The sequence below is a fragment of the Nocardioides daphniae genome (assembly GCF_004777465.1).
Classification (GTDB): Bacteria; Actinomycetota; Actinomycetes; order Propionibacteriales; family Nocardioidaceae; genus Nocardioides; species Nocardioides daphniae.
Map to the genome: position 1 here is coordinate 109168 of NZ_CP038462.1, position 111240 is coordinate 220407.

Genomic DNA, 111240 nt, shown 5'->3' on the forward strand with positions numbered 1-111240 from the left:
AGGTAGGCCACGAGCTTGGCTCCGAGGAGGTCGCGCAGCCGCTCGACGAGCTCCGGCGTGGACAGCCGCACCGACTCCTCGTAGGCGCGAAGGTCGCCGCGGGCGATGGTCGACTGAGTGCTCATACTTGCAGTGTGCCACCTGGCGCAGTGCAATCCAATACTGAATCGCAGGATAAATCACAGGTGAGATCACACCGTCGATAACAGTGATTATGTCAACCTTGGCCCGTCGGGGCCAGCCGGCAAGCCGGGCGTAGGTCACTGCCGCTGACGAGGACGCCGGTGCCCTCTGCGGCAATCCCACAGTGGCGTCTGCTGCGCGGAGGATGACATGTCGTTCAGACCGGGGGGCTGACCAGCAGACCTCCAAACCAAGGCTTCGCGTCAACGGCTGGTGACAGGCCAGCCGACCGCGAATCGCAGACTGCCTAGAATCAGGACCATGCGGGACCTCCGAACTGCGACCCGGGCACCCGGCGCGCGCCTTGCGCTCGCCGCCGTGGCCGTGGCCCTGTTCGGGCTCATGTCGATGCACGGCTGGGGCTCCCACGCCGGCGCACACCTGGCGACCCCGCTCCCGGGTCCGAGCGACATGACGGCCGTGTCCCACGATCGAGCACACGGCGCCAACCCCGCTACCGGCGACGCCGCCCTCGCCATGGAGGGGTCGAGCGAGCCGGCGTCCGGCGCCCCGACCCAAGCCCCGGACGGCCAGGACGGCGGCGGGCTGCTCGAGCTCTGCCTGGCGATTCTCGCCGGGTTCCTCCTCGGCGTCGCACTGCTGTTGGGCCGACGCAGCCTCCGCCTTGCTCGGGGCACTCTGCAGAAATGGTCGCTTCCGGTGTTCATCGGGCGGGATCGTGACCCGCCCGACCTGCGCAGACTCTGCGTGATCCGCTGCTGACAGGCAGTCGCCACGAGACACCCACCGGGTGACTCGGACATTCGCCTGCCCAGACAACGGTCACACAGATGGAGAATACTCATGCGCAAGACCCTCGCCGCCGCCCTCGTTGCGGCCTCCTTGCTCACCCTCGCGGCCTGCGGCAACGAAGATGACAGCGGCTCCGCCGCCGGGCACAACGACGCCGACGTCGCCTTCGCCCAGCAGATGATCCCCCACCACCAGCAGGCCATCGAGATGGCGCAGCTCGCTGAGACCCGCGCCCAGAGCCCCGACGTCAAGGACCTGGCCGCCGACATCGAGGCGGCCCAGGACCCCGAGATCGAGACCATGACCGGGTGGCTGGACTCCTGGGGCGAAGAGGCACCCGGTGAGGGCGGACATGGCGAACACGACATGTCCTCGGACGACATGGCCGGGATGATGACCGAGGAGGAGATGGCTGACCTCGAGGGCTCCTCGGGATCCGCGTTCGACCAGATGTTCCTCACCATGATGATCGAGCACCACCAGGGCGCGATCGAGATGGCGCAGACCGAGCAGGCCGAGGGCGAGTTCCCCGACGCCCTCGCGCTGGCCGAGGAGATCGAGAGCGCCCAGACCGAGGAGATCCAGACGATGCAGGAGCTGCTCAAGCCCTGACGTCCTCCCGGTGTCGGGCAGGCGCGCCCGCGCGCGCCTGCCCGACACCCCTCACATCGGAGTCCACGCCATGAACCGATCCCGCCTCGCCACCGCGACCCTCGCGCTCACCACGACCATTCTGGCGGCCGGGTGCAGCAGCGAAACCCCGACCCAGGTCCCCTCCCCCGACGCCACAGAGGTCGGCCACATCCACGGGCTCGGCATCGATCCCGCCGACGACACCCTCTACGTCGCCACCCACTTCGGACTCTTCCACGTCACGGACGACGAAGAACCCACGCGGGTCGCCGACCGGTATCAAGACACCATGGCCTTCACCGTGGTGGGACCGGGCCACTTCCTGGGCAGCGGCCACCCCGACCTCCGCGAGGACCTGCCCCCGCACCTCGGCCTCATCGAGTCCATCGATGCCGGCCAGACCTGGAGGCCGCTCGCCCTCCAGGGCAAGGCGGACTTCCACATTCTCGAGCCTGCCGGCGACGTCCTCTACGCCTACGACGCCACCTCCGGACGCCTGCTGCGCACAAGGACCGCGCAACCTTCGAGGAGGTGCTGACCGCCCCACTGCTCAGCGTCGCAATCACCGAGACCCAGGACCAGCTGATCGCGACCACAGACCAGGCACAGCTCATCACCATCAACCCCGAAACCGGCGAGACGCGCAAGCTCGGCGGCCGGCCACCACATACCTCGACACCGCACCCGACGGCACCCTCGCCGCGATCGCCCCGGACGGGGCCATCCACATCAGCTCCGACGACGGACAAGACTGGAAGGAGGTCGGCTCGATCGGCGGGCAGCCAGCCGCCTTCACGATCAGCGACCAGGGTTGGTACGCCGCCACCGACACCACAGTTCTTCGGTCCACCGATTCCGGCGCGACCTGGGCCCGAGTGCTCTGACCCGAGGCACAACGATGAGCAAGCACAGAGAAACGCCACGTCACCGCGGCGCCCATCGCGCACCCAGGCGACGGCCACCGGCCTGGCTCGCCGGGCTGGCGGCACTGATGATCACTTCCGCAGTCGCGGTGCCCGCGCTGCTCATCGCGCAAGCCGTCCCGGAGCTCGACGGCGCCGATCGAGATGCTGATGTCTCACTGCCGCCCGACTTGGCGGATCCTTCCCCGCCGCGGGCGAGCGGACAGCCGGACGGGGAGGTAGCGGCGGGCCGACATAGAGGCCCGGCACCGGCCAGGCGCACTCCCCCGGTCCCACGAGTTCCCGAACAGGGGCCGGGCACCTTCCAGGTCGCGGCCGCGCCAGCCGTCTCTACCGAGGGGGCCACCACCTACCGGGTCGAGGTCGAGGACGGACTGCCCTTCCCGGCGTCACAGGTCGCACAGTTCGTCGAAGAGACGTTGACCGACCAGCGGGCTGGGCGACCCGCCATCGGGTCGTCCGCGTCGACGGCCACGCCGACCTGCGCATCGTCCTCGCGACCCCTGAGACGGTGGACGAGCTGTGCACGCCGCTCGACACCGGGGGCCGCCTGTCCTGCCGCAACGGCGACAACGTCGTGATCAACGCGTGGAGATGGCAGTTCGGCGCGGAGAGCTACACCGGGGACCTGACAGGCTATCGCCGGTACGTCGTCAACCACGAGACCGGCCACGCGCTCGGCTACGCCCACGTCGGCTGCCGCAAGCCCGGAGAACTCGCGCCGGTCATGCTGCAACAAACCAAGGGCCTCGAGGGCTGCGAGCAGAACCCGTGGCCCGCCCGCGCGGACCTCGTCGACCACTGACAGACGCACGAGCACCAACATGTCGCGCCGCCCGGTCTCATGGGTGGCGCGCCCGCCGGCTGCGCATCTTGCTCGGGCCGGGAGTCATGCGGGGCGGGACGAGTACATGATCACCGCGACTCCGAACAGGGCCACCGAAGCAAGTTTGGTCGATCAGCGGACCGGCGACAACCGCGCCTTCTGGGCCGGTGGCAATCAGTGGGCTGGGTCGTAGTGCTCACGTCAAGGTGCCCGCGAGCAACTGGATACTCGCGTACTATCCGCCATAGTATTGAGGCAAGCGAGCTAGCTCGGTCATCCCGCGAGAGGCAGCCGAATGCAGCACGATCCCAAACTCCAAGGTCCCGGGAACAGGCCTCGTGAACGAGCAGCGGAGCAGGGAGCGCCCTCCATGGCGTCCAACAGCTATCGCGCCGATGCTGTACCAACTCGCGGACGTCTGTCGGTTAGTTGGGACCGGCGAGATGGGCATATCGCCGTCACCCTCGTTGCCCTCGGTCTCACCGCCATCGCGGTTGGGATGGCGATCTTCGGCCTGCCGCCATTCAGTCTCGGCTCGCCGATCCACGAGCTGGGTATCACGTGCCCGTTCTGTGGCGGCACCAGGTCCGCTCGATTGACGACTCAGGGGCACCTCGTGGAGGCCTGGCGCTACAACCCGTTGGGCATCCTCGTCGTCGCTGTCTCAGCGGTTGTCGTCGTGCGAGCAGCATTTGGAGCTATTACTCGGCGGTGGCTCAACGTTGCTGTCGAACTTACGCCTCGAACGCGGCGGGTGCTGCTCGTCGCCGGCCTAGTGCTATTGATGCTTCTTGTGATCAGGCAGCAGATGCGGGCCGATCTCCTTCTGGGGGGCTGAGGCGGCCTCGGCCACCGGCCCCATCTCAGGACCGGCGGCGGGCGATCTGCTGGATGGCGAAGCCCCGTTGCGGGATCGCGGGAAGCCTCCGGTAGTCGATGGGGGCGGCTGGCTGTCCGGGCTTGTACTCCATGTGCCTGACCAGCTGATCCAGAGCGACGCCCATGAGGCGGGTTGAGATGGGCTCGCCCGGGCACCGATGGTGCACAGCCGGGTCGCCGCCACCCTGGGGCACGAACGCGAACGGGCCCGGATCGGCTCCGAGGAACCGTTCGGGGTCGAAGCGGTCCGGGTGCTCCCACGCTCGGGGATCCCGGTTTGTTCCGTACAAGTCGAGCAGGACCCGACGACCCTTGGGGAAGTGGTGACCTCGCCATTGGAAGTCATCGCGCACGATGGCGGTAACGACCGGGAAGAACGGATAGGTGCGCCGAACCTCCTCGATGAATGCCAAGTCTTCAGTGCCGTCGCCCTGCGCCAGGCGGTCCCGCCAAGCGCGGTGCACGTCGAGTGCGTGTGCCAGGAACGTGATGTAGACGGCCGTCGCGACGGTGGGTCGGAGGACGTTGAGCAGTTCCACGGCGGCGATCCGGAGCTCCATCGGCCGTCCGTCGGATTCGCGGTGGCTCGCGATCACCGATGCAGCGGCTGAGTCGGGGACAGCCAGTTGATCGGAGCGGATCTGCTCGAGGACATCTGTTGCCCATCGTTCAGCTGCCCTCCGTGCCGCCCGTGACCGCAGATGCCCCAGTCCGACATCGCCGGCGGCGTCGAAGAGGGCAGTCAACTGCCGAGTCCGGACCTCGACCTCCGCCTCCGGAAGGGGGACGCCGGCCCATTCGCAGGCCGCTCGGGTCAAGAGCAGCTGCACCTGTGGGTACAGGTCGATCTGACCGGCCACCTCCCAGTCCCCGACCGCTCGCTGCCACTCTCGGGTGACGACCTCGGCCAAGGCTTCGACCCGGTCGGGCTGGTTGATGCGGAGGAACATTGCCTTGCGGCGTCGGTGGCGCTCCCCATCGAGGCCCTGTACTCCACCCTGGCCGAAGAGAGTCTTCTGCAGGGGTGGCGGTGCGGCTCCAGCCCGCTGGAACCGCGTCGGATCGTAGAGGATCTCGGCGGCTTCGGCGCCGGTCATGCAGGTCGTACGGCGCAGCAGCAGCCGGGTCTCGAAGACGTCGTCGTCGAGTTCGGCGGCTCGGCGGGACACGAATCGGTACGGGTCTCGCAGGAGCGCGAGCGTGCTGTCGGCGCATGTGATCGCAGAAGGCTTCACGGGTGCTCCTTCGTGGGCGTCGCTTCGACGCTATTGGCAGTTCCCGGCTCGGTGCAGCGTACACTGTCCATTGATCTCCCATCGTTCACGCCTCTGAGCGACGGCGACCCACCTAGACACTTGCCAACGCAGTTGCGCCACCGGTCCGCAGGATCGAGTCGTGGCGGTTGTGGTGCTGGCCACGAGGGTCTTCAACTTCCTCAGCAGCACCGGTCAGCGCGCATCGTTGTCGGGGACGCTAGTCGCCTCCGGCGACTGCCGACCCTCCTCGCTGTCAGGTGAGGGTTCCCCTGGAAGGAGCCAGCCCGTGAGTAGCGCGCTGACCCCTGCGGTGACGGCTGTCGCGATCAGAACTAGCGACATGCCGTGCAGGTAGGCGGCGTTCCGCACGGCGAGGGATGGCTCACCGATCCGAGCGGCGGCGGTGAGCGCGCCGGCGATGGACTCGCGCGCGGCGGCAGCCGCCGCGGCCGGTAGTCCGGCGGTGTCCACCCGGCCGGTGTAGCCCTCAGCCAGCAGGCTGCCGAGGAGTGCGACGCCGAGGGCGCCGCCGGTCTGGCGCAGGGTCATGGTGATCGCGGTGCCGGATCCGGCCTGCTCGGTCGGCAGCGCATCGAGCACGGCATCCATGGCGGGGGCGAGTGCCATCCCGATGCCGAGTCCCGCTATGGCGAGCCAGGCTGCGACAAACCCGTATCCGGACGCCACGTCCGTTGCTGCACCCACTCCGACACCCGCAGCAAGCACTGCCAGGCCAGCCGAGACGGGCACCCGGTAGCCGACACGCGCCGCGAGCCGCTCCCCCGTCGGTGCACCGACAACGAGTCCGCCGATCAGCGGTAGCAAGCGGATCCCGTAGCGAGGGGGTCGTGACCGGCTACGAACTGCAGGTACTGCGGTACCACAAACAGCAGGCCGAGCATGCCGAACGTCACGAGGACGCCCGCGACGCTGGCCCACAGGAACTGAGGCCGGGCGAACAGGTGCAGGTCGATCATCGGTTCGCGTACGCGCAGCTCCCAGGCGGCGAAGCCCGCCAGCACCAGCAGCCCAGCGGTGATGGCGCCCACGGTCACTGGATCGGACCAGCCGCGCGTGGGGGCCTCGATGACCCCGTACACGAGTGAGGTCAGTCCGACGGTGGACAGGACCGCGCCGCCGATGTCAGGGCGACGTGGCGACGGGTCGCGCGATTCCGGGAGCAAGACCGCGATGGCGATCGCGCCGACGAGCGCAATGGGGAGGTTGATGAGGAAGATGGAGCCCCACCAGAAGTGCTCGAGCAGGTAGCCGCCGATGATCGGCCCAAGTGGGATGCCCACGCCGAGACCCATCACCAGGACCGAAACCGCCTTGCCGCGCTCGGAGGGTCCGAACAGGGCGGCAAGGACAGCGAAGGCGACTGGCATCAAGATGGCGGCGTCCACACCCATCACCCCGCGAGCGGCGATCACCAGGGCGGCTGAATCTGCCCACGCGGCGATCGCGGAGGAGATCCCGAAGAGCCCCAGCCCGATCAGAAGCAGGCGCCTGCGGCCATACCGGTCCCCGAGGGCCCCGCAGGTGAGCATGAGTCCGGCGATCACCAGGACGTAGGCATTGACCATCCACTGCAAGCCGTCGGTGCCGACCTCCAGCTCGGTCGCGATTGTCGGGAGCGCGACGTTCATGATCGTGATGTCGAAGCCGAGCGTCAGGACAGCCAAGCCCAGGGCCGCGAGCGCCCACCATCGTCGCGGGTCGTCGTAGCTCGTCGTCACTATGCTCCTCCTTCCGGGTCGGGCGGTGGATCAGTCGGTGAGGCCGAGCCGGTTGTGCAGGCGACACAGCGGCGCGGGGGCCCACCAGTTCGCCTCACCGGCGAGCCGCATGATCGCGGGAACGAGCAGGCCGCGGACGATGGTGGCGTCGAGGACGACCGCCAATGTCAGACCGACGCCAATGACCTTCAGAGCGGTCAGGTTCGAGGCAGCCAAGGCCACGAAGACGGTGACGAGGATCGCGGCGGCTGCTGTGATCAGTCCACGGTGCGCTGCAGGCCTTGGGCTACCGCCTCCGTGGTGCTGGCGCCGTTGCGATGAGCCTCGGTAATGCGGGACAGCAGGAAGACCTCGTAGTCCATCGACAAGCCGAATGCGATGCAGAAGACCAGCACCGGCAGGGTGGTTTCCAGGGTGCCGGTTGGGGTGAAGTCGCCGACCAGCCAGCGCAGGTGTCCTTCCTGGAACACATAGACCAGGGCGCCGAACGTGGCGCTGAGGCTGAGTAGGTTGGTCACGATCGCCTTCAACGGGATGAGCAGCGACCCGGTGAACAGGAACAGCAGGACGAATGTCGACAGCGCTATCACGGTCAGCGCCCACGGCAACCGGTCCGCGATCGTGTCGGTGGCGTCGACGAGGGTGGCTGCGGAGCCGCCGACCAGCACGTTCCCTGGCGCCGGCTGGTCGCGGATGTCGGACACGACATTGCGTGCGTCGGCGGGGTCCGCGGCGGACGGCGTGACGGCCAGCCATGTTCCGGAGGGGGCGGTGTAGCGGGCCCTCAGGCTTGCGGCTTCGTGGCTTGTTGGGACGGTTCCTTGCCCGTCGGCGTACTGACCGGTCGCGGTCTCGACCCTCGTCACCCCGGGCAGCGCTGAGAGTCGTATGGCGTACTCGTCCAGCTCCCCGGCTCCTGCGCCGGCGTCGTTTCCTGCCGGCAGCACGACGGCGATCTGGTCCTCGGCCGCGGCCGGGTAGTCGCGGGCCAGTTGTTCGGCGGCTTCGGCGACGGGGTGCTCTGCGGGCAGGGTTCGGTGGTCCAGAAGCCCGAACCGCACGCCGGTGAACGGCAGGAGCAGCAGGATGAGTACGGCGCTGACCGAGGCGAGGATCAGGACGGGGCGGCGCATGACGAGGGCGGCGATCCGGTGCCAGGTCTGCCGCTCCTCTCCTACGCCGGCGCGCCGTCGGGTGATCCGCCGGCGGAGCGGTGCGAACAGGTCGGCCCGGTCGAGCCGGTGTCCGACCAGGGCGAGCAGCGCGGGGACGACGACCACCGCCGTCGCCGCGGCGAGCGCTGTGACCGCGATCCCGGCGTAGCCCAGCGACCGCAGGAAGGGCATCGGGAACAGAAGGAGCGCCGACAGGGAGAGCGCCACCGTGACAGCGGAGAACACGACGGTGCGCCCGGCGGTGCGCACCGCGACCACCACCGAGGTCTCGACCGAGCGCCCGCCGCGGCGTTCCTCACGGAACCGGGTGACCAGGAACAGGCTGTAGTCCACCGCCAGTCCGAATCCCAGCGCGGTGGTCAGGTTGAGGGCGTAGCTCGACATGGTGGTGGCGTCGGCGATCAGCCCGAGCACTGCCAGCGTCCCGACTACCGCTCCGGCACCTACGAGGAGGGGTAGGCCGGCTGCGATCGCCGAGCCGAAGACAAGCAGAAGTACAAGCAGGGTGATCGGCAAGGTCACCATCTCCGCGGAGACCAGGTCGCTCTCCGCCTGCTCGTCCACCGCCAGGCCCACCGCCGCGGGACCGGTTGGGCTCACTCGCAGGCCGGTCGCCGCCCCCTCGATGTCGTCGATGATCCTCCCTGCCGTCTCCTGCGCCGCGTGCTCGCCACCGGTCAACTGCAAGGCGATCAGGGCGGACCGGTCGTCGGCGCCGCGCAGCGACGGGTCCGGCGTCGTCCAGTAGGACTGCACACCGGCGACTCCGGGCGTCTGGCTGAGCTGCTCGGTGAGCTAGCGACCCGATTGCACGGCATCCGGAGAGTCGACAGTGCCGGTGCTCGTCTCGACGATGAGGACCAGGTTTGGCGGGCCGCCGGGGAAGTGGCGGGTCAGCACCTCGGCTGCCTGTTGCGACTCTGCCGACGGATCCAGGTAGGCGCCAGAGACCAGCTTGTCGCCTGCATCCCGCCCGGCCAGCACTATGAGCAGCAACGCCGTCATCAGCACCCAGCCGCGGCGACGGAGCACGAGACCGACGAACCACCCAGGCTCCGCGTCGTGCTCTCGCGTCCCGCTCCTCCGGCTACGAACCGCTGTCTCTGCGATGGCGAACCCCTTATGCGCTATCCGCTAACAGCGGCAGTGGACGATCAATAGTTCGGACGCTATCATCGGCGTATGTCGATGACAACGGCGAATGGCGACCCGGCTCTGCGGCGCGGAGCATCTCTGTTCCACGGCCTCGCCGATCGCAACCGGCTGGCGATCGTCCGTCAGCTGTCCGCGGGCGAGCGCCGGGTCGTGGACCTGACCGAAGCTCTCGGGCTGGCCCAAGGCACGGTCTCCGGGCACTTGGCCTGCCTGCGCGAATGCGGCCTGATCGTCGGTCGGCCTGAGGGGCGACAGATGTTTTACTCCATCGCCCACCCGGAACTGATGGAGCTGCTCGCGGCGGCCGAGCAGGTCCTGGCACTGACCGGTGACGCAGTCGTGCTCTGCCCCAACTTCGGCGCCGAAACGCTCACCGACACCACCCCTACGACGACTGAGGAAGTAGCACCGTGACGGACGCCTGCGGCTGCGGCCACGACGAGCCCCGCAACGACGACGGCGAGCTTGAGGAACACGAGCCTGAACGACTCTGGCAGGTCAGCGAGCTAAGGTTCGCCGCCCTCGCCGGAGTCTTCCTGCTCGCGGGATTCATCGCCGACCGATCCGGCGCCTCCGACTCGACCGTGGTCGGGCTGAATGCGATTGCCCTGGCGCTCGGCGCCTGGACCTTCGTCCCGAACACGTTGAGGCGCCTGACCAAGGGCAAGATCGGCGTCGGCACCCTGATGACGATCGCGGCGATCGGCGCGGTCATCCTCGGCGAGGTCGCCGAAGCCGCGATGCTGGCCTTCCTCTACTCCATCAGCGAAGGCCTGGAGGAGTACGCGGTTGCCCGCACCCGCCGAGGGCTGCGCGCCCTGCTGTCCTTGGTCCCGGCCGAGGCCACCATCCTCCGCGCCGGCGCTCAGGTCACCGTCGTCCCGGCCGACCTGGTGATCGGTGACCTGCTTCTGGTCCGCCCAGGTGAGCGCGTCGCCACCGACGGCGTCATCCGCAACGGTCGCACCGCGCTGGACGTTTCCGCCCTGACCGGCGAGTCCGTCCCGGTCGAGGCCGGCGTCGGTGACACCGTTTACGCCGGTTCCATCAACGGCACCGGCGTCCTCGAAGTCGAGGTCACCACCACCGCGGAGGACAACTCCCTGGCCCGGATCGTCACGATCGTGGAGGCCGAGCAGTCCCGCAAGGGCAACGCACAGCGCCTTGCCGACCGGATCGCCAAGCCGCTGGTGCCGGGGATCATGGTTCTCGCCGCCGTGATCGCGATCATCGGTAGCCTGCTGGGCGACCCGTCGACGTGGATCGAGCGCGCCCTGGTCGTCCTGGTTGCCGCCTCGCCGTGTGCGCTGGCGATCTCCGTGCCGGTCACCGTGGTTGCCGCCATCGGCGCCGCGAGCCGCATCGGCGCCCTGGTCAAGGGCGGCGCCGCCCTCGAGGCTCTGGGTCGGATCCGCACGGTCGCCCTGGACAAGACCGGCACCCTGACCCGCAACCAGCCGGCCGTGGTCGACGTCGCCACTGCTCCGGGACAGACCCGCGAGCTGGTCTTCGACATCGCGGCCGCCCTGGAGTCTCGCAGCGAGCATCCGTTGGCCCGCGCGATCCTCGCCGCCGTGCCCGAGCACCGCGACGCCGACGACGTCGAGGCGGTTACCGGGGCCGGCCTGACCGGAACGGTCGCCGGGCGGCCCGCCCGGCTCGGCCGGCCAGGCTGGATCCCCGCCGGCGAGCTCGCCGAGCAGGTCAAGGCCATGCAGGAGGCCGGCGCGACGGCAGTGCTGGTGGAGTACGACGGAACCGTGATCGGTGCCGTCGCCGTCCGCGACGATCTCCGTGCCGAGGCCGCCGAGGTGGTCGCCCGCCTCCAGGCCGGTGGCTACGAGGTCGCCATGCTGACCGGCGACAACGAACGGACGGCAAGCGCCCTGGCCGCGCAGGCCGGGATCAGCGACGTGCACGCCGAGCTCCGGCCTGAGGACAAGTCCGCCATCATCGCGCGCCTGCGCGAGAGCCGGCCGACCGCGATGGTCGGGGACGGGGTCAACGATGCCCCAGCCCTCGCGACCGCCGACGTCGGGATCGCGATGGGCGCGATGGGCAGCGATGTAGCCATCGAGACCGCCGACGCGTCGCGCTGATGGGCGAGGACCTGCGCCACCTGCCGCACAGTCTGACCCACGCCCGCCGCGCACGGTCGATCATGCTGCAGAACGTCGGCCTCTCTCTCGGCCTGATCGCCATCCTGATCCCGCTCGCTGCCTTCGGTGTGCTCGGGCTTGCCGCGGTGGTCCTGGTCCACGAGATCGCGGAGATCTTCGTGATCGGCAACGGTGTGCGTGCCGGCCGGGCCCGCCCGCTTCCCCCGGCCCCGGCGGATGCGCCCGCGGCTCCCGCGGTGCCGACGGAAGTCGGGGCCAGGTGAGCTCCCGGCCGACCGCTCCGGCTCGCCGCGTGCGGACCGCTCGGGCCGCTCGGGCGGTGGTGTTCCTTGCCGCTGCCGCAGTCGCTGCTATCGACCTCAGCGCGAAGGCAGTCTCCGAGGCGCGATTGACCGACTCGACGGTCGACCTCGGACCGATCAAGCTGCAGTTGGCCTACAACCCCGGCGTGGCCTTCAGCATGGGCGACAGGTTGCCCGCCGGTGTCATCGTGGGCCTCACCGCCACGATCTCCGTCGCGTTCGCTGTCTACGCCTGGTATCGCGCTCCGCGCGCCGGGCGGCTCGAGCGGGTAGCCGGGGGCGCCGTCATCGGCGGCGCCGTTGCCAACGTGATCGACCGCGCGGGCGACGGAGTGGTCACCGACTACCTGCACACCGGGTGGTGGCCCACCTTCAACCTCGCCGACACCTTCCTCGTCACCGGGTGTATCGCCATCGCCTTACTGCACGCCCGCCCAGAACGCGTGCCGAGCACCCCAGAGCCGACGGTAGACAATCCCGGCGCCCCGATCAGTGGGCAATGACGACGCTTGATGAGGACCGCCTCGTTGCGCTGAGTGACCACGTTTTGACCCGAACCAAGGAGACATGGACATGACCACGTCCGCGTTGCAGGCGATCGGCCTGTTCATGGTCACCAACATCGACGACATCATCGTCCTGTCGCTGTTCTTCGCCCGCGGAGCGGGGCAACGAGGCACGACTAGCAAGCTCATCGTCGGGCAATACCTCGGATTCGGCGCCATCCTCCTCGCCTCGGTGGCCGTGACCTTGGGTGCCGGACTGTTCCTGCCTGACGCCGCTATCCCGTACTTCGGTCTCATCCCATTGTTGCTGGGCATCTACGCCGCCTGGCAGGTGTGGCGCAATGGGGACGATGACGACGACGACACCGAAAGGCCCATCAGCGCACTGGCAGTCGCCGCGGTCACCTTCGCCAACGGCGGAGACAACATTGGGGTCTACGTTCCGGTATTCCTTGCGGTCGGCACCGGGGCGCTGGTGGCCTACTGCGTGGTGTTCCTCACGCTGGTTCTCGTCCTCGTCCTTACCGCGAAGTTCGTGGCGACCCGCAAGCCGATCGCGGAGGTGCTGGAGCGTTGGGAGCACATCTTGTTCCCCTTAGTGCTCATCGTGCTCGGTCTCGTCATCCTGATCGAGGGTGGCGCGTTTGGCTTGTGACCGCCTGACGGGCGTGCCACGACGTCAACTACGATGCCTCTTAGTAGAAACGAACGAAAGGCATCCCCGTGAAGCCCCAGCTCAAGGTCTCCCTGCTGGTCGCCGGTCTCTTCGTCGCCGTGCTGGCGGTGCTGCTGGTCGTCACCGGCCGGGACGGCGGCGGGGCCGACGCCGACGCCCCGGGTGGTGCAACCGACAGCCGACTGGTGCGCGAGGACAGCCGGATCATCGGCGAGCGGGGCAGCAGCGATGTCGTCCTCGTCGAGTTCCTCGACTTCGAGTGCGAGGCCTGTCGTGCGGCCTTCCCCGTCGTGGAGGACATGCGCGAGATGTACGGCGACCGGGTCACCTTCGTTGCTCGCTACTTCCCGCTGCCGGGGCACTTCAACGCTGAGCGGGCGGCTCGGGCGGTGGAGTCGGCGGCTCGGCAGGGGAAGTTTGAGGAGATGTATCACAAGATGTATGAGACTCAGGCGTCCTGGGGTGAGCAGCAGGTGCCGCTCGATGACCTGTTTCGGCAGTTCGCCGAGGAGATCGGCCTCGATATGGGGCAGTACGACGCCGACTACGCCTCCGAGGAGGTGGCAGATCGCGTGCAGCGCGATGTCGAGGACGGCATTGCGCTCGGCGTGCAGGGGACGCCGACCTTCTTCCTCGACGGGGAGCGTTTCGAGCCGACGTCGGTCGACGACTTCGACAAGGCCCTCGAGGAGGCCGTGGCCGAGTGACGCTCGCAACCAATTCCACCCGGGCACCGGAGCGGGCGCTCGGTCTCCTGCTGCTGATTGGCGGCCTGATCGGTTTCGCGGCAGCCTTCGTTCTGACCGTGGAGAAGGTAGCTCTCCTCACCGATGCCGGGTACGCCCCGTCGTGCAGTCTCAACCCCGTTCTCAACTGCGGGTCGATCATGAGGACGTCGCAAGCTGAGGTGTTCGGCTTTCCGAACCCGCTCATCGGGGTCGCTGCTTTCCCGGTGGTTGCCGCCACTGGTGCGATGATCCTCGCCGGCGCTCTCCTTGCTCGCTGGTACTGGCTGGGCCTCCAGATCGGCGTCACCCTGGGCGCTGGGTTCATCGGCTGGCTGATCTTTCAGAGCCTCTACCGAATCGGCGCGCTGTGCCCGTACTGCATGGTCGTCTGGGCGGTCGTCCTCCCCGTCTTCTGGTACGTGACTCTCCGCAACGCCCAGGCTGGCAATTTCGGCCGCCGTGTGGCCGGCTCTGCGCCGGTTCGCGTCCTGGCCGAATGGCATTTGCTCGCACTGACGCTGGTGTTCCTGGCGGTGCTGGCGCTGATCACTGAGCAGTTTTGGTACTACTGGCGGACGCTCGCGTGAGGGTGATCACGTGAACGGCTTGCAGGAGACCGTGCTCTCCGGATCCCTCCTTCTGGCGGCCCTCGTCGCGGTGGCCGCCGGGGTCGTGTCGTTCTTCTCTCCTTGCTCGCTGCCGCTGGTGCCGGGGTATCTCTCCTATGTGGCGGGCGTGTCCGGGCAGGAGTCTGCCGTCGTCCGCGAGCTGAAGGGCGAGGTGCCGTCCCACCGAGGGCGCACCGTGCTGGGGGCGCTGCTCTTCGTGCTCGGCTTCGCGATCGTCTTCACTAGCTACGGCGCATTGTTTGGAGCGTTGGGTTCTCAGCTTGTGCGTCACCAAGACACGATCATCCGCGTCTCCGGCGCCCTGACGATCGTGTTCGGCCTGGTGTTCGCGCTGTCCGGCGCACGCGTGCCGCTGCTCGGGCGCACGATGCGCCTGAGCTATCGACCACGCGTCGGTCTCGCGGGAGCGCCGTTGCTGGGAGTGGTGTTCGGCGTCGGCTGGACCCCGTGCATTGGCCCGGCGCTCGCGGCGGTGCTGACCTTGGCTACGAGCTCGGCAACTGCCGGTCGGGGCGCCGTCCTGGCGTTCGCCTACAGCGTAGGGCTCGGGCTGCCGTTCCTTCTCTCGGCGCTGTCGGTCAGCAAGGCTATGCGACGTTTCGCCTGGGCCCGGCGACACGGGATGACGGTTGCCCGAGTCGGCGGCGGATTCCTGATCCTGCTCGGCGCCTTGCAGCTCACCGGTGCCTGGTCAGAGCTGATGGCATCGCTGCAGTCCCTGATCACCGGGTGGAAGACACCGATTTGAGCACCGCCGGGAGCGAGAAGTGAAACCAGAACCCACCGAAGAGCCCGTGCCATCCTCGCGCGGGATGCGCGTCTTGACCCTGATCCTGATTGCGGCCGCGATCGCCTTGCTGGCGTGGGTGGTGGCGGGCCGTTCCGAGGGCGATCCGCGCGCTCGGGCCGAAGGCGGATCGGTCATCGAGGAGTACGCCGTCGAAGACCGCCCCGCCGGCGAGCCGTTCCAAGCCCAACTGCTCAGCGGCAAGCGGCTCGACTCAGCGACCCTCGACGGCAAGGTCGTCGTCTACAACGTGTGGGGTTCTTGGTGCGCACCCTGCGTCGCCGAGGCGCCTGACCTCGTCGAGGTCGCGAACGAGTTCGCAGGCGAGGTCACCTTCGTCGGGATCAATGTTCGCGACAATGATGCCGCCGCCAGGGCGTTCGAGCGCGAGCACGGTGTTCCCTACGACAGCATCACCTCCGGCGACTCCGCAGAGGCGATGGGCGCCTTCCACAACTCCCTGGCGGCTGCCGCGGTTCCGACGACGCTGGTCGTCGACCGCGAAGGACGGGTGGCGGCGAGGGCGATCGGGCCCGTCACGCAACGACGTTGCGCAACCTGCTCGAACCGGTTCTCGCCGAGGTAGACAGCTCGGAGTAGTCCGAGACCCTAGGCGAGCATCGTCTCGCAGCCGGTCACCACCATTTCGATCATGGGCATGATCGCCAGGACCAGTGGGGCGGCCAACAGCACGACGGTCCCGACCAGCACGGCGGTGCTCATTCGGCGTGACCAGCCGCCGTGGTGCCCCGTCAGCCGCTGCACGCGCGCGACTGCCGCGACGTCCCCGGCAGCGAGCCCTGGTTGCGGCGCGCCGCAGCCCAGGGTGACCAGTGCGCGCGCGAGTCCCCGTGGATCGCGAGCGGCGTCGTCGGCCTGCATCTCGATCAGCATGGCGATCTCCTCCTGCGCCGTCCGAAACACTCGTAACGGGCCGAATGCGCGGCGAAGCACCTGGGCCACGGCGAGCGCGATGTCGTGGCGCGAGCGAAGGTGCGAGCGTTCGTGAGCAAGGACGAGATCGAGCTCTTGGTCGGTGAGGACCTCCAGGGTGGCGCTCGTGACAACGATGCGCCCCCGTAGTCCTGGAAGGCAGTACACCAGTGGCGTGCTGTGCTCGATGACGACGAACCCGCGGGGGTGTTCCTCGCCCAGAAGGGCTAGCACGCTGACCTGGGCGCGACGTGCCCGGATGGTGTTCCGTGCGGTCGTGGCCGTCAGCCAGCACAGCCTGAGCACGAGCCCGGCCATGCCGAAAAGCGCGATGGCGGCCAGCTCGGGGCCGGCGGGTGTGAGGTAGTGCTCGACGACCTCGGGGATGCTCGTCGCCCACATGTGGGCCAGCGCGTCGGCCAGGGGTGACAGCGGTGCAGCGAGAACCAGACAGAGCATGAAGACCGCTACGACCAGCGAAGCGCTGAGGCCCTGCCAGGCCAGCACGCCCCAGCCAGGGGCGCGCTTCACCCAGCCCGCCCTGACCAGCATCCGGGGGGCAACGGTTGCCATGGCGACGGCGAAGAGCAGAAGTGCGATCGGCGCCAGCATGTGTCAGGCGCCTTCGTCGTCCGTCTTGGCCAGGGCAGCTCGCAGCTGTAGCTGCTCCTGGGGTGAGAGGTGGCCGACGAAATTCAGAAGCGTCGCGCTGCGGTCAGGGGTCTGCGCGAGAACGTCCTCCAGCAATCCAGCTGCGTGGTCCTCCCGCGACATCGCTGCGGTGTACCGGTACGCCCTGCCGTCGCGCTCCCTCGCGACCAGGCCCTTGCGATAGAGGTTGTCCATGACAGTCATCACGGTGGTGTAGGCGATTTCCCGCTCGCGCTGGAGGTCGTCGACCACCTCCCGCACCGATACCGGACCCGGCCACGCCCACAACCGGTGCATGACCACAGCTTCCAGCTGGCCCAGCTGCTTCATCGAGCTCCTCACCTACGCGCGCAATGTCTACTATGGTAGTTCGTAGTCGCCCCTCCCGCTCGCACAGATTCTCACGCCGCGCCCATGTCTCGCGAACTTCCCGCGCTACCGCTCGCACTCGGCGGCGGACTGGCTGCCGCGGCTTCCTTCGAGCCATACGGCTGCGGATGGCTTGCGCCGCTCGCGATGACGATGCTGTGGCTCGCGGTGAGGGGGTCATCTTGGCGCGCCGCCCTGCTCCGAGGCGCCTGCTTCGGGGCCGCTTTCATGGGGGTGTTGCTGTGGTGGCTGGTGGACTCGATCGGTTGGGTAGCGTGGGCGCTGCTCGCGAGCACCCAGGGTGTCGCGGTCGCGGTAGCCGCGGTTGGCGTGAGCGCGGTCAGTCGCCTCCCCGGCGGGCCTGTGTGGGCGGGCGCAGCGTGGTCGCTCGTCGAGACCATCCGGAGCGCGTGGCCGTTGGGCGGGATGCCTTGGGGTCGGTGGGGGGTCACCGCACTGGAGACGCCGTGGGAGGACCTGTTGCCCTACGCGGGCATCTCGGGCACCGGTTTCGTCGTGGCGACGGCGGGGTTTGCGCTCGGTGGCATGGTGGGCCGACGCCGAGGAGGGAGTGCGGCCGTGATGGTCGGCCTCGTCGCCGCCGTGGCGGCGACGACCGCAGTGCCGTATGTCGCCCCGACCCAGGGCACGTTCCGGATCGCTGCGTGCGTGGGGTGGCGTGCCGGGTGACGGTCGCGATCTGGCCGGCCATCACCGGGAGGTGACCGCCAACCACGTCCAGGCGACCCATGAACTTGCGGACCGAGTCGCGGTGGGCATCGAGCAGGCTCCTGACCTCGTGGTCTGGCCGGAGAACTCGACGGCCGTCGATCCGCTCCGTGACGAGGCGACCCGCATCAGTATCGACGAGGCGGTCTCCGCGATGGGTGTGCCGCTGCTGGTCGGCGGCATCTTCGACGGACCCGACGACCTGACCGCGTACAACCGTGGCGTCGTGTGGCTTCCTGACGGTCAGATCGGCTCCACCTACACGAAGACCCACCCCGTTCCGTTCGGGGAGTACATCCCGTGGCGGCCTGTGATCGGCGGTTGGTCGTCCCGCTTCCAACTGATCCCGCGCGACTTCCTTGCCGGATCAGGTGATGGCCCGCTCGACATCGGTGGCGTCCGGGTAGCAGATGCGATCTGCTTCGACGTGGCCTACGACGACGTCCTGCCCGCCCAGGTCCGCCGCGGGGCTCAGCTGGTCACCGTGCAGACCAGCAACGCGACCTTCTTCGGCACCGCCCAGCCGGAGCAGCAGTTCGAGATCACCCGAGCTCGCGCGGCCGAGCTCAGGCGCAGCGTGACGGTGGCATCGACCAATGGAATCTCGGCCGTCATCGGGCCGCACGGGAGGTGGTCCACCGCACCTCCGGTGGGTCCGCGTCAGTCGTGGTCGCGGATGTTCCGCTCTCCGAGGCGATCACCCCGGCTGCCCGGTTCCAGAGACTTCAACTGCCCCTGATCGTCGTGCTCGCGGTCGGCGGGCTCCTGTGGTGCGCCGGTAGCGCGGTCCGACAGCGGAGCCGGACCGGGCACGAGGCCGGAGTGGGGTCGCCCATGCCTGTGGGCCGTAGCCCACTGGACGCCAACGACGCCGACGAGGATGGCCAGCGGCAACTCGCCGAGCACCCAGCCGAGTGAGGCCGCGACCTGCTGATCCGCTGCGAGCGACGGGCCCCACTGCCTCTGCAGGGCTCTGAACCAGTCGCCGGCCAGTGCTTGGTCGGCGGACAGCAAGGAGATCGAGAACCATGCATGCAAAGCGAGCGCTGCCAACAGCAACAGCACTCGCGTGCGCACTGGTGGCCGAGGGAAGTAGGGGTCACGACCGATCACAGCGTTGGCGAACAGGTAGCCGCATACCAGGAAGTACACGGCCACCATCTGATGCACCGTGTGCGACTCCAAGGACAGCCGGAGCACGCCAGTGAAGTAGAGCAGGGGGAAGCCGGCGAGCAACAGTCCGGTCGCCACCACCGGTGTGGTCGCAACGACGCCGAGGAACGATCGAAGCGCCTCCACCAGCCACTCACGCGGCCCGCTGGAGCCATCGGCACGCGGTTCCAGCACCTCGAGCGCCAGTGTCACCGGACGTGCCAGGACCAACAGGATCGGGACCGCCACGGTCATGGTCACGTGTTGCACCATGTGCATGCTCAGAAGCACGGGCCCGTAGACGCCGGGAGCTCCCGCGGTAGCCCAGGCGACCAGTGTCCACCCGACTGCCCAGGACGCCATCCGCAGCACAGGCCACCGGACGCCACGCTCGCGCAGCCTCAGCACACCGGCGATGTATCCGACGCACATGCCTGCCGCCAGCGGGAGCCACAGGAGGTCCGGCCGCCACTGGCTGAACCACTCCACGACGCCGAGCGGCGGAGGGAGCTCCCGGCCCAGCAGCACCTGGGCGGCATTCAGCGACGGATCCTCTGTCGGCCCCGGCGGCCCGGTGCGGGCGAGCGCGACTCCTGCTCCCGCGCCGGCCAGCAGAAGAAGCACCTCGATCCCGACGAGGCGGACGAACCCCCCGGATTCGCCCGCACTGACGCGGTCTAGGGCGCGGGTGCGCTGCCACAGGCCGAGAAGAGCGACTGCAGCCAGGACGAGCACCTTCACGAGGAGCAGAACGCCGTACCTCGATTCGATGGCCCACAAGCCTGGGAGCCGGATCAGCGCCCCCGCCACACCCGAACCGGCGACAACCACGAGACACCACCCAGCAAGCCTCGAGTACCGGCGAGCGACAGCGGGCAGGGCAGAGCCGACCCGTCGGCGGACGACCAGGAGACCAACCAGCCCGCCGGTCCACACCGTCAAGCCCACCAGATGGTAGAGCTGCAGGTCCACCAGGACGTTGTGGTCGAGGGTGCCCGCGGAGTGGCCGCCCAGAGCCAGCGGCCACAGTGATGCCAGCGCGAGCAGGGCGGCGAACCCCAAACCGGACGTCCGTCGCAGCACAACGCACGTGAGGACCACCGCCCAGGCCATCGCCGGTCCGCTGAGCAGTGGACGCCCGGCCTCGAGCTGCGTCGCGAAGAACCACGCCTCGGCCCAGAAGCCGGTGGATCCCACCGCCTTGCCCGCGGCATCGGAGTACGCGAATAGGAGGACGGCGGTGCCGCCGGCCGCCCACGACACTGCAGCCACCACTGCGACACGCCGCAGGAGCTCTTGCGGTAGCGAGAGGGCATCGCTCGCTATCCGGCCGGGGACGCACACCGCGGCGAGCACGAGAACCCCCACCGTGACAGCCGCGCTGGCGTCGCGCAGGGCCGTCATCACCGGTAGACCCCAGCGGGTCACAGTCCCCGCGACCGGAAGGCCGGGCAGCGCCGTGGAACTCAACCCGCCGGTCAGCGTCAGCAGCACTATCGCGGTGGTCGGGGCCACCACGACCAACACCGCCGGCACCAGCACCCGGCCGAGCCTGGCAACCGACGCGGCGCCCGCTGCGGGCGAAACGGTCACGGCTCCCCCACCCGTAGGTAGCGGGCCACGAGAAGGAGCACCAGGACCAAGAAGAGGACGCCTCCGCCCACCACGCCGGCTATCAGCGCTGGGCCGGGGCGATCGGCATCGGCGTCGGCCGAGGTCTGTGCCGGCGGAGGTTCGGACGGGTCCGCGGGCTGCGCATGGTCCGGGCGAACATCAATGGGCTCTTCGACGCTGAAGGCGAGATCGCCTTGCACCGGGTGTCCGTCCGCCGAGGTCACACGGAACGTGACGCGCCAGGTCCCGCCGGTCGCCATGCCGTCGGGGATCGTGGCCACCAGCGCCGTGGTTTCGGGGCCCGGAGCGACGTCGAGCCGTGCCGGCTCACGATTCCCAATGATCAGCGCCACGATCGCGAGTCGCGAATCCATCGGCTCGTTGAAGGTGAGCGTCACCTGGGCCGGCGGCTGACGCAACGTCGTCGCGGCCTTCGGATCTGAGGCGATGAGCTCGGTGTGCGCGGAAGCCGGCGGAGGTGGCACCACCGCGGCCCCCAGGACGACCCCCATTGCGAGCGCGACCAGGCGCAGGCTCGTCCGGAGTAGAGACTGCATTGACTTGGATCCTTCGTGGTTGTCAGACGCCCGCGTACGAATGGAGGCCCGGTATCCAGATGTTCACGCCGACGAAGTTGAAGAGGAATGCGGCGTAGCCCAGCACGCCGAACCAGTTGGCTCGAGCTCCGCGCCACCCGGCCGTTGCCTGGGCGTGCAGGTAGGCGGCGTACAGCACCCAGGTGATGAATGCCCAGGTCTCCTTCGGGTCCCAACCCCAGTAACGGCCCCATGCCGCCTCTGCCCAGACCGCGCCAGCCAGCACCGCGAAGGTCCAGATCGGGAAGCCGAACACCACCAGCCCGTAAGCGGCCCGCTCCAAGGCAGCGGTCATCCCGGCCGGATCCGTGGCCTCACCCCGGCGGCGCTCCCGCCAGCGCCGGAACAGGAAGACCACCGATGCGATCGCAGAGATCGTGAACGCGCCGCCGGCCACGATGGCGGCGGCCACATGAATGGCGAGCCAGTAAGAGTTCAGGACGGGAATGAGTGCATCGACCGGGACGTAGAGCACGGTCACGGCGAAGCCGAGAATCACCAAAGCCAGGCCGGCGACACCGACGTTGAGGCGGTCGATGGGAAAGCGACGTCGAGCAACGAGGAAGGCCACGGCGATCGACGCGGCGCCGACCAGCGCAAACTCGTACATGTTTCCCCAGCGGCCCGCTCAGCCGCGACGCCGCGGGCGATCACCGATCCGACGTTGAGGGCGCACGCGGCGGCCAGCAGTGCGACGGCGCCTCCTGTCAGGCGCCCCGGCCTGGTTGTCGGGCCTTCCGCGAGAGCCCGCTCGCTCAGGCTTGTCCCGGCGCCTCCGTCGTGGGCATGCACGGAGCCCGCGCTCCCAGCGGTCGACGAGACAGCGGCAGGCCTGCCGGTCCACGCCACCATGCGGCTGCGGGCCAGGTCGGCAGCGCTGACGATGAAGGCGGCCGCGTAGGCGGCGATCGCGGCGGCGACCAGCGCGTCGGACAGGGATGCGGCGTTCATGCCGGACTCCTCAATCGGTTCGATCGTTCGGGCGAGACGGTGGTCACGAGGGCGAGCAGCTCATCGGCCTCGCCGTCGGGAAGTGTGCGGCGGGTCAGGGACCGGCCGGCCAGCTCGATCCTCACGCCTCCATCCGGCAGGTCGGTCACCCGCACCCACTGCCGTCGGCGTCTGACAATGAGAGAGGCGGTCAGGCCGACGAGTAGGAGAAGACCGGCGACGAGCGCAATCTCCTTGCCCGGGTCGCGGGCGACTTGGAAGTTGGCGAACCGCGCTACGCCGTCGAAGGTGATGGATCCTGCTCCGTTCGGGAGCTCCATGGTCTCGCCGATCCTGAGGCTTTCCCGACCGATTGGCTGAAGGTCACTCTTGTCGAGGGTGAACACCGACTGCGGGACACCGGCGTCCATGCCCAGGTCGCCGGTGTACGCGACCAGGTCGAGGCGGGGGGCCCACAGTGCCGGGAACTCTGATCGGGACCCGCCGGCCGGGGGTGCTGTCGGCAGCAGGACCCCTTCAAACCCGAGTTGGCGAGGTTCCGCAGACGGCACCTTGATGACCCCGTCGCTGGTCAATGCACCATCCGAGGGCAAGAAGATGACGGCATCGGAGAACACCACGTCCCCGCGCCCGTCCCTGACCGTGACCTTCGGGGCGTAGCCGTGGCCGCTCAGGAACAACTTGGTGCCCTCGACGTCGAGCGGCTCGTTCGGTCGGATGGTGGCCGAGCCCTCGTCTCCCGCGGAGGTGTAGCTCACGTGGGCGTCGAACTTGCGTGGCTCGCCGACCTTGGGGCCTGACGGAGCGAACGCGGTTTCCAGCGTTCGGAGTGTCACTGAGAACGGCGTCAGGTCGTCCACATCCATGAGGGCGGCGGGGGTCAGTGCGTCGTAGGAGGAGCTGACGTTGGTGAACGTCTCGCCCTCGACGAGCGCCACACGGCCCTCGTAGCCGAGCAGCTTGCTGCCCGCCATTCCGACCAGCAGCACGAGCAGCGAGAGGTGGAACGCCAAGTTGCCGAGCTCGCGGGCGTAGCCCTTCTCGGCCGCGATCTCGGTGTCCGAAGTCGAGATGCGGTAACCCCTCCCGCGCAGCACTGCTGCCGCCCGGGCGAGGACCACGCCCCGGGGGGCGTCGAGGGTGACCCGGTGATAGCTGTCCATGCGGTCCAAACGCCGGGGGCCCGGGGGCGGCGTCGCGCGCGACTCCCGCCACAACCTCGCACACCGCGGGATCACGCAGCCGGTCATCGAGAAGAGCAGCAGCAGGTACGTCGCCGCGAACCAGGGCGAGGAATACACCTCGAACAACCCCATACGATCAAGCCACGGCGCAAGACGAGGGTGCTCGGCTTCATACCGAACAACCGCCGCCGGATCGGAGGCCACGTTCCGCTGCGGCAGGACGGAGCCCGGAACTGCCGCGACGGCAAGCAGCGCGAGCAGCATCACCGCTGTGCGCATCGACGTCAGCGTGCGCCACATCCACCGTCCCCAGCCCCACCCGGGAGCCGAACCGCGCAGGGCGCCGATGGAGTTCTCCGTTGCCACGCTCAACCAACCGATTCGCTCAGGACCACATCTACTAGGACAAATAGTAGACCGCGGAATGGCATCAGCAGCATGCGGGACTCCGGACCGAGACTTGGGCGTCCGGCGCGCGCTTCGTGCCGCAGTGGTCGCCCTTGTTCTGGTCGGCCTTATGTCGATGCAGGGCTGGGTCCCATGCGGGCGCGCACCCACGGGCATGGGCACCTCCAGGTCCGGACGGGGTGCCTGCTTCGGCGCACGGTGTGGCGCGGAGCCACGCCGCAACGACCCGCGCCGGTCGCGGCTGCGGGTGACGCTGACACTCACGGGTCCGGCCACGGAACTCAAGACCCGTTCGTGCACCAGACCCCTATGAGCCTGCTGCCAGCAAGCTCGGCCGCCGTTGCGACACGGGGTGGGGTGCGTCGGCCTCTGTGGGTCGAAGCAGACGCCTCCGAACGCTCCGCTTCGGCTGGCACGCATGCTAGAGCGGTCACCTGGGCCTACGACTCAAAGCCTTAGGGATCCTGGTTCGGCTGAACCCACTGGCTGCCAGCCTGTCCGTTCTTGCGATTCAGACCCCCGCTGGTCCCTCAGGATTTCGCGGACGCAGGAAGGTGGCAAATGAACTGAAGCCGCGCGGGATGCAACCTCCGTGGTCATCGCGGCCGTGGCACTCGCAGCCCGGAGAGCTGTTGCCACGGGTCTTGGGATAGGTACCCAACGCCGGGCAAGGATGTCGGCCGGAGAAATCCATACGACATCACCTTCGGGTGGAGCGGCGACACAGCCCGACTCAACGTCGTTGTGCGCTCGACGCGAGAGAGCACGCGCGGGGCCCGTCAGGTTGGGGGTGTCGGCCTTCTCGGCGACGACGTGCGCGAGCTCGGAGCCGGCCTCGATCGCTCGGAGGGTCGCCGCGGTGGCCTGGGGGAGCCCGGGCCGGGTGGCGATGACCTCCGGTGTCGCCAGCGTGGTGGTGTCGTGGGTGATCTGGCGGTAGGCGGCTCGGACTTCCGCGGCTGCGCGGGCCAGGGGCTCCTCGAGGCGGGCGCCCGGGGGAGCGAGGTCGCCCCAACGGCTGGCCAGGTTGCTCCAGGAGTGACCGGCGTCGGCGATCGCGGGGACGAGCCGGTCGGAGGGTTCCAGGATCCCGGCAGTGGCGGCAGCGTCGACGAGCACCATGCTCGCGCCGGCGATGAGGCCCTGGGTGCGGGTGATCAGGAGGATGTTGGAGGGCTCGAGCTGACGGGCCAGGGCACGGTGGGACTGGATGTCCCAGTCGGCGAGCGCCTGGGCCAGTCGGCCGGGGTCGTCGACGGGCCGGATGGCCTCGCCGGTGAGGGCGTGGGGGAACCGGTTGGTCAGGTAGCTGCGGGCGGTGTTCTCGCACGCGGACATCCGGTCGACCCAGACCCCGGTGGGTGCCACAGCGTAGGGGGAGTGGTGCTGGGCCAGTTGGACGCGGCGGCCTGATTCGCGGGCGTCGGTTACGCGGTCGCGGCCGTTGTCGTGCAGGGCGACGTTGACGGCGTGAGCGGTCAGGTACAGCCCGTGCATGATCCTGGTGCGAGCTGCCTCGAGGTCGCGGTGGGCTTCGGTCTGCTCGTGGGGGATCGCGGCGCCGTAGCGGCGCACGAGCGCTGCGGCGTTGAGGAGGGTCTGGGTCATCTGGTCGACGCGGGGGTTGGTCGGGCCCTGACCTGGCCAGGCCTTCCGGCCGGTCAGGCTGGACTCGATGGTCGCGGCCTGCGCGGAGAGGCTGGTGATGGGACGGTCGCGCTCGTCGACGCCCGGCCGCCCGCCCGGGAGTGAGGCCCACAGGTCCTCCGCGGCCGCGACCATCGTCGGCCAGCTGCGCAGCAGCGTGCCGGCGTCGTCGCCGCCGACGTCCATGAGCAACTGGCGAGCCAGATGGTCGACGTCGAAGAGCATCTCGCCGATGCTGCGTACGTCGCGCGTGGTCATCGGGATCTGGTCGACGTCGAAGAGCTCCTGGTCGATGTCGGCGTACGCCAGGCGCCGGTCAGTAGCCAAGGCCGCGCGCTTCCCTGATGAGGTCGCACAGGTCGACGACCAGCTGCGAGCCGTGGACCAGGTCCGGCTGGTGCAGCGGCAGCGGCCGGGTCAGCTCCTCGGCCTCGGTGAGCAGCTGCAGCGGCGTGCGCTCCTCGAGCTCGTCGGCGTCGACGTCGGCCAGCTCGTAGTCCTCAGGCAGCAGCGCGCTGGCCTGAGAGTGCGCGAGGTAGACGCCGAGCCCGAGGTCGTGCAGCGGCGAGTCGGCGGTGGCCCTGTCAGCGTCGCTCCACACCTGGGTGGCGGCCTGGCGCAGCAGGTGCGCGATCGAGCCGAGGGGGTCCCAGGTGCTGTCCGGGTTGAGGGTGTCCACGGGTGTTCCTTTCGGTTGGAGGTCGGTCTGGCCCATGAACCCACGTCCGCGTCGGTCCTCGCTCCACTGGACGGCGGGCTGTGGATAACTCGGGGTGGTGTCGGCGGCTGGGCACAAACTGGTCTCGTTCGCCTATGTCGTACGGCGGTCGCCGAACGATCACCGCGAGCAAAGTCAAGAGATTCGCACTGGTGCTGATAGATGGAGGAGGGTCGTGATGATGAGGTTCCCGATGACCGTGCTGAGGGTGGTGACGCTGGCGCCGGCGCTGCTGGTGAGCTTCGTCCTCACCGTCGTGATGTGCGCCCTGCTCCCTCCGGCGCTGGGCCTGGTGGCGTTCATGGCCGCCGGCGGGGTCCTGGTCGCGCTCGCGATGGGGCAGCTGCAGCAGCCGGCGATCGCGGCGCTGACCAACTCGCGGCCGGCGACCGAGGCCGAGTTCCGGGTGATGGCGCCGGTGCTGGCAGAGCTGGGCGCCGCGGCGTCGACATCGCCACGCTGTTCGTACGCCGGGCGCAGCGTCCAAGCACCCCGGTGGCAGTGGCGGTCGGGCGGCGCACCGTGGTGGTCAGCCCGGGCCTGGTCGACGCGACGTACCGCGGCGGCGTGACCGGGGCGGAGGCGGCCGCGGCGCTGGCCCATGCGGTCGGCCGACACCGGGCTCTGCGGCCGCGGGTGGAGCTGGCGGTGCTCGCGGCGACGACGCCCTGGCGGCTGATCGTGGCTACGTTCCTCGGCATCGGCCGGGCCTTCGCCTGGCTGCGGTTCATGCGGCTGGCCTGGACGCTGCGCGGCGTCGTGGGCGTGATCTGCGTGGTGCAGTCCATGGTCGAGGGCCGGGCCTGGGCCGGGCTCCTCGGGGGCGCCGTCATCGCGCTGACCTACCTGGTGCCGGCTGCCGGCCGGCGGATCGACCTGCGCACCGAGGCAGAGGCCGACCAGTTCGTGCTCGGACTCGGACTCGGGCCCGTCCTTGCGGGGCTGCTGCGGCGCTACGGCCACCCGATGACGCTCGAGCGGATGCAGCGCCTGGACACCGCCACCGACCATCCCGCCGAGCAGCCTCAGCGGCCGCGGCTGCACCTGGTGCACGGCTGAGGCTGTTCTCGAGCGGTTTCGGCGGCTGACGTCGCGCTACTCGTCGTCCTGGAAGCCGGACGTGGAGTGGTGCACGCAGCCGCGGCCGTTGCCCTCGTGCGGCTTGTGGTTCATGCACGGGAACGGTCCGAGCTTGTGTGAGCAGTCGACCCAACGGACGTTCGAGACGTTCGAGGAGCTGACGGCCGTCGCGAGTGCGGTTGCCATGGCTGCCTCCTACCGGCGCGGGCCGCGGCGGCCGAGCTGGGGCCGCTGGTAGGCGGCCGTGTCGGTGTGGTCGTGCTGGCGGCCGGACCGGTGCACCTGCGCGATCTCGGCGTCGGGGGAGGGGCCGGTGTCGGCGGCCGCGGCCTGGGCAGCGGCCGCCTCGGTGGCACTGATCTCCTCGGCGCTCTGGCGGGCCTCTTCCTCGAGCGCGGCTTCCTCGCGAGCGGCTTCACTCATGTGAACTCCTGGATCCCGTGGACCGGCACCGGCTGCGCCAGTCCTCCTTGGTCTCCTAAGTGCGGGCCGGGTCCGGAGCGATCACCTCGGCCGATCCGTGTTGACGCCCGGGTCAGTCAGGCCGACTGCGCCAGCAGCGTGGCCCCCAGCAGCTGCGCGGTGTTGCTCGAGGACCGCCCGGGATCCGCTCGTACCGGGCCGGTCACACGAAGGGTGGGTGTCGAAGCCCTCCTCAACGACGATCCGGTGCAGCTGGCCACCGCAGGCACGACAGCGCCGGTCAGTGTGAGTAGGGCACTCTTCGACCGACACGGCGCACGGCAGGCATGCCGCGGTGGCCCCTGGCTCACCTGGTGGTCGCGGTCCCAGTCGCGCCGCTGGCAGAGCAGCGTGGCGGTCTGTTGCCACAGCGCGTGCTCGAGGTGGGCCGGGGCCAGTCGGCCGAGCGCCTGGTCGACCGCGGCCTTGCGCAGCTGCTCACCGCACCCGAGTACACGTTCGTCGACGCCGCGGCGGCAGCACCATCGGGCCAGTGTCTTCGCCGCGGTGGCCAGCTGCTCGTCCATGTCGGTCTCCCGGCTCTCAGCAGCGGCCCCACAGGCCGCGGCCAGCGTCCTGGGCATCGTCGACGGCCGTGGAGTAGGACTCCTCGCGGGCAAGCGCTGGTCCGGCTTCGTAGCGGCGGGCGGCGCCGCTGGCCAGGAGCTCGCCGGTCACGTCGACGTCGCCGGCGTTTGTCGATCGGTCGACGTAGCGCAGCAGCCGGTCGTAGCGGTCACGGTTGGGCTGGCCGGTGTCGGTGACGAGCTCGACGGTGCTGCCGACCGGAGCGAGCTGCTCGAGGAGCCTGGTGGCGTCCTCGGCGTAGCACTCGGCCGGCTCGGGCGGGTGCGCCGCTTCGGGGGCGTCGATCCCGAGCAGCCGGACTCGGCCGAGCTGGCGGCCGCCGAGCGTCTCGGTGCGGATCGTGTCGCCGTCGACGACGTGGGTCACCCGCGCCTGGGTGGTCGCACCCTCGGTCGGCTCGGGGCCCGTCTGGGTGCCGGGTAGCGCGGCCTTGATCCCGCCGGCGGTCAGCGCGACGATCGCGGCCGCAGCCAGGCCGATCAGGGCCTTCACCGGGCGACCTTCAGCCGGCGGCGCTCAGCGGCGACAGGGACCGCTCGCTGCTGCTCGCGCAGGCCGGGGGAGCGGTGACCGGGCTCGGGGACATGCTCGACGACGTCGCCGGCGCCGATGATGCTGCTGGCTGCTCGGGGAGATCCGCAGCGATCTTCGCGGCAGGTCCCGCAGCGGCGGGGTCTTCTCGATGCGCCGGGTCGCGGACCAGCACGGTGGTGTGGTCGCGGTCGAAGTGACGCGCGATCGCCGGCAGGCTGTGGCCGTGGATGCGGGCCGCGGTCATGGCCACGGCACGAGCGTCGGCGGCCGCCGGCTGCGGTCGGCGCCCAGGAGGACCTCCGGGCTGGTGCCGAAGGCCTCCGCGGCCGCGACCACGGCGTGCTCGACCGGCCCGTCAGGCTCGAGGTCGAGGCCGCCGCCGCGGCGGGGACTCCGCGGCAACGGGCGGAGGGTCCTCGGGGAGGTCGGCGGCGATCTTCTCGGCCAGGCCGTTCAGTGCGGGGGATTCGCGATGCGACGGGTCGCCTGGAGCACCGTGGTGTGGTCGCGGTCGAAGTGACGCGCGATCGACGGCAGGCTGTGCCCCTGGATGCGGGCCGCGGTCATCGCAACCGCACGGCCGTCGGCGGCCGCCCGGCTGCGGTCGGCACCCAGCAGGACCTCCGGTGTGGTCCCGAAGGCCTCAGCGGCCGCCACAACCGCATGCTCGACCGGGCCGTCAGGCTCGAACCTCGACGCCGGCGGGTGCAGGGGGACCACCGTGGCCTCGGAGCGGGGGGGAGTTGGGCGGTGTAGCGGTCGTTGACGTGCGCGGTGACGCGCGCCGCGGCGTCTGCCAGGCGTGGCCGCTCGGCCGTGTGGCGTACGGCGTGGATCACCGAGCCGTGGTCCTTGTCGAAGTGCTCGGCGATCACCGGCAGGGACAGGCCGACCACGCGTGCGGCGGTCATGGCCACCGCCCGGGCGTCGCTGACCGGTCGTCTGCGTTCGGCGCTGCGGATCGCCTCCGGGGTGGTGCCGAACATCGGAGCCGCGGCGTTGATGGCCAGCTCGCACACCGCGGCGGGGCCGGTGGCGGAGGAGGGGGTGCGCTCTGGTCGACCTGGACGGCCAGCACCGTCACGGGACCGCAGCTGCTCGGCGTCGAGCGGTGCGATCAGCTCGGCGACCTGGTCGTGCTGGCCGTTGCCGGCTGCGCGAGGATGAGGCCCGCCAGCTGGCGGCCGCCGTGGTCGAGGTCCATGACGCGCCTCCCGCCTACCGCGCCCGGGATCCGACGCTCCGTGCGGCCTGGTGCGGGATCTGGACGCGGCCTGCTCGGCCATGCGCCGGCGGGCGTTGTCGGTGATCTCGGTCGCGATGCCGGCCGACTGGCGGGCGCTGGCTGCAGCGTGGTCGACGACGTTCTCGAGCAGGCGCACGTCCTCGTCGGCGCGGCCAAGTTCCTTGCCGGCGGTCGCGATGCTCCGCTCGAGGGTGACCGGCTCCAACAGGGACGCGCGGAGTCGCCTGCTGAGCGGCCAGGTGCGCTCTCTCGACATGCTGGGCGGCCAGCCGGGCCATCGGCTTGGCCAGGTCGATCATCTCGCCGACAACCGCAAGCCGCGGCTTCAGTTGCGCGACGTCGCGGGCGAGAGCGGGATCGGTGGTGTCGGCGTCCCGGAGGACGTCGTCGGGCGTCGATGACGCCTGCGAGGCGCGTTCCAGGTGCCCGATGAGTTCGTCGGTCAGCTCGGCGTTGTCGTTGCAGCGGCGCTGCAGGCGGCTCAGGTGCTCGCCGGCGGCCTCGAGGTAGTAGTCGCCGCGGTCGGAGAGTCGCGCCTTGGCAGAGTCGAGCTCGGCGTCATCGAGCACCCGCAGAGCGGAGTTGATCGTGGTGTGCAGCTCCTCGACGACATGGCGGGCCCGTCCCACCGCCTGCTCGGCCATGAAGACGGCGTCGGCGGCATGCAGGGCGGTGTGGGTGGTGGTCATGCCGGGTCACCGCCTCGCGCCTCGGGCGGGGGAGTGCTGCCCGCTGGGGGCAGGACCTCGCGGAGCCGATCGAGCGCTGCCAGCGCCTGCTCGAGGTGGTCGCGGGCCTCCTGGACCGGGTCACGGTCGGCCGCGGCGGACGTGAATTCGGTGGGCGTGCTCACGGGCAACTCCTTGGTGGACCGGGGTCATCTCTCAGTCACCAAAGGAAGGTTGACCCGTCGGGGCGATCACCCGACGCGAAGAAATCTCGCGGGCCGCTCGGCGGGGGCCTGGGTCAGGGCTGGTCCCAGGGCATCGACTCCTGCCCGTCATCGACGCCCTGGCTGATGATGTGGGCCGTGGCGTTGCGCGCGGCGTCGAGGTGCTTGTGGAGGTCGACCGCGAGGCCCGGGCCTCCTCCAGGTGAAGGCGCGCCACGCCGATGGCCATGGCCGGGTCGGACTCGTCGGTCATCGTGTCCATGCTGAGCACCTGGTGGGCCTGGGCCTGCTCGAGCGCGCTGGACAGCTGCGAGAACGCCTGGGGGAGCGCGGCCGCGAGGTCGGCGAACTCCGCGAGCTGGTCAGAGGTCTCGGACGGGATCTCTTCCTGCTCCCACATGGTGGCGCGGTTGAAGCGGTAGACGTGCTCGCGGGCCGCCTGCACGTGCCCGTCGGCGCCGAGAGCTGGTCGTTGTCGCCCACCGTGGTGCCCTTCCTGCCGTGAAGTAGGGCTCGAGTCTCGCGGATCTCGCCGGCGCACGCGCGGACGCTGCTCGCGCCACTGTGGATAGCCATAGAGGTTCCCACCAAGGGTCCCCTCAGGCAGTTCCGGGCGGGAGACTGATCGGCCATGGACCAACAGGCGGCCTCGATCGCGCGACGCGTGGCCATGGCGGCGGCCGCCAGGTTCAACGCTTCGGCCGACGTCAAGGCCTATCGTCGGCTCGCGGCCGCGGTTGCGAGGTGGAAACGCCTGCAGCGCACCGAACCCTGGAGAACGTCGGCGTCGACGAGCTGCTCGACGACCTGGCAGACGTTCACGTCCCGGTGCTAGCCGTGGCCGGGGAGCGGCGGGTCAAGGCGATTGTGTGCACCCTCGCCCTCGACGAACACGTCCGTGGCATTTCGGTCGGAGCCACCAACCCCTGACAGGCCGCTGGATGCGCATAGGATCGGAGGACCAGCCCTCGAGCGGCTGATCTCAATTCAACACTGGCTGGTGCACTCCTGGGGTGCGCGCCCCCGAGGTAACGGGACGCAACCGTAGGCAACTGAAGCGCGATTTCACGCTCAGGACGCTGCTCAAGCGGGACCAAGCGTGGCGTGTTCACGGTTCAAATCCCCCTTCGCGCACGTGTGACAGGCCCCGGGTCCGAGGATCCGGGGCTTTGTCCATTCCGGACCGCGCGGCAGTGCGGTGCGCTCGGCTTCGGGTGTTCGGTCGTCGCCGTCACTTCGGCGTTGGGCCTCCTCGGTCGCCTGGGGTTCGGCGTCTCAGTCACCTAAGTCATCCGAGTCCTGCCCAGCGATCACCTGGCGGACGCTTTTTGTAGCGAGCGCCAGCTTCCGCGGCCATACCGCGCCGCGCGCGGCGAGCGGTCCAGTTGCCGAGCTAAGGGGAGACGGCTGTGCATGGGGCCACCTCGGTAGTGACGCCACTCAAGACCCTGGACTCCCGCTACACGCTCCGGCGGTTGGATTAACCCGCTCGCTCAGGCACCAGAGCCGCTACCCGTCGAAGGGGGTGGCGTGCTGGCTAGCCCGTCGGCGGCCGCGAGGGGTGGAGCGAGAGCGAGAGTGGCGGCGAAGACTTGTCGGATGGTCCTGGCTTACTGGACGGACAAACGGCGGGACCCTCTGGGGGTGCGAATCGGGGGCGTTGCGCCACGCCACTCCGAACATGCCCGATAGACTCAAACGCGATCTGCCCAAGACGGGTCTGCGAGGGTAGAAGGGAGGGTCGTCCGTGGCCACCAACGATCAGTTCAAGGCGCTCGTGAAGAGTCATGCTGACCGCGACGACTCCCAGTTCTACTCGGTCGCAATGCAGGTTGCGGCGAAGGCGGCCCGGTCCGGGCAGGACAAGTTCGCGCAGGAACTACGTGACATGGTCGACGCTCTCCGGAAACGAGAACCGGAGTCTTCGCGTGTCGCATCCGTTGTGCCGGTGTCGCAGCCACGGGGCGAGCTGGCGTCGCTGCTGACGGTCTCCTATCCCACGGCGCGTGTCGCCGACCTGGTTCTTTCCCAAGACCTTTCGGGGCGTCTCCGCCACGTTCTCACGAACAACGGCAGCGCGACGTACTCTCACGCCACGGACTGACTCCCGTACGGCGGATGTTGCTCATCGGACCGCCGGGTACGGGCAAAACGTCCACGGCCCGTGTCATGCGGGCGAGCTCGGATTGCCGTTGTTCGCGATCCGGCTGGACACCATCATCACCAAGTTCATGGGGGAGACCGCGGCCAAGCTTCGCCTCATCTTTGACGCCCTGGTCGAGACACGAGGCGTGTATCTCTTCGATGAAGTAGACGCGCTCGCGGGCGATCGAGCTGCCGCGAACGATGTGGGAGAGATCCGCAGGGTGCTGAACTCCTTCCTCCAGTTTCTCGAGGAGGATCCGTCCGACAGCATCATCATCGCCGCGACGAACCACCCTCAACTGTTGGACAACGCCCTGCTTCGGCGGTTCGACACTGTGATGGACTTCGCCCTTCCCGACGAGCAGAGCGTGCAAGCAGTCATCCGCAATCGACTCGCCGCCTTCCGGATCGGCAACCTCAGCTGGAAGCGCGTTACAGCTGCCGCTGAGGGCCTTAGCCATGCGGAGATCGCGATCGCGGCCGAGAACGCCGCGAAGCGAAACCGTCCTATCGGGCCGCACTCAGATCCGCACCGACGATCTCGTCGCTGCCCTGAACGACCGGCCACGACCAAGCGCACACCGCGTGGCGACAACCTAGGGATCATGGCGGAACGCGATCGGCCGCACTTGGTGGTCTCGGACGGGGGTGCCTCAGAGCCCTTTACCCTTGCCTCATCAGGTGGGGGAAGCGACGCTGAGGGCTTCTCGGGTGACCGCGGTGCTCATGGTCGACGGCTGAAGCGCGAACTCGAGCAGGCACTCTCGACCCCAGCGGATGACGTTGACCGCGAAGGCACCTACGTGGCATTCGTGTCGTTTCCGGGCCTCGAACTTGCCCTCGAAAGCTTGGACCCGCGCGCAACCGGGGAGCACCCCGAACTCGTCTCGGTGCGTGAGGAGACCAACGCGTCAGGACTCGTTCAAATCGCCACCGTGTTCATCCCGGATGGGAAGAAGCAGTACTTCCTGGACCGGTTGTCGCGCTATGTCGACACGGCATCGGAAGACCGGGCAAGGCATGCGGCGCTCGTTGAAGGTATCCGATCCGTTCGCCGGGCGACGATCCGAGAGTTGTGGACCGATCCCGAAGACCAGTTCCCAAGCGATCACACCACTCCGATTTGGTGGGAGGTCTGGCTGCGCAGCCGCGAGGGCGGCGAACGTCAGCGGTTCGCCGCGTTCGCCGCGGAGCACGGTCTTGCGACCAGTGATCACTACCTCGGCTTCGCCGATCGGACGGTGGTGCTCCTTCAGGCGTCAGCCGACCAGCTGGCTGAGTTGTTCGAATCGATCGACGACCTAGCCGAGCTTCGCCGCCCCCACGACATCGCCAACCTGCTGACGAGCCTCCGGCTTTTGAAACAGGCCGAATGGGTCTCCGAACTGCGCGAACGCCTCCAGGCAGCCGCGCCGAGTGCCCCCGCGGTGTGCATCTTGGACACAGGGGTGCAGAGCGGACACCCACTGCTCGCCGACTCGCTGTCTACGGCCGACGCCCACGTAGCGGATCCGCAATGGCAGGTTGAGCCCGTCCACGGGCACGGCACCGAGATGGCTGGGCTGGCGCTGTACGGCGATCTCCAAGGCGCGCTCGCAGGTGCGCAACCTGTAGCCCTGCGGCATCGACTGGAATCAGTCAAGTTCTTCCCTGACACCGGAAGCAACCATCCCGACCTGTACGGCGGCGTAACGGCCCGGGCCGTGGACCGGCCCGAGATCCAAGCTGCTGGACGGTCCAGAGTATTCATGCTTGCCGTGACTGCAACGTCACCGGCACCGCAAGAGGATGCCGATCCACATGGCCAGCGCCGGGAGGCCGGACGTCCAACTCGTGGTCGGCAGCCGTCGATGCCCTCGCATTCGGACGAGCCATCGACGATACCGACCCGCGGCTCACCTATTTGGATCGTGACGAAGAACGTCGGCCGCGGCTGTTCGTGATCTCGGCAGGCAACATCCGTGATCTCAACGCGTCTGATGACCACCTTGAGCGAAGTGATCTCGAGCCGGTCGAGGACCCCGCCCAGTCTTGGAACGCCCTGACGGTCGGCGCTTACTCCGCGGTGGACGACATGGCCGGCGCGCCGGAGCCATTCGCCGGATATGTGCCTATCGCGCCCCGCGGTGATCTGTCGCCGGTCAGCAGAACCTCGGTGGTTTTCGACCGAAAGAAGTGGCCATTCAAGCCTGACGTCGTCGCCGACGGTGGGAACGTCGCGGCCTCCGCGACGGGACCAGCGTCGACACGCCCGAGAACCTCGCTCTGCTCACCACACGTCTGCAGCGGCCAGGCGAGGGATTCTTCACCACAACACGCGACACCTCTGCCGCCACAGCCCAGGTCGCGGCGCTTGCGGCGGATATACAAGCGGCCTATCCCGGACTCCGTCCCGAGACGATCCGGGCGCTCGTTGTTCATTCCGCTGAGTGGACGCCCGCGATGCGTGCGCACGCCGAACGCGCTGGGAACAAGACTGAGTTGGCCAGCCTCCTTCGCCGATACGGTATGGGCGTGCCGGACCGCACTCGCGCACTCCGGAGCGCGGCTGATGCGTTGACCCTGATCGCTGAAGCAAGGATTCACCCCTACGAGCGTGAGGGCAACGCCGCAGACGGCAAGACTCGAGAGATGAACCTGCACGAGCTGCCCTGGCCCAAGGACGAATTGGAAGCGCTCGGGAACGCACAGGTGCGTCTCAGAGTCACGCTGTCGTACTTCATAGAGCCGAACCCCTCCAGCCGGGGCTGGACCGGACGGTATGTCTACCCCTCGCATGGGCTCCGGTTCGCAATGCGTCGGCCCGAGGACAGCGTCGAGTCGTTCCGTCGACGAATCAACACCCGCGCACGCATCGATGGGGACCGGCCCCCGACACTCGAGACCGAAGCGGGCTGGCTCTTTGGAGCAAGCCAGCAACAAGCGGCCGGCTCCCTCCACACCGACATCTGGACGGGATCAGCCGTTGATCTGGCGAGCAAGGGTTCAATCGCAATTTATCCAGTAGCTGGCTGGTGGAAGAATCGGCGCGCGTACGACCAGAGCGAGCTGGGCGTCGAATACTCGCTGGTGGTGAGCATCGAGGCTCCCGAGGTGGACATCTACACGCCGGTGGCCCAGCAGATTAGTCCCGCCGTTGTCGTCGAGACGTAGCCAGGGCCGTGGTGGCACGAAAACCTAGCTACCTGCCCAGAACGTCAAACGCCTGGCTCTAGGACTAGCCGAATGGACTCCAGTCCAGCCATACCGCCGTTCCGGTGATTCCAGCGACGATCGTCGCCGCTCCGACTGCGAATCCCCAAGGCCCCCGGATCCATGCGGGCATCCTCGACGTCTCGGTGCCAGAAGGAGTGCTGGTGATTGTCTGACTGACGCCCGGGTCAGGGCCGCTCGCCTGGTTGGTGTTGATGGTGATCGGGCTGCGCTTCGCGCCATTGATGACGACGTTGACGGCCTGGTTGGCGGCCTCGGCGCTCGGCAGGTCTTCTACGCCGACAGCCCTCATCTCTGCGACGAGCGCTACCAGGTTGGTCCGGATGATGTCGAGGATCCCGTGGATGCTTGTCGGGGCGACCGCCCAGTACATCGACTGATAACTCGTCCCGTACGGGGCTTGCGAGTTCATGTATGTGATTAGGTCCGGCATCCCGGGGTGCTGCAGATGCAGGGTGTCTGAGCTGGCTGCGAGTTTCTCAAGCTCTGCAACGCCGTAGGGGATGGGTGCCTCGTCGGTGATCGTCTCGCGGGCGAACTCAGGGATCTCCCAACGGGAGAGTTGTTGACCTCGAACCATCTTGGCGAGATCCGCTCCGTCGATGCAGACGGCTGCGCGCACCATCCTGTAGGCCGGCAGCTCGACGGCGCCGTCGCCGTAGCCGTCGAGCTCGCGGCGTGCCCAGTCACGTAGCTCGGCGGAGGCGGCGCGTCCACCGAGAGCCACGCACTTGCGCAGCACGTCGGCAAGGGGTGCATGGCCATCGAGCGCCCCAACCTCGATCTGGTCGAGCAGGCTGGGTACTGACCTGGCCATCCCTGCCTCCCAGCCGTCGGTTCGCGGGCGCTTCGTTGATTGGCCCGTTGGCGGGATCCTATGCCGGGCTCGGACCCGCGATCGCCAGGGCGCACGCTGGCACGGGCCGTTGACCCAGAGTTCGTCAGATCGCCACGGGCGACGAGGGCCTGAGTCCGGCCGCGTGGAACGCGGTCTTGCGTAAGGTCGGTTCTGGTGTGGAGGTGGGCGACGAGAGTCTTCTCTTCGTTCCGACCGTGGGTGCGCCGACCGAGCGCAAGCGCCGCGGGCTCGCTCGGGGGCGCGGAACCCGACGCCGAAACCAACGCGCCGCGCCCGATCAAAGTGGTAAGTAGAGGCGTGCCCGAGATCCTCTACCCCGAGTACCGGACGTACGTGGCGAGCCGGGTTGAAGTCAACGACGCCATGATGGCGCTGTTGGCCGGGTCACGGCTCGCCGCGCACACGCTGTCGCTGACGGCCGGCTCCACGGCCACGCTGAAGCAGCTCTTCCCCGCGGTGCCCCACATCGAGCGCTTGGACCTGCGCAGCGACGCCGCCCGAGGCCTGCTCTACAACGCCGATCACCACATCGCGTCCGTTGCCGTGCCCTACGCCCTGGCGACCCACGAAGACTTCGTCGTCTCGATGCTGGGCCTCCTCAAGAACGAGGGCCGCACGCTGGTCACGGGCGGCAAGCGCGTCAGGGCCTGGAACATGCACACGGTCCTGTTCGACACCTGCGGCGCGGCCGAGCCGCCCGAGTGGATGCAGTCGTTCCACGTCCTGCGCGAGATGCGCAACTGCATCACCCACGAAGGCGGCGGTGTCAGCCAGGAGTTGAGGGACGCGGTCGCTGACATGGACGCCAACGCGCGGAGCGGCTGGCAGCGCCTTAACCAAGGCCTCCCGCCGGAGGACGTCGAGCAGAACGGGCGCCTCGTTCTGACGGCCGAGAACATCTTCACGGCCTTCGCTGTGACGAAGCGGCTCGGGCGCGAGGTCAACGCCGCGCTGGCGGGCGAACTCACCTCCGCGGAGTGGGCCAAGATGTTGGTCGAGGACTTCGCCTCCGTCACCTCGAAGGTGAAGAACTCCAGTGCCTGGCGGAGGGCCTGGTCGGCTACGCCCGTCAGAACTACGGCGCGGCCTCCGTGACGGAGCAGGACCTCCAAGCGGCCGCTCGACGCCTCGGCTTCTGGACCCTGCCGAGGTGGAGCTGAGAAAGAAACGAGGGGGCTCTGTCCCATTGAGCTACACCAGCGCGAAGCGTGGGCCGGGACTCGAACCCGGGTCAACCCTCTTCTGTGAAAGTCCTGGTCGTGAACCAGCGGAACCCATGGCTCCGACTTCCTGAGGGGATCGTACCAGACAGTCAGCAGGCTCACCCGAGATCGCGCCGGGCTAAGCCTCATGAACTCCTCCTGCGCCTCTGCTAGGGCCTCGGCCATGCCCTTTTCGTCTTTGAACATGTACTTCTTGATGGCGGCCTGCATGCCCACGGCCGCCCCGTGGGTGTCTGCCGGAGCGACCAGGTAGACCCGCGCGACCCCGACGCCGAGCGCGTGAGCGCCTCCTGAGCCGACATGAGGGCCTTCTCCGAGCGCTCGGGCCAGAAGTCCGGGGGCATGATCTGGCGCTGGAACTCGTTGCGGCTCGCCGCGATCGGCGCGAGCGCTGCCGAGGCTGCGGAGAGGAACGTCGCGTAAGCGTCTCGCCGGTCGTTCCGGGCCAGGACTCGGGTCTCGTGACGACGGCGAAGCCAGTCGGCCACCAACTGCGCCACCCCGCCCAGCAGCGCGCCGACGACGACGCCGACGAGAGTCCACGCCTCTGTGCTCATGGCGCGGATCGACGCCAGACGCCAGACGCGGGGCTCGACTTGTTAGCCCTTCGACACGGCACTCATCGAGTCCCCCTGGGATCCGACAGTTCCGGAGCCGAGGCCATCCGGACCCCGCCTTCGAGGGCCCTGCCATGGCCGGGTCGCCCGCTCGCAACACAACAGGCGGACCCAGGCCACGACCTCACAACCATCACCTGGCCGCTCGACAACGCCACCTCGGGTGAGAGGACGGTCGGAGGCGATGCGACCACGAGCCAGGGGCCGCGGGGTCACCTCATCGGGTTCTCCAGGGAATCCAGCAAGTGCTCCTGGTCGGTCGCTGTCGCGTAGAAGTGCACGGCGGCTACCACGTCCGGAGTCTCCCACGCCTCCGACGTCAACCGCCCGCTCATCGGCATGTGCGGACACTCCGTCGGTGTCTTCGAACGGCTGCAGCAGGTCACACTCGTGAGCCGGCCTCGGTGATCATCGACTACCATTGTGGCGCCGGCGGAAGTCGGTTGAACTGCATACGGCTGGTGCACCCCTGGGGTGCACGGACCCGAGGGAACGGGAGGGAACCGGAGGCAACGGGACGCCGGTTTCACGCTCAGGACGGCGGTTCGTGCGTGATCGAGCGTGGTGGTCTCACGGTTCAACTCCCCCCTCGCGCACGTGAAGAAGGCCCCGATCTCCGGATCGGGGCCTTCTATCATTTCTGGTCCGCTGGTCTGACGTGACGGAAGGTTCGAGCCACCACATGGCTCGAACCTTCCGGCGTCGTGCCCCGGGAGCCGGCTGCGCGCCCCGGGACACCGGATCACTTCGTCAGCGGCTGGACGCACAGCGTGGCGTCGCCATTCCCCTTCGAGTACCAGAGCTTCCCGTCGGCAACCGTGACGGCCGAGGCGTCGCCCAGCTCGACGAGGGCCTTCGAGGAGAGCGTGTAGCTGACCACCGGGGGACGTCCGGTGGTGGTCTCAGCCGCCGTCAGGCGCTCACGCGCCACGGCCAGCCCCTTCTGGGCGGCCTCGACCTGCTGCGCGACCTCCTCGAGCCGCGCCCGCGCGGTGGCGGCGGCGGTCGTGGCGTCGCGCAGGGCGGCGTCGGCCTGCTCGACCGCGGCACGGGCCGCTGCGGCGGCGGTGGTGCGCTCGGCCAGGACGGCCTCGGCCCGGGTCGTGGCAGCGCCGGCCGAGGAGAGCTCCTGCTCGGCGGTCGCGAGCGCGGTGCCCGCGGCGGCCACGTGTGTGCGTACGGCGGCGGCTCGGGCAGCCGCGTCGTCCAGCACACGTCGACCCGACGCCAGCGCCGCCTCGGCGGTGCGCTGCTCGTCCTGCGCAGCCCGGTGCGCGGCAGCCGCGGAGTCAGCCGCCTTCCTGGCCTCACGCGCAGCACCCTGGGCGGCGGCGAGGTCGGCGGTTGCCGCAGTGACGTCACGCTCGCGGGCGGAGAGCTCCTTCACCGCCGCCTGCTCCTGCGACCGCGCCTGGCGCACCTCGGCCAGTGCCTCCGTCAGGGCCTTGGCCGTGGCGGCGCGCGCGGCGTTGGTGCGGGCCAGCTGCTGGAGCTGCGTGGCGAGCTCGGTCCGGAAGGAGAGGCGCTGGGCCCGGTTCTTCGCCGTCGACATCGACTTCCTGAGCGAGGCGATCTTGGTCCGCACCTGCTTCGCCTTCGCGGCGTGCAGGCTCGACTTCTTCTGCAGCGCTGCCACCCTCTCCTGGGCGGCAGCGGTGGCTGCGCGAGCGTCCCGCAGTGCCACCGACGCCGCGTCGCGGCGGGAGGTGGCGGAGCTGAGCTGCTCGGTGCGGTCGCCCTGCACCTCCTCCGCCTCGACGGCGGCAGCAGCGGCCGCGACTTGGGCCGCCAGCGCCGTCGCCACCTTCGTACGCGCCTGGGAGCCGACCCGCTCGAGCACGGAGAAGTCCGCCTCGGCGCTCGTCACGGCAGCGTCGGCCTCGGTGGCGCGGGTGTGGGCGACGTCCAGGGCGGTGCGCGCCTCCTCCCGCGCGGTGCGCCGGCCAGCGAGGGTGGCCCGAGCAGCATCGAGGTCGGTGCGCGCCTCGACGACGGCGCCGTCGGCGTCGCCCGCCGACCGCAGGCTCGCGCCGTGCTGGTCGGTCGCGGAGCCGAGCTGCTGGCGTGCCGCCTCGTCGGCCGCCTCGGCAGAGGCAAGGGCGGTCCGGCTCTCGTCCAGGAGCCCCTCAGCGGCGGCGACCGCCTCCCGGAAGGGGACCGGGTCGACCTCCTGCGACACCGACGTCTGGGTCATGCGCCACACACGGGAGGCGGTGTCGAGGATGTACAGGTGACCGTCCGTCCCGACGGCGACGTTGCGCGGCCCTGCCGTCGTACGCGGCAGCGAGACGCGCCCGGTCGTCGTGCCGTCGTACCAGCGCAGGCCCGTCACCCCGGCGGTCCAGATGCGGCCCTTCCACGAGATCACGTCGTGCGCGTCGTAGATCCAGCGGCCGAAGTCGGGCTCGGTCACGCCCGGAGCCGCCTCCCACGCCCCGACAGCCGGGTCGAAGCGCATGAGCGGGGAGCCGTTGTTGGTGTCGGCACGGGCGTGGACCTTGCCGTCGAGGACGGCCAGCCAGTAGAAGCGCTCGAAGCCGGTGCGCCTGGTGACGTCGGCGTTGGTGTCGACCAGGGACTCGGTGAAGGTCCGCCCGCCGTCCACGCTGCGCCACACGACGGCGCGGTACTGCTCCTTGGCGTCGCGGCCCGCGACCGGCTGGTGGGCGCCGGCGACGAAGACCTCCTGGCCCACGCGGGCGACGTCGAAGACGTGGATGCTGTTGATGCCCGACCCGACGTCGGCCCACTGGCCCTCGGCGTCGGTGGCGTAGCCGTTGGTCGCCCGCGCGCCGAGCGAGGGGTCGATGTTGGGCACGTAGAGCTTTCCGTCGCTCAACGTACGGAAGGTGTTGACCTCCTCCGCCTTGAAGTGCGGGAAGGCGACCTTGAAATCGTTCGTCGCGGGGTCGAAGTAGGAGACGTTCGTGCCCTGCGGCGTGGACGACGAGCCGGTTTGGCGTCGTAGTCGCCGTAGCCGTAGAACACCTTCCCGTCGTAGGCGTGCAGCGTCGACAGCGTACGTCCGCGCACGGTCGCCACTGCCGAGGCGTCGGGGGCGGCGAAGCACGAGCTCGCCGGGGCTCCGGCGGCGTCCGCGGGAATGGCGACCGCGGACACGGCGGAGACGGTGGTGACGACGCTCGCCAGGCACAGCAGGGAGGCGGCGTTCTTGAGGAGGGACATGGCGAGCTCCAGGGGGCGGGGGAGACCGTCCGACGCTGGAGCGGGTCCAGGGGTCCGCCGAGGTGGACGGTGCAGTCGCTCTTCTCATCGGCCGCGGCGGTGCCGCCCTTCGGGAAATCGCCGGACGGATCCGCATCGCGGACCTCTTCCCAGGTGTGCCACGGCCCCGCCACACTGAGGCCCGTCAGCCAACACTCCAGGGGGAACCATGTCTGTCACACCCATGCGTACGCGTCGCCTCGCGGCCGGCTCGATCGCTGCGGCGTTCGCGCTCAGCGGCCTCGCTGCCGTCAGCACGGCGCCGGCCCACGCCGCCGCCTTCGACCCGTCGTGCTCGCCGCCGGACCCGGCGATCAAGACGCTCAAGATCAGCCCGACCCAGGTCAACGTCAAGACCGGCAAGCGCACCGTCGTCGTCTCCGGCACCACCACCGGCCCGGCGCTCGACTCCGTCTACGTCACCGCCGACCCCGTCGGCAAGGGCGTCGACCAGTTCGCCGTCGGCAACCCCAAGGGCAACTCGTTCTCGGTCAAGGTCGTCGTGCCCAAGGGCGCCGGCAACGGCAAGCACCAGATCGAGCTCTCGCTCAGCAGCGAGGACGGCTACGCCTGGTACTCGCCGGCGGACCTGGCCGCGAAGTCGCTGCCCAACTCCTTCAACGTGATCTCGAAGCCCGACCTGGTCAAGCCGACGATCAAGAAGATCAAGCTCAACACCAAGAAGGTCAACACCACCCGCAAGGCCGCCAAGGTCCAGGTCACGGCCACGCTGGCCGACAAGGGCGGGTCGGGCCTCGACTACGCCTACGTCCAGCTGAGCAACGGCCCCGGCAACGCCGCCGCGGTGCTCAAGAAGAAGCGCGGCAAGTGGGTCGGCACCGCCCTCTTCCCGAAGTGGGCCGGCAACAAGAAGGCCACCGTCACCACCGCGTCCGTGCGTGACGTCGCGGGCAACTCGACCTCGTACGGCAAGTTCCCCGGCGCGAAGAAGCTGACCAAGGCGCTCAAGCCCAGCTTCAAGGTCGTCTCGAAGTCGGACCGGAAGGCGCCCAGCATCGGCAGCGTCACCGTCACCCCCAACGCCGTGAAGGTCGGCGAGCGCCGCTGGCAGGTCACCTACTCGATCAAGGCCTCCGACACCCAGTCGGGCGTCGTCAGCGTCTACCCGCGGCTCGTCCTGCGCGGCGGCGACTACCCCGCCACCACCGGCTACAGCTTCCTGACCCTGAAGAAGGGCGTGTGGACCGGCAAGGCCACCATCTGGTGCTTCGACCAGGCCGGCACCTACGACGTCGAGATCGAGTCGCAGGACCGGGTGGGCAACAAGAGCGTCACCCGCAAGGGCACCGTCACCCTCAGCGAGTGACGTACGCCTGAGCCACGGCACAGCGCCCGTCCCGGTCCGGGGCGGGCGCTGCGTCGTCGACGACCCCTCCCTCGCTGCTGCGGGGGAATGTCGCACTCGCCGGGGCGCTTGACCAGTCATGAAGGTGAGTGGTGAGCGCAAGGTCCCCGGAGGCAAGCTGGTTCGCGTCGACGGACGCGTCGAGGAGGGCCACCTGGTCGACGTCGTCGTCTCCGGTGACTTCTTCCTCGAGCCCGACGAGGCGCTCGACGACATCCGTGGCGCGCTCGAGGGGTTGCCCGTCGACACCGGCTTCGACGCCGTCACGGCGAAGGTCGAAACCGCCCGCGGCGCCGCGGTGATGTTCGGCTTCGAGCCCAAGGACGTCGCGCTGACGGTCTTCCGGGCGCTCGGCCGGGCCACCACCTGGGAGGACCACGATTTCGAGCTGGTCGACGCCGGTCCGCTCGAGCCGCTCATGCAGATGGCGGTCGACGAGGTGCTCGCCCGCCAGGTCGCCGAGGGCCGCCGCAAGCCGGCGCTGCGGATCTGGGACTGGGCCTCGTCGGCGGTGATCATCGGCTCCTACCAGTCGCTCACCAACGAGGTCGACCTCGAGGCCGCGGCCGAGCACGACATCGCCGTCGTGCGCCGTGTCTCCGGCGGCGGCGCGATGTTCGTCGAGCCCGGCAACACCATCACCTACTCGCTCTACGTGCCCACGACGCTCGTCGCCGGGCAGTCGTTCGCGGAGTCGTACAAGTTCCTCGACGCGTGGGTGCTCCGCGCGCTGCGCGGCCTCGGCGTCGACGCCGACTACGTCTCGCTCAACGACATCGCCTCGCCGCAGGGCAAGATCGGCGGTGCCGCGCAGAAGCGGTTCGCCGCAGGCGGCGTGCTGCACCACGTCACCGCCGCCTACGACATCGACGCGCAGAAGATGACCGAGGTGCTGCGGATCGGGCGCGAGAAGCTCTCCGACAAGGGCACGAAGTCGGCCGCCAAGCGGGTCGACCCGATGCGGTCGCAGACCGGCCTCGAGCGTCACCAGGTGATCGAGGCACTCGTCGCGGAGTTCGACGCGAGCTACGGGCTGACCCCGGTGCCGATCGACGAGGAGACGCTGACCGAGGCGAAGGCCCTGGTGGAGTCGAAGTTCGCGACGGCCGAGTGGCTGCAGCGCATCCCCTGAGCCCGGCCCCCTCGCGAACTGTGGAGATGATGCAGCTGCGACGGCGTTGCCGCGCATCATCTCCACAGTTGCGGTCGGGAAACGGTCAGTAGCCACCCTCCGGCGGCACCATCTCGGCGCGTACGCCGAGCAACCGGATCGCGCGCTCGTCATCGAGGCCTCGCAGCAGGCCCAGCGCGGTCGCGGCGATGACGCCTGCGTCCCACGTCGGCTCTGCCAGCTTGCGCGAGCGGTTGACCGTGAAGAACGGCGCGAAGCGCACCTTGAGGTGCACGCGCGCGCAGGGGCGGCCCTCGGCGCGGATGTCGGCGACCACCTGCTCGGCGAGCGCCTGCACCGCCGCCTCGACCTCGTCGGCCGCGACCAGGTCCTGCTGGTAGGTGGTCTCGCGGCCGTGCGCCCGCGGCACCCACGGGGTGTCGTCGACGCTCGCGCTGCCGGCGCCGCGCCCGAGCTCGCCCAACCACGGGCCGGTCCGCGGACCGAACTCCGCCGCCAGCCGCTCGTCGTCCGCCGTCGCCAGGTCGTGCACCGTGGCGATCTCGAGGTCGGCCAGCCGCTGCGAGATCCGGCTGCCCACGCCCCACAGGTCGCGCACCGGGCGCTCGCCCATCACCTCGAACCAGTTCTGGGCCGTCAGCCGGAAGGTGCCGCGTGGCTTGCCGAACTCGGTGGCGGTCTTGGCCCGCACCCGGGTGTCGCCGATGCCGACCGTGCAGTGCAGCTCGGTGGCCTCCAGCACCCGCTGCTGGATCGTGCGGGCCACTGTCTCGGGGTCGTCGGCCTCGACGGCGACGAAGGCCTCGTCCCACCCGAGCACCTCGACGACGACGCCGGGGACGCTGCGTACGGCCCCCATCACGGTGGCGGAGACGGCGTCGTACGCCGGTTTGTCGACGGGCAGCACGACCGCGTCGGGGCAGCGCTTCACGGCGGTGCGCAGCGGCATCCCGGAGCGCACCCCGAAGGCGCGGGCCTCGTACGACGCCGTCGAGACCACGCCGCGCTCGGTCGGGTCGCCGCGGCCACCGACGATCACCGGCAGCCCGGCCAGCTCGGGGCGGCGCAGGATCTCGACGGCCGCGATGAACTGGTCCATGTCGACGTGCAGCACCCACTGCCGGGCAGCGGCGGGGTCGCCGGGCTGGGGCGCTGGCCTCACGCCGTCGACGCTACACGGCAGAGCTGCTCAGCGAGCGCGCTCGACGCGCCCCTCGTCCCACACCGGTCCGTCGGTCTCGCGCACCACCCCGTCGGAGCCGAAGACCAGGAACCGGTCGAAGGTCTTCGCGAACCAGCGGTCGTGGGTCACCGCGAGCACGGTGCCCTCGTAGGCCTCGAGCGCGGTCTGCAGCGCCTCGGCGCTCTCCAGGTCGAGGTTGTCGGTGGGCTCGTCGAGCAGCAGCGACGTCGCGCCGCCGAGCTCGAGGCGCAGGATCTGCACGCGCGCCTTCTGCCCGCCCGAGAGCCGGTCGAAGGTGATCTCGGCCTGCTGCTCCAGCTCGTAGCGGCGCAGCGACGACATGGCCGGGCCGCGCTGCAGGGAGTGCTCGGCCCAGAGGATGTCGAGCAGCGTACGGCCGTTGAGCTCGGGGTAGGCGTGGGTCTGCGCGAAGTGGCCGGGCACGACGCGGGCGCCGAGCTTCCAGGTGCCGGTGGGGGCGACCTCGTCGCCGGCCAGCAGCCGCAGGAAGTGCGACTTGCCCGAGCCGTTGGAGCCCAGCACCGCGACCCGCTCGCCGTGGAAGACCTCCAGGTCGAAGGGCTTCATCAGGCCGGTGAGCTCGAGGTCCTTGACGGTGATGGCCCGCACGCCCGTACGCCCGCCCTTGAGGCGCATCGTGATGTCCTGCTCGCGCGGCGGCTCCGGCGGCGGGCCGACCTCCTCGAACTTCTTCAGCCGAGTCTGCGCCGCGGCGTAGCGCGAGGCCAGGGCGTGGCTGACCGAGGCGGCCTGCTGGAGCGAGACCACCAGCTTCTTCAGGCGGGCGTGCTGCTCGTCCCAGCGGCGGCGCAGCTCCTCGAAGCGGGCGAAGCGCTGCTGGCGGGCCTCGTGGAAGCTCGCGAACCCGTCACCGTGCACCCACACGTCGGCGCCGGCCGGCGACGGCTCGACCGCGACGATCTTCTCGGCCGCCTCGGAGAGCAGCTCGCGGTCGTGGGAGATGAGCAGGACGGTCTTGCGGGTCTGGCGCAGCTGCTCCTCGAGCCACCGCTTGCCGGGCACGTCGAGGTAGTTGTCGGGCTCGTCGAGCAGCAGCACCTCGGCCGGGCTGCGGAAGAGCGCCTCCAGCACGACCCGCTTCTGCTCACCGCCCGACAGGCTGGCGGCCTCGCGGTGCTGCGCGGTGTGGAACGGGATCCCCAGGGCGGCCATGGTGCACATGTCCCAGGTGTTCTCGTAGTCGTAGCCGTCGGCCTCGGCCCAGTCGGAGAGCGCCTGCGCGTAGGCCATCTGGGTGGGCTCGTCGTCGCTGTGGAGCAGCGCCTCCTCGGCCGCGTCGACGGCTGCGGCGGCCGCGCGGATGCGCTCGGGCGCCACGGCCACGAGCAGGTCGCGCACGGTCGAGCCGTCGCGGACGCTGCCCACGAACTGCGGCATCACGGCCAGGCCGCCGGAGACCGTGACGGTGCCGGAGTCGGGCGTCAGGACGCCCTCGATCAGCCGCATCAGGGTCGTCTTGCCGGCGCCGTTGGGCCCGACCAGCGCGACGACCGACCCCTCGCCGACCCGGAAGGAGACGTCGCCGAGCAGCAGCCTCCCGTCAGGGAGGACGTACTCGAGGTGTGCGACGTCGACGTGACCCATGGGCTGAGCCTGTCATCCGGGGCGAGCCTCGGACGAATCGTTTTCCCGGCGTGCAGCGCTCAGAGCGGACGCTTCAGGCCGGCGTGCGACTCCTCGTAGCCCAACCGCGTGTAGAACGCCCTCGCCTCCGTGCGCGCCAGGTCGGTGGTGAGCTGCGCCAGGGTCGCGCCGCGGCAGCGCCGTGGTCGTGGGCCCAGCTGAGCATCGCGGTGCCGAGGCCGCGGCCGCGGTGGGCAGGCGCCACGCGTACGCCCTCGACCTGGAGCCGGGTGGTGCCTCCGCGCGAGAGCCCCGGCACGATCGTCAGCTGCATCGTGCCCGCCACCTCGTCGCGGGCGTCGCGCACCACGGCCAGGTAGTGCGAGGAGTCGCGGGTGATCGCGTCGTACGCCGCCTCGTAGCGCGGCAGCTCGGCGCCCTCGCGGGTCGCGCCGATCGGGTCGTCGGCGAGGAGGGCGACCAAGGCCCCCACGTCCGTACGCTGCGCACGCATCACCCTGAACACCTCACCGTCGACGACCAACCGGCCGCCCGCCGACGCCCGCGCGTGGGCACCGACGTGGTCGACGAGGGCGTCCAGCCAGGCGCCGACGTTGCGCCGGGCCTCGTCGGTGTCGGGGTAGCGGCAGCGCAGGTGCAGGCCCGACTCGTCGAGGATGAACCAGAGCATCACGCCGTCGGTGAGGATCTCCGCGCCGACGTACTGTGCCTCCAGGCCGGCCGAGTCGACGCGCACCGGCAGCCGGCGCAGGTCGAGCCAGGAGATCGCGAACATCCCCGGCGCGACCGGCATCCCGCCCCACGGCGCGAGCACGTCGGCCAGCGGCCAGGAGCCCATCTGCACGGCCTCCTTCACCGCCGCGGCGCTGGCGCGTGGGTCGGGGTCGGCGCTCTCCAGCACCGAGTTGGTGATGAACCAGCCCACCGAGTCGTGCCAGGTGGGCTCGTAGCGGCTGTGCACCGGGAAGACCGCGCGCAGCGGCTGCTCGGCCAGGCGCTGGGTCACCTCGGTCATCGACGAGACGACCAGGGCGAGCGTGGAGACGCCGCGGTCGCGGGCCTCGGCGCTGAAGGCGGCGCAGTCGTCGACGTCGAGCACGTCGCGCACCTCGACCCGCTCACGCTGCAGGGTCGTGACCTCGCCCAGCGGCATCGGGAAGCGCGGCATCACGCCGCCGCCGTCGGTGATGATCTCCTCCCAGCGGCGCCGCACCTCCTCGGGCGCGGCGGGCCGGTCGCGCAGCGACTGGGTGTGCTCGGCGAAGGTCGGGGTGGGTGGCAGCGCCGGCTTCTCGCCGGCCCGCACGGCGGCCAGCGAGGTGAGCAGGTCGCGGGCGATGACCAGCATCGACCACATGTCGGTGTGGGCGTGGTCGGCGCCGACGACGACGGTCGGGCCGGCGGCGGTCTGCAGCACGCAGAGCCGGTGCGACGGGCGTCCGTAGGGCGTGCAGGCCGCGTCGAGCACGTCGCGCAGCGCCGCGTTGACCGCCTGCCCGGGGGCGATCGGGTGCTCCACCCAGGCGCCGGGGCCGACCTCGACCTCGTGCAGGACCGGACCCTCGTCGGGGGCTGCAGCGGGGGAGAAGACGGTGCGCAGGGTGCCGTGGCGGGCGACGACAGCGAGCCATGCGGTGGCCAGGTCGTCGAGCGCGACCGCCTCGGGCAGCTTGAACGACAGTGCCATCCACGACCCGGGCCGGTCGCCGGCCCCGACGTGCAGCCCCTGGTCGAAGGAGACCGGGAGCGCGCGACCGGGCTCGCCGACGGTCAGGTCGTAGCCGAGCAGGCGACCGAACGGCAGCCGGAGGTGCGCAACGTTGGTCAGCCGCATGGGCGCTAGCCTAGGCGCCCGGTCCCTGCGGAGGAGCTGATCGATGACGACCTTCAGCGTGCCCGGCGCGGAGCTGGACACCGAGTTCAGCGACGAGCACGGCCACCCTGTCGTCCAGCTCCACGGGTTGACGTCGAGCCGCTACCGCGACCGTCTGCTCGACCTCGACCTCGGTCGCGGGCTCAGTGGCACCCGGCTGCTGCGGTACGACGCGCGCGGCCACGGCCGCTCGACCGGTCGTGCCGTGCCTGAGGACTACCGCTGGGAGGTGCTGGCCCAGGACCTGCTGGCGCTGCTCGAGCACTGGTTCCCGGGGGAACGGGTGCACGGCGTCGGCCCGTCGATGGGCTGCGCGACGCTGCTGCACGCGGCCGTCGCCGACCCCGACCGGTTCGCCGGGCTCACCCTGCTGGTCCCGCCGACGGCGTGGGAGTCGCGCCGCCTCAAGTCGGCCGACTACCTGCGGGCGGCCGATGTGGTCGAGCGGCGCGGCATCGACACCTTCGTCGCCGCCGGACGGCTGGTGCCGCGGCCACCCGCCACCGTCGACGCCCCCGAGACCGTGCCCGACGTCTCCGAGGCGCTGCTGCCCACCCTCTTCCGCGGCGCCGCGCTCACCGACCTCCCGGAGCCGGAGCAGGTCGCGCGCATCGACGTACCGGTCACGATCCTGGCGTGGGTCGACGACCCGGCCCACCCGCTGTCGACGGCGGAGCGGCTCGCCGAGCTGCTGCCCGACGCGCGCCTGGAGGTGGCGCGCATCCCCGCCGACGTGGCGCGCTGGCCGCAGGTGCTGGCCGACGACGTCGCGCGGCACGGGCGCTGAGGGACAAACAGTTCAACTTTCACTGACTGCGTTGGCGCACCCTGATTCACTGTCGCCATGACCTCCCTCTTCGACTTCTCCGCGACGGCGATCAACGGCACGCCGACCGAGTTCTCGTCGTACGACGGCCAGGTGCTGCTCGTCGTCAACACCGCGTCGCAGTGCGGCTTCACGCCGCAGTTCACCGGGCTGCAGGAGCTGCAGGACACCTACGCCGACCAGGGCTTCTCGGTGCTGGGCTTCCCGTGCGACCAGTTCCGCCACCAGGACCCGGGCACCGACGAGGAGATCGCCGACTTCTGCACCGGCCACTTCGGCGTGACCTTCCCGATGTTCTCGAAGATCGACGTCAACGGCGACGACGCGCACCCGATCTACCGGTGGCTGCGCCAGCAGAAGGGTGGCCTGCTGGGCGACAAGATCAGGTGGAACTTCACCAAGTTCCTCGTCGGGCGCGACGGCCAGGTCATCAAGCGCTACGCCCCGACCACCAAGCCCGAGCAGATCGCCGGAGACATCGAGGCGGCGCTCAAGGTCAACCAGCCGAGCTGACGCCACCTCGTACGCAGGCACCGCGTACGCAGTCTGTGTGCGCAGATCGGTGCGTGCGGCGGCGTGTCGCGGCGGTTCGCGCACACAACGTACGCACGCAACAGGGCCCCGGAGATCTTTCCGGGGCCCTGCTCAGCGCTGCTGGGTGCTGTGGTGGCTCAGGCCAGGCCGAACTCCGCGCGCGACGCCTCGGGGACGAGGTCGACGTACTCGGGGTTCTTCTGGATGAAGCGCTGGTAGAGCGGGCAGTGCGGCAGCGCGCCCAGCCCCTCCTGGCGTACGTGGTTGAGCGACGCCTCGGCCAGCGTCTTCGCCAGGCCTCGCCCGGCGTACGCCTCGAAGACCTCGGTGTGGAGGAAGTCGATGACGCCGTCGAGCCTGCGGTAGTCGGCGAAGCCGGCGAGCTCGCCGGCCACGTGGACCTCGTAGCGGTTGGCCTCGGGCGCGTCGTTGACGGTCACGGCCTCGTTGTTCTCGCTCATCCGACCACCGTACCGGCGCGGGTGTCGGCGGCCGCGGGCGACGCCGGCCCGGCCTCCGGCGAGGACGGAGCCTTGCGCGGCCACCAGAACTTGTCACCCAGCGAGATCGCCAGCGCCGGGACCAGCACCGTGCGCACCAGCAGGGTGTCGAGCAGCACGCCGAAGAAGATGATGATGCCGAGCTGCGCGAGCACCACCAGCGGCAGCACGCCGAGCACCGCGAAGACCGCCGCGAGCAGGATGCCCGCGCTGGTGATCACGCCGCCGGTCGCGGTCAGGGCCCGCAGCATGCCGCGGCGGTTGCCGTGCTTCGCGGCCTCCTCCCGCGCCCGGGTGATGAGGAAGATGTTGTAGTCGACGCCGAGGGCGACCAGGAAGAGGAACGCGAACAGCGGCACGCTCTGGTCCATCGCCGGGAAGTCGAAGACGAACCGGAAGACCCACCAGGAGAGGCCCATCGCGGCGGCGTAGGTCGCGACCACGGTGATCACCAGCAACCGGCGTCACCAGCGAGCGCAGCAGCAGGATCAGCGCGCCGAGCACCAGCAGGACGATGGTCGGCAGGATCAGCAGCCGGTCCTGGTTGGAGGCGTCGGCGACGTCGAGCAGCTCGGCGTCACCGCCACCGACGTGGGTGTCGTCGAAGTCGGCGACGGCGGCCCGGATGTCCTCGACGGTCTGCTTGGCCTCGTCGCTGCCCGGCTTCGCGGCCATCACCGCGTCGACCTGGGCGACGCCCTCGCCCTCGTTGGAGAGGGTGGCCGAGGTGACGCCGTCGACCTTCTCGACCGCGGCCAGGACTGCGGCCGGGTCGTCGGTGGTGAGCACCTGGGCAGGGTCGCTGGTGCCGGCGGGGAAGGACTCGCCGAGGCGCTCGGCGGCGACCAGCGCCGGCGGGGTGTCGAGGAACTGCTCCGACTGCTCGAGGCCGGTCTTGACCTGGGTGAAGCCGACCATCAGCACGGCGAGCAGGGCCAGGGTGCCGACCACGAACGTGCGCGGGCGGCTGTCGACGCGGCGGCCGACCTTGTGCCAGAAGCCCTTGCTCTCGACGAGCGGGGCGTCGCCCACCTTGGGGGTCATCGGCCAGAAGAGCCAGCGGCCGAAGACGACGAGCGCCGCGGGCAGCACGACCAGCGCGAAGCTGGCGGCGATCACGATGCCGATGGCACAGGCCAGGCCGAGGCCGCGGGTGGTCGGGAAGGCCGAGAGCAGCAGGGTCAGCACGCCGAGCACGACGGTGACGGCCGAGAAGGAGACCGACTCGAACGTACGTCGCAGCGCGCGCGCCATGGCGACGTGCCGCGACTCGTGGCCCTTGAGCTCGTCGCGGTAGCGGGAGATGAGGAGGAGCGCGTAGTCGGTGCCGGCTCCGAAGACGAGCACCGAGAGGATGCCGACCGTCGACTGGTCCCAGGCGACGTAGTCGACGTGCTGCATGATCTGGGTCGCCCCGATCGCGGCGAGGCGGTCGGCGACGGCCACGACGACCAGGGGCACGATCCACAGCACCGGGCTGCGGTAGGTGATGATCAGCAGGATCGCGACGATGCTGGCGGTCGCGAGGAGGAGGCGCACGTCGGCGCCGGCGAAGACCTCGCTGAAGTCGGAGCGGATGCCCGCGGGCCCGGTGACGTCGCCGCTCACCCCCTCGGGCGCGTCGTCGTCGACCTGGGCGCGTAGGTCCTTGACCTGCTCACGGATGTCGTCGGAGTCGACGGCGTCGACGGGGACGACCGTGTAGGCGGCGGTGCCGTCCTTCGCCACCACGAAGGGGCCCCGGCCGACCGACTCGCGCAGCTGGGCCAGCTGCTGCTCGCTCAGCTCGCCGGAGTTGGCGGTCCACAGCAGGATCGCGGCGGAGGACTCCTCCTCCGTGAGCTGCTCCTGGAGGGTGGTGGCCTCGGTGACGCCGTAGCCGTCGGGCAGGTTGAGCGCCGCTGCCGTCGGGCGCTCGGCCTCGCCCAGGCTGATCACCCAGCCAACGAGGAGGAGGGGGAGCAGGGCGACGAGCCATGCGGTGCGTCGGCCGGCGATGAATCGCGTGACCCGGTTCGTTCCGGGGGCTGGGCTCGTCATGGCGCGATCTCCTGGGCGAGTGGTGGGGAAGGGTTATATTGGTCTCGGCTTGATTGCCAATCAACTTAGCAACCAAGTGTCTGCAACCACTTGTTGTAGAAGTCAGCACAACTTTCGAGAACCCCCAGTGGTCCAGTCCGGAGAAGGCGGTGGAGTGATGCCGGAACGCTGGAAGGACAGCGGCTCCCTGCGCGCGGTCCGCGAGATCACCCGCATCGGGGCGCGACTGCACCACGTCCTCTCCCGTCGCACGGGGCTCAGCACCACCGACCTGACCGCGCTGGAGCTGCTCTCGCGCGAGATGATGGGGCCGGCCGAGATGGCGCGCCACCTCGACGTCTCCACCGCGGCGGCCACCGGAGTCGTGGACCGCCTTGAGGCACGCGGCCACGTCGAGCGCCGCCCGATCCCCGGTGACCGTCGGCGTACGGGCGTGCACATCACCGACGCCGGCCGCCGCGAGGCCTGGGTGCACCTCACGCCGATGTTCGCGGCGCTGCAGGCCAACGACGCCCAGTTCACCGAGGCCGAGCGCGCCGTCGTCGAGCGCTACCTGACCGGGGCCGTGGCGGCGATCAACACGGTGGTCGAGGGCGAGAACGCGAAGATCTCGGGAGACGAGCCCGCCAGCTGACTGTCCGCGAGCAGCGCCGCGCTCCTCAGTTGTCCGCGAGCAGAGCCGCGCTCCTCAGTTGTCCGCGAGCAGAGCCGCGCCGACGATCCCCGCCCGGTTCTGCAGCGTCGCCGGCACGATCTCGGTCTCGATGTCGATCAGGTGGCCGAACTTCTCGAACGAGGCGCTGACCCCGCCACCGACGACGAAGAGGTCGGGGGAGAAGAGCCGCTCCACGGTCCGGTAGTAGACGGTCAGCCTCTTCGCCCACTCCTCGTACGACAGTCCCTCGGCCTTGTGCACCTTGGTCGACGCCCACTTCTCCGCGACGCGCCCGTCGATCTCCAGGTGGCCCAGCTCGACGTTGGGCACCAGCACCCCGTCGTTGAGCAGCGCGCTGCCGATGCCGGTGCCGAGCGTCGTCACCAGGACCACGCCGCTGCGCCCCTTGGCCGCACCCACCGCGGCCTCGGCCAGGCCTGCCGCGTCGGCGTCGTTGACCACGTGGACCTCGCGCCCGAGCCCCTCGGTGAGGAAGGCGTCGGCGTCGAAGTGCTGCCAGTCGGGGTGGATGTTGGGAGCCAGGCCCACGACGCCGTGCCGCACGATGCCGGGGACGGTCACGCCCACCGGGCCGGTGACCTCGGGGTGGTCGTCGAGCATCGAGCGGAAGATCTCCAGCACCGCCTCGGGCGTCGACGCCTCGGGGGTGTCGACCTTGGTCCGCTCGCTGGCGAAGTCGCCCGCCTCGAGGTCGACGGCGGCGCCCTTGATGCCCGTACCGCCGAAGTCGATGCCGAAACGGACCTGCGTCGTGTCGCTCATGGCGCCCATCCCAGCACGCCACGCCCCGCAGGTCGACAGGACCGGCCGGTCCTACCCGTCACAGGTCGCGGGTGAAGTGCTCCCCACCGGGGCGTACGCCGACCCCCGGGTCCGCGCCGTGACCTGTACGCCTGTCGTTGCGCAGCAGCAGGACGATCGCGAGCACCAGGCCGCCCCACAGGACGAGCATGGAGATGATCATCATGACGATCGAGACGGTGCTCATCGCTGATCGGTTCCTTCCACGGGACGGGTCGACCCGGTGGCACGGGCCTGCGCGGACGGGCCGGGGTCGAGGTGTGGAGGCGCCTCGTCGCCCGGGTCGTCGAGCGAGGTCTCCTTGCGCCACGGGATCGGCGCGAGGACGTAGCCGAGGACCATGACGGCGGCGGCCGCCCCCCACCCGAAGAGCGCGATCATCCAGGTCGGGTAGCCGCCGTAGGGCTCCTCGACGACGGCCTTGAAGGAGTCGAAGACCATGTAGGCGAGCGCCACCGGGACCAGGCCGCCCACCAGGAGGCGCCACCACAGCCGCAGCGGGACGGACCCGTGCACGTTGAGGTGCGTGCCCAGGCGGGGGAGCGCGCGCAACGACCAGGCGACCACGACCATCGAGACCGTGGCCACCAGCAGGATGCCGAACTGGTTGATGAAGTGGTCGAGGATGTCGAGCACGTAGAGGCCGCTCGCGGTGGAGAAGAAGACCAGGCTGATCACCGCGCAGGGCACGCTCACCACGGTGGCGGCCAGGCGGCGGGACAGGTCGAACTTGTCCCGGACCGCGGAGACCACGACCTCCAGCACCGAGACGAGTGACGTCAGGCCCGCGATCACCAGGGAGCCGAAGAAGAGCACGCCGATCAGCGCCCCGAGCGGTGCCTCGCTGATGATCGTGGGGAAGACGACGAACGCCAGCCCCACCCCGCCCTCCACGACGTCGCCGACCTCGGCCCCGTTGGCCTGGGCCAGGAAGCCCAGGGCCGCGAAGACTCCGATGCCGGCGAGCAGCTCGAAGCTGGAGTTGGCCAGTCCCACGACCGCACCCGAACCGGTCATGTCGGTGTCGCGGTCGACGTACGAGGAGTAGGTGATCATGATGCCGAAGCCGATCGACAGCGAGAAGAAGATCTGGCCGAAGGCAGCGGCCCACACGCCGGCATGGGTCAGCGTCTCCCAGTCGGGAGTGAAGAAGGCCTCCAGGCCCTCGGCGGCTCCCGGCAGGAAGAGCGCGCGCACCACCAGCGCCAGGAAGGCGACGATCAGCACCGGGATGCCGATCACCGAGGTGAGGCCGATGCCCTTCTCCACCCCGGCCACCATGATCACGATGACCGCGAGCCAGACCAGCAGCATCGGGACCAGCACTCCCGCGACCACGGTCAGGTCGACCCCGACCTCCCCGGCCTTGAGGAAGTCACCGAAGAAGAAGCCCTCGGGGTCGTCGCCCCACGACTGGTTGACCGAGAAGAACGTGTAACGCAGCGCCCACGCGAGCACGGCTGCGTAGTAGACGGCGATCATGAAGCAGATCCCGACCTGCCACCAGCCGAGCGCCTCGGAGGGGCGGCTGAGCCGGGCGAAGGAGAGCGGCGCCGACCCGCGGAACCGGTGCCCCAGCGCGTAGTCGAGGTAGAGGAACGGGATGCCCGCGCAGAAGAGCGCGACCAGGTAGGGGATCAGGAAGGCGCCGCCACCGTTCTCGTACGCGACGTACGGGAAGCGCCAGATGTTGCCCAGCCCGACGGCCGAGCCGATGGCGGCGAAGATGAAGACCTTGCGCGAGGAGAACGCTCCACGCTTGGCCCGTTCAGTCGTGGCTGCGTCCTGCGTCGCCATGGATCCTCCTGAGCGCTGGGGGTGTCCCGACCATCCCACGGCCGGGCCTCGGGCGGAAGCCTCCCCCGAGCGGGTGGAGTCCAACCAGCCCGTTCCCGGAGGGGGATCAGTCGAGCGGGTGGGCGACCTCGTCGGCCGGCATCCGGGCCCACAGCCAGAAGACGACGCACATGAGGGCGGGGGCCAACGCCGAGATCCAGAAGGTCTCGCGCACGCCGATCAGGTCGGAGAGCGGACCGACCAGGGCCATCGAGACCGGCATCAGCGAGATGGAGACGAAGAAGTCGAGCGAGGAGACGCGGCCGAGCAGCTCCGGCGGGACGCGTCGCTGCAGCAGCGTGCCCCAGATGACCGTGGGCGCTGCGAAGAAGATGCCGACGACGAAGGTGGCCAGCACGATCATCCAGATCTCGGTGGCCTCGGCGATCAGGATGAAGGGCAGGGAGCCGAAGCCCCAGCAGGCCATCATCACGGTGAGGTAGCGGCGCGGCATCCGGATCGAGGCCATCGCCAGGGAGCCGATCGCGCCACCGATGCCGAAGGCGCCCAGCACCCACGAGTGGTGGCTGGCGTCGCCCTCCAAGGTCGACTTGATGAAGACCGGCACGAGCACCTCGAGCGGCCCCATCAGGGCCAGCACGCTCAGGCAGGCGAAGACGAGCGTGGCCAGCAGCCACGGCGTACGCACCATGTAGCGCATGCCCTCGCCCATGTCGGTGAACGCCGAGCGCACGGGATGCCTCGCGTGCGCCTCGTCCAACGTACGACGCACCGGTGTCAGCGGCACGGTGGTCAGCGCCAGGAGTGCGAGCACCATCGCGCCGGCGGCGACTGCGAAGGCCAGTGACGGTGCGGCGACGCCGATCACCGCACCCGCCGCCGCCGGGCCGATCGCCTGGGCGACGGTCGGACGGACCATCCCCTCGAAGCCGTTGACCGCCATCAGGTCCTCGGCCGGCACGATCGCGGGCAGCAGCGCCGAGTAGGCCGGGTAGTAGAACGACATCGCCATGCCGGTCACGAAGGCGATCCCGGCGAGCAGGCCGACCGTGCTGACGTCGGCGTACGCCGCCACGGCCGCCACCGTCATGCCGGCGAGCTCGACGCCGGCGACGGCCAGCAGGATCCGCTTCTGCGGCACCCGGTCGGCGACCACGCCTGCCAGCAGCGCCGGGATGATGACGCCGACGGCGGCCATGGTGGAGACCAAGGAGAGCTGGGCGGCTCCCCCGCCGAGGCGGAAGACCTCCCAGACCAGGGCGACCAGCCAGACGCCGCTGGCGAACGACGAGAAGACGAGCGCGGCGGCGAGCTTGCGGTAGGCCGGCACCTTGAACGGGGTGAGTGCCCGGGGGACGGCACGTCCGACTTCCTGATCGCCGACGGTGTCCAACAGGTTGTCGATGATCGGGTCGCTCACGCGACACATTGTGCCGGGATCCGCCGACAGCGCCGAATTGTTTTTCGGGCGTTGACGGTGCTCGGCGGCCCTCCCTACGGTGGGCGGGGCGCCCGGTCAGCGGCCCGGGCCCGTGACCGGGGAGGGTCGATGGCACTGACCGACGTGAGCAGGCGCGTGCGCTCCGGCCTCCGGACCGCTGCCCCCTCGCCCGTGGTGCCGCCCGGGCTGCGGCGACTGGTCACCAGTACGCCGCGGCTCCCCGCCCTGGTGCGGGAGACCGTGCACTGGGGCGTCGTGCACGGTGTGCCGGGGCTAGTGCTGCGACGGGCCGCCCGCCAGGGCGACCTCCAGGCGCGGATGATCATGGCCGGCGGCGACGTGCAGGGGCCGATCGAGACGATCCGGGCGGCGGGCCCGGTGGTGCGTGCGAAGTTCAGCAACGTCGTCACCAGCCACGTCGGCGTGCGCGAGGTGCTCACCCGCGACGAGTTCGTCACCGGCTTCCCGGGCAAGGACGGCCCGCTCAGCTCGATCGCCGAGGCGACGGCGCCGCGCAGCATCCACCCGCTCGAGCCGCCGTCGCTGCTGGCCACCGACCCGCCGGACCACACCCGCTACCGCCGTCTGGTCACCGGCGTCTTCACCATGCGCGCGGTGCAGAAGCTGCAGGCCCGCACCGAGGAGCTGGCCACCGAGCTGCTCGACGCGGTCGAGGAGAAGGCCCGTCGCGGGGAGCCGGTCGACGTGGTGGCCGACTACTGCGCGCCGCTGCCGGTCAGCGTGATCGCCGAGGTGCTCGGGGTGCCCGAGGAGGAGCACGAGCGCGTGCTCGCCTTCGGGGCGGCCGCAGCCCCGAGCCTCGACCTCGGCCTGGGCCTCACCCAGTACCGGTCGGTGCACCGGGCGCTGGCCCAGTTCGACGACTGGCTCGGCCACCACCTCGCCGAGCTGCGCCGCAACCCCGGCGACAACCTGCTCAGCCAGCTCGTGCACGCCGAGGTCGACGGCGCCGGACTCAGTGAGACCGAGCTGCGGGCGACGGCCGGCCTGGTCCTGGCGGCCGGCTTCGAGACCACCGTCAACCTGCTCTCCAACGGCATCGCCCTGCTCGCCACCCACCCCGACCAGCTCGCGAAGGTGCGCAGCGGCGAGGCGACCTGGACCAACACGGTCGAGGAGGTGCTGCGCTACGACCCGCCCGTGCTGCTGACCGCGCGTCAGGTGGCCGTCGACACCGAGCTGCTGGGTCACCGGGTCAACGTCGGGACGCTGGTGGCCGCCGTCCTGTGGGGCGCCAACCGCGACCCCGAGGTCTTCGACGACCCGCACACCTTCGACGTCACCCGCGCCAACGCCCGCGAGCACATCTCCTTCTCGTCGGGCCGGCACCACTGCCTGGGCGCCTCGCTGGCCCGGATGGAGGGCGAGGTCGGTCTGCGCGCCTTCTTCGAGCGCTTCGGTGACGTCGAGCTGTCGGTCGGGGCGACACGGCGTACGACGCGCATCCTCCGCGGCTACGAGACGTTGCCGGTGGTCCTGGGGCCGCCGCCGCACGCGGCGGTCTGACGCGCTGCGCCCGGCACGGGCGACTCAGACGTTGCCGGCGAGCAGCGCGATGCCGCCGACCGCGGAGACCACCAGGATCCCGCTGCGTGCCGCTCCGACGGAGAGCCGCGGCGCCAAAGCCATCCCGGCCGCCGAGCCGACGGCCAGGGCCAGCAGGTGGCGCAAGTCGGGGGCGACCAGGCCGACGACCACGGCGGTGACGAGGTTCTGCACGATCAGGAAGCCGTGCAGGGTGGCCCGGGTCCGGGGCGGCGACCACTCGGCGTTGGCGACCCAGAGCCCGACCGGCGGGCCGCCGACCCCGCCGACCACGTTGAGCACGGCCGAGCCGACCCCGGTCGCCAGGGCGCCCTCGGGGCGGCGGAACCAGGCCGACCGCAGCCCCGAGGCCAGCAGCACGACGCCGAGGATCACACCGACTCCGCCGGCCAGCGCGAGCGCGCGGTGGTCGACCCCGCGCAGCGCCCACGCCACGACGGGCGTCGCCAGCAGCGTGACCGCCAGCAGCCCGGCGATCGGGCGCGGCTGCGCGTGACGCCACTCCCGGGCCAGCGGCACCACCGAGGAGCAGGCCGCCAGCACCAGTACGGTCGCGACGCCACTGGCCTGGCCCTGGGCGGCGATCAGCGCCGGGCTGCCACCAGCGAGAAGCCCATGCCGGTCGCGCCCTGGGCGAACGCGCCGACCATGACCGCCACCAGCACGAGCAGCTCGACGGTGCCCCCGTCGGCGGTGAGTGCGTCGATCACGCCTGCGCCGATGCGACTGCGTCGTCGGCCGGGTCGAGGCGGTAGCGGCGCTGGAAGGCCATCGCCACCAGCATCAGCACGGCCGGCAGCACCGTGAAGCCGACCAGCAGGGCCGTGAGCGCGGAGTCCGGCTGGGTGACGTCCTCGCCGGCGCGCGAGGAGATGAAGCCACCGGTCGCCAGCGCCGCCGAGTAGAGGTAGGGGCCGACCGCGGTGCCCAGCGCCTCGGTCGCGGTCCACACGCCGGTGTAGGCACCGGCCTTGGACTCGCCCGCCCGCTCGGCCGCCGCGACGGCGTCCGGCACCATCGAGAAGGAGAAGAGCTGGAGCCCGGCGAAGGCGAAGCCCATCGCGACGACGATCGCCACCGAGACCGCCACGCCCACCTGGGCGCCCAGCAGCAGCGCGAACGAGCCGACCACGAAGATCAGCTGCGAGGCCAGCAGTCCGCGCTGCTTGCCGAAGCGGCGCGACAGCACCATCCAGATCGGTCCGGCCGCCACCGCCGGCACCAGGAAGCTGCCCATGAAGACGGCGGTCAGCGCGGTGCTGTCGAAGACGTAGCGGGTGAAGTAGGGCAGCGCCGCCATGAAGAGGTGGGTGGTCGTGCCGGTGAAGAGGTAGGAGAGCACCAGCGCCCGGAAGTCGCGGTCGGCCCAGGCCACCTTCACGTCGGCCCACGCCGAGTGGCCTGCCGTCTCGGCGGGGGTGCGGAAGCCGCAGGCGTCGGTGAGACGGCGTACGCCGCCGATCGCGACGACCGCGGAGACCACCATGACGACCGCGAGCACCGCGGCCATCGTGGTGTAGTCGCTGCGCCGCTCGCTGGCCACCAGCGCGGGCGCCGCCACACCGGCACCGAGCAGGCCGACGGTCAGGAAGAGCATCCGGAACATGAAGACCCGGGTGCGCTCGTGGTAGCCGATGACCAGGTCGGAGGGCGCGGTCAGGTAGGGCACCTGGAAGGTGGCGAAGAGCAGGTTGCCGACGACGTACCAGGCGCCGACCCAGAGCGCCGCGCTCCAGCCCTCGAGGCTGCTCGGCACGCTGAACATCGCGACCATCGCGGCGGCGAGCGCGATGCCGCCCGTCATCATCCGGCGGCGGTGGCCGAGGCGTCGGGCCTGGCGGTCGGAGCGGGTGCCGACCATCGGGTGCACGACGACGTCGACGACCTTGGGCACCAGGAGCGTCAGGCCCGCGACGGCTGCGGCGACACCGAGCACGTCGGTGAGGAAGTAGAGGAGCAGCAGCCCGGGCACGGTGACCCAGACGCCCATCCCGAAGGAGCCGGACGCGTAGGCCGAGAGCGCACCGGTCGGGGCCCGCGGGCCGGCCTCGGCCGGGTGCTCCTCGCGGAGCGCCTCGGTGGCGGCGCTCACCGGGTCGCCTCGGACGCAGGAGCGTGGCGGGCGACGACACCGGCGGCGAGCTCGGCGTCACCGAAGGCGCCCGCCCGGGTGCGGCTGGCGAGCGTACGCAGCACGATGCGGTCGGTGACGACGGGCAGGTGGCGCGAGAGCCAGAACTCCACCGCGCCCTTCGCCGTCGTGGTGACGTCGCGGCGGGCGCGCACCACCAGGCAGGAGCGGGTGATCGCGTCGACGACGCCCTCGAGCGACTCGTAGGTGCTCATCCCCTCCAGCGAGAGGCCGGCGGCCTGGGTGGAGTCGTGGATCGGGCTGCGCACGGCCGACGGGTAGACGCAGGTGACCGAGACGTGGGTGCCCAGCTCCAGGCGCAGCGCGTCGGCGTAGGCGACCAGCGCACGCTTCGAGGCGCCGTACGCCGCGGCGAGCGGCAGCTGCATGACGGCCATCCGCGAGGTGACCATCACGACCCGGCCGCGCGAGGCGACCAAGGCGTCGACGCAGGCAGCGGTGACCCGCCAGGCGCCCAGCAGGTTGATCTCGAGCTGGCGGCGGACCTCGGCGCCGGGGGCGAGCGCGGCCGGGGCGGGGCCGCCGATGCCGGCGTTGTTGACCAGTACGTCGAGGCCACCGAGCAGCTCGAGGGCGCGCTCGACGGCGCCGGCGGTCGACTCCTCGTCAGTGATGTCGCAGGCCAGCACCTCGAAGCCCTCGTCGCCGCGCGGGGCGAGGTCGAGGCCGACCACGACGGCGCCAGCAGCGGTGAGGCGGCGGCCGAGGGCCTGGCCGATCGTGCCGGAGGCGCCGGTGACGAGGACGCGCAGGCCGACGGCGGAGCGCTGGGCGCGACGGAAGGAGAAGGGGCTCATGCCTGGACTGCCTCTCGGGTGGTGGGGGTGAAGACGGGGGCGCCGGCCGCAGCGCGGGCGACGCCGGCCTCGGTCTCCTTGGGCAGCGCGGCGACGTAGGCGTCGAAGTCGATGCGCATCATCGGGCGCTTCTGGCCCCACCGCTCGACGGCGGCGGCGTGCGCCTGCTCGACGGCCGTACGCTGCTCGGTCGCCGTGGGGAGGGCGTACCGCCCCGCGAGGTGCGCGGCGGCGAGCTTGGCCTGCTGCTCCACGACGGGCAGCGCTGCGCCGGTCGACTGCATCAGCCCGACGAAGGCCAGCGAGGGGTCGTCGAGGTGGAAGACGCGCTGGTAGAGCGGCAGCTTCTCCGGGTCGTCGCCCAGCCACTCGTCGGAGAGGAAGGGGATGGTGACGCGGTAGCCGGTCGCCCAGACGACCACGTCGACCTCGTCGGAGGTGCCGTCGGTGAAGACGACGCGGTGGCCGTCGAAGCGCTCGATGCCCGGTCGCGGCAGCACTTCGCCGTGGGTGAGGCGGTGCAGGATCGTGTCGCTGATCGTGGGGTGGTTCTGGAAGAGGCCGCCGGCGGGGGCGGGCAGGCCGTAGGACTGCGGGGTGCCGACGGCCAGGCGCAGCATCGTCTCGGCGACCTTCTGCCGCAGGCGCCAGGGGAGCGCGACGAGCTTGGCGCCGGTGGCGTCGGAGGGCTTGCCGAAGAGGTACTTCGGGACGATGTGCACGCCGTGGCGCGCGGAGAGCAGCACGGGCGAGGAGGCGACGTAGGAGGCGTCGACCGCGATGTCCATCGCCGAGTTGCCCATGCCGACGACCAGGACGCGCTTGCCGGCGAAGCGCTCGGCCGAGCGGTGGTCGTGGGCGTGCATCTGCTCGCCGGCGAAGGTGCCGGGATACTCCGGGGAGGGCCAGCGGGGGTCCCAGTTGTGGCCGTTGGCGACGACGACGGCGTCGAAGTCTCGCGACGTCGCGCCGTCGGGGCCGTCCGCGTCGACGCGCCAGCCGGTGGCGGTGCGCTCGACCGCGGTGACGGTGGTGTGGAACTCGGTGCGCGCGGTGACGCCGAAGGTGTCGGAGTAGTCGCGCAGGTAGCCCGCGATGACCTTGGCCGAGGGGTAGTCGGGCCACTCGGTGGGCATCGGGAAGTCGGCGAACTCGGTGCGGCCCTTGCTGGTGTTGAGGTGCAGCGAGTCGTAGGCCGGGGAGAGTCCGCTGGCGTTGCCCTGGACCCAGAGGCCGCCGGGCACGTCGCCCTTCTCGAGCACGGTGACGTCGACGCCTTCGTCGAGCAGGGCCTTGGCGGCGGTGAGGCCGGCCGCCCCGGCGCCGATGACGGCGACGGCGGGGGTGTTCTTCATCAGGGGATCCTTCTGCCGTGTGGTGGGCGCCACTCATTCAATCGAGTGATTGATAAGCCGTCAAGCACTTTGACCAGCGTCGTTGTCTCCATCGTTCGATGGGTCCGGGACGGCGCTCCGGCTGCGCGGGCAGCGCGGTGGCGTAGCATGACCGCCGTGCCCACCGACAGCGCCAGTCCCAGCCGTGACCGGATCCTTGCCGTGGCCACCGACCTTTTCGCGAAGCGCGGCTACGGGGCGACCAGCACCCGCGCCATCGGCGACGCGGCCGGCCTCAACATCGCCACCGTCGCCTACCACGTGGGGGGCAAGGAGGAGCTCTACCGCGAGGTGATGCGGCTGGCGCACGTCGCGCAGCGCGACGCCGTCGTGGCCGCGCTCGAGACGCTCACCGCCTGCGACCCCACGCCCGAGGCGACCCGCACCGCGATGCACGGGTTCGTCGACGCGTACCTCTCCTTCTGCCTGCGCCACCCCGAGGTGCCGACGCTGTGGATGCGGCGCTGGCTCGCCGAGGGTGAGGACCTGGCCGCGATCGAGGAGGAGTTCGCCGGGCCGCTGGTCGCCCAGGTCGCCGAGCAGGTGCGCGCCACGCTCGACCGAGCCGGGCTCACCCACGAGGTCGACGTCGAGATGCTCGTCTACTCGATCGTCTGGACGACCCACTCCTTCACCCGTGCCGGCTTCATCGACGCCTCCGGCAAGCGCCAGGACCCCTCCAGCCTGGAGATGATGGACCGTTTCCGCGCCCACCTCCACCACCTCGTCGACGGGGCGATCGGCGCCGACGAGCACTCGCACCAAGACTGAGGTCTGGCCGCCCAATTCTTCGGTCGACCCCTCGCGCCTTCACGCGTGAGGTCATAGGTTGTCGCCATGCGTGCAGCCCAGGTGATCCAGACGACCGGCCCCGACGGTGTGGAGGTGCGGGAGGTTCCCGACGCGACCCCCGGTCGGGGCGAGGTCCTCGTCCGCGTCCACAGCGTCGGTGTCGCCTTCCCCGACCTGCTCCTCTCCCAGGGGCTCTACCAGCTCCGGCCGGAGCCGCCCTTCACCCTCGGCATCGACGTCGCCGGCACGGTCGAGGCGCTCGGGGCCGACGTCGAGCAGTTCCGCGTCGGCCAGCGCGTGGCCGCCGTCGCGCCCTACGGCGGGGCGGCCGAGCTCGCCGCGATCTCCGAGGAGGCGGTCTTCCCGCTGCCGGACGTGCTGTCGTACGACGAGGGCGCGGCCCTGCCGATGAACTACCTGACCGCGCAGTTCGCGCTGGTCGAGCGGGCCGGCCTGCGTCCGGGCGAGGTCGTGCTGGTGCACGGTGCGGCCGGCGGCGTCGGCACGGCCACGATCCAGGTCGCCAAGGGGCTGGGTGCCACCGTCATCGCGGTCGTCTCCACGCCCGAGAAGGCCGCGGTCGCCCGGGCGGCGGGCGCCGACGAGACAGTCCTGGTCGAGGGGTTCCGCGAGCGGGTCGGTGCGCTGACCAGTGGCCGTGGGGTCGACGTCGTCATGGACGTCGTCGGCGGTGACCTCTTCACCGACTCGCTGCGCCTGCTCGCGCCGCTGGGCCGCCTGCTGGTGGTCGGCTTCGCCGCCGGCCAGGGGATCCCCGAGGTCAAGGTCAACCGGCTGCTGCTCAACAACATCGACGTACGCGGCGTGGGCTGGGGCGGCTTCGCGATGGTGCGGCCGGGCTACATGCACCAGCAGTGGCGCTCCCTGCTCCCCATGATCGAGTCCGGGCTGGTCAAGCCGCCGGTGGGGGCGACGTACAAGCTCGACGAGATGCCGCAGGCGCTGCGCGACCTGCAGGGGCGCTCGGCCGTCGGCAAGCTGGTCCTGCGCGTCGACTGAGGCGTGGGGAGGGCGATTCCGCTCGTGGCGAATCGCCCTCCCGCCTTGTCGGTGCCCCCGGCTACTGTGATCGACGTGACGATCCTCGATGACGCCCGTGAGGGCATGAACCTCGACATCCGCCCGCAGGACGACCTCTTCGGCCACGTCAACGGCACGTGGCTGGACACGGCGGAGATCCCCAGCGACCGCAGCAGCTGGGGTCCGTTCGTGACGCTCGCCGACCAGGCCGAGCAGCACGTGCGCGAGATCATCACCGAGCTCTCCCAGGGCCAGGCCGACGACGTCGCCAACGCCGAGGACGCGCGCAAGATCGCGATCCTCTTCTCCACCTTCATGGACACCGACGCGATCAACGCGGCTGGTGCCGCCCCGATCCGTCCGCTGCTCGCCGACGTCGACGCCCTCGAGACCGGCGAGCAGCTCTGGGCCTTCCTCGGGGCCTACGAGCGCCACGGCGGCGGTGGCCTCTTCGGCTCCTACGTCGACACCGACGCCAAGCAGTCCGACCGCTACGTGGTCAACCTGACGCAGGGTGGCCTGGGGCTGCCCGACGAGTCGTACTACTCCGACGACAAGTTCGCCGAGGTGCGCGAGAAGTACGTCGCCTACCTCACCGAGCTCTTCCGCCTGGCCGGCATCGAGGGTGGTGCCGAGCAGGCGGCGGCGGTGCTCGCCCTCGAGACCCGCCTGGCCGAGGGCCACTGGGAGCGCGCGGAGACCCGCGACGTGCAGAAGACCTACAACCTGCTGACCCGCGAGGAGCTCGACAAGCTCGCGCCGTCGGTCGACTGGAGCGGCTACGTCGCAGCCCTGGGTGGCAGCGACGCCACCATCGCCGAGGTCTGCGTGCGCCAGCCGTCCTACTTCGAGCACCTCTCCGCGGTGCTCGCCGAGGTGCCGGTGGAGGAGCTCAAGCCCTACCTGCGCGCGAAGGTGCTGCGCAACCTCGCTGCGTACCTCACCGACGACTTCGTCGAGACCAACTTCGACTTCTACGGCCGCACCCTCTCCGGCACGCCGGAGCTGCGCGAGCGCTGGAAGCGTGGCGTCGCCTTCGTCGAGGGCGCCATCGGCGAGGCCGTGGGCCGGGAGTACGTCGCCCGCCACTTCCCGCCGCGCTCCAAGGAGATGATGGACGAGCTGGTCGACAACCTGCTCGAGGCCTACCGCCAGTCCATCGAGGCGCTCGACTGGATGGGCGAGGAGACCAAGCAGCGCGCCTACGAGAAGCTCGAGAAGTTCCGCCCGAAGATCGGCTACCCGACCAAGTTCCGCGACTACTCCGCCCTCGAGGTCGTCGAGGGCGACCTGGTGGCGTGCGTGCGCGCGGCGTCGGCCTTCGAGACCGACCGCGAGCTCGGCAAGATCGGCAGCCCGGTCGACCGCGACGAGTGGTTCATGCTCCCGCAGACGGTCAACGCCTACTACAACCCCGGCACCAACGAGATCTGCTTCCCGGCCGGAATCCTGCAGAAGCCGTTCTTCAGCCCCGACGCCGACCCGGCGGAGAACTACGGCGGCATCGGTGCGGTCATCGGCCACGAGATCGGCCACGGCTTCGACGACCAGGGCGCGCAGTACGACGGCGAGGGCAACATGCAGGACTGGTGGACCGCCGACGACAAGACGGCGTTCGAGGCCAAGTCCAAGGCCCTGGTCGAGCAGTACGACGCCTTCGAGCCGCGCGCGCTGCCCGGCGAGCGGGTCAACGGCCAGCTCACCGTCGGCGAGAACATCGGCGACCTGGGTGGTCTGACCATCGGCTACAAGGCGTTCCTGATCGCCGTCGGTGACGAGGCGACCGAGGAGCAGAAGCGCAAGGTCTTCCTCAACTGGGCCTACTGCTGGCGTACGAAGCGGCGCAAGGAGCTCGACCTCCAGTACCTGACCGTCGACCCGCACTCGCCGCCGGAGTTCCGCGCCAACATCGTGCGCAACCTCGACGAGTTCCACGAGGTCTTCGGGACCGAGGCAGGCGACGGCCTGTGGCTCGACGAGGCCGACCGCGTCCGGATCTGGTGACCGGTGTGTCTGACCAGCGGGCTGCCGCGCGCTTCGACGACGCCGTCGTGACCGGCGTCCTCGGCCACATGAACGGCGACCACCTCGACGACTCGCTCGACATCGTCCGTGCCGCCGGTCACCCGACCGCGACGTCGGCCACGATGACCGACCTCGACACCGAGGTGGGCGTCTGGAGCGCGGTCGTCGACGGCCAGGAGGTCGAGGTCCGCGTGCCGTGGCCCGGCGGCCCGCTCACCGAGCGCCCGCAGCTGCGGGTCGCGGTGGTGAAGATCCACGAGGAGGCCCGCGAGAAGCTGGGGCTGCCGCCGGTGGCGCCGCACTGATCCAGCGGTCGATCGTCAGCGGAAGCTTCGAGTCACCCGGTGACTCGAAGTTTCCGCTGAAGAGCCGAGGACGGGCGTTGTCGGCGTCGCCTGTTAGACAGTGAGGCATGACTTCTCCCGCCGCCGCCACCGCCGACCGCACTGCCGCTCGCGAGTCCGCCGAGCGCCACCTGCGCGCCCTGGTCGGCCGTGACGACGCGGTCCTGCGCGAGGACCAGTGGTCCGCGATCGAGGCGCTGGCCGTCGACCGCCGCCGCGCCCTGGTCGTCCAGCGCACCGGCTGGGGCAAGTCGGCCGTCTACTTCGTGGCGACGCTGCTGCTGCGCGAGGCCGGTGCTGGTCCGACCGTCATCGTCTCGCCGCTTCTTGCGCTGATGCGCAACCAGATCGCCGCCGCCGAGCGCGCCGGGATCCGGGCGGTCACCATCAACTCGACCAACAACGACCAGTGGGAGCCGATCCACGCCGCCATCAACAACGGCGAGGTCGACGTGCTGCTGGTCAGCCCCGAGCGACTCAACAACCCTGGCTTCCGCGACGAGGTCCTGCCCCGTCTCGCCGCCACCTGCGGCCTCCTCGTGGTCGACGAGGCGCACTGCATCTCCGACTGGGGGCACGACTTCCGGCCTGACTATCGTCGCATCCGGACGCTCCTCGACGAGCTCCCGACGGGGATCCCGGTGCTGGCGACGACGGCGACCGCCAACGCGCGCGTCACCGGCGACGTCGCCGAGCAGCTCAGCGGCTCGCGCTCCCTCGACGAGGTCCTCGTCCTGCGCGGCACCCTCGACCGCGAGTCCCTGCGCCTGGGCGTCCTGCGGCTGAAGACCCCCGAGCAGCGGCTGGCGTGGCTGGCCGACCACCTCGCGTCCCAGCCCGGGTCGGGCATCGTCTACTGCCTCACCGTCGCCGCCACCAGCGAGGTCGCGACCTACCTGCGTCAGCGCGGGCTCGACGTCGCGGCCTACTCCGGCCAGACCGAGGCCGAGGAGCGGCACCGTCTCGAGGCCGACCTGGTCGCCGGGCGGGTCAAGGCGTTGATCGCGACCAGCGCGTTGGGCATGGGCTTCGACGCCTCGCTCGGGTTCGTGGTCAACCTGGGTGCGCCGAGCTCGCCGGTCGCCTACTACCAGCAGGTCGGCCGCGCCGGCCGCAACACCGACGAGGCCACCGTCGTCCTGCTGCCGCAGATCGAGGACCGCGACATCTGGGCCTACTTCGCCTCGCTGGCCTTCCCGCGCGAGGAGCTCGTGCGCCAGACGATCGAGGTCCTGGCCGAGCGCGGCACGATGAGCACCGCCGGGCTCGAGACCTACGTCGACCTCTCCCGCAACCGGCTCGAGACGATGCTCAAGGTGCTCGACGTCGACGGTGCCGTACGCCGGGTGCGCGGTGGCTGGGAGGCGACCGGGCAGCCGTGGACGTACGACGCCGAGCGGTATGCCCGTGTCACCGAGGCCCGCGAGCGCGAGCAGGCGGCCATGCTGGCCTACCTCGACGCCGACATGTGCCGGATGCGCTACCTCCGTGCCCAGCTCGACAACCCCGACGCCAGCGACTGCGGCCGCTGCGACAACTGCGGGGGGCTCGACCTCAGCGCCGAGGTCTCGCAGGCCGCGGTCGAGGCGGCCCAGGAGCAGCTGAGCCGCCCCGGTGTCCCGGTGGAGCCGCGCAAGATGTGGCCCACGGCGCTGGCCAACATGGGCATCGACCTCAAGGGCAAGATCACCGGTCAGGCCTCCGAGGGCCGCGCGGTCGCCCGCCTCACCGACCTCGGCTACGGCCAGCAGCTGCGCGAGCTGCTCCGCGACGACGTGCCCGACGGGCCGGTGCCGGTCCCGCTGGTCAAGGCGGTCGTCCAGGTGCTCAACGACTGGCGGCCCAGCGTCGACGCGATCGTCGTGGTCGAGTCCACCCGCCGTGGTGCGCTGACCCAGGACCTGGCCGACGGGCTCTCGCGCTACCTCCGGGTTCCGGTGATCGGCAGCTTCGCGCTGGTCGACGTGGACGTCCCGCCCGGCGCGGGGGCGACCAACTCCGCCCAGCGCGTCTCGGCCGTACGCCGCCGCTCGCGGCTCCTCCTCGACGACGACTCGGTGCGTGGTCGCCGGGTCCTGCTGGTCGACGACCAGGTCAACACGGGCTGGACGCTGACCCTGGCCGCGCAGCAGCTCCACGAGGCCGGCGCCGAGGCGGTGCTCCCGCTGGTGCTGGCCGTCCAGGCCTGATCGGGTGGCGCCGGCCGTCAGCTGCGCGGGGTGAGCACCTCGCGCACCAGGACGCGGAAGTGGTCGCGGCTCCCCTCCTCGAGCAGCCAGGGGCGCTCGGCGACCACCTCCTGGAGGTGGTGGGCCAGCAGGGTCGGCCGGGACCGCACACTCGGACGTACGACCATCGTGATCTCCTGCCCCGCGTCGTCGGGGCCGATGAGGACGAACCGCCTGGTCGTGCCGACGTCGGCCTCACGACTCACCTCCACCGCGATCCGGGTGATCCGGTCGAGGGCGAGGGAGCGGGTCACCCGTCCCCACTGGCGTTCCGTCAGCCGCCGTGGCGACATCTCGTAGGTCCGCCCCAGCATGTTGTGGGTGGCCGCGACCAGCGGGAGCACGAGCAGCACGACAACGATCCACAGGGCCGGGGTGTGGATCGCGGCCCGCACCACGCTGGGGAGCAGGAGTGCCAGGAAGCCGGCGGCCGTGATCAGGGCGAGGAGGACCACCCACAGGAAGTCCTCGGCGGGGAAGCGGGTGACGGGTGGACCCGGGTCGGTGTGCACGGGTCAGCTCGCGTTCTGCCTGGTCGCCATGGCTGAACGTTAGTGGGACGTCAGGGCCGGGGGGCTAGCGTTCGCCGCATGGACGACGACCTCACTGCCTCAGCCAGCATCCTCGTCGACGCCCCGGCGTCGGTGATCTTCGACATCCTCGCCGACCCGCACCAGCACCCGCGGATCGACGGCTCCGGCACCGTGCAGGAGATCGTCGACAGCCCCGACCGACTCAGCGAGGGCGCGCAGTTCAGCGTGCAGATGAAGCGCGGACTCGGCTACCGGACCACCAACACCGTCGTTGAGTACGAGGACGACGCGCTCATCGCTTGGCGCCACCGCGGCCAGCACCGCTGGCGCTACGAGCTCACCCCCGAGGGCGAGAAGGTCCGGGTCACCGAGACCTGGGACGGCAGCCGCTACTCGGGCCTCCCGCGCCTGGTCTTCAAGCTCTCCGGCCTCAAGGGCGCCCAGCGCTCGATCGAGGAGACGCTGGTGAGGCTCAAGGCCGTCGCGGAGGCCGATGCGGCGCGCGTCTGACCGAGCGCTGCGTACGACGGCTGCGTACGACGGCTGCGTACGACGACGCGTGCCGGAGCCACGTACGAGAACGACGAAGGCCCCTGCCGTGAGGCAGGGGCCTTCGTGCGTACGCCGGGTGGTCAGTGACCGACCATGACGTCCTTGGGTGCGTGCACCTTCTCGCGCGGCAGGAAGAGCGCCGGCACGAGGCAGAGACCCACCAGGACGGTGGCGATCACGAAGACCGAGGCGAACGATGCCGCCTGGTCGCCGGGGATCCTGGCGAGCAGCGCCTGCAGCTGGTCGGGGTTCAGCCCGAGCTGACCCATCAGCTCGGCCACGGCGGCGTCGCCACCGCGTGCCTCCGCCTCGGCGAGCTCACCGGCCACCTGGATCGACTTCTTCTCCTGCATGAAGTTGGTCAGCAGGGTCGCGAAGATCGCGGTGCCGATGGAGGCCGCCACCTGCTGCTGGATGTTCAGCAGCGTCGAGCCGCGGGCGACCGTGTGGTCGTTGAGCGTCGCGAGCGCGGCGGTCATGATCGGCATCATCGCGCCACCCAGGCCCAGGCCCATGATGAAGAGGGCGGCGAGCAGGTAGGCGTACGAGGTGTCCGCGTCGATCTGGGTGAACATGCCGACCGAGATCGTGATGACGGTGAGCGCCGTGAGCACGATCTTGCCCGGGCCGATCTTGTCCGCGAGCAGACCGGCGAGCGGCATGGTCAGCATCGCGCCGACGCCCTGGGGCGCCAGCAGCAGGCCGGCGCTGAGGGCGTCCTCGCCGCGGACCATCTGGAAGTACAGCGGGAAGAGCAGCGAGGCGCCGAAGAAGGCGATCGCGAAGAACGACATCGTGATCAGGGCGACCGAGAGGTTCTTGTTCTTCAGCAGGCGCAGGTCCATCAGCGGGTGGACGTTGGCCTTGCGCAGCGCCCACGGGATGAAGAGGGCGATCAGGATCGCGCCGATCACCATCGTGGAGACGACCTCGGTGGTCCAGGCGGTGCCGGACTCCTCCTTGGCGCCAGGGATCGACGAGACGCCGTAGAGGAACGAGGCGAGGCCCGGCGAGAGCAGCGCCATGCCGACGAAGTCGAAGGTCTCGGACGGCTCGACGTGGTCCTTCTCGAGGACCTTGGCCGCGTAGACGAGGCCGATGATGCCGATGGGCAGGTTGATCAGGAAGATCCAGTGCCACGACGCGACGTCGATCAGCCAGCCGCCGAGGATCGGGCCGAAGATCGGGCCGAGCAGCATCGGGATGCCCATGACGGCCATGACGCGGCCGAGGCGCTCCGGGCCGGCGGCGCGGGTGAGGATCGTCATGCCGAGCGGCATGAGCATGCCGCCGCCGAGGCCCTGGACGACGCGGAAGACGATCAGCCAGGTCAGGTCGGGCGCGATCGCGCAGAGCACCGAACCGAGCGTGAAGAGGGCAACGGCGATCAGGTAGAGCCGCTTGGTGCCGAAGCGGTCGGCGGCCCAGCCGGTCAGCGGGATGACGGTGGCCAGCGCCAGCGTGTAGGCGGTCATCGTCCACGCGACGTCAGCGGTGGTGGCGTCGAACTCGCGGGCGAACGTCTCGAGGGCGACCGACACGACGGTCACGTCGAGGATTGACATGATGCCGCCGAGGACGACGACCCCGGCGATGAGGAGAAGCTTGCGGTCGAGCTTCTCGACCTGCTCCGGCTCCTGGCCGGGAATGGTTTCTGTACTTGTCACTTGTCGAGGGTAGGGGTGGCGGACCGACCCCGCCCATTTGTTTACGGGGTGGGCTGCGTCACACGACCTTGATGGCGTGCGACCCAGCCTCCCGGGTGGGCGTGATCAGCCCAGCAGCTTCTCGATGCCCTCGACGACGTGCGGCGCGTCGGGCTCGGTGCGCGGGCCGAAGCGGGCCACCGGAGTGCCGTCGGCGTCGACCAGAAACTTCTCGAAGTTCCACTGGATGTCGCCGCTCTTGCCCTCCTCGTCGGAGAGCTCGGTGAGCGCGGTGAGCGCGGAGTAGATCTCGTGGCGGCCCTCGCCGTTGACCTCGATCTTCTCGGTCAGCGGGAAGGTGACGCCGTAGGTCGCGGAGCAGAACTCCTGGATCTCGTCGGCCGTGCCGGGCTCCTGGCCCATGAACTGGTTGCACGGGAAGCCGACGACGGTGAAGCCGCGCTCGCCGTAGGCGGCCTGCAGCTCCTCGAGCTTGGAGTACTGCGGCGTGAGGCCGCACTTGCTGGCCACGTTGACCAGGAGGGCCGGCTTGCCGCCGGTGAGGTCGCGCAGCGTGCCGGCCGTGCCGTCGAGGCGGCCGATGGGGGAGTCGAGGATCGTCATGCGGCAGAGAGTAGCCACCGACTCACGACTCGGAAGGCTGTTCGGGTGCCGAGTGGGACCTCGTACGCTCAGCCGCCCCTCGCCCCCGCAGGAGTTTCCTTCCGGAGCGCGGGCCCCGCGCCACCACAGGAGTTTCCTTCCGGAGCGCGGCCGAGCGCCGCCCACCCAACCCGTCGGCACCGCCCGCTACCGTCGTCGACGTGAGCCTCGTCCCCACCTCCGGTCCTGCGACCCTCCGCTCGGCGGAGCCGCCCCGCGAGGCGACGATCGAGTTCACCGGTCCTGGCCAGCGCAGCGTGACGCTGCCGGTCACCGCGGCGATGCCGGTCCTGGCCCGCGCCCAGCGCGGTGGGGGTGAGCTGCACCCGTCCGTCGTACTCCTGGCCGGTGCCGCTCACCTGGGCCTGCGCCTGGTCGCCGACGGCCGGTTCGGTCCGCACCCCGACCAGCCGTGGTGGGTCCCGGTCCTCACCGCGGCCGACGACGACCGGATCGCCCAGCTAGCGGCGGCCCGCATCCCGGACGGGCTCGAGCCGGCGGCGACGGAGGGCGTCGTACGCCGCATGGTAGACGCCGTCGTCGACGCCAGCCCGCGCAAGGCGCCCAGCCAGTCGACCACCCGTTCGCCGGCTGCCGCGCGGCCTGCTGCCTCCACCACCGACCCCGAGACCTGGGCCGCCCGTCGCCGCGCCCCCGCCTCGACCGTCGACTACTCCCACCGCCTGCAGTCGCGGCTCCAGCGGATCCGCCGCACCCACGGGGTCGACGACCGGCCACAGACGGTCACCCTGTCGCTGCGGGTCGAGGCCGCCGACGAGCAGCTGTACGCCGGTGAGCTGCGCCTGGTCCCGCAGGTGCACGCCGAGGGCAACCCGCTGCACCTGGCCGACGCATCCGCGCTCTGGCTCGACACCGGCCCCGACGCCTCCCACGGCTTCGGTGACCGCGCCCGCACCCACACCTCCATCGCGATCCGCCGCGCCGCCGACGCCTGGGACGTGCTCGACCGGCTCCTCGACCAGCGGGTGCCCGACGAGCTGGTCCTCGACTCCGACGAGATCACCGACCTGCTCGACCGCGGCCTCGACGCGCTCGCCGAGGTCGGCGTCGACGTGCTCTGGCCGCGCAGCATCGGCCGCGACCTCAGCAGCCGCGCCGTCGTGGAGTCGACGTCGTCACGCGGCTTCGACGACGACCCGTTGCAGTCGTCGACGTTGTCGGCGGAGAACCTCTTCGCCTTCAAGTGGCAGGTCTCGCTGCGCGGCGAGGAGCTGTCCGAGGCCGAGATGGAGCAACTCGCCACGGCGGCCGCCCCGGTCATCAAGCTCCGCGACAACTGGGTCGTCGTCGACCCCGTCACCGCTCGGCGCGCGCGCAAGCGGCTGATCCGCAACGCGCGCCCCGCCGAGGCGGTCGCGGCCGCGCTGAGCGGCGTGGTCGAGGTCGACAAGACCGAGGTCCAGGTCCACCCCGGCGCCCGATCGAGGTCGTACGCCGCCGCCTCCTCGACTCCAAGAAGGCGCCTGTCGACGTGCCGCAGGCGCTCGACGCGACCCTGCGCGACTACCAGCACCACGCCTTGAGCTGGCTTGCCCACATCACCGGTCTCGGCCTGGGTGCCGTGCTCGCCGACGACATGGGTCTGGGCAAGACGATCACCCTGATCGCGCTCCACCTGCACCGCCGCGAGGCAGGCTTCGACGGGCCGACGCTGGTGGTCTGCCCCGCATCCCTGCTCGGCAACTGGCAGGCAGAGATCGAGCGGTTCGCGCCCGGCACTCCCGTACGACGCTTCCACGGCGGCGGCCGCTCCCTGGAGGGCCTGGGAGCGAGCGGCGAGAAGGACGCCGGGTTCGTGCTGACGACGTACGGGACGATGCGCAACGACGCGGAGACGCTCGCCCAGGTGCCGTGGGACCTGGTCGTCGCCGACGAAGCACAGCACGTGAAGAACGCCGCGTCGTCGACCGCTCGCCAGCTGCGTACGGTCGACTCCGCGCCCGCGTCGCCCTGACCGGCACGCCGGTCGAGAACAACCTCACCGAGCTCTGGGCGATCCTCGACTGGGTGGTGCCCGGGCTGCTCGGGAGCCGCCTGGCCTTCCGCCGGGTCTGGGCCTCGCCGATCGAGGCGGGCGTCGACTCAAAGGTGACGCAGCGCTTCGCCGACCTGATCGAGCCGTTCCTGCTGCGCCGCCGCAAGTCCGACCCCGGGATCGCGCCCGAGCTGCCGCCGAAGACCGAGACCGACCACCTGCTGGGGCTGACCACCGAGCAGGCGGTGCTCTACGAGTCGTTCGTCAAGGACCGGATGGAGCGGATCGAGCGCTCCGAGCCCGAGGAGCGCCGCGGCCTGGTGCTCGCGATGCTCACCGGCCTCAAGCAGATCTGCAACCACCCGGCGCAGTTCCTCAAGCAGGCCAACCCCAAGCTCAACGGCCGCTCGGAGAAGCTCGACCTGCTTGACGAGCTGATCGGCACGGTGCTCGCGGAGGACGGCGCGGTCCTGGTCTTCACGCAGTACGTCGCGATGGGCCAGCTGATCGCCACCCACCTGCGCCGCGCCGGGGTGCCGCACCAGTTCCTGCACGGCAGCATCCCGGTCGCCGAGCGCGAGGAGATGGTGCGCCGCTTCCAGACGGCCGAGGACGACGACCGGGTCCCCGTCTTCCTGCTCTCCCTCAAGGCAGGCGGCACCGGTCTCAACCTGACCCGCGCCGACCACGTCGTGCACGTCGACCGCTGGTGGAACCCGGCCGTCGAGGAGCAGGCCACCGACCGCGCCTACCGGATCGGCCAGACCAAGCCCGTGCAGGTGCACCGCATGGTCACCCAGGGCACGGTCGAGGAGCGGATCGCCGCCCTGCTCGAGCGCAAGCGCGGCCTGGCCGACGCCGTCCTGGGCCAGGGTGAGGCGGCGCTGACCGAGCTGAGCGACGACGAGCTGCGCGACCTGGTGGAGCTGCGATGACGCTGGTTGTCGCGTGGGTGGGCCCGGCGTGAGCGCACGGACCTTCCCGCGGATCGAGCCGCGTCGCTCCGCGGGCGTACGCACGTGGTGGGCGCGCGCGGTCGCCTCGGCGCTGGAGGAGGCGGCGTACGACCCGGCGGACCTCAAGAAGGGCGCCGGCCTGGCCCGCCGCGGCGAGGTCGGCCAGATCGAGCTCGACGCCGGCCGCGTGGTCGCGGCGGTGATGGAGCGCGGCGACGCCTTCACGGTCACCGTCACCGTGCCGGTGATGGACCCCGACGAGGCACAGGCCTTCGCGGAGGTGGTCGGCGCCGGCGCCGGGTGGGTCGGGTCGCTGCTGCGTGGCGACGTGCCGGCGAGCCTGGACGAGGCGTTGGAGGAGGCCGGGGTCGAGCTGTTGCCATACGGCGGGCTGAGCGCGACCTGTGGCTGCGACTCGTGGGTCGACCCGTGCCGCCACGGGCTGGCGGTGCTGACCCAGGTGGCGTGGCTGGTCGAGGCCGACCCGCTGGTGCTGCTCCACCTGCGCGGGCTGGAGCGCGCCGACCTGGTCGCCCGGTTGGCCGGAACCGCCGAGGAGCCAGCCACTGCTTCGGCAGACTGGGAGGGCGAGCTCCCCGACCTGGAGGTCGCCGTCGAGGCGGCCGAGCAGGCCGCGGCGCTCCTGGTCGACCTGCTGGGAACGTCCCCGAGTAAAGATGTAGACGATATATCCTTCTGACCATGGCATTCCGGTTCCTCAAGAAGTCGAAGCCCAGCTGGCCCACCACCGTGGCCAGCCGGTCGGCGTACGACCCCACGGCAGACGCCCCCCGCAAGCTCGAGGCGGAGAAGCTCGCAGCCGGGACGCTCAACATCGACCTCGAGGTCGCCAAGGTCACCACCGAGGCCGAGGGCGTCATCGCGATCACCTTCGTCGACCCGCACGGTGACGAGCTGCCCGCGTGGGAGCCCGGCGCGCACCTCGAGATCCACACGCCTGCCGGCCTGATCCGCCAGTACTCGCTCTGCGGCGACCCGGCCAACCGCTACGAGTACCGCGTCTCGGTGCTGCGTGAGGAGGCCGGCCGCGGCGGCTCCCAGGAGCTCCACGACATCAACCTGGTCGGCAAGCTGATCACCTCGACGACTCCGCGCAACCACTTCGAGCTGAAGCCGAGCGCCAAGTACCTCTTCATCGCCGGCGGCATCGGCGTCACGCCGATCCGCGCCATGGTGGCGGCAGCCGCCCAGTCTGGTGCCGACTACACGGTGCTCTACGGCGGACGCAGCCGCGCCTCGATGGCCTTCGTCGAGGAGCTCACCGAGATCGCCGGCGATCGCCTGACCGTCGTCCCGCAGGACACCGACGGCCTGCTCGACCTCAAGACCGCCCTCGAGGCGATCGACGCCGACACCGCCGTCTACTGCTGCGGCCCCTCGCCGCTGATCACCGCCGTGGAGCAGTGCGTCGAGAAGTACGCCCCCGCCTCCGAGCTCCACTTCGAGCGCTTCACCGCCTCGGAGGAGGCGGCCGCCGAGCGCGCCGAGAAGGACAAGGGCAACGTGGCCTTCGAGCTCGAGCTGCGGCGTACTGGCGTCACCACCACGGTCGGCGCCGACGAGCGCGTGCTCGACGTGGTCCTCAAGAACGTGCCGAACTTCGACTACTCCTGCGAGGAGGGCGACTGCGGCTCCTGCCTGGCGAAGGTCATCTCCGGCGACGTCGACCACCGCGACGACGACCTCCTGACCGCCGAGGAGCGGGCGGCCAACACCGAGATGTACGTCTGCGTCTCGCGCTCCACGGGCGGCAAGCTCGTCCTCGACGTCTGAGCCGTCCCGCGCGTCCTACGGAAGGGCGGTGTCAATCGGCCTGACGGGGTCCTCAGTTGCCCCGACGGCCCATTGGCACCGTCTTTTCGCTGCCCACCGGCACCCGGTCAGGCGTCGAGCGCCCGCATCGCCATCTCGGCCAGCAGGTCGCGCATCTCCTCGTCCGGCACGCGCGCGCTGCGCGGGGTGGAGTTGATCAGCCCGAAGGTCGCGTGCACGGTGGCCCGCGCCCGGTCGAGCGTCAGCTCGGGGTGCAGCCCCTGGAGCGTGGTCGACCACAGGTCGACGTAGTCGCGCTGCAGGCCGCGCACCTTCTCGCGCGCCTCGTCGGGCAGCGAGCTCCAGTCCCGGTCCTGCACGATGATCAGCGCCTTGTGGGCCAGGGCGAAGTCGACGTGCCAGCCGACCAGGGCGGCGAGCGCGGAGCGTACGTCGCCGGTCTCGGCCGCGCTGGCCGCGCGGGCACGACCCACCGAGAGCAGCTCCTCGGAGATCGAGACGAGCATCTCGGCCAGCATCGCGTCCTTGGACGGGAAGTGCTTGTAGAGCGCGGGGCCGGAGATGCCGGCGGCCGCGCCGAGGTCGGTGACCGAGACGCCGTGGAAGCCGCGGCGCGCAAACATCTCGGCGGCGAGGTCGAGCAGCTGTTGGCGCCTGCTCGTCGCGGGACGGGCGGGACGCGCGGTGCTGGTGGACTCGGTCACCGGCTCAGGTTAGCGGGCATTCACCTTGCCGTGAGGGCGCCAGTGGTCAGTTGGTGGGCGCCAGAGGGGCGGCGATGGCCATTAAGTGACCACTGGGAGGAGTGCAGGGCCCACCCAGCGCCGATCCAGCAGACCTGTGGCGCAATCGGTTAACGAGCGTTAACCTAGAGCGCATGAGCCTCCACGACCTCACTGCCGAGCTCCGCGAGCGCCTCGCCCTGGTCCGCCAGGGCGGCTCGGAGGCGGCCCGCGCCAAGCACACCGGCCGCGGCAAGCTGCTGGCCCGCGAGCGCGTCGACCGTCTGCTCGACCCGGGCAGCCCGCTGCTCGAGGTCGCACCGCTCGCCGCCTGGGGCATGTACGGCAAGGACGGCGAGGACAACGCCGTCCCGTCGGCCTCCGTCGTCGCCGGCATCGGCCGCGTCTCGGGGCGCGACGTGATGATCGTGGCCAACGACGCCACCGTGAAGGGCGGCACCTACTACCCGATCACGGTCAAGAAGCACCTCCGCGCCCAGACCATCGCCGCCGAGAACAACCTGCCGTGCGTCTACCTGGTCGACTCCGGCGGCGCCTTCCTGCCGATGCAGGACGACGTCTTCCCCGACCGCGAGCACTTCGGCCGGATCTTCTACAACCAGGCCAACCTCAGCGCCCGCGGCATCGCGCAGATCTCCGCGGTGATGGGCTCGTGCACCGCGGGTGGGGCGTACGTCCCGGCGATGAGCGACGAGACCGTCATCGTCCGCAACCAGGGCACGATCTTCCTCGGCGGCCCGCCGCTGGTGAAGGCCGCGACCGGCGAGGTCGTCACGGCCGAGGACCTCGGCGGCGGCGACGTGCACGCGCGCACCTCCGGCGTCGTCGACCACCTCGCCGAGGACGACGACCACGCGCTGCAGATCGTCCGCTCCATCGTCGACACCCTCCCGCCGGTCACCGGCTACGACGCCGCCGGCCGCGCGAGCTACGACCTGCGCGAGCCCGAGGAGCCGCTCGAGGACCCCCTCGGCCTGTACGACGTCGTCCCCAGCGACACCCGCCAGCCCTACGACGTGCGCGAGGTCATCCGCCGCATCGTCGACGGCAGCCGCTTCCACGAGTTCAAGAAGCTCTACGGCGAGACCCTGGTGACCGGCTTCGCGCACATCTGGGGCCACCCGGTCGGCATCGTCGCCAACAACGGCATCCTCTTCAGCGAGTCGGCGCTCAAGGGCGCCCACTTCATCGAGCTGTGCAACTCCCGCGGCATCCCGATCGTGTTCCTGCAGAACATCACCGGCTTCATGGTCGGCCGCGAGTACGAGAACCGCGGCATCGCCCGCGACGGCGCGAAGCTGGTCACCGCGGTGGCGACCAGCGTCGTACCGAAGTTCACCGTCGTCATCGGCGGCTCGTTCGGCGCCGGCAACTACGGCATGGCGGGCCGGGCGTACGACCCCCGCTTCCTGTGGATGTGGCCCAACGCGCGGATCTCCGTCATGGGCGGCGAGCAGGCTGCGAGTGTGCTCGCGACCGTGCGCCGCGACGGGATCGAGGCGAAGGGTGGCGAGTGGTCGGCCGAGGACGAGGAGTCGTTCAAGGCCCCGATCCGCGAGCAGTACGAGACCCAGGGCTCGCCCTACTACTCCACCGCACGCCTGTGGGACGACGGGATCATCGACCCCGTCGACACCCGACGCGTGCTCGGCATGGGCCTGGCGGTCGCCGCCAACGCCCCGACCCCGGCGCCCGCCTACGGCGTCTTCCGGATGTGATTCCTGTGGCCCAGATCAAGACCCTCCTCGTCGCCAACCGCGGCGAGATCGCCCTGCGCGTCTTCCGCACCTGCAGCGCGCTCGGCATCCGCACCGTCGCCATCCACACCGCCGTCGACGCCGACGCGCCCCACGTGCGCGAGGCCGACGTGGCCCTCCAGCTGCCCGGCTACCTCGACGTCGAGGCGGTCGTGGCCGCGGCCAAGGAGGCCGGCGCCGACGCCGTCCACCCCGGCTACGGCTTCCTGTCGGAGCGCTCCGTCTTCGCACGAGCTCTGGAGGCCGCCGGCCTCACGCTGGTCGGCCCGAGCGCCGACGTGATGGACGCGATGGGCCGCAAGGACGCCGCGCGCGAGATCGCGGTCGCCGCAGGCGTGCCGGTGATTCCGGCGTACGACATCGACGACGACCCGCAGACCTTCTCCTACCCGGTGCTCGTCAAGGCTGCGGCGGGCGGCGGCGGCAAGGGCATGCGCGTCGTACGCAGCGCCGACGACTTCGCCGAGGCCCGTGCGGCCGCTGCACGTGAGGGCCTCAACTCGTTCGGTGACGACACGCTGCTGGTCGAGAAGTACGTCGAGTCCGGGCGCCACATCGAGGTGCAGGTGATGGCCGACGCGCACGGCACCGTGCGCCACCTCTTCGAGCGTGACTGCTCCACCCAGCGCCGCCACCAGAAAGTGCTGGAGGAGGCGCCCGCGCCGACCATCTCCGCCGAGCAGCGCACCGCGATCACCGCGTCGGCGGTGGCGCTGGCCGCCGAGGTCGGCTACACGAATGCGGGCACGGTCGAGTTCCTGCTCGACAACGCCACCGGCGAGTTCTACTTCCTCGAGATGAACACCCGCCTCCAGGTGGAGCACCCGGTCACCGAGGAGGTCGTCCGGATCCGCGGGGAGCGGCCCGACCTGGTCGCGCTGCAGCTCGCGGTGGCCGCCCGCGAGCCGCTCGACTTCAGCCAGGACGACGTGACCCTGGAGGGCCACGCGATCGAGGCCCGCGTCTACGCCGAGGACTCCTTCAACGGCTTCCTGCCGCAGGCCGGCACCGCCACCTACGTCCGCTGGGGCGGATGGACCGACGTGGCCAGCGGCGAGATCCGCGTCGACCACGCGCTCGAGTCGGGCCAGGAGGTCTCCACCCACTTCGACCCGATGCTCGGCAAGGTGATCGCCTACGGCGCAGACCGGTCAGCCGCGCGCGCCGCGCTGGTCGACGCGCTCGACGAGACCGCCGTGCTCGGGCTCACCACCAACACCGGGTTCCTGCGTACGCTCGCAGCGAGCGACGAGTTCGGCGACGCGACGATCGACACCGCCTGGCTCGACCGCAACGAGGTGCCCGGCCCCGACCCGTCGACCGCCCGCACCCTCGCGGCCGCGCTCGCGGTGCCGGACGTCTCCGCCGACGCCAGCCCCTTCCACAGCGACGGCTGGCGCCTCGGCGGCGAGCCCGCACCGGTCCGCATCCACCTCGACGAGTGGGTGGAGGTGCCGCCAGGCGTCACCACCCGCACCCCGCTGCGGCCCAGCTTCCGTGGGCTGACCACGGCCCTCCACGGCAAGGAGCGGGCAGTCGGCGTCGCCCGACGTCACGAGGTCGAGGTCGTGCACCGCGGCCAGCGCCACGTCTTCGCCTTCGCCGACCCCTTCGCCGACAGCGCCGCGGCAGCCGGCGACGGCACCCTGACGGCCCCCATGCCGGGCACCGTCCTGGAGGTCAAGGTCGCCGCCGGTGACCGCGTCGAGGCCGACCAGACGCTGGGCATGATGGAGGCCATGAAGATGGAGCTCTCGCTCAAGGCGCCCTTCGCCGGCACCGTCACCGAGGTGGGTGCGGGCGTGGGCGACCTCGTCACGCTGGGTGCGACGCTCTTCGTCGTCGAGGCCGAGGGGGAGGCATGAGCACCGCCGCCGAGCGCGTCGACCTGCCGATGACGGTGGCCGCGGAGCCGATCACGACGCTGCCGCTGCCCGACGCGGTGACGATCTACGAGGTCGGCCCCCGCGACGGCCTGCAGAACGAGAAGGCGGTCGTCCCGGTCGCGGTGAAGGCCGAGATGATCACCCGGCTCCTCGACGCCGGGCTGCCGGTCATCGAGGCGACCAGCTTCGTGCACCCGAAGTGGGTGCCCCAGCTCGCCGACGCCGCCGAGCTGATGGGGGTGCTCGTCGACCGGATCGGCGACGCCGCCCGCCGGATGCCGGTGCTGGTGCCCAACGAGCGTGGCCTCGACCGGGCCCTCGACCTGGGTCTTGAGCACATCGCGGTCTTCGGCTCGGCCACCGAGACCTTCGCGCAGAAGAACCTCAACCGCTCCTACGACGAGCAGTTCACGATGTTCGAGCCCACCTTCGCCCGCGCCAAGGAGGCCGGGATGACGGTGCGTGGCTACCTGTCGATGTGCTTTGGCGACCCGTGGGAGGGCAGCGTCGAGGTCGACGCCGTCGTACGCGCGGGCGTACGGCTGCTGGAGCTCGGCGCCGACCAGCTCAGCCTCGGCGACACGATCGGTGTGGCGACGGCCGGCCACGTGCAGGCGATGGTGGCGGCGTTCGCCGACGCAGGCGTGGGGACCGACCGGCTCGCCATGCACTTCCACGACACCTACGGGCAGGCGCTGGCCAACACGCTCGCCGCGATGCAGGTCGGGATCACCACGTTCGACGCCTCCGCCGGCGGCCTCGGCGGCTGCCCCTACGCCAAGTCGGCCACCGGCAACCTGGCCACGGAGGACCTGCTCTGGATGCTCCAGGGTCTGGGCATCGGGACCGGTGTCGACCTCGACGCGGTGGTCGCGACGTCGGTCTTCATGGCCGACGCGCTCGGCAAGGCGCCGGCCTCGGCCGTGGCTCGGGCGTTGTCGGGACAGTGACGCTGGCACAATCACCTCCATGAGCCGGGTCGTCTACCTCCACATCGGTGCGCCCAAGACGGGCACCACCTACCTCCAGGACCGTCTGGCGCGCAACGCCGACAACCTGGCTCGCCACGGCGTCACCGTGCCGACGAAGGGGCGCAACGTGCCCGCCGACCTCTTCCACTTCCGCGCCGCGCTCGACCTGCTCGGCGAGGACTGGGGCGGCCCGCCCGGCCACGCCGCCGGCGCCTGGGACGCGATGGTCCAGAAGGTCAACCGCTCCTCCGGCACCGTGGTGATCAGCCACGAGATCCTCGCCCCGGCCCGCCCGGAGAAGATCATCAAGGCGATGAACGACCTGGCCGGTGCCGAGGTGCACATCGTCTACTCGGCGCGCGACCTCGGCCGCCAGCTCCCCGCCGCCTGGCAGGAGTCGATCAAGCAGGGGCGCCGCTGGACCTTCGCGAAGTTCCTGGAGAAGGTCGACGCCGGGGACAACTGGTTCCACCGGGCGCTCGACCTGCCCCACGTGCTCAACAACTGGAGCTCCAAGCTCCCGCCGGAGAACATCCACGTCGTCACCGTGCCGCACGACCGCAGCGGCGAGGTGCTGTGGCTCCGCTTCTGCACGGCCTTCGGCATCGACCCGTCGTGGGCACCGCTGGAGAGCGAGCGCGCCAACCGCTCCCTCGGCATCGCCGAGACCCAGCTGATCCGCGAGCTCAACCGCCGCCTCGAGATGGGCGTACGCCGCCAGGTCACCTACGACAACCTGATCCGCGAGATGCTCGCCGAGGGTGAGCTGGTCAACCGCGAGAGCCACCCCGTCACCCTGCCGCCGGAGCGATTCGACGACATCGAGGTGCAGGCCCAGGTCTGGATCGACTGGTTGACCGGCAGCGGCGTCGACGTCGTCGGTGACGTCGAGGAGCTGCGCCCGCGGCGCCCGGAGGCCGCCGCCGTGTGGCACGACCCCGACCACCCGCGCCCCGACCAGCAGCTCGACGCCGCCATGGACGCCCTCGCCGCGATGACCCGCGAGGCCGCCCACCGCACCGAGGCCCCGTCGGTCACCCAGGCCTTGCGCAACCGCGCGCGGCAGCTCCGGGGCAAGTGACCGTGGCCGAGCAGACCGGACCGGGGGTGGCCCGGGCCTGGGGCTGGGTCGCCCACCTCCGCACTGGCGGCACCACGCCGTGGGCCGGGTGGAGCGGCGACGCCGATCCGACCGGTCGCGTCCTTCCCGGCGCCCAGCAGCTCGAGCTGCTCCGCCGGATCAACCTCGCCGCCGACGGGCTCGTGCCCGAGGAGCTGGTCGAGCGGGTCCTCGCTGCCTCCGCGCCCGGCCGTGGACGTGCCGAGCTGGAGCTCGTCGGGGCCGCGTACGACGCCCGCTTCGGCGCCCCGCCCGTCGACCCGTCCGACCTGCCCGCCGAGGAGGTCGTGCGGGTGGCCGCCCACCTGCTCGCCCAGGACCTGGTCGCGCTCGGGCCGCTCCCGCGCCCCGTCGTGCGCCAGCGCCCCTGGCGGCGCCGGGTGATGCTGGTCGGCGACCCGTGGCTGCGCTCCGAGGTCACCCGCCAGCTCATCGACGCCGGTCGGGCCCCGCGGCCCGGTGGCCGCGTCGTGGTCGTCGGCGCCGACCTGCCCCGGATGCTGGCCGACGCCTGGACCAACGCCTGCTTCGACCGCCCCGTCGGCAGCTGGGACGAGTGGCTGGGCAACTGGCGCAACCGCCGCGGCCTGCCGCCGGGGCTGCAGCTCGGCCAGCTGGTCGAGCACTGGCGCGAGGTCGCCGGCGACCGCAACGTCGAGCTGGTCCTGGACGAGCGGCGACTGTCGTCGGCCCTGCGTGGGCCGCAGGTCGAGCGGGTGCGCCGCCCCGGGCGTACGGCAGCGGGGTTGGCGCGACGCGTCGCCTTCTCGCTGAGCCTGATGATCCCGGTCTCCGAGCGCCGTACGTTGCTGCGTGACGGGCTGCTGCCGCGGATCCCCGACGAGTTCTTCGACGTCGGCCTGCCGGCGCTGCCGCCGGAGCACGAGGAGTGGGTGCGGACGCGGGGCGACCGCTTGGCCGAGCAGCTGCGCGAGGCTGGTTACCCTGTGCGTGACAGCCAGTGGTCGGGCGGTGCACAGCCGCAGGCACCGGGGACGCACCCCGCGGCCGGCGGTGACCGGGCCGCCCTGGACCTGGCCGTGGGTCTGCTGCTGGGTGGCTGGAAGGCCCAGCCGTGAGCCAACAGAGTGAGCAGGAGAAGGCGATGGACGTGACCCGACGTCGGAAGGTGCTCGTGCACGTCGGCACCCCCAAGACGGGCACCTCGCACCTGCAGGACGTGCTCTTCCGCAACCAGAAGGTGCTGGCCAAGCAGGGCGTCAACTACCCCGCCGACCGCTTCGACGCCCACTTCCTGGCCGCCCTCGACCTCATGCAGCTGCCGTGGGCAGGGCTCGAGCAGGAGGCCGTCGGCGCCTGGGACCGGCTCGCCGCGAAGGTGCGCGACTTCGACGGCACCTCCATCGTGAGCCACGAGATCCTGGCCAAGGCGTCGCGGACGCAGGTCGACCGCGCGCTGTCGTCGTTCGGCGGCGCCGAGGTCCACCTCGTGCTGTCGGTGCGCGACCTGGTCCGCCAGATCCCCGCGGAGTGGCAGGAGAACGTCAAGCACCGCGCCCAGATCAGCTACGCCGACTTCCTCGCGACCATCCAGGACCCCGAGCGCAAGAGCCGCATCGGGTCGTGGTTCTGGAGCGTCCAGGAGATCCCCGACATCATCAACCGCTGGGGCGCGAGCCTGCCGCCCGAGCGCATCCACCTGGTCACCGTGCCCGCCCCCGGCGCGCCGCGCGACGAGCTGTGGAGCCGGTTCAGCCGGGCCTTCGGCCTCGACGGGCTCGAGGGGCTCGACCTGACGCCGGAGCGCGCGAACCCGTCGATGGGCGTCCCGGAGACCACCCTCGTACGCCGCATCAATCGCCAGGTGCACCAGGTGCTGCCGCCCGAGCACTACCGCCCGCTGGTGCGCGAGCTGCTGGCCCACCAGACGCTCTCGCAGAACACGCGCTCGCCGCGGCTGTCGCTGCCGCCCGAGCTCGAGCCGTGGACGATGGAGCTCTCCCGCACCTGGGTCGACGAGATCACCGCCCGCGGCTACGACGTGGTCGGCGACGTCAACGACCTGCTGGGGGTGGCGAGCGGCGTCAGCCAGGACGACTGGGTCGACCCGGACCGTCCGCGGCCGGTGTCGATCAACCGCGCCTCCCTCGACGCGATCGAGGCGCTGCTGCTCGAGGCCGCGCGGCTGCGCGAGGTCGAGGCCGACCTCAACCGCCAGCTCCACGAGACGCGCGAGGCGCTCGACCGGGCCTACATGAGGCCCAGCTACAAGGTGCGCGAGAAGGCCGTACGCGGGTTGCAGCGCTCCGCGCCCGGACGTGCGGGCCTGGAGGTCTACCGGCGCCTGCGCGGCGGGGCGAACTCCTTCTCCGCGTAGCGGCCGGCGCGCCAGGTCGAGTAGCCGTCGGTGCTCGCACCGACCACGCCACCCACCACGGGGATGCGGCGTCCGGCGACGCTCACCAGCCGCTTGCCGGCGACCTTCGAGATGAGGAAGGCGGCCACCTCGGTGGCCAGCAGCGTACGCAGCTCGGGGTCGTTGACCTGCGCGGTCGCCAGGGCGATCGGGGAGCCGGGCAGCTTCTTCGACTTGATCAGCTGCGCCACCCCCTCGTCGCCGAGCATCGCGGCGAGCACGGCGTTGCGCACCCGCGGGTCGGCCAGGTCGTGGCCGCGCAGGTGGGCGATGCCGGCGATCATCCGGCACTGGATGACGGCCAGTCCGACGACGTTGGCGGGCATCGCGACGGCTGCGGTGGCGATGCCGCCGAGGTTGGTGACGAAGCCCTGGCCGCCGGAGAGGGCGACGTTGTTCTCGACGACCTCGCGGATCGCCTTGACCACGTCACCGCCCTGCTCCTCGAGCTGCTTCTCGGCCGCCAGTGCGGCGGGCTTGAGGGGGCCGACGCCGTCGATGGGTCGAGCGCCTCCAGGACGGCACGTGAGGTGACGCCCGGTGCAGCGTGCGCGACCTGCGGGGCGATCTTCGTCGCCACGCCTCCGACCATCTTCTTCGCAATGCCCATGACGTCAGCGTAGGCGGCGGGTCCAGACGTGGTGGGCCGTCTCGTCCCCGTCTCTCCCCGTCTCTGTCCTGTCTCGTCGGCGGGCGCCAGTAGGGTCGCCCCGTGCCCTTCGAGCCCCCGCCGTCGACCTGGAGCCTCACCGAGGTGACCGCGACCTGGCGCGCCTCGACGCCGCCGACGACCTCGTCGCGATGGGGCCGACCTGACGCCGGCACGCTGCTGCAGGCCTACCGCTGCGGCCTCTTCCCGATGCCGAGCGGAGAGCCGGGCGACCCGCCGATGTGGTTCCTGCCTGTACGCCGCGGCGTCCTCCCGCTCGACCACCTCAAGGTCTCCCGGTCGCTGCGGCGCTCCGCGCGCACGATGGAGATCCGGGTCAACACCGCCTTCTCCGAGGTGGTCGCCGCCTGCGGCGACCCGCGCCGGCCGCACGCCTGGATCGACGCCGACATCGTCGACGCCTACACCGAGCTGCACGAGATGGGCTGGGCCCACTCAGTCGAGGCGTGGCGCGACGGTGAGCTCGTCGGTGGGCTCTACGGCGTGGCGATCAACGGTCTCTTCGCGGGCGAGTCGATGTTCCACCGGGCCACCGACGCCTCCAAGGTCGCGTTGATGGGGCTGGTCGACCTGATGCGCGACCGGTATGCCGACACCCGACTGCTCGACGTGCAGTGGAGCACCGACCACCTGGCCTCGCTGGGCGTCGTCGAGGTCTCGCGCGAGACGTACGCCGTCCGCCTCGCCGCCGCGCTGCGCCTGCCGCTGCCCGCCGCCTTCGACGACGGTGAGCCCAGTGGTCCGACCCTGCGGCTGGTCGTCTCCTGAGCGGCGGAAGGGTAAGCGCGGCGCCCGGATCGTGGACGACGTGTCCACGATCACTCGCGCAAAGTTCACGCAGCGGCGTGCCATGCGGCACCCTGTGCCCATGAGGTTCGTACGACTGGCTGCTGCGCTGCTGCTCGCAGGCGCGGTCGCCGTCGGCTGCGGCAACGGCGACGCCGAGCCCGAGGCTACGGCGGAGGAGAAGTTCTGCGCCGCCTTCCGTGACTACTACGAGCGGTCCGAGAAGAACGCCGGCGAGAAGGACGCGGTCATCGTCGCCTCCATGAAGGAGTTCGCGGAGGAGGCCGACGGCCTCACGCCGCCGAAGTCGATGTCGAGCGACGCGAAGGCCGGCCTCCAGGCCTGGATCGACCTGATCGCCGACGTGCCCGACGACGCCAGCCAGGCCGAGGTCGCCGAGCTCAGCCAGAAGCTGTCGCCGAAGCAGATCGAGCAGCTGGACGCCTACTACCTCTACGCCAACGCGCGCTGCCTGAGCGCCGCCACCCCGACCAGCTGACCCGACCCGCTGATCGGGCGGGTCCGGCCGGGCCGGCGACGGGTCACAGGGTTCCGGTGAGCCGCCCGTGCCGCGCGGCGCTGGCCGGGTCGAGCCCGGTGATCTCGGTGCGCTTGCCGCGCCGGGCGTACTTGGTCTCGATCGCGTCGAGCGCCGCCACCGTCGAGGCGTCCCAGACGACCGCGTCGGAGAGGTCGACCACCACCCGCTCGGGTCTCCGGCGTAGTCGAACTGCGTGTAGAGGTCGTTGCTGGAGGCGAAGAAGAGCTGGCCCGTGACCCGGTAGTGGGCGTAGTCGCCGGCCTCGTCGCGCCGCAGCTCGCGGTGGGTGGTGGTCATGTGGGCGACGCGACGGGCGAAGGCGACCATCGCGACCAGGGTGCCGCCGCCGACGCCGATCGCGAGGTTGTGGGTGCTGAGCGTGAGGGCGACCGTCACCACCATCACGAGGGTCTCCGACCTCGGCATCCGGCGCAGCGTGGCCGGGGTGATCGAGTGCCACTCGAAGGCGGTGACGGCGACGATGACCATCACGGCCACCAGCGCTGCCATCGGGATCGCCGCGACCACGTCGGTCAGGCCCAGGACGAGCAGCAGCAGCCAGGCGCCGGTGAGGAACGTCGAGACCCGCGTACGGGCGCCTGAGTTCTTGACGTTCATCATCGTCTGGCCGACGACCGCGCAGCCGCCCTGGCCGCCGAAGAAGCCGGCGATCGCGTTGGTGACGCCCTGGCCCCACGCCTCACGGCTCTTGTCGGAGTGGGTGTCGGTGATGTCGTCGACCAGCTTGGCGGTGAGCAGCGACTCCAGCAGGCCGACGATGGCCATCGCGAAGGCGTAGGGCGCGATCGTCGTGAAGGTCTCCCAGGTCAGCGGCACGTCGGGCAGGAAGAGCGTCGGCAGCGCGTCGGGCATCTCGCCCTGGTCACCGACCGTCGGCACGTCGACGCCGAGGGCGACGGCGACCAGGGTGACCACGACGACGCCGACCAGCGGTGCCGGGACGCTGGTCGTGAGCCGCGGGAAGCCGACGATGACGACGAGGCCGAGCAGCACCAGCGGGTAGACCTGCCACGGCACGTCCACGACGTGCTCGACCTGCGAGAGCAGCACCAGCGTCGCGAGCGCGTTGAGGAAGCCGACCATCACCGAGCGCGGCACGAAGCGCATCAGCTTCGCCACGCCGACGAGCGCCATCAGCACCTGGAAGGCGCCGCCGAGGATGACGGTGGCGACCAGGAAGTCGTAACCGTGCTCCTCCATCACCGGCGCGATCACCACCGCCACGGCGGCCGTCGAGGCGGAGATCATCGCGGGGCGCCCACCGAGGAAGGCGATGCAGAGGGCCATGACCACCGAGGTGAAGAGGCCGACGCGCGGATCGACGCCCGTGATCACGCTGAAGGCGATCGCCTCGGGGATGAGGGCGAGCGCGACGACGAGCCCGGCCAGGGCTTCCGTACGCAGGCGGCGCGGCGACCGGAGGACGGCGCGGACGGTGTCGGGGGAGGTGGAGGCGGCGTGCGTCGGGCTCGGTGGCGGGGGGTGTCACTGGTTCATTCTGGCCCGGTCGGCTCGCCAGTGGTCAGTTGGTGGCCCTCCAGGGGCGCTCCGCGCCCATTAAGTGACCACTGGCGAGGTTGGGGGACGCCCGGCGCCTCACTCCAGCAGGCTCGCCACGCAGGAGGCGGCCGCCACCTGACCGGCGGCGGCTGCCGCCAGCACGCTCGCCATGGGCAGCGGCAGGTCGCGGTGGTGGGCCCCGTCGCCCCCGGCGAAGACGCGCGGGTCGCTGGTCCGGCCCAGCAGGTCGACCTCCACGCCACCGCTGTCGAGCCGGGTCAGCCCCAGCTGCTCGGCGAAGGGCGCCGACGCGGTGAGCTCGGTCGGCACGAAGAGCCCGTCGACGGTGGTGGTCGTCCCGTCACCGAGGTGGGCCACCAGTCGGCCGCCCTCCTCGGTGGCCTTGACGACGTCGTCGAGCACGACGACCTCGGCGACGGGCGCGAGGATCCCGGCGAGGTGGGCGGCCTTCGGGCTGGCGAGGATGCCGACCCGGCCCCCGGCGAGCTCGTGGCCGTGGCAGAAGGGGCAGTGGTGCACGAGCCTGCCCCACAGCTCGGTCAGGCCGGGCACGTCGGGCAGCTCGTCACGCATGCCGGTGGCCAGGACGAGTCGGCGCGCCCGGAGCTCGGCGCCCGACCCGGTGCGGGCGAGGAAGCCGTCGTCGTTGCGCTCCACGCTGCGTACGAGGTCGTCGAGCAGGGTGACGGTGTCGTACGCCGCCAGGTCGCGCCGCGCCTGCGCACGGAACTCCGCGGGCGGCGCACCGTCGTGGCTGATCACGTTGTGCATGTGGGCCGCGGGTGCGTTGCGGGGCTCGCCGGCGTCGACGAGGACGACGGTGCGGTGCACCCGGCCCAGTGTCAGCGCGGCCTGGAGTCCGGCCGGTCCGCCGCCGATGACGAGGGCGTCGTGGGTCTGGGAGAGGGTCTCGGTCTTGTCCATGCACCCATCCTGTGAGTTCATGTCGACATGAAGTCAAGCGGCGAGGGGGAACTGGTGTCGATCGGCGAGGTGGCGAGCCGCTTCGGGTTGGCGACCCACGTGCTGCGGCACTGGGAGGACCAGGGCCTGCTGACCCCGGCGCGCGACGCCGCGGGACGTCGCCGCTTCGGCGCGGACGACATCGTGCGGGTGGCCGCGATCCTGGCCAACCAGTCCGCCGGGCTGAGCCTGGAGCAAATCGCCACCCTCTTCGACACCGAGGCCGAGGGCCGGCGCGAGCTGCTCGAGCAGCACCTGGCCGACCTCGAACGACGCCGCCTCGAGCTGGAGGTGGCCCGCGAGGTCACCGCGCACGCGCTGCAGTGCCAGCGCCACGACCTCACCACCTGTCCGCGCTTCCGGGAGGCGGTGAGCGCGCTGGTCGAGGGGCGGCCCGCGCCCGAGGGGCAGCACCCGTGGGACTGGCGCCTCACCGGACGGGCGGGACGCCCCGCGCCGCCCATCCACGTGTGAGCGCAACTGGTCGATGGATGCACGTCTGGGCGCCCGGGGCTGCATCAATCGACCAGTTCGTGGGCTGGCATCCTTGAGGGCTGCCGAGCCAGGAGAACCATGAGCCACACCCCCCGCAACCCCGACTTCGAGACCGTCGTGCGCGACTCGTTCGCCCGCCAGCAGGTGATGGGGCTCGTCGGCGCCACGCTGACCCGGGTCGCGCCGGGCGAGGTCGAGGTCGAGCTCCCCTTCCGCGCCGACCTCACCCAGCAGGCGGGCCTCGTCCACGCCGGCATCACCACGACGGCGATCGACACCGCCTGCGGCTACGCCGCGCTGACCCTGATGGTGCCGGGCTCGGAGGTGGTCTCGGTCAACTTCAACGTCAGCCTGCTCGCCCCCGCCGTCGGCGGCGACCTCGTCGCGCGTGGCCGGGTGGTGCGCTCCGGCCGCACGATCACCTTCACGGAGGGGGAGGCGTACGTCCGCGCCGCCGACGGAAGCGAGAAGCAGGTCGCCTCGATGACAGCGACGATGATGCGGGTGGAGGCGGGCTGAGCCCGTCGCTCGGCGGCCGCACCAACGGCACGAACCGGTAGTGGCCGTGCTGCGTCACCGCGCTCCGCGTCGCCCGCAGCATCAGCCCGTCGGCCGGCCCGACCATCACCCCGTCGTCGGCGAGCTGGTCGCGCAGCTCCTCGGGCAGCGCGCCGCCGTCGGCCGAGACCAGGATCCGGTCGTACGGCGCGTGCCCCGGCAGCCCGAGCACGCCCGGCACGGCGGCCTCGACGCTCGCCCACGCCATGCCCGTCGCCGCGACGTGGGCCGCGCCGGCCGCGACCAAGTCGGGCAGCACCTCCACGCCGCGTACCCACCCCGTCGGCCCGACCAGGTGGGCCAGCAGTGCGGTCGTCCACCCCGACCCGGAGCCGACGTCGAGCACGTGGTCGCCGGGTTGCACGTCGAGCAGCCGGAGCATCGCCTCGACCGTGCGCGGCTGCGAGTTGGTCTGCCCGTGGCCGATCTCGAGCGGGCCGTCGTACGCAGCCCGCGAGCGCACCGCCGCGGGCAGGAACTGCTCGCGCGGGCAGGCGGCGAAGGCCGCGGCGAAGCGGTCCATGACTCGAGTGAAGCACGGCCGGCGGGCGCCGGACAGGCCTACTTCAGCAGCTTGCTCATCCGCCGGTCGGCGAGCGGCTTGCCGCCGGTTTGGCAGGTGGGGCAGTACTGCAACGACGAGTCGGCGAAGGAGACCTCACGCACGGTGTCGCCGCAGACCGGGCACTTCTGGCCGGTCCGCCCGTGCACGGCCATGTGCGACTTCTTCTCGCCCTTGAGCTCGCTGGCGGCCAGGCCGGTGCTGCGGGTGACGGCGTCGTCGAGCGTCGTGCGCAGCGCTGCGTACAGGGTCGCCACCTCGCCCTCGTCGAGGCTGCTGGCGGGCTTGAAGGGCGACATCCTCGCGGCGTGCAGGATCTCGTCGGAGTAGGCGTTGCCGATGCCGGCGATGGTGCCCTGCTGGCGCAGCACGCCCTTGAGCTGGGCGCGACCGGCGTCGTGGAGGATCCCGGCGAGCACCTCGACGGTGAAGTCGTCGGCCATCGGGTCGGGGCCGAGCCGGGCGATGCCGGGGACGGTGGCCGGGTCGTGGGTCACGTAGATGGCGAGGCTCTTCTTGGTGCCGGCCTCGGTGATGTCGAGGCCCGGCGTGAAGCCGGAGCCGTCGGCGTCCTCGTCGAGGATCACGCGGGCGGCCAGCGGGCTCTTGCCGCCCGGCTTGGCCGGCAGCTTCGGCACGTCGTCGCGCCAGCGGATCCAGCCGGCCCGGGCCAGGTGGACGACCAGGTGGACCCCCGAGGCGTTGACGTCGAGGAACTTGCCGTGCCGCGTGACGCCCTCGACCAGGGTGCCGTGCAGCGCGCTCAGCGGCGGGTCGAAGGTCTTCAACGCCTGGAAGGAGGCCAGGTCGACGCGGGTGATCGCGCGGTCACGCAGGCGCTGGTCGAGGTCGTGGGCCAGCGCGTGCACCTCGGGCAACTCGGGCATGGGTCGAGCGTAGCCAGATTCCCCTCAGCGGGGCGTCACGTCAGGGCGTCCATCGTCGACAGGTCCAGCTTCATTCGCCCGACGTTGCCGGCGACCGTCTCGGCCGAGGTGCTCGCGACGCGGGTGACCATCAACCAGGAGGCCTCGTAGGTGTTGGCGCCCGGGGTGACCAGGTCCTCGAACTGGCCGGCCCCGCTGCGTACGAGGGCTGCGTCCCGGACCACCGCGGTGCGCAGGGCGTCAAGTTCGGTCTCGAAGCCGCGGAACTCCTTGCGCACCGACTCCAGCGTGGCCTCGTCCGCCTGGATCGGCTGGCTGCCGCTCACGACTCCTCCTCGACGTCGAGGTGGACGTAGTAGTTGACGACGTGGCCGGAGCCGGAGGCGAAGACCGTGGGGACGATCTCGAGCAGCTCGGGCGGCGCCACCCCCTCGGCGGGCAGCGCGACGTCGACCGTGTTGCCGCTCGACTCGGCCGCCGGGCGGAGGAGAGGAGGAGGTGGCCCGGCGCTCGTCGACGCCGAACTCGTCGACGCCGGCCCGGACGAGCCGCTCGACCTCGTCGAGCGGCACCTGGCGCAGGCCCAGGGTCAGCAGCGAGACCTCGCCGGAGGGGTCGGTCTCCACCGTCATCACCTTCACCTCGTCGGAGCTCAGCACGTGGCCGTCGGAGAAGGTGACGGTCACCGAGAAGCGGGACATGTCGTCGTTCTCCAGGATGGCGGTCTTCGCGCCTTCGGCGACCCCTAGCGACTCCCGGGTGACCCGCTCGCGCAGGTCGACCTCGACCTTGCCGTCGGCGAGCACGGCGGCGGCGGCCACCTCGCGCGGGTCTTCGTTGGGCTCCACGGCGCATCCTCCGGTCGTGATCAGCAGGGCGGCAGCCGCTGCCAGGGTCGTCAGTGGGGTCGTCAGGGGGCGGGCTCGGTCACTGTTCCACACGGTCGACCTCCCAGTCCGTGGCCAGCTGGCGCAGGATGTCGTCGATCGTGTTCTTGAGGCGGTACTCGTCGACGCGGCCGCCGACGTCGGCGGCGATCAGCGCCCGCGCCAGGTCGGGGTCGTCGCGCAGCAGCTGCTGGTACTTCGGGAGCGTGTCCTCGGTGATCAGCTTCCAGCGGTCGTCGAACTGCGCCACGTTGCCGTGGGCGAAGGGCGTCTCGACCCAGACGGTGCCCTGGAGCGGGTTGTCGGTCTGCCACGGCGTGAAGGGCACGCCGATGTTCTCCGCGCCCGGGGTCTCGACCGGCACGACGAGGGGTAGAGCTCGGGGAACGACTTGGCGCCGGGGATGGAGGGTTTCCGATCTGGGTCATGCCCCACGTCACGACCTGGCCGGTCACCGGGTGGTCGTACATCTCGAGGTACTTGGCGTCGATGATCTGCTTCTGCTCACGCAGCAGGAACTGCTCGTTGCCGGCCTCGACCCGGGCCGGGTCGCCGGAGTGGATGTCCTTCCACGACTCGTACGTCGCGCGGTCGAGCGCCCCGGACTCGTACAGCTCCTTGATCGCCTTCATGCCGCCCTGGCGGTAGGCCTCGTGCATGGTGCCCTGGTCGCGGAAGATGTCCTTCTGCATGCCCAGCAGCGTGACCTCGTAGAACTTGAGGTCGTCGTCGGTCAGTGACCCAGCGTCTTGAGGTGCTCCAGCTCGCCGAACCGGCCGGGTGGTGCGTACTTCTCGACGGCCTTCGCCCAGTCGCGGATCATCGACAGGTCGAGGAAGCCGCCGGCGAAGGAGGGGCCGATCATGTTGGCCATGCCGGCCCACTGGAGGTCGGCGTTCTCCAGGTAGAGGTCGCCGTAGTAGTAGCGGTAGACCTGCTTGATGATCTCCTCGTTGGCGGCGGCCCCCTTCTCGGGGTCCCACGCCGCGACGTCGATGCCCGCGGCCAGCGCCGCCTCGAGGAACCAGTAGTGCTCGAGGGCCTCGCGGTAGAGCAGCGGCTCCAGCCCGAGCTCGCGGGCCCGGGCGAGCGTGGCCTCGACCTCGCCGAGGTCGTCGGGCGGATACCTGAGCTCCTCCATGAGCTCGTAGGACGGGCCGCCGAACTCGTCCTCGGCCTTCTTCTGCAGCTCGTCCCACAGCTGGTCGGTGGGGAGCGTGCCCATCGGGTGCCCGTCGATGGCCCGCTGGGTGAAGTGGCCGGCCTTCTCGGCGTCCAGGGGCAGCGGGACGGTGCTGGCCAGGGCGCGGGAGAGACGGCGGGCGGCGCGGCGCAGGTCGGCGAGGAGGTCGTCGTACTCCTCCTCGAGCTTCTGCCCGGCGCTGGCCAGGGTGCTGCCGGCGGCGCTGATCGCGCTGCCGAGGGCGCGGTCGGCGTTGCGGTCGAGGCGGAGCCGGTCGGCGTCGGTCGCGTCGTCGGGGATGTCGGAGGTGGCCTTGCTGCGCGCCTTCGTCGCCTTGGCGTGCGCGGCGTCGTACGCCTGCTGCGCGGCCTCCCAGCGGGCGTTGAGGTCGGGGAGCTCGACGTCGAGTGCCTCGTCGAGCCGGTTGGCGAAGACCTTGACGGCGTCGGCGGCCTGCTCGAGGTCGCCGACGAGGCCGCGGGTGTCCTGGCAGAGCTCGCGTGCCTGCGCGGAGATGTGGGTGGCGGCCTTGCCCTTCCAGTGCGGTGCCCATCGGGCCGGGGCGCCACGCGCCTGCTTCTCGCGGGTCGAGAGGGTGGCGGCGTGGTTGCCCATCCGCCGCTGGGCGCGCCGCAGCTGCGGCACGTCCACGTCGATCGAGAAGTGTCCCCCCATGGGTGCGACCCTAGAGCGAGCGCCGCCGGGAGGGGGATCGCGCGTCTCACGGCCGCCTCGATGGGGCTGTATCCCGCGTTCTGTCCCCAGCGCTAGATGCGCCTAGAGACGACGATCGTCGGCTTTCGCTCCGACACTCTGGGCAAATCTAGGGAGTCCGCTAGAGACGCCGATACCTTCTCATCGTGGACCCGATCAGGAACCCGTACGCCCCCGGTGCCGGCCAGCGACCCCCCGAGCTCGCCGGTCGCGACGCCCAGCTCGCCGCCTTCGACGTGGTGCTGGAGCGCGTCGCCAAGGGACGCCCCGAGCGCTCCATCGTGCTCACCGGCCTGCGCGGCGTCGGCAAGACCGTGCTGCTCAACGCGCTGCGCTCGGCCGCGGTGCGCAAGCGGTGGGGGACCGGCAAGCTCGAGGCCCGACCCGACCAGGGGTTGCGTCGCCCGCTCTCGAGCGCGCTGCACCAGGCGGTCCGCGAGCTCGGCCACCCGCAGGTCGAGGAGACCGACCACGTGCTCGGCGTGATCCGCTCCTTCGCCCAGCGCGACGCCGGCTCCGGCGCCAAGCTGCGCGACCAGTGGAGCCCGGGCATCGACGCGCCCGCCGTGCGCGGGCGCGCCGACTCGGGCGACGTCGAGATCGACCTGGTCGAGCTCTTCACCGACGTCGGCGGCCTGGCCCAGGACGTCGGCAAGGGTGTCGCGATCTTCATCGACGAGATGCAGGACCTCGGTCCCGACGACGTCTCGGCGCTCTGCGCGGCCTGCCACGAGATGAGCCAGTCGCGCCTGCCGGTGATCGTGGTCGGCGCCGGCCTGCCGCACCTGCCGGCCGTGCTCAGCGCGTCGAAGTCCTACTCCGAGCGGCTCTTCTCCTACCAGCGGATCGACCGGCTCACCCGCGAGGGCACCGACGCCGCGCTCTCGCTGCCGGCCGAGGACGAGGACGCCTGCTACACCGTCGAGGCGCTCGACGCGCTGCACGCCGCGACCGGCGGCTACCCCTACTTCATCCAGGCCTACGGCAAGGCCGTGTGGGACCGCGCCCCCCGCTCGCCGATCACCATCGACGACGTGGTCGTCGCCTCGCCCGAGGCGGAGGCCGAGCTCGCAGTCGGCTTCTTCGGATCGCGCTACGAGCGGGCGACGCCGGGGGAGCGGGACTACCTGCGGGCGATGTCGGACGCCGCGGTCGCGATCGCCGAGCGCGGTGACGAGGAGGTCGACGACATCGGCTCGGTGCCGACCGCCGACGTCGCGGCGATCCTCGGCAAGAAGCCGCAGTCGCTCTCCCCGGCGCGTGACGCCTTGCTGAAGAAGGGGCTCATCTACTCCAGCGAGCGCGGCAAGATCGCCTTCACCGTGCCCCACTTCGGCAAGTACCTGCGTACGCAGGCCTGAGCGCGCAGGCCTGGCACGCGGCGGGCGCGTGTGAAGCGCGCGTAGAGTCGGCCGACGTGTCTCCCGCGCTCCTCCACCGAGTCCAGGGCATTGCCGGCCTCCTGCTGCTGCCCACCCTCCTGCTGCCGTGGCTGCGGCGTACGGGTGGCGGTGAGGTCGAGTGGGTGCCCGGCTACGCGCTCGCGCGTGAGCCGCGGGTCGCGGGGGTCGACGGGGTGCCGCTGCTGCTCGCCGTGCTGGTCGTGGTGGCGCTGACGGTGGTCACCCTCAGCGCGGCCTGGGCCTGGTGGCGCCGCTCGCTCAACGCGAGCATGCTCGCCGGACTGGCCGCCCTCTTCGGGATCTTCGACGTGGTGGCCTCCGCCTCCACGCGCCGTCAGCTCGACGTGGCCGACGCGAGCCACTCCGCCGGCCCGGGGCTGATGCTGGCGGTGCTGCTGCTCGCCGTGGTCGTCGTGACCGTGCTGGCGCTGCTGGTGCGGGTCAAGCCGGCGCACTGACGACGAACTGAGCTCGCCCACCCCTAGACATGTGACCAAATGGTCACCTATGGTCGAGGGGTGGATGACGACCTGGTGTTCAAGGCGATGGCGGACCCCGTCCGCCGCCTGCTCCTGGACGCCTTGTTCGAGCGTGACGGACGCACGCTCGGCGAGCTGGAGGCAGTGGTCAACACCCACGTCGAGATGACTCGTTTCGGGGTGGCCAAGCACCTGCGCCTGCTGGAGCAGGCGACCCTGGTCACCGCCGTCAAGCAGGGCCGGGAGAAGCGCCACTTCCTCAACGCGGTGCCGATCCAGCAGATCCACGAGCGGTGGATCGGCAAGTATGCCGAACGCGCCGGGATCGCGTCGGTCCTGCTCGACCTGAAGAGCCGCCTCGAGTCCTCGTCCGACCGACCACACACCCCGGAGGAAGAGTCATGAGTCATTCGCTCGTGCAGGTCTACACCGTCTACATCAACGCGCCGGCCTCGAAGGTCTGGGCCGCCATCACCACCTCGGAGGGCAACAACGAGTGGGGCTACGGCGGCGACCTCGAGGTCGAGCTGACGCCCGGCGGCTCCTACCGCAACCTCACCACCCCGGCCATGCGGGCGATCGGGATGGGCGACGTCGCCGTGACCGGCGTCGTCGAGAAGGTCGAGGAGGAGAAGCTCCTCGTGCTCTCGTGGCTGCCGTCGTGGCACCCCGACAGCACGCCGACGCGGCTGACGTGGGAGCTCAGCGAGTTCGACGGCCCCGTCACCCGGGTCGTGCTCACCCACGACGCGACGGCCGCACCCGAGTACGCCGACGAGCTCGCGGGCGGCGACGACCCGAACCAGGGTGGCGGTGGCTGGCCGTGGTCGCTGTCGGGACTCAAGACCTACTGCGAGACCGGTGGCCGGCTGGCGGGCTCGGGGTCGGACGGCCACGACTTCGAGTGAGCGTGGTGGTGTCGGTCTGACCGGTCTGCCACACTCGACGACACCGGTCGGGTGTGGCAGGGTCGGTCGCCGGGGGCAGCTCGGGTCTGTCCTGGGGAGGGAACGACCATGCACTCACGATCCATCTGGCGCGGCGCGGCCGCGTCGTTCATGACCGTGGCGCTCGCCGCGGCAGGGGTCCAGGCCGCCGACGCCGTCTCCGACGTCGGCGTCGTCCCCGTCAGCGCCGCCCTGGTGGGCTCGGTCCCGCCCGGCGCCGCGATCCGCTCGGTCAGCGTCTACGCGCTGCCCACCGACGCAGCGCTGCGGAAGATGCGCCGGGGCGAGGAGCGACCGCTGGCCCTGGTGGCCGAGCCTGACCGCGCCAAGGTCGACGGCCACGCCTTCCGGTCCTTCTTCACGCCGGACGACGTGCCCCGGGCCTACGTCGGTGAGGGTGGCGTGGTCCACCTCCAGACCCTCGTGGTCACCGACCGGGGCACCTTCGGGACGCTCACCAGCGCCCGGGCCTTCTCGATCGCCGGCAGCCGTCGGGCAGGCTGGGCGTCGGCCAACGACACGTCGGCCGTGAGCAACCGCAAGGTCGCCGCGAGCTCCGGCGTGCTCCCGGCGGCGGCAGGGTTGGGGAGCGCGGACGTACGCCCGTTGGAGGCGGTGCGCTTCATGCCGATGGGTGACGCCGGGAAGAAGGCTGTGGGTGGCTCGACGAAGACCGGCGAGCCCAGCCCGCCGGCCGGCTGCAGCTACAAGAAGCTCAAGAAGAAGGTCCGCAAGGCCACCTTCGCCACGACCTACCCGGCGCGCAAGGGCAAGGGCGGTGTGACGATCTCGTCGTCCACCGGCGCCGACTACGGCATCGCCGTGAGCACCCTGTCGGGCGAGAAGTACGGCGCGTTCAAGGCGGGCTCCTCGAAGTACACGCGCAGCGACTGGTCGGCCTCGTGGAAGCCGGTGCGCTCGAGCCGGAGCTACCAGAAGGGCATCGAGTACGGGCTCTACGAGCTGCACTGCGCCCGCGGCTGCTGGGGGTGCACGCGCTCGTGGATCCCGACCGGGGAGACCGGCGGCACCGACCACAACGACGGAATCGCCCGGCCGAACTTCAAGAAGTGCCAGCGAGTCACCAGCGACACCTGGTCGCGTGACCGGGCGGGCGGCAAGGCCTACAGCTACGGGGCGGCGGTGAAGTTCGCCTCGCTGATCGGCATCGACCTGTCGATCTCGCGCAACTACAACAAGTCCCAGAAGATCGACTACGTGCTGCCGGCGCCGCGCCGGATGTGCGGCAACAACGCGTGGCCGTCCACCGCCGGCAAGGTGATGATGAAGTAGCTCGGTCACCGTGGAACGTCGACCAAATGTCTCCCTCGGGGCCCTTCTGGGCCCTGTGGACCCACCTTTGGTCGACGTTCCACGCATGCTTACCAAAGTAATCTAGTCTACTTACAGGACTAGTGCGCGTCCCCGGTGCGACGCCCTCACCGGCGTCCGCCTCTTCGCCGCCCTGCAGGAGCTGACCGGCCCGGTCAACGCCGACCGCCGCGCGCCGCCGGAGTCGCCGCTGCGCGGGCTCAGGGAGCTGTTGCGCCAGCACTGACTGGCCCAGACCAGACCAGGGCCCGCATGGCCAGGGCGGACCAGGTCAACCGTGGTCCACGCGCCTGTCCGCCAGCGCCTGCATGGCCCGTTCGGGCTACTCCGAACTGGCGATCGTCCACTCTGGGAAGAGTCCGGGTCAGGCGCTGGATCCGTCCCCTACCGTGGAAAGCATGAGTGACTCGCACCTCATCGGACGCCTCACCGGTGGCCCCTTCTGGCAGCTGGTGAAGCCCGTCATGGGCGAGGGCGAGGAGTCCGTCCACTTCGCCCAGCTGCGCTGCGCCCAGGGCACCGAGGAGATGTCGGGGGCGCTCTTCCTCACCAGCCACCAGCTCATCTGGCGCACCATCGACCCGCGCAAGCCCGAGGGGTCAAGCTTCGAGGTCGCCCTCTCCGACGTGATCGGGGTCGAGGAGCCCACCCGGATGGCGGCCTTCCACGCGTTCCGGATCGTCACCGAGCACGAGGGCCTCCCGCTCGACACCTACTTCTTCCCGCAGCACCGCACCGACGTCGACAAGCTGCTCTGCCACGAGATGTTCGACGCCGTTCGCGGAGCGTGGACACAGCACCGGTCGATCCGCTTCAGCGCCTGACGCCGCGCCGCCGGACCGGTCGCGCGACCTCCCGCCTGCGCTGGGTCACAATCGAGCCATGAGACCGCAGGTCGTCGCCCACCGTGGCGCCAGCCACGAGAAGGCCGAGCACACCCTGGGCGCCTACGTCGCCGCCCTCGACGTGGGGGTCGAGGCCCTCGAGTGCGACGTACGCCTGACGGCCGACGGCCACCTCGTCTGCGTGCACGACCGCGACGTGCGGCGTACGACCGAGGCGCGCGGCATCGTGTCGACGATGAAGCTGGACGAGCTCAGCGAGCTCGACTTCGCCTCCTGGAAGAATCCCTGGGGCGACCTCGACGACGAGGCGCCGGAGGTCGACGAGGACCACAAGCGTGTCCTGACGCTGCGCCGGCTCTTCGAGACGGTGCGTGACTACGACCGGCCGGTCGAGATCGCCGTCGAGACCAAGCACCCGGTGCGCTACGGCGGGCTGGTGGAGCGTCGGCTCGTCGAACTGCTGCGCGACGTCGGCTGGGACGGCAAGGACTCCCCGGTGCGGGTGATGTCGTTCTCCTGGACGGCGCTGCAGCGGGTCGAGCGCGCCGCCCCGGACGTCCGCCTGGTGCAGCTCATCGACAAGGCCCACCTGTGGCCGATGCTGCGCCGCGTGATCGGCCCCGACTGGATCGTCGGCCCCGGCATCAAGGAGCTGCGCGAGCACCCCGGCCTGGCCAGGCGGCTGGTGGCGAGCGGGCGTGACATCCACGTGTGGACGGTCAACTCCCGCGCCGACCTCGAGCTGTGCCAGAGCCTGGGCGTCAAGGCCGTCATCTCCGACCGGCCGGGCTACATGCTGGAGCTGCTGGACGGGTAGGTTCAGCGCCATGGCGAAGAAGTCCCGCAAGAACCAGTCCGCTCCCGTCGAGGGCGAGGTCGGCCCCCGCCAGCCCTGCCCCTGCGGCTCCGGCAAGCGCTACAAGGCCTGCCACGGAGCGGCCGGCGGCGCGGCGACGCCGTTCGTCGCACGTCCCTTCGAGGGGCTGGCCGGTGAGTGCGACGTGATCGCGCTGCGCGAGCTGGTGCCGGCCGCCACCGCGCCCCTGACGCTCGCCGAGGGTGTCCCCGGCGCCGGGTCCCGCGTCGTACGCCTCAACACCATGCTCCCGGTCGCCGCGCCCGCGATGGTGCGTGACTCCGGCGAGGTGTGGCTGGGCCTGCAGGTGCAGCACAACTTCGGCGACCCCGCCCGCGACCTCGGTGCCGTGCTGCTGGCCGCCCTCGAGCAGGCCGAGCGTGGCGAGTCCGGCATCGTCGGCCTCACCTCCGACCCCGGCCAGGGCCCGCGGATCCAGGACCTGGTGGCCAACTCCGAGCTCGACGTGACGGTCCACGACACCTTCGAGTTCTGGGTCTCCGACGTCGCCGACGCCGGCGAGGACTTCTCCGCCGCGCTGGCGCAGGCCAACGACACGATCCACCCGACGGAGCGCCTGGCCCGGCGTCGAGGCGGCGTACTGGACCAACGTCGGCACGAAGGAGCACCTGCGCTGGGTGATGCCGCACGACGAGGACGCGCTGCTCACCGCGCTCGCCCGCCTGCACGCCGCCGGCAAGGACGTCCTGGTCGAGGGCGCGCGCTTCGTCGGGATGTTCCGCGCGCACGGCCTGCTGACCCCCGTCTGGGACCTGCCCGTCGGCACCGGTGCGGCCGTCCTCGAGGAGCCGGCGAAGACCTTCGCCGCCGACCTCGAGGCCGCTCTCGCCGACGACTCCGACCTGACCGCTGAGGAGCGTTCGGCCCGCGCCGGACTCGCGAACCGTCAGGTCACCATCCGCTGAGACCAGGGGGACACCCCTCATTTGGGGAGACTCGCGCCGAGAGGTTGTGTTGTGAACCTCCGTTGGCGTAAGTTTCCTCACGCCCGGTCGTTGTTGTATCCCCCGTCAACAACGGCCGGGCTTTCCATTTCTCCGGGGCCTCCGTCGAGGCTCCTGTCGAGGCCCCTTCCGTGACCTCGGACTGCGTAGCATCGAGGGTGCCCGTCACGTCGATCGAGGAGACCTCCATGCGCAGCTTCGTACGCACGTCGGCCGCCGCCCTCACGCTGGCCCTGACGCTCTCGGCCTGCGGCGGGGACGACGACTCCGGCACCCGCAGCGCGACCGAGCACAACGACGCCGACGTCTCCTTCGCGCAGGGGATGATCCCGCACCACGCCCAGGCCCTGTCGATGGTCGACATGCTGCAGAGCCGCCCGCTCGACCCCGAGCTGGAGACGCTGGCCGAGCAGATTCGCGATGCCCAGGGCCCGGAGATCGAGCTGATGGCCGACTGGCTGGAGGAGTGGGACGAGGAGGTCCCCGAGACGATGCGCGACCACGTCAACTCCGGTCACGACATGGGGCAGGGCTCCGACATCATGGAGGAGATGGGCCCGGGTCACGACGACATGCCCGGGATGATGTCGGCCGACGACTTCGAGGAGCTGGAGGAGGCGCGCGACGACGCCTTCCAGGAGATGTGGCTCCGGATGATGATCGAGCACCACGAGGGCGCCATCGAGATGGCCGAGACCGAGCAGGAGGAGGGCCGCTTCGAGCCGGCCATCGACCTCGCCGGTGAGATCGTCGAGTCGCAGACCGCCGAGATCGAGACGATGCAGGAGATGCTCGCCGACTGAGGCGCCGGCCCGCGGCGTCCGGGGGGTCGTCCGTCAGGCCAGGAAGAGCTCGTACGCGGTGTAGAGCGCCAGCGCCAGGCAGACGGCCGCGCCCACGTAGTGCAGCACCGACAGCTTGACCTTGGCGAGCAGCACGCGGCCGACGATCACGGCCAGGCCGGAGACCGTGAGCAGCGCGGCCCAGGCGCCGATGAAGACGGAGACCGCGCTTTCGTACTTGGCGACGAGGGAGAGGGTCAGCAGCTGCGACAGGTCGCCCCACTCGGCGGCGAAGAGCACCAGGAACGACGTCAGGATCACCTTGGCGCCGTGCACCTCGCCCTTGGCGGCGGCCTTCTGGGCGAACTCGTCCTCGGTCTCGCCCTCCTCGGCGTCGGCACTGCGCGCCTCGCGCAGCAGGAGGAGGGCGCCGACGAGGAACATCAGCCCGGCGGCGCCGTGGACCAGGTCGTCGGGGAGGAACGAGGCCGCCCGGCCCAGGGCCACCGCGATGCCGGTCTGCACGGCGAAGGCGAGGCCGACGCCGATCCACACGTAGAGGGGGCGGAACTTGGTGCTGAGGACCAGGGTCGCGATGAAGGTCTTGTCCGGCAGCTCGACCACGAAGATCGCGGCGAACGCCAGGGCGATGATGACGATGTCCACCCGCCTACGCTCTCACGCGGGATGGTCGCTGGCGTACGCGCCTAGGCTGGAGGCGACACCCCTACCGACCAACGAGTCAGGAGTCGCCATGTCGTTCGCGGACAACATCAAGGCCAAGATCAAGGATGTCGACGTCGAGAAGCAGCTCACCGAGCTGGTCGACGAGGGCGAGAAGCTGGTCAACGACGCGGTCACCAAGGCCGGCGACATCGCCCACGACAAGCGGGGCGACGTCGAGGGGTGGCTCGACAAGGCGACGGGCGCGATCAACGAGAAGACCGAGGGCAAGTACGCCGACAAGGTGACGAGGGTGCGCGACACCCTCCTCGGCGGCCTGGACAAGCTGGCCCAGCGGCGTACGTCCGACGCGGCCGACGCCTCCGACGCCGGCTCGACCGACCCGGTGCCGCTGCCGCCCGCGCCGCCGGCGGCGGTGAAGGACCCCGAGGCCCCTGACGCCCCGGAGGACACCACGACCGGGACCGGTTCCTGATCGTTCGTCCGCAGCCCTCGTGACTGTCGGCGCCCGGGAGTAGCGTCGATCGCGCTGCGGCCGGGCGAGGGATCCGCCGTGGCGTCCACCTCGTACCGACACCCGGGAGAAGTCATGGCGAGCAAGCTCAACCCCTACATCAACGTCCTCGACGGCAGGGCCCGTCAGGCCGCGGAGTTCTACCAGTCCGTCCTCGGCGGCGACCTGCAGGTGAGCACCTTCGGCGAGAGCGGGATGGAGGGGCCGTTCGCCGACCAGGTGATGCACGCACAGCTGGAGACCCCGGCCGGCTACACCCTGATGGTCTCCGACACCCCCGCCGAGATGATGAAGCTTGACATGGGCAACAACATCTCGGTCTCCATCTCCGGCGACGCCGGCCAGGCTGACGAGCTCCGTGGCTACTTCAACGGGCTCGCCGAGGGCGGCACGGTCAACGAGCCGCTCGCGGTCGCCCCGTGGGGTGCCGAGTTCGGGATGCTGACCGACCGGTTCGGCATCAACTGGATGGTCAACATCGCCGCTGACCAGGCCTGATCGGGGCTCTCCGGCCAGCCTCCGGCACCCGCTCTGACACCGCTCCGACGATCCCCTCTCCGGAGGATGTACGCCGGTTTGAGTGGCGTCGTAGCGTGGCTGCACGGCCTCGGAGGAGCGTCAGCGGTCACTCGGTCCCCCCGCCGGGTGGCCGCGCCGCCGTCAGGGGGCGGTATCCGTGCGCGAACGCCCGGTGGCTGTCGGCGCCGGGTGGTTGGATGACTCCCGATGACCAGATGGACACGTGACCGGGTGAACGACGCCGCTCCTGACGCTCCGTGATCTCCTACGCCCTGCCGGGGGTCGGCCTGAGCTCGGTCGACGACACCGGCCGCGTCATGGGCACCGCAGAGAGCTGGCGGGTGGCATGCGACTCCATGCTGGCCGAGTGCAGCGTCGCGGGCATCTCCTTGGCCGACGCGCTGCTCCTGCTGCACGCCTCGCCCGGTGACGACATCGAGGACGCGTCGCTTCGCGTCGGCTCGTGCCCCGAGTGTGGCGCGTACGCGCCAGGTGCCGAGGCGATCGGGTTCGTCGGCCGGCACGGCGGCGGCTGCCGGTCGTGCGGCGCAGTCCTGCTGCTCGCCGACCACCTCGGCGTCGACGACCTGCTGGCCACGTACGGGCGCGAGAACGCCCTCAACCTGGTCATGGACTTCACCGAGCGCCTCGCCCTGGTCGCCACGATCGAGTCGGTGCGCCGCCGCGGCCTGGACGTGCTGGCTGAGACCGCGATCGTCGTCGACGGCCCGCTGTCGGCGCTGTGGACCAGCGAACGGATGGTCAGGCCGATCCTCGCCTACCTCGACGACGTCTCCACCGAGCTCGAGCGCGCCGGGCTGGGGCCGCTGCTGCTCGTCGGGGTGGAGAAGACCGGCCAGGACGTCGAGCACGCCGCAGTCGTGTCAGAGCTGATCGAGCCGGGCCACGTCATGAAGCTCCCCACCGACTACATCGGCACCCACGTCACCGGCCGCACCGGCCGCCCTGGGGTCTACGGCAAGGACAACTTCTACGGACGCCGGTTCTTCTACCGCCGCCGCGACGGCCACATCCTCGTCGTCACCGTTCCGGCGCGCGCCGGAGTCGCCCCGTGGTCGACCAACGCCGTCAGCGAGCAGTGGAACTCCTACCCGTCGCTGGCCACGACCCTCGGCCTGCTCGAGGAGCTGCGTTCGGACCGGTTCGAGGGCGCGATCCAGCCTCTGGTGTGGGCTCACCAGGAGTCGTCGCTGGCGCTGAGCGCATCCCAGGCCCTGGCCCGGCTCTCGCAGGACCAGCTCGGGATCGAGCAGAACACTCGCCTGCGGATCAAGGGCGCCTGGAGCTGACCTGCTGGTGCTGGTGCTGGTGCTGGTGCTGGTGATGTGCGCGAGGATCCAGTCCGAGCACACATCACGGGCATGCCCTACACGAGCCCGACACTCCCTGCCGTCACCGCTGCCAAGGGCGCCCATGCTCCTTCTGTCGCCACCTGTCCTGTGCCGGCTCGGCGCCAGCTCGCCGTCGAGCCAGCACAGACCCTTGCGTCATCAATAAAATGACTGTTAACCTGCTTTGGGCGCAATTTAAGGAGGTTCCGTGAAGCGGCAAATCGCTCCCTTGGCGGCCACGACGGACGCCCTTTTCCTGCTCGGCACCCAGATCCGCGAAGGCCGCATCAACCTCGGCTGGACCCAGACCGACCTGGCTGAGCGACTCGGAGTCGCCCCCCGACCGTCCGCGCCATGGAGGCCGGGAAGCCGTCCACAGCGATCGGCACCGTCTTCAACGCCTGCGTCCTGCTCCACGTGCCCCTCTTCGGCGTCGAGGACAAGGCCGAGCTCGCCCGCATGCGATTGCGCGGCGAAGAACGCATCGCACTGCTGACGCGACGAGTCCGCCCGAAGACGGTCGAGGTCGACGATGACTTCTGACGCCGTCTTCGTCTGGACACATGGCTGCCCGACCACCGACCCCGTGGTCGCGGGACGACTCGTGGCCAGCGGCCCCTCCCACGTCTTCAACTACGGGCGCAGCTACCTCGCCAACCCCGCCGCGATCAGCCTCTTCACCCCCGAGCTGCCCCTCGCGCCTGGCGCACACCAACCCCTCCCAGGGTTGACCCTGCCCGGCTGCCTGCGCGACGGCAGCCCTGATGGGTGGGGCCGCCGCGTGATCGAGCACCACCTCAAGGTGTCGGAGAACTCCCTGAGCGAGATCGACTACATGCTCGCCTCGGGAAGCAACCGGCTCGGAGCAATCGACTTCCAGGAGTCCGCGACCCAGTACGTGCCACGCGGCAGCCAAGCAAGCCTGGACGAGCTCGTCGACGCCGCCGAACTCATCCAGGCGGGCAAGGAGCTGCCGCCCGAGCTCGACGCCGCCATCGCCCACGGCACCACCATCGGCGGCGCCCGCCCGAAGGTGCTCGTGCGCGGCGCCGACGGCGTCCAGTGGATCGCGAAGCTGTCGACGTCCTCGGACTTCGTGCAGTCCCAGCCCAACGCCGAAGCCATGTGCCTCGAACTGGCCCGCCGCGTCGGCATCGAGGTGCCGCAGTGGAGGATCACGTCCTCGAACGGATGAACCGTCCTGCTCGTGCGCCGATTCGACCGCACCCCCGCCGGCCACCGCCGTCACGTCGTGTCCGGCCTGACGATGGCCGGCGAGGACGAGATGGCGGCCCGCTACGTCTCCTACCCACGGATCCTCGAGACGCTCATCGCCCGCAAGGCCACCGGGGCACCGCATCCGGGGCCTCTTCTGTTCAGACGGATCGCGTTCAACATGGCGATCTCGAACTTCGACGACCACGCCCGCAACCACGCCGCGTTCTGGGACGGCGAGCACCTGACGCTGACGCCCGCCTACGACCTGGTCCCAACCGCCCGTTCCGGCGAGGAGGGCGCCCAGGCGATGGCGTACGGCCCGCACTCGACGGACAAGCAGTCGACGTTGCGCGACCTCGTCCAGCACCACGCCGTCTACGCCCTGACCCGCACCGAGGCATTGGAGGTCGTCGAGCAGACGATCGACACGATCGAGGCCGAGTACGACTCGGCGGCCGACCTCGCCGAAGTGTCGCGCCACGACCGCGCAGTGATGTGGCGCCGGCAGATCCTCAACGTCGGCACGACACGAGGCTGGAACGCCTGAGCTCCGCCCCGCGCCCCGTGGCCCGGCCCTGAACGGTCCGGGGGTGAGCGGTTCTGGCGCGCCGATCGCTGGGGCCGTGGTGGCACAGAAGGCGTCGAGGGTCCCGTCCCCTGCAGGAGCGCGCCACCGCCACTCGACCGCACCCCCGGAGAACCAATGAGCGACCACACCATCCCGATCGTCAGCGAAGACGGCTTCTACGAGTGGGACGGAGCTGCGTGGGTGCCTCGCCCCGCCGGCGCGCCACGGCATCCGCCTCGTCGGCAGCGACGTAGGCCTCGACATCCCCAGGGGCCGTGATCCTGGCCAACGGCGAGGACCATCCCGACGTCGACAACGCCGTGTCGGTACGCACACCGACGACGTCGCCGGCGGCACCCGAGCAGGTGAGTCGGCCGGCTCGTGCGGACAGATTCCGCCTCAGCCACGACTGCGACTTATCGGTGTCCAGTGATCCGTCGCGGACTTGAGCCTGGACGCTGCGCCACCGCGCCCGTGCCCGGTAGCGTTCCCCGGCGCTCCGGAGCTCCCTCGACGTCGCGAACCCCTCAGCTGCGGCCACGAGCGCCCATGCCGACCAGGTCGCCAACCGCCGTCCCGGCGCGGAGAGCCGGCGCGCAGCGACGACGTCGACGCGGTCCAGAACCCAGAACGAACCGTCGCGCTGAGCCGGGAGCGTCCCGTCAGCGATCCGAGCCAGGACACGCGACGTGGAGACACCGAGCAGATGGGCTGCCTCCCCGGTTCCGACGACGTCCATACTGTCCCTGTGCCGGTGGTCACGGGCCACCCCGCGACGAAGAGACCGGTGCGTCCGTGTCGATGGACGCACCGGTCTCGTGACTGGGTCCAGCTTTCAGTCGTCGGCGTAGTTGCAGGCCTGGTCGGCCGGAACGACCTCGAGTCCCCACCTCAGCGGCAGCTCGCGGTCGTTGCCGCCGTCGTCGTAGAGCACCTTCGCCTTGGTCTTGCGGCGCTCGACGAGGCCGTCGGTGCTCACCGACATGGCGACGAGCACGGTGGCTCCCGGCGAGATCGTGGACGACAGCTTCGCCTCCCCTGGCCGGGGGAGGGGGCCGCGGCCGACGCCGGACTCCTCCCAGTACTCATCAGCCAGGAACCACTCGTCCACGCTGAGCTCGTCGTCGTCGACCTTGACTCCGGTGACGACGATCGCGGAGTCGGACACGTTCTCGACCGTCTCCCACGCGAACCACGCGCCCCCGGACCTCGACACCGGCATGCACAGCACCCCTGCCCCCTCTTCGGAGCCGACCGACTCGAGCCGGTCGCGATTCCCTGGGACCGCGGAGTCGTCGCATCCCGTTGACACGGCCAGCAGGGCACCGACGACGAGCCCCGAGGCCGCGGTTCGCCACCTCATCGTCGGGCGACCACCACGCGCGCGGGGTTCTCGCCCGGGGGCTTGTTCGCGCCGCAGATCATGCGCTTCGGCTTGGTGATGTCGACGTCGATCTGCTCCCCGGAGGAATACCCGGAGGAGGACTCCAAGTCGAACCCGATGATGCTCGCCATGCTGAGTCCGTTGGTCCAGTTCGTCGACTTCTCCTTGCT

At 70.6% G+C, this 111240-nt stretch carries 119 protein-coding genes and 9 pseudogenes (2 of these 128 cut by a window edge); 69 read left to right on the forward strand and 59 right to left on the reverse strand.

All coding sequences use genetic code 11. The features are described 5' to 3' along the window. Window positions 1-125, reverse strand: the 5' end (the start) of a protein-coding gene (locus E2C04_RS00580; protein WP_135831112.1) for a hypothetical protein. Its footprint begins 277 nt before the window's first position; 125 of the gene's 402 nt are visible here — the first part of the coding sequence; it begins with the start codon at window positions 123-125; its stop codon lies off the left edge, out of view. Window positions 126-444: 319 nt separating this feature from the next. Here E2C04_RS00580 and E2C04_RS00585 point away from each other — a divergent pair, with 319 nt between their 5' ends. The 5 genes and pseudogenes from E2C04_RS00585 (at window position 445) to E2C04_RS00605 (ending at window position 4156) form a co-directional block, all read left to right on the forward strand. Further along, window positions 445-906 carry a DUF6153 family protein gene (locus E2C04_RS00585; protein WP_135831113.1) on the forward strand — a complete coding sequence of 154 codons (462 nt, stop codon included), beginning with the start codon at window positions 445-447 and terminating at the stop codon, window positions 904-906. Between the two features lie 81 nt (window positions 907-987). Continuing rightward, window positions 988-1548, forward strand: coding sequence for a DUF305 domain-containing protein (locus E2C04_RS00590; protein WP_135831114.1), 561 nt, complete (start codon window positions 988-990; stop codon window positions 1546-1548). Window positions 1549-1618: 70 nt separating this feature from the next. After that, complete coding sequence (locus E2C04_RS18955) at window positions 1619-2107, forward strand: beta propeller repeat protein (protein ID WP_238694377.1); 489 nt, start codon at window positions 1619-1621, stop codon at window positions 2105-2107. Window positions 2108-2931: 824 nt separating this feature from the next. After that, window positions 2932-3297: pseudogene (locus E2C04_RS00600) on the forward strand (DUF3152 domain-containing protein); the annotation flags it as partial. A gap of 391 nt (window positions 3298-3688) precedes the next feature. Then, window positions 3689-4156, forward strand: coding sequence for a DUF2752 domain-containing protein (locus E2C04_RS00605; RefSeq protein ID WP_158630539.1), 468 nt, complete (start codon window positions 3689-3691; stop codon window positions 4154-4156). A gap of 25 nt (window positions 4157-4181) precedes the next feature. On the opposite strand, the gene E2C04_RS00610 is transcribed toward E2C04_RS00605, so the two are convergent. The 7 genes and pseudogenes from E2C04_RS00610 to E2C04_RS00630 form a co-directional block, all read right to left on the reverse strand. Beyond that, window positions 4182-5432: a cytochrome P450 gene (locus E2C04_RS00610; RefSeq protein ID WP_135831116.1), complete on the reverse strand. Its 1251-nt coding sequence runs from the start codon at window positions 5430-5432 to the stop codon at window positions 4182-4184. A gap of 213 nt (window positions 5433-5645) precedes the next feature. Beyond that, complete coding sequence (locus E2C04_RS18325) at window positions 5646-6278, reverse strand: MFS transporter (RefSeq protein ID WP_202977836.1); 633 nt, start codon at window positions 6276-6278, stop codon at window positions 5646-5648. Next, a complete protein-coding gene (locus E2C04_RS18330) occupies window positions 6266-7192 on the reverse strand; it encodes an MFS transporter (protein WP_202977837.1) in 927 nt (308 codons plus the stop codon). Before E2C04_RS18330 ends, E2C04_RS18325 begins: the two co-directional genes overlap by 13 nt. Window positions 7193-7222: 30 nt before the next feature. Then, a complete protein-coding gene (locus tag E2C04_RS20480; RefSeq protein ID WP_275106533.1) occupies window positions 7223-7408 on the reverse strand; it encodes an MMPL family transporter in 186 nt (61 codons plus the stop codon). A 41-nt stretch (window positions 7409-7449) separates the two neighbouring features. Further along, entirely contained in the window at window positions 7450-8325 is an 876-nt protein-coding gene (locus tag E2C04_RS20485; protein WP_275106592.1) for an MMPL family transporter, read from the reverse strand. Beyond that, window positions 8320-9141 (reverse strand): annotated as a pseudogene (locus tag E2C04_RS20490) (MMPL family transporter); the annotation flags it as partial. The gene E2C04_RS20485 and the pseudogene E2C04_RS20490, both read right to left, overlap by 6 nt. 21 nt (window positions 9142-9162) lie before the next feature. Further along, complete coding sequence (locus E2C04_RS00630; protein WP_135831118.1) at window positions 9163-9399, reverse strand: hypothetical protein; 237 nt, start codon at window positions 9397-9399, stop codon at window positions 9163-9165. A 150-nt stretch (window positions 9400-9549) separates the two neighbouring features. Between E2C04_RS00630 and E2C04_RS00635 the strand changes: the two genes are divergently transcribed. The 8 genes and pseudogenes from E2C04_RS00635 to E2C04_RS00670 all read left to right on the forward strand — a co-directional run bounded on the left by E2C04_RS00635 (window position 9550) and on the right by E2C04_RS00670 (window position 15856). Then, window positions 9550-9936, forward strand: a complete 387-nt coding sequence (locus E2C04_RS00635; RefSeq protein WP_135831119.1) for an ArsR/SmtB family transcription factor — start codon at window positions 9550-9552, stop codon at window positions 9934-9936. After that, window positions 9933-11905 (forward strand): annotated as a pseudogene (locus E2C04_RS00640) (heavy metal translocating P-type ATPase). The gene E2C04_RS00635 and the pseudogene E2C04_RS00640 overlap by 4 nt, the downstream one beginning before the upstream one ends. Window positions 11906-11934: 29 nt before the next feature. Further along, the gene (lspA, locus tag E2C04_RS00645; RefSeq protein ID WP_135831120.1) at window positions 11935-12447 is read left to right on the forward strand and encodes a signal peptidase II; all 513 of its coding nucleotides are present in this window, start codon (window positions 11935-11937) and stop codon (window positions 12445-12447) included. A gap of 64 nt (window positions 12448-12511) precedes the next feature. Then, window positions 12512-13105 carry a cadmium resistance transporter gene (locus tag E2C04_RS00650; RefSeq protein ID WP_135831121.1) on the forward strand — a complete coding sequence of 198 codons (594 nt, stop codon included), beginning with the start codon at window positions 12512-12514 and terminating at the stop codon, window positions 13103-13105. Between the two features lie 68 nt (window positions 13106-13173). Continuing rightward, a complete protein-coding gene (locus tag E2C04_RS00655) occupies window positions 13174-13833 on the forward strand; it encodes a DsbA family protein (RefSeq protein ID WP_135831122.1) in 660 nt (219 codons plus the stop codon). After that, entirely contained in the window at window positions 13830-14441 is a 612-nt protein-coding gene (locus E2C04_RS00660) for a vitamin K epoxide reductase family protein (RefSeq protein ID WP_135831123.1), read from the forward strand. Before E2C04_RS00655 ends, E2C04_RS00660 begins: the two co-directional genes overlap by 4 nt. A gap of 10 nt (window positions 14442-14451) precedes the next feature. Then, window positions 14452-15231 carry a cytochrome c biogenesis CcdA family protein gene (locus E2C04_RS00665; RefSeq protein WP_135831124.1) on the forward strand — a complete coding sequence of 260 codons (780 nt, stop codon included), beginning with the start codon at window positions 14452-14454 and terminating at the stop codon, window positions 15229-15231. Between the two features lie 73 nt (window positions 15232-15304). Then, complete coding sequence (locus tag E2C04_RS00670; RefSeq protein WP_202977838.1) at window positions 15305-15856, forward strand: TlpA family protein disulfide reductase; 552 nt, start codon at window positions 15305-15307, stop codon at window positions 15854-15856. Window positions 15857-15879: 23 nt separating this feature from the next. Here E2C04_RS00670 and E2C04_RS00675 read toward each other — a convergent pair whose 3' ends face one another. Both E2C04_RS00675 and E2C04_RS00680 read right to left on the reverse strand, forming a co-directional pair. Continuing rightward, window positions 15880-16815 (reverse strand): M56 family metallopeptidase, encoded by a 936-nt coding sequence (locus E2C04_RS00675; RefSeq protein WP_135831126.1) that lies wholly within the window; start codon window positions 16813-16815, stop codon window positions 15880-15882. A 3-nt stretch (window positions 16816-16818) separates the two neighbouring features. Next, complete coding sequence (locus E2C04_RS00680; RefSeq protein WP_135831127.1) at window positions 16819-17184, reverse strand: BlaI/MecI/CopY family transcriptional regulator; 366 nt, start codon at window positions 17182-17184, stop codon at window positions 16819-16821. 84 nt (window positions 17185-17268) lie between these two features. On the opposite strand from E2C04_RS00680, the gene E2C04_RS00685 reads away from it, so the two are divergent. Continuing rightward, window positions 17269-17913, forward strand: a complete 645-nt coding sequence (locus E2C04_RS00685) for a hypothetical protein (protein WP_135831128.1) — start codon at window positions 17269-17271, stop codon at window positions 17911-17913. Window positions 17914-17944: 31 nt separating this feature from the next. After that, a complete protein-coding gene (lnt, locus tag E2C04_RS00690) occupies window positions 17945-18691 on the forward strand; it encodes an apolipoprotein N-acyltransferase (protein ID WP_238694378.1) in 747 nt (248 codons plus the stop codon). Here lnt and E2C04_RS00695 read toward each other — a convergent pair. The 6 genes from E2C04_RS00695 to E2C04_RS00720 form a co-directional block, all read right to left on the reverse strand. Beyond that, complete coding sequence (locus E2C04_RS00695; RefSeq protein ID WP_135831130.1) at window positions 18613-20697, reverse strand: bifunctional copper resistance protein CopD/cytochrome c oxidase assembly protein; 2085 nt, start codon at window positions 20695-20697, stop codon at window positions 18613-18615. The two genes, lnt and E2C04_RS00695, sit on opposite strands and share 79 nt — an antisense overlap. Continuing rightward, window positions 20694-21275 (reverse strand): copper resistance CopC family protein, encoded by a 582-nt coding sequence (locus E2C04_RS00700; protein ID WP_135831131.1) that lies wholly within the window; start codon window positions 21273-21275, stop codon window positions 20694-20696. Before E2C04_RS00700 ends, E2C04_RS00695 begins: the two co-directional genes overlap by 4 nt. Window positions 21276-21297: 22 nt before the next feature. Then, the gene (gene ccsB, locus E2C04_RS18335; protein ID WP_202977839.1) at window positions 21298-21924 is read right to left on the reverse strand and encodes a c-type cytochrome biogenesis protein CcsB; all 627 of its coding nucleotides are present in this window, start codon (window positions 21922-21924) and stop codon (window positions 21298-21300) included. A 337-nt stretch (window positions 21925-22261) separates the two neighbouring features. Continuing rightward, window positions 22262-23749 carry a cytochrome c biogenesis protein ResB gene (gene resB / locus E2C04_RS00710; protein WP_135831132.1) on the reverse strand — a complete coding sequence of 496 codons (1488 nt, stop codon included), beginning with the start codon at window positions 23747-23749 and terminating at the stop codon, window positions 22262-22264. A gap of 555 nt (window positions 23750-24304) precedes the next feature. Then, on the reverse strand, window positions 24305-25831 hold the full coding sequence (locus tag E2C04_RS00715) for a hypothetical protein (protein ID WP_135831133.1): 1527 nt from the start codon (window positions 25829-25831) through the stop codon (window positions 24305-24307). Continuing rightward, window positions 25821-26183, reverse strand: coding sequence for a hypothetical protein (locus E2C04_RS00720; protein ID WP_135831134.1), 363 nt, complete (start codon window positions 26181-26183; stop codon window positions 25821-25823). The genes E2C04_RS00715 and E2C04_RS00720 overlap by 11 nt, the downstream gene beginning before the upstream one ends. Window positions 26184-26400: 217 nt before the next feature. Between E2C04_RS00720 and E2C04_RS00725 the strand changes: the two genes are divergently transcribed. Next, window positions 26401-26793, forward strand: coding sequence for a hypothetical protein (locus tag E2C04_RS00725; protein WP_135831135.1), 393 nt, complete (start codon window positions 26401-26403; stop codon window positions 26791-26793). Continuing rightward, complete coding sequence (locus E2C04_RS00730) at window positions 26745-27281, forward strand: hypothetical protein (RefSeq protein WP_135831136.1); 537 nt, start codon at window positions 26745-26747, stop codon at window positions 27279-27281. Before E2C04_RS00725 ends, E2C04_RS00730 begins: the two co-directional genes overlap by 49 nt. 36 nt (window positions 27282-27317) lie before the next feature. Here E2C04_RS00730 and E2C04_RS17515 read toward each other — a convergent pair whose 3' ends face one another. From E2C04_RS17515 to E2C04_RS17530, 10 genes are all read right to left on the reverse strand, one after another. Then, on the reverse strand, window positions 27318-27488 hold the full coding sequence (locus E2C04_RS17515) for a hypothetical protein (protein ID WP_158630542.1): 171 nt from the start codon (window positions 27486-27488) through the stop codon (window positions 27318-27320). A gap of 9 nt (window positions 27489-27497) precedes the next feature. After that, complete coding sequence (locus E2C04_RS00735) at window positions 27498-27725, reverse strand: hypothetical protein (RefSeq protein ID WP_135831137.1); 228 nt, start codon at window positions 27723-27725, stop codon at window positions 27498-27500. A gap of 116 nt (window positions 27726-27841) precedes the next feature. Continuing rightward, entirely contained in the window at window positions 27842-28291 is a 450-nt protein-coding gene (locus E2C04_RS00740) for a hypothetical protein (RefSeq protein ID WP_135831138.1), read from the reverse strand. 16 nt (window positions 28292-28307) lie between these two features. After that, on the reverse strand, window positions 28308-28844 hold the full coding sequence (locus E2C04_RS00745; RefSeq protein WP_135831139.1) for a thermonuclease family protein: 537 nt from the start codon (window positions 28842-28844) through the stop codon (window positions 28308-28310). Window positions 28845-28854: 10 nt separating this feature from the next. Then, complete coding sequence (locus tag E2C04_RS00750; protein ID WP_238694535.1) at window positions 28855-29130, reverse strand: hypothetical protein; 276 nt, start codon at window positions 29128-29130, stop codon at window positions 28855-28857. After that, the gene (locus E2C04_RS17520) at window positions 29127-29288 is read right to left on the reverse strand and encodes a hypothetical protein (protein ID WP_158630543.1); all 162 of its coding nucleotides are present in this window, start codon (window positions 29286-29288) and stop codon (window positions 29127-29129) included. Before E2C04_RS17520 ends, E2C04_RS00750 begins: the two co-directional genes overlap by 4 nt. A gap of 51 nt (window positions 29289-29339) precedes the next feature. After that, the gene (locus tag E2C04_RS00755) at window positions 29340-29543 is read right to left on the reverse strand and encodes a helix-turn-helix domain-containing protein (protein WP_158630544.1); all 204 of its coding nucleotides are present in this window, start codon (window positions 29541-29543) and stop codon (window positions 29340-29342) included. After that, window positions 29450-30172, reverse strand: coding sequence for a helix-turn-helix domain-containing protein (locus E2C04_RS20495; RefSeq protein ID WP_135833589.1), 723 nt, complete (start codon window positions 30170-30172; stop codon window positions 29450-29452). Before E2C04_RS20495 ends, E2C04_RS00755 begins: the two co-directional genes overlap by 94 nt. Beyond that, window positions 30105-30821 carry a hypothetical protein gene (locus tag E2C04_RS17525; protein ID WP_158630545.1) on the reverse strand — a complete coding sequence of 239 codons (717 nt, stop codon included), beginning with the start codon at window positions 30819-30821 and terminating at the stop codon, window positions 30105-30107. The genes E2C04_RS20495 and E2C04_RS17525 overlap by 68 nt, the downstream gene beginning before the upstream one ends. Beyond that, entirely contained in the window at window positions 30818-30985 is a 168-nt protein-coding gene (locus E2C04_RS17530) for a hypothetical protein (RefSeq protein ID WP_158630546.1), read from the reverse strand. Before E2C04_RS17530 ends, E2C04_RS17525 begins: the two co-directional genes overlap by 4 nt. Before the next feature lie 241 nt (window positions 30986-31226). On the opposite strand from E2C04_RS17530, the gene E2C04_RS00765 reads away from it, so the two are divergent. The 7 genes and pseudogenes from E2C04_RS00765 to E2C04_RS18355 all read left to right on the forward strand — a co-directional run bounded on the left by E2C04_RS00765 (window position 31227) and on the right by E2C04_RS18355 (window position 36322). Then, window positions 31227-31529, forward strand: a complete 303-nt coding sequence (locus tag E2C04_RS00765) for a hypothetical protein (protein ID WP_145965123.1) — start codon at window positions 31227-31229, stop codon at window positions 31527-31529. Between the two features lie 239 nt (window positions 31530-31768). After that, entirely contained in the window at window positions 31769-31954 is a 186-nt protein-coding gene (locus E2C04_RS00770; protein ID WP_135831143.1) for a hypothetical protein, read from the forward strand. Between the two features lie 817 nt (window positions 31955-32771). After that, window positions 32772-33128, forward strand: coding sequence for a hypothetical protein (locus E2C04_RS18340; RefSeq protein WP_202977840.1), 357 nt, complete (start codon window positions 32772-32774; stop codon window positions 33126-33128). Next, window positions 33031-35112: an AAA family ATPase gene (locus E2C04_RS18350; RefSeq protein WP_238694379.1), complete on the forward strand. Its 2082-nt coding sequence runs from the start codon at window positions 33031-33033 to the stop codon at window positions 35110-35112. Before E2C04_RS18340 ends, E2C04_RS18350 begins: the two co-directional genes overlap by 98 nt. Continuing rightward, a pseudogene (locus E2C04_RS21745) lies at window positions 35043-35312 on the forward strand (S8 family serine peptidase); the annotation flags it as partial. The gene E2C04_RS18350 and the pseudogene E2C04_RS21745, both read left to right, overlap by 70 nt. A gap of 137 nt (window positions 35313-35449) precedes the next feature. Continuing rightward, a pseudogene (locus E2C04_RS21750) lies at window positions 35450-35671 on the forward strand (S8 family serine peptidase); the annotation flags it as partial. Between the two features lie 12 nt (window positions 35672-35683). Beyond that, the gene (locus E2C04_RS18355; RefSeq protein ID WP_202977843.1) at window positions 35684-36322 is read left to right on the forward strand and encodes a hypothetical protein; all 639 of its coding nucleotides are present in this window, start codon (window positions 35684-35686) and stop codon (window positions 36320-36322) included. Between the two features lie 64 nt (window positions 36323-36386). On the opposite strand, the gene E2C04_RS00785 is transcribed toward E2C04_RS18355, so the two are convergent. After that, a complete protein-coding gene (locus E2C04_RS00785) occupies window positions 36387-37199 on the reverse strand; it encodes an AbiTii domain-containing protein (protein ID WP_135831144.1) in 813 nt (270 codons plus the stop codon). Window positions 37200-37538: 339 nt separating this feature from the next. On the opposite strand from E2C04_RS00785, the gene E2C04_RS00790 reads away from it, so the two are divergent. Both E2C04_RS00790 and E2C04_RS20500 read left to right on the forward strand, forming a co-directional pair. Then, a complete protein-coding gene (locus E2C04_RS00790; protein ID WP_135831145.1) occupies window positions 37539-38336 on the forward strand; it encodes a hypothetical protein in 798 nt (265 codons plus the stop codon). Window positions 38337-38764: 428 nt separating this feature from the next. After that, window positions 38765-38887, forward strand: coding sequence for a hypothetical protein (locus E2C04_RS20500; RefSeq protein WP_268234014.1), 123 nt, complete (start codon window positions 38765-38767; stop codon window positions 38885-38887). 936 nt (window positions 38888-39823) lie between these two features. Here the strand turns inward: E2C04_RS20500 and E2C04_RS00795 are convergent. Together E2C04_RS00795 and E2C04_RS00800 are read right to left on the reverse strand one after the other, a co-directional pair. Continuing rightward, on the reverse strand, window positions 39824-41920 hold the full coding sequence (locus E2C04_RS00795; protein ID WP_135831146.1) for a hypothetical protein: 2097 nt from the start codon (window positions 41918-41920) through the stop codon (window positions 39824-39826). Next, window positions 41917-42267: a hypothetical protein gene (locus E2C04_RS00800; RefSeq protein ID WP_135831147.1), complete on the reverse strand. Its 351-nt coding sequence runs from the start codon at window positions 42265-42267 to the stop codon at window positions 41917-41919. Before E2C04_RS00800 ends, E2C04_RS00795 begins: the two co-directional genes overlap by 4 nt. A 208-nt stretch (window positions 42268-42475) precedes the next feature. Between E2C04_RS00800 and E2C04_RS00805 the strand changes: the two genes are divergently transcribed. Beyond that, entirely contained in the window at window positions 42476-43633 is a 1158-nt protein-coding gene (locus E2C04_RS00805; RefSeq protein WP_135831148.1) for a hypothetical protein, read from the forward strand. A 118-nt stretch (window positions 43634-43751) separates the two neighbouring features. After that, entirely contained in the window at window positions 43752-44804 is a 1053-nt protein-coding gene (locus tag E2C04_RS00810) for a lipoate-protein ligase small subunit (protein WP_238694380.1), read from the forward strand. A gap of 85 nt (window positions 44805-44889) precedes the next feature. Here E2C04_RS00810 and E2C04_RS00815 read toward each other — a convergent pair whose 3' ends face one another. From E2C04_RS00815 to E2C04_RS00825, 3 genes are all read right to left on the reverse strand, one after another. Beyond that, entirely contained in the window at window positions 44890-45966 is a 1077-nt protein-coding gene (locus E2C04_RS00815; RefSeq protein ID WP_229721377.1) for a DNA polymerase IV, read from the reverse strand. A 27-nt stretch (window positions 45967-45993) separates the two neighbouring features. Beyond that, the gene (locus tag E2C04_RS00820; protein ID WP_135831149.1) at window positions 45994-47613 is read right to left on the reverse strand and encodes an ABC-F family ATP-binding cassette domain-containing protein; all 1620 of its coding nucleotides are present in this window, start codon (window positions 47611-47613) and stop codon (window positions 45994-45996) included. Window positions 47614-47686: 73 nt separating this feature from the next. After that, complete coding sequence (locus tag E2C04_RS00825; protein ID WP_238694381.1) at window positions 47687-49447, reverse strand: GNAT family N-acetyltransferase; 1761 nt, start codon at window positions 49445-49447, stop codon at window positions 47687-47689. A 43-nt stretch (window positions 49448-49490) separates the two neighbouring features. Between E2C04_RS00825 and E2C04_RS00830 the strand changes: the two genes are divergently transcribed. Next, entirely contained in the window at window positions 49491-50273 is a 783-nt protein-coding gene (locus E2C04_RS00830) for an alpha/beta fold hydrolase (RefSeq protein ID WP_135831150.1), read from the forward strand. A gap of 57 nt (window positions 50274-50330) precedes the next feature. After that, on the forward strand, window positions 50331-50825 hold the full coding sequence (locus tag E2C04_RS00835; protein ID WP_135831151.1) for a glutathione peroxidase: 495 nt from the start codon (window positions 50331-50333) through the stop codon (window positions 50823-50825). Window positions 50826-50983: 158 nt separating this feature from the next. Here the strand turns inward: E2C04_RS00835 and E2C04_RS00840 are convergent, their stop codons facing one another. Next, complete coding sequence (locus tag E2C04_RS00840) at window positions 50984-51307, reverse strand: GNAT family N-acetyltransferase (protein ID WP_135831152.1); 324 nt, start codon at window positions 51305-51307, stop codon at window positions 50984-50986. After that, window positions 51304-53386, reverse strand: a pseudogene (locus tag E2C04_RS00845) (MMPL family transporter). The gene E2C04_RS00840 and the pseudogene E2C04_RS00845 overlap by 4 nt, the downstream one beginning before the upstream one ends. A gap of 157 nt (window positions 53387-53543) precedes the next feature. On the opposite strand from E2C04_RS00845, the gene E2C04_RS00850 reads away from it, so the two are divergent. Next, window positions 53544-54020 carry a MarR family winged helix-turn-helix transcriptional regulator gene (locus E2C04_RS00850; RefSeq protein ID WP_135831153.1) on the forward strand — a complete coding sequence of 159 codons (477 nt, stop codon included), beginning with the start codon at window positions 53544-53546 and terminating at the stop codon, window positions 54018-54020. A gap of 54 nt (window positions 54021-54074) precedes the next feature. On the opposite strand, the gene ppgK is transcribed toward E2C04_RS00850, so the two are convergent. The 4 genes from ppgK to E2C04_RS00870 all read right to left on the reverse strand — a co-directional run bounded on the left by ppgK (window position 54075) and on the right by E2C04_RS00870 (window position 58080). Continuing rightward, window positions 54075-54824 carry a polyphosphate--glucose phosphotransferase gene (gene ppgK / locus E2C04_RS00855; RefSeq protein WP_135831154.1) on the reverse strand — a complete coding sequence of 250 codons (750 nt, stop codon included), beginning with the start codon at window positions 54822-54824 and terminating at the stop codon, window positions 54075-54077. Window positions 54825-54882: 58 nt separating this feature from the next. Further along, a complete protein-coding gene (locus tag E2C04_RS00860; RefSeq protein ID WP_135831155.1) occupies window positions 54883-55050 on the reverse strand; it encodes a methionine/alanine import family NSS transporter small subunit in 168 nt (55 codons plus the stop codon). Continuing rightward, window positions 55047-56660, reverse strand: a complete 1614-nt coding sequence (locus tag E2C04_RS00865) for a sodium-dependent transporter (RefSeq protein ID WP_135831156.1) — start codon at window positions 56658-56660, stop codon at window positions 55047-55049. Before E2C04_RS00865 ends, E2C04_RS00860 begins: the two co-directional genes overlap by 4 nt. A 106-nt stretch (window positions 56661-56766) precedes the next feature. Beyond that, entirely contained in the window at window positions 56767-58080 is a 1314-nt protein-coding gene (locus E2C04_RS00870; RefSeq protein ID WP_202977845.1) for an MFS transporter, read from the reverse strand. A 129-nt stretch (window positions 58081-58209) separates the two neighbouring features. Here E2C04_RS00870 and E2C04_RS00875 point away from each other — a divergent pair, with 129 nt between their 5' ends. Next, complete coding sequence (locus E2C04_RS00875) at window positions 58210-59628, forward strand: cytochrome P450 (RefSeq protein ID WP_135831158.1); 1419 nt, start codon at window positions 58210-58212, stop codon at window positions 59626-59628. 24 nt (window positions 59629-59652) lie between these two features. Here the strand turns inward: E2C04_RS00875 and E2C04_RS00880 are convergent, their stop codons facing one another. Genes E2C04_RS00880 through E2C04_RS00895 form a run of 5 tightly spaced genes read right to left on the reverse strand, consistent with a single transcriptional unit; the run spans window position 59653 to window position 63971 of the window. Beyond that, window positions 59653-60210: a hypothetical protein gene (locus E2C04_RS00880; protein WP_202977846.1), complete on the reverse strand. Its 558-nt coding sequence runs from the start codon at window positions 60208-60210 to the stop codon at window positions 59653-59655. Between the two features lie 41 nt (window positions 60211-60251). Continuing rightward, window positions 60252-60377, reverse strand: coding sequence for a hypothetical protein (locus E2C04_RS20505; RefSeq protein WP_275106534.1), 126 nt, complete (start codon window positions 60375-60377; stop codon window positions 60252-60254). Then, entirely contained in the window at window positions 60374-61759 is a 1386-nt protein-coding gene (locus tag E2C04_RS00885) for an MFS transporter (RefSeq protein WP_202977847.1), read from the reverse strand. Before E2C04_RS00885 ends, E2C04_RS20505 begins: the two co-directional genes overlap by 4 nt. Further along, window positions 61756-62616 (reverse strand): SDR family NAD(P)-dependent oxidoreductase, encoded by an 861-nt coding sequence (locus tag E2C04_RS00890; RefSeq protein WP_135831159.1) that lies wholly within the window; start codon window positions 62614-62616, stop codon window positions 61756-61758. Before E2C04_RS00890 ends, E2C04_RS00885 begins: the two co-directional genes overlap by 4 nt. Further along, window positions 62613-63971, reverse strand: coding sequence for a flavin-containing monooxygenase (locus E2C04_RS00895; protein WP_135831160.1), 1359 nt, complete (start codon window positions 63969-63971; stop codon window positions 62613-62615). Before E2C04_RS00895 ends, E2C04_RS00890 begins: the two co-directional genes overlap by 4 nt. Before the next feature lie 156 nt (window positions 63972-64127). Here E2C04_RS00895 and E2C04_RS00900 point away from each other — a divergent pair, with 156 nt between their 5' ends. From E2C04_RS00900 to E2C04_RS00920, 5 genes are all read left to right on the forward strand, one after another. Then, the gene (locus tag E2C04_RS00900; protein WP_202977848.1) at window positions 64128-64781 is read left to right on the forward strand and encodes a TetR/AcrR family transcriptional regulator; all 654 of its coding nucleotides are present in this window, start codon (window positions 64128-64130) and stop codon (window positions 64779-64781) included. Between the two features lie 66 nt (window positions 64782-64847). Continuing rightward, window positions 64848-65822 carry an NADPH:quinone oxidoreductase family protein gene (locus E2C04_RS00905; protein ID WP_135831162.1) on the forward strand — a complete coding sequence of 325 codons (975 nt, stop codon included), beginning with the start codon at window positions 64848-64850 and terminating at the stop codon, window positions 65820-65822. Between the two features lie 75 nt (window positions 65823-65897). Continuing rightward, window positions 65898-67847 carry a M13 family metallopeptidase gene (locus E2C04_RS00910; protein WP_135831163.1) on the forward strand — a complete coding sequence of 650 codons (1950 nt, stop codon included), beginning with the start codon at window positions 65898-65900 and terminating at the stop codon, window positions 67845-67847. A gap of 5 nt (window positions 67848-67852) precedes the next feature. After that, window positions 67853-68173, forward strand: coding sequence for a DUF2470 domain-containing protein (locus E2C04_RS00915; RefSeq protein ID WP_229721375.1), 321 nt, complete (start codon window positions 67853-67855; stop codon window positions 68171-68173). A 107-nt stretch (window positions 68174-68280) separates the two neighbouring features. Continuing rightward, a complete protein-coding gene (locus E2C04_RS00920) occupies window positions 68281-70401 on the forward strand; it encodes a RecQ family ATP-dependent DNA helicase (protein WP_135831164.1) in 2121 nt (706 codons plus the stop codon). Window positions 70402-70418: 17 nt separating this feature from the next. Here E2C04_RS00920 and E2C04_RS00925 read toward each other — a convergent pair whose 3' ends face one another. Continuing rightward, complete coding sequence (locus tag E2C04_RS00925; RefSeq protein ID WP_135831165.1) at window positions 70419-70952, reverse strand: hypothetical protein; 534 nt, start codon at window positions 70950-70952, stop codon at window positions 70419-70421. A gap of 78 nt (window positions 70953-71030) precedes the next feature. On the opposite strand from E2C04_RS00925, the gene E2C04_RS00930 reads away from it, so the two are divergent. Further along, window positions 71031-71483 carry an SRPBCC family protein gene (locus E2C04_RS00930; RefSeq protein ID WP_135831166.1) on the forward strand — a complete coding sequence of 151 codons (453 nt, stop codon included), beginning with the start codon at window positions 71031-71033 and terminating at the stop codon, window positions 71481-71483. 122 nt (window positions 71484-71605) lie between these two features. On the opposite strand, the gene E2C04_RS00935 is transcribed toward E2C04_RS00930, so the two are convergent. Both E2C04_RS00935 and E2C04_RS00940 read right to left on the reverse strand, forming a co-directional pair. Further along, window positions 71606-73192: a DHA2 family efflux MFS transporter permease subunit gene (locus E2C04_RS00935; protein WP_229721374.1), complete on the reverse strand. Its 1587-nt coding sequence runs from the start codon at window positions 73190-73192 to the stop codon at window positions 71606-71608. Between the two features lie 105 nt (window positions 73193-73297). Beyond that, window positions 73298-73795, reverse strand: coding sequence for a glutathione peroxidase (locus E2C04_RS00940; protein ID WP_135831167.1), 498 nt, complete (start codon window positions 73793-73795; stop codon window positions 73298-73300). Window positions 73796-73995: 200 nt separating this feature from the next. Between E2C04_RS00940 and E2C04_RS18965 the strand changes: the two genes are divergently transcribed. The 5 genes from E2C04_RS18965 to E2C04_RS00955 are packed head-to-tail and all read left to right on the forward strand — an operon-like array spanning window position 73996 to window position 78580. Then, the gene (locus E2C04_RS18965) at window positions 73996-75378 is read left to right on the forward strand and encodes an SNF2 helicase-associated domain-containing protein (RefSeq protein WP_238694382.1); all 1383 of its coding nucleotides are present in this window, start codon (window positions 73996-73998) and stop codon (window positions 75376-75378) included. Continuing rightward, on the forward strand, window positions 75327-75809 hold the full coding sequence (locus E2C04_RS20510) for a DEAD/DEAH box helicase (RefSeq protein WP_275106535.1): 483 nt from the start codon (window positions 75327-75329) through the stop codon (window positions 75807-75809). The genes E2C04_RS18965 and E2C04_RS20510 overlap by 52 nt, the downstream gene beginning before the upstream one ends. Then, window positions 75707-76765 carry a DEAD/DEAH box helicase gene (locus tag E2C04_RS20515; protein ID WP_275106536.1) on the forward strand — a complete coding sequence of 353 codons (1059 nt, stop codon included), beginning with the start codon at window positions 75707-75709 and terminating at the stop codon, window positions 76763-76765. The genes E2C04_RS20510 and E2C04_RS20515 overlap by 103 nt, the downstream gene beginning before the upstream one ends. 28 nt (window positions 76766-76793) lie before the next feature. After that, complete coding sequence (locus E2C04_RS00950) at window positions 76794-77486, forward strand: SWIM zinc finger family protein (protein ID WP_135831168.1); 693 nt, start codon at window positions 76794-76796, stop codon at window positions 77484-77486. A 2-nt stretch (window positions 77487-77488) separates the two neighbouring features. Further along, window positions 77489-78580, forward strand: a complete 1092-nt coding sequence (locus E2C04_RS00955; RefSeq protein WP_135831169.1) for a PDR/VanB family oxidoreductase — start codon at window positions 77489-77491, stop codon at window positions 78578-78580. A 107-nt stretch (window positions 78581-78687) separates the two neighbouring features. Here E2C04_RS00955 and E2C04_RS00960 read toward each other — a convergent pair whose 3' ends face one another. Continuing rightward, window positions 78688-79284 (reverse strand): TetR/AcrR family transcriptional regulator, encoded by a 597-nt coding sequence (locus E2C04_RS00960; protein WP_229721373.1) that lies wholly within the window; start codon window positions 79282-79284, stop codon window positions 78688-78690. 173 nt (window positions 79285-79457) lie between these two features. Between E2C04_RS00960 and E2C04_RS00965 the strand changes: the two genes are divergently transcribed. Genes E2C04_RS00965 through E2C04_RS00990 form a run of 6 tightly spaced genes read left to right on the forward strand, consistent with a single transcriptional unit; the run spans window position 79458 to window position 87395 of the window. Next, window positions 79458-81041, forward strand: a complete 1584-nt coding sequence (locus tag E2C04_RS00965) for a carboxyl transferase domain-containing protein (RefSeq protein ID WP_135831170.1) — start codon at window positions 79458-79460, stop codon at window positions 81039-81041. Window positions 81042-81046: 5 nt separating this feature from the next. Next, on the forward strand, window positions 81047-82945 hold the full coding sequence (locus tag E2C04_RS00970) for an acetyl/propionyl/methylcrotonyl-CoA carboxylase subunit alpha (RefSeq protein ID WP_229721372.1): 1899 nt from the start codon (window positions 81047-81049) through the stop codon (window positions 82943-82945). Then, complete coding sequence (locus E2C04_RS00975) at window positions 82942-83916, forward strand: hydroxymethylglutaryl-CoA lyase (RefSeq protein WP_135831172.1); 975 nt, start codon at window positions 82942-82944, stop codon at window positions 83914-83916. Before E2C04_RS00970 ends, E2C04_RS00975 begins: the two co-directional genes overlap by 4 nt. Before the next feature lie 19 nt (window positions 83917-83935). Then, window positions 83936-85018 (forward strand): hypothetical protein, encoded by a 1083-nt coding sequence (locus tag E2C04_RS00980; RefSeq protein ID WP_135831173.1) that lies wholly within the window; start codon window positions 83936-83938, stop codon window positions 85016-85018. Between the two features lie 2 nt (window positions 85019-85020). Further along, the gene (locus E2C04_RS00985; protein WP_135831174.1) at window positions 85021-86136 is read left to right on the forward strand and encodes a hypothetical protein; all 1116 of its coding nucleotides are present in this window, start codon (window positions 85021-85023) and stop codon (window positions 86134-86136) included. After that, window positions 86133-87395 carry a hypothetical protein gene (locus E2C04_RS00990; protein ID WP_229721371.1) on the forward strand — a complete coding sequence of 421 codons (1263 nt, stop codon included), beginning with the start codon at window positions 86133-86135 and terminating at the stop codon, window positions 87393-87395. The genes E2C04_RS00985 and E2C04_RS00990 overlap by 4 nt, the downstream gene beginning before the upstream one ends. Here E2C04_RS00990 and E2C04_RS00995 read toward each other — a convergent pair. Next, window positions 87353-87862 carry an EcsC family protein gene (locus E2C04_RS00995; protein ID WP_238694383.1) on the reverse strand — a complete coding sequence of 170 codons (510 nt, stop codon included), beginning with the start codon at window positions 87860-87862 and terminating at the stop codon, window positions 87353-87355. The genes E2C04_RS00990 and E2C04_RS00995 overlap by 43 nt on opposite strands. Before the next feature lie 284 nt (window positions 87863-88146). Between E2C04_RS00995 and aat the strand changes: the two genes are divergently transcribed. Beyond that, window positions 88147-88872 (forward strand): leucyl/phenylalanyl-tRNA--protein transferase, encoded by a 726-nt coding sequence (gene aat / locus E2C04_RS01000; protein WP_135831175.1) that lies wholly within the window; start codon window positions 88147-88149, stop codon window positions 88870-88872. A 100-nt stretch (window positions 88873-88972) separates the two neighbouring features. Continuing rightward, window positions 88973-89389 (forward strand): hypothetical protein, encoded by a 417-nt coding sequence (locus E2C04_RS01005; protein ID WP_135831176.1) that lies wholly within the window; start codon window positions 88973-88975, stop codon window positions 89387-89389. Window positions 89390-89432: 43 nt separating this feature from the next. Here E2C04_RS01005 and E2C04_RS18980 read toward each other — a convergent pair whose 3' ends face one another. The 3 genes and pseudogenes from E2C04_RS18980 to E2C04_RS01015 form a co-directional block, all read right to left on the reverse strand. Next, a complete protein-coding gene (locus E2C04_RS18980; RefSeq protein WP_238694562.1) occupies window positions 89433-89594 on the reverse strand; it encodes an integral membrane transporter in 162 nt (53 codons plus the stop codon). 287 nt (window positions 89595-89881) lie between these two features. Then, a pseudogene (locus E2C04_RS18985) lies at window positions 89882-90856 on the reverse strand (SulP family inorganic anion transporter); the annotation flags it as partial. A gap of 192 nt (window positions 90857-91048) precedes the next feature. Further along, entirely contained in the window at window positions 91049-91897 is an 849-nt protein-coding gene (locus E2C04_RS01015) for an NAD(P)/FAD-dependent oxidoreductase (RefSeq protein WP_135831177.1), read from the reverse strand. Window positions 91898-91951: 54 nt separating this feature from the next. Here E2C04_RS01015 and E2C04_RS01020 point away from each other — a divergent pair, with 54 nt between their 5' ends. Both E2C04_RS01020 and E2C04_RS01025 read left to right on the forward strand, forming a co-directional pair. Continuing rightward, window positions 91952-92410 carry a MerR family transcriptional regulator gene (locus E2C04_RS01020; protein WP_229721368.1) on the forward strand — a complete coding sequence of 153 codons (459 nt, stop codon included), beginning with the start codon at window positions 91952-91954 and terminating at the stop codon, window positions 92408-92410. A 99-nt stretch (window positions 92411-92509) separates the two neighbouring features. Beyond that, window positions 92510-92950 carry a PaaI family thioesterase gene (locus E2C04_RS01025; RefSeq protein WP_135831179.1) on the forward strand — a complete coding sequence of 147 codons (441 nt, stop codon included), beginning with the start codon at window positions 92510-92512 and terminating at the stop codon, window positions 92948-92950. On the opposite strand, the gene E2C04_RS01030 is transcribed toward E2C04_RS01025, so the two are convergent. The 4 genes from E2C04_RS01030 to E2C04_RS01045 form a co-directional block, all read right to left on the reverse strand. Then, window positions 92856-93512 (reverse strand): protein-L-isoaspartate O-methyltransferase family protein, encoded by a 657-nt coding sequence (locus E2C04_RS01030; RefSeq protein ID WP_135831180.1) that lies wholly within the window; start codon window positions 93510-93512, stop codon window positions 92856-92858. The genes E2C04_RS01025 and E2C04_RS01030 overlap by 95 nt on opposite strands. Before the next feature lie 38 nt (window positions 93513-93550). Further along, window positions 93551-94438 carry an Fpg/Nei family DNA glycosylase gene (locus E2C04_RS01035; protein ID WP_135831181.1) on the reverse strand — a complete coding sequence of 296 codons (888 nt, stop codon included), beginning with the start codon at window positions 94436-94438 and terminating at the stop codon, window positions 93551-93553. A gap of 35 nt (window positions 94439-94473) precedes the next feature. Continuing rightward, the gene (locus E2C04_RS01040) at window positions 94474-95286 is read right to left on the reverse strand and encodes a hypothetical protein (RefSeq protein WP_135831182.1); all 813 of its coding nucleotides are present in this window, start codon (window positions 95284-95286) and stop codon (window positions 94474-94476) included. 79 nt (window positions 95287-95365) lie between these two features. Continuing rightward, window positions 95366-95689: a hypothetical protein gene (locus tag E2C04_RS01045; protein ID WP_135831183.1), complete on the reverse strand. Its 324-nt coding sequence runs from the start codon at window positions 95687-95689 to the stop codon at window positions 95366-95368. Between the two features lie 94 nt (window positions 95690-95783). Between E2C04_RS01045 and E2C04_RS01050 the strand changes: the two genes are divergently transcribed. Next, the gene (locus tag E2C04_RS01050) at window positions 95784-96065 is read left to right on the forward strand and encodes a hypothetical protein (RefSeq protein WP_158630547.1); all 282 of its coding nucleotides are present in this window, start codon (window positions 95784-95786) and stop codon (window positions 96063-96065) included. Here the strand turns inward: E2C04_RS01050 and E2C04_RS01055 are convergent. Beyond that, window positions 96059-97183 (reverse strand): WXG100 family type VII secretion target, encoded by a 1125-nt coding sequence (locus E2C04_RS01055; protein WP_135831185.1) that lies wholly within the window; start codon window positions 97181-97183, stop codon window positions 96059-96061. The genes E2C04_RS01050 and E2C04_RS01055 overlap by 7 nt on opposite strands. Window positions 97184-97368: 185 nt before the next feature. Here E2C04_RS01055 and E2C04_RS01060 point away from each other — a divergent pair, with 185 nt between their 5' ends. The 10 genes and pseudogenes from E2C04_RS01060 (at window position 97369) to E2C04_RS01100 (ending at window position 104852) form a co-directional block, all read left to right on the forward strand. Continuing rightward, window positions 97369-98583, forward strand: coding sequence for an ATP-binding protein (locus E2C04_RS01060; RefSeq protein ID WP_135831186.1), 1215 nt, complete (start codon window positions 97369-97371; stop codon window positions 98581-98583). Window positions 98584-98639: 56 nt separating this feature from the next. Beyond that, window positions 98640-99083, forward strand: coding sequence for a hypothetical protein (locus E2C04_RS01065; RefSeq protein WP_135831187.1), 444 nt, complete (start codon window positions 98640-98642; stop codon window positions 99081-99083). Between the two features lie 60 nt (window positions 99084-99143). Beyond that, a complete protein-coding gene (locus tag E2C04_RS01070; RefSeq protein WP_229721367.1) occupies window positions 99144-99509 on the forward strand; it encodes an ArsR/SmtB family transcription factor in 366 nt (121 codons plus the stop codon). Further along, window positions 99506-100012, forward strand: coding sequence for an SRPBCC domain-containing protein (locus E2C04_RS01075; RefSeq protein ID WP_135831189.1), 507 nt, complete (start codon window positions 99506-99508; stop codon window positions 100010-100012). The genes E2C04_RS01070 and E2C04_RS01075 overlap by 4 nt, the downstream gene beginning before the upstream one ends. Window positions 100013-100120: 108 nt before the next feature. After that, the gene (locus tag E2C04_RS01080; protein ID WP_135831190.1) at window positions 100121-101344 is read left to right on the forward strand and encodes a hypothetical protein; all 1224 of its coding nucleotides are present in this window, start codon (window positions 100121-100123) and stop codon (window positions 101342-101344) included. A gap of 437 nt (window positions 101345-101781) precedes the next feature. Continuing rightward, complete coding sequence (locus E2C04_RS01085; protein ID WP_135831191.1) at window positions 101782-102207, forward strand: PH domain-containing protein; 426 nt, start codon at window positions 101782-101784, stop codon at window positions 102205-102207. 58 nt (window positions 102208-102265) lie between these two features. Next, on the forward strand, window positions 102266-103045 hold the full coding sequence (locus tag E2C04_RS01090) for a glycerophosphodiester phosphodiesterase (protein WP_135831192.1): 780 nt from the start codon (window positions 102266-102268) through the stop codon (window positions 103043-103045). A gap of 10 nt (window positions 103046-103055) precedes the next feature. Next, window positions 103056-103607: pseudogene (locus E2C04_RS20520) on the forward strand (DUF5926 family protein); the annotation flags it as partial. Window positions 103608-103725: 118 nt separating this feature from the next. Continuing rightward, entirely contained in the window at window positions 103726-104010 is a 285-nt protein-coding gene (locus tag E2C04_RS20525) for a DUF5926 family protein (RefSeq protein WP_275106537.1), read from the forward strand. 227 nt (window positions 104011-104237) lie between these two features. Continuing rightward, the gene (locus E2C04_RS01100) at window positions 104238-104852 is read left to right on the forward strand and encodes a DUF305 domain-containing protein (protein ID WP_135831193.1); all 615 of its coding nucleotides are present in this window, start codon (window positions 104238-104240) and stop codon (window positions 104850-104852) included. Window positions 104853-104885: 33 nt separating this feature from the next. On the opposite strand, the gene E2C04_RS01105 is transcribed toward E2C04_RS01100, so the two are convergent. Next, window positions 104886-105497 carry a TMEM165/GDT1 family protein gene (locus E2C04_RS01105; RefSeq protein ID WP_135831194.1) on the reverse strand — a complete coding sequence of 204 codons (612 nt, stop codon included), beginning with the start codon at window positions 105495-105497 and terminating at the stop codon, window positions 104886-104888. A gap of 88 nt (window positions 105498-105585) precedes the next feature. Here E2C04_RS01105 and E2C04_RS01110 point away from each other — a divergent pair, with 88 nt between their 5' ends. The 5 genes and pseudogenes from E2C04_RS01110 (at window position 105586) to E2C04_RS18990 (ending at window position 109665) form a co-directional block, all read left to right on the forward strand. Further along, entirely contained in the window at window positions 105586-105990 is a 405-nt protein-coding gene (locus E2C04_RS01110) for an Rv0909 family putative TA system antitoxin (RefSeq protein WP_158630548.1), read from the forward strand. Between the two features lie 114 nt (window positions 105991-106104). Continuing rightward, window positions 106105-106527: a VOC family protein gene (locus E2C04_RS01115; protein ID WP_135831196.1), complete on the forward strand. Its 423-nt coding sequence runs from the start codon at window positions 106105-106107 to the stop codon at window positions 106525-106527. 278 nt (window positions 106528-106805) lie between these two features. Continuing rightward, on the forward strand, window positions 106806-107858 hold the full coding sequence (locus tag E2C04_RS01120; protein ID WP_135831197.1) for a hypothetical protein: 1053 nt from the start codon (window positions 106806-106808) through the stop codon (window positions 107856-107858). A gap of 396 nt (window positions 107859-108254) precedes the next feature. After that, window positions 108255-108443: a hypothetical protein gene (locus E2C04_RS18370; protein ID WP_202977849.1), complete on the forward strand. Its 189-nt coding sequence runs from the start codon at window positions 108255-108257 to the stop codon at window positions 108441-108443. Then, window positions 108433-109665 (forward strand): annotated as a pseudogene (locus E2C04_RS18990) (type II toxin-antitoxin system HipA family toxin). The gene E2C04_RS18370 and the pseudogene E2C04_RS18990 overlap by 11 nt, the downstream one beginning before the upstream one ends. An 856-nt stretch (window positions 109666-110521) precedes the next feature. Here the strand turns inward: E2C04_RS18990 and E2C04_RS01140 are convergent. Together E2C04_RS01140 and E2C04_RS01145 are read right to left on the reverse strand one after the other, a co-directional pair. After that, entirely contained in the window at window positions 110522-110854 is a 333-nt protein-coding gene (locus E2C04_RS01140) for a hypothetical protein (RefSeq protein ID WP_135831200.1), read from the reverse strand. A gap of 191 nt (window positions 110855-111045) precedes the next feature. Beyond that, window positions 111046-111240 carry the 3' portion of a hypothetical protein gene (locus E2C04_RS01145; RefSeq protein WP_135831201.1) on the reverse strand. The gene runs 474 nt beyond the window's last position, so 195 of the gene's 669 nt are visible here — the last part of the coding sequence; its start codon lies off the right edge, out of view — the gene reads right to left on this strand; it ends in the stop codon at window positions 111046-111048.

What these genes read in the sequence shown, in the direction of transcription:
- E2C04_RS01075 (WP_135831189.1), top strand. Translation starts at nt 99,506, where the DNA reads ATGAGTCATTCGCTCGTGCAGGTCTACACCGTCTACATCAACGCGCCG.
- E2C04_RS00810 (WP_238694380.1), top strand. Translation starts at nt 43,752, where the DNA reads ATGAAGGTGAGTGGTGAGCGCAAGGTCCCCGGAGGCAAGCTGGTTCGC.
- E2C04_RS00940 (WP_135831167.1), bottom strand. Translation starts at nt 73,795, where the DNA reads ATGACGATCCTCGACTCCCCCATCGGCCGCCTCGACGGCACGGCCGGC.
- resB (WP_135831132.1), bottom strand. Translation starts at nt 23,749, where the DNA reads ATGTGGCGCACGCTGACGTCGATGCGCACAGCGGTGATGCTGCTCGCG.
- E2C04_RS18370 (WP_202977849.1), top strand. Translation starts at nt 108,255, where the DNA reads ATGGAGGCCGGGAAGCCGTCCACAGCGATCGGCACCGTCTTCAACGCC.
- E2C04_RS00820 (WP_135831149.1), bottom strand. Translation starts at nt 47,613, where the DNA reads ATGGGTCACGTCGACGTCGCACACCTCGAGTACGTCCTCCCTGACGGG.
- E2C04_RS00980 (WP_135831173.1), top strand. Translation starts at nt 83,936, where the DNA reads ATGAGCCGGGTCGTCTACCTCCACATCGGTGCGCCCAAGACGGGCACC.
- E2C04_RS00685 (WP_135831128.1), top strand. Translation starts at nt 17,269, where the DNA reads ATGTCTCGCGAACTTCCCGCGCTACCGCTCGCACTCGGCGGCGGACTG.
- E2C04_RS01055 (WP_135831185.1), bottom strand. Translation starts at nt 97,183, where the DNA reads ATGGGGGGACACTTCTCGATCGACGTGGACGTGCCGCAGCTGCGGCGC.
- E2C04_RS01110 (WP_158630548.1), top strand. Translation starts at nt 105,586, where the DNA reads ATGTCGTTCGCGGACAACATCAAGGCCAAGATCAAGGATGTCGACGTC.
- E2C04_RS00850 (WP_135831153.1), top strand. Translation starts at nt 53,544, where the DNA reads ATGCCGGAACGCTGGAAGGACAGCGGCTCCCTGCGCGCGGTCCGCGAG.
- E2C04_RS00750 (WP_238694535.1), bottom strand. Translation starts at nt 29,130, where the DNA reads ATGACCGCGGCCCGCATCCACGGCCACAGCCTGCCGGCGATCGCGCGT.
- E2C04_RS00585 (WP_135831113.1), top strand. Translation starts at nt 445, where the DNA reads ATGCGGGACCTCCGAACTGCGACCCGGGCACCCGGCGCGCGCCTTGCG.
- E2C04_RS00835 (WP_135831151.1), top strand. Translation starts at nt 50,331, where the DNA reads ATGACCTCCCTCTTCGACTTCTCCGCGACGGCGATCAACGGCACGCCG.
- E2C04_RS00700 (WP_135831131.1), bottom strand. Translation starts at nt 21,275, where the DNA reads ATGCAGTCTCTACTCCGGACGAGCCTGCGCCTGGTCGCGCTCGCAATG.
- E2C04_RS00735 (WP_135831137.1), bottom strand. Translation starts at nt 27,725, where the DNA reads ATGAGTGAAGCCGCTCGCGAGGAAGCCGCGCTCGAGGAAGAGGCCCGC.
- ccsB (WP_202977839.1), bottom strand. Translation starts at nt 21,924, where the DNA reads ATGTACGAGTTTGCGCTGGTCGGCGCCGCGTCGATCGCCGTGGCCTTC.
- E2C04_RS00605 (WP_158630539.1), top strand. Translation starts at nt 3,689, where the DNA reads ATGGCGTCCAACAGCTATCGCGCCGATGCTGTACCAACTCGCGGACGT.
- E2C04_RS20485 (WP_275106592.1), bottom strand. Translation starts at nt 8,325, where the DNA reads ATGCGCCGCCCCGTCCTGATCCTCGCCTCGGTCAGCGCCGTACTCATC.
- E2C04_RS00800 (WP_135831147.1), bottom strand. Translation starts at nt 42,267, where the DNA reads ATGTCCCTCCTCAAGAACGCCGCCTCCCTGCTGTGCCTGGCGAGCGTC.
- E2C04_RS00830 (WP_135831150.1), top strand. Translation starts at nt 49,491, where the DNA reads ATGACGACCTTCAGCGTGCCCGGCGCGGAGCTGGACACCGAGTTCAGC.
- E2C04_RS17525 (WP_158630545.1), bottom strand. Translation starts at nt 30,821, where the DNA reads ATGACCACCACCCACACCGCCCTGCATGCCGCCGACGCCGTCTTCATG.
- E2C04_RS00680 (WP_135831127.1), bottom strand. Translation starts at nt 17,184, where the DNA reads ATGAAGCAGCTGGGCCAGCTGGAAGCTGTGGTCATGCACCGGTTGTGG.
- E2C04_RS00930 (WP_135831166.1), top strand. Translation starts at nt 71,031, where the DNA reads ATGGACGACGACCTCACTGCCTCAGCCAGCATCCTCGTCGACGCCCCG.
- E2C04_RS20495 (WP_135833589.1), bottom strand. Translation starts at nt 30,172, where the DNA reads ATGGCCGAGCAGGCCGCGTCCAGATCCCGCACCAGGCCGCACGGAGCG.
- ppgK (WP_135831154.1), bottom strand. Translation starts at nt 54,824, where the DNA reads ATGAGCGACACGACGCAGGTCCGTTTCGGCATCGACTTCGGCGGTACG.
- E2C04_RS01080 (WP_135831190.1), top strand. Translation starts at nt 100,121, where the DNA reads ATGCACTCACGATCCATCTGGCGCGGCGCGGCCGCGTCGTTCATGACC.
- E2C04_RS17515 (WP_158630542.1), bottom strand. Translation starts at nt 27,488, where the DNA reads ATGGCAACCGCACTCGCGACGGCCGTCAGCTCCTCGAACGTCTCGAAC.
- E2C04_RS00590 (WP_135831114.1), top strand. Translation starts at nt 988, where the DNA reads ATGCGCAAGACCCTCGCCGCCGCCCTCGTTGCGGCCTCCTTGCTCACC.
- E2C04_RS00955 (WP_135831169.1), top strand. Translation starts at nt 77,489, where the DNA reads ATGGCATTCCGGTTCCTCAAGAAGTCGAAGCCCAGCTGGCCCACCACC.
- E2C04_RS20500 (WP_268234014.1), top strand. Translation starts at nt 38,765, where the DNA reads ATGAGGGCCTTCTCCGAGCGCTCGGGCCAGAAGTCCGGGGGCATGATC.
- E2C04_RS01015 (WP_135831177.1), bottom strand. Translation starts at nt 91,897, where the DNA reads ATGGACAAGACCGAGACCCTCTCCCAGACCCACGACGCCCTCGTCATC.
- E2C04_RS01085 (WP_135831191.1), top strand. Translation starts at nt 101,782, where the DNA reads ATGAGTGACTCGCACCTCATCGGACGCCTCACCGGTGGCCCCTTCTGG.
- E2C04_RS20525 (WP_275106537.1), top strand. Translation starts at nt 103,726, where the DNA reads ATGCCGCACGACGAGGACGCGCTGCTCACCGCGCTCGCCCGCCTGCAC.
- E2C04_RS01090 (WP_135831192.1), top strand. Translation starts at nt 102,266, where the DNA reads ATGAGACCGCAGGTCGTCGCCCACCGTGGCGCCAGCCACGAGAAGGCC.
- E2C04_RS00890 (WP_135831159.1), bottom strand. Translation starts at nt 62,616, where the DNA reads ATGAGCCCCTTCTCCTTCCGTCGCGCCCAGCGCTCCGCCGTCGGCCTG.
- E2C04_RS00740 (WP_135831138.1), bottom strand. Translation starts at nt 28,291, where the DNA reads ATGGACGAGCAGCTGGCCACCGCGGCGAAGACACTGGCCCGATGGTGC.
- E2C04_RS01030 (WP_135831180.1), bottom strand. Translation starts at nt 93,512, where the DNA reads ATGGACCGCTTCGCCGCGGCCTTCGCCGCCTGCCCGCGCGAGCAGTTC.
- E2C04_RS00650 (WP_135831121.1), top strand. Translation starts at nt 12,512, where the DNA reads ATGGACATGACCACGTCCGCGTTGCAGGCGATCGGCCTGTTCATGGTC.
- E2C04_RS00860 (WP_135831155.1), bottom strand. Translation starts at nt 55,050, where the DNA reads ATGAGCACCGTCTCGATCGTCATGATGATCATCTCCATGCTCGTCCTG.
- E2C04_RS00785 (WP_135831144.1), bottom strand. Translation starts at nt 37,199, where the DNA reads ATGGCCAGGTCAGTACCCAGCCTGCTCGACCAGATCGAGGTTGGGGCG.
- E2C04_RS00975 (WP_135831172.1), top strand. Translation starts at nt 82,942, where the DNA reads ATGAGCACCGCCGCCGAGCGCGTCGACCTGCCGATGACGGTGGCCGCG.
- E2C04_RS18955 (WP_238694377.1), top strand. Translation starts at nt 1,619, where the DNA reads ATGAACCGATCCCGCCTCGCCACCGCGACCCTCGCGCTCACCACGACC.
- E2C04_RS00840 (WP_135831152.1), bottom strand. Translation starts at nt 51,307, where the DNA reads ATGAGCGAGAACAACGAGGCCGTGACCGTCAACGACGCGCCCGAGGCC.
- E2C04_RS00895 (WP_135831160.1), bottom strand. Translation starts at nt 63,971, where the DNA reads ATGAAGAACACCCCCGCCGTCGCCGTCATCGGCGCCGGGGCGGCCGGC.
- E2C04_RS00905 (WP_135831162.1), top strand. Translation starts at nt 64,848, where the DNA reads ATGCGTGCAGCCCAGGTGATCCAGACGACCGGCCCCGACGGTGTGGAG.
- E2C04_RS00635 (WP_135831119.1), top strand. Translation starts at nt 9,550, where the DNA reads ATGTCGATGACAACGGCGAATGGCGACCCGGCTCTGCGGCGCGGAGCA.
- E2C04_RS01035 (WP_135831181.1), bottom strand. Translation starts at nt 94,438, where the DNA reads ATGCCCGAGTTGCCCGAGGTGCACGCGCTGGCCCACGACCTCGACCAG.
- E2C04_RS01005 (WP_135831176.1), top strand. Translation starts at nt 88,973, where the DNA reads ATGAGGTTCGTACGACTGGCTGCTGCGCTGCTGCTCGCAGGCGCGGTC.
- E2C04_RS00920 (WP_135831164.1), top strand. Translation starts at nt 68,281, where the DNA reads ATGACTTCTCCCGCCGCCGCCACCGCCGACCGCACTGCCGCTCGCGAG.
- E2C04_RS00875 (WP_135831158.1), top strand. Translation starts at nt 58,210, where the DNA reads ATGGCACTGACCGACGTGAGCAGGCGCGTGCGCTCCGGCCTCCGGACC.
- E2C04_RS00805 (WP_135831148.1), top strand. Translation starts at nt 42,476, where the DNA reads ATGTCTGTCACACCCATGCGTACGCGTCGCCTCGCGGCCGGCTCGATC.
- E2C04_RS00675 (WP_135831126.1), bottom strand. Translation starts at nt 16,815, where the DNA reads ATGCTGGCGCCGATCGCACTTCTGCTCTTCGCCGTCGCCATGGCAACC.
- E2C04_RS00865 (WP_135831156.1), bottom strand. Translation starts at nt 56,660, where the DNA reads ATGGCGACGCAGGACGCAGCCACGACTGAACGGGCCAAGCGTGGAGCG.
- E2C04_RS01025 (WP_135831179.1), top strand. Translation starts at nt 92,510, where the DNA reads ATGAGCCACACCCCCCGCAACCCCGACTTCGAGACCGTCGTGCGCGAC.
- E2C04_RS01115 (WP_135831196.1), top strand. Translation starts at nt 106,105, where the DNA reads ATGGCGAGCAAGCTCAACCCCTACATCAACGTCCTCGACGGCAGGGCC.
- E2C04_RS00965 (WP_135831170.1), top strand. Translation starts at nt 79,458, where the DNA reads ATGAGCCTCCACGACCTCACTGCCGAGCTCCGCGAGCGCCTCGCCCTG.
- E2C04_RS01100 (WP_135831193.1), top strand. Translation starts at nt 104,238, where the DNA reads ATGCGCAGCTTCGTACGCACGTCGGCCGCCGCCCTCACGCTGGCCCTG.
- E2C04_RS00825 (WP_238694381.1), bottom strand. Translation starts at nt 49,447, where the DNA reads ATGCGGCTGACCAACGTTGCGCACCTCCGGCTGCCGTTCGGTCGCCTG.
- E2C04_RS00725 (WP_135831135.1), top strand. Translation starts at nt 26,401, where the DNA reads ATGATGAGGTTCCCGATGACCGTGCTGAGGGTGGTGACGCTGGCGCCG.